Source organism: Arthrobacter sp. JB02-1C (assembly GCF_057748045.1).
Window position 1 is genome coordinate 956,607 of sequence record NZ_CM173235.1, and the last position, 112,267, is coordinate 1,068,873.

The 112,267-nt window shown below is 68.2% G+C and carries 103 protein-coding genes and 2 pseudogenes (2 of these 105 only partly in view); 41 read left to right on the plus strand and 64 right to left on the minus strand.

What is annotated here, in order from left to right; all coding sequences use genetic code 11:
- Positions 1 to 149: the final stretch of a sugar porter family MFS transporter gene (locus AC3ANP_RS04485; protein ID WP_488332144.1), read on the plus strand. It extends 1,294 nt beyond the left edge of the window; the window shows 149 of its 1,443 coding nt (coding positions 1,295-1,443); its start codon lies off the left edge, out of view; its stop codon occupies positions 147 to 149.
- 48 nt (positions 150 to 197) lie between these two features.
- Here AC3ANP_RS04485 and AC3ANP_RS04490 read toward each other — a convergent pair whose 3' ends face one another.
- Both AC3ANP_RS04490 and AC3ANP_RS04495 read right to left on the minus strand, forming a co-directional pair.
- Positions 198 to 1,424 carry an MFS transporter gene (locus AC3ANP_RS04490; RefSeq protein WP_488332972.1) on the minus strand — a complete coding sequence of 409 codons (1,227 nt, stop codon included), beginning with the start codon at positions 1,422 to 1,424 and terminating at the stop codon, positions 198 to 200.
- Between the two features lie 59 nt (positions 1,425 to 1,483).
- The gene (locus tag AC3ANP_RS04495) at positions 1,484 to 1,942 is read right to left on the minus strand and encodes a MarR family winged helix-turn-helix transcriptional regulator (protein WP_488332145.1); all 459 of its coding nucleotides are present in this window, start codon (positions 1,940 to 1,942) and stop codon (positions 1,484 to 1,486) included.
- A 138-nt stretch (positions 1,943 to 2,080) separates the two neighbouring features.
- Here AC3ANP_RS04495 and AC3ANP_RS04500 point away from each other — a divergent pair, with 138 nt between their 5' ends.
- Positions 2,081 to 3,568: an amino acid permease gene (locus AC3ANP_RS04500; RefSeq protein ID WP_488332146.1), complete on the plus strand. Its 1,488-nt coding sequence runs from the start codon at positions 2,081 to 2,083 to the stop codon at positions 3,566 to 3,568.
- A 91-nt stretch (positions 3,569 to 3,659) separates the two neighbouring features.
- On the opposite strand, the gene AC3ANP_RS04505 is transcribed toward AC3ANP_RS04500, so the two are convergent.
- The 3 genes from AC3ANP_RS04505 to AC3ANP_RS04515 are packed head-to-tail and all read right to left on the minus strand — an operon-like array spanning position 3,660 to position 7,604.
- Positions 3,660 to 4,808, minus strand: a complete 1,149-nt coding sequence (locus tag AC3ANP_RS04505) for a mannitol-1-phosphate 5-dehydrogenase (protein WP_488332147.1) — start codon at positions 4,806 to 4,808, stop codon at positions 3,660 to 3,662.
- Entirely contained in the window at positions 4,808 to 6,817 is a 2,010-nt protein-coding gene (locus AC3ANP_RS04510) for a PTS mannitol transporter subunit IICBA (protein ID WP_488332148.1), read from the minus strand. Before AC3ANP_RS04510 ends, AC3ANP_RS04505 begins: the two co-directional genes overlap by 1 nt.
- A 58-nt stretch (positions 6,818 to 6,875) precedes the next feature.
- Positions 6,876 to 7,604, minus strand: coding sequence for a TetR/AcrR family transcriptional regulator (locus AC3ANP_RS04515; RefSeq protein ID WP_488332149.1), 729 nt, complete (start codon positions 7,602 to 7,604; stop codon positions 6,876 to 6,878).
- A gap of 197 nt (positions 7,605 to 7,801) precedes the next feature.
- On the opposite strand from AC3ANP_RS04515, the gene ptsP reads away from it, so the two are divergent.
- From ptsP to AC3ANP_RS04530, 3 genes are all read left to right on the plus strand, one after another.
- Complete coding sequence (ptsP, locus tag AC3ANP_RS04520; protein WP_488332150.1) at positions 7,802 to 9,487, plus strand: phosphoenolpyruvate--protein phosphotransferase; 1,686 nt, start codon at positions 7,802 to 7,804, stop codon at positions 9,485 to 9,487.
- A gap of 31 nt (positions 9,488 to 9,518) precedes the next feature.
- On the plus strand, positions 9,519 to 9,926 hold the full coding sequence (locus AC3ANP_RS04525) for a helix-turn-helix domain-containing protein (protein ID WP_488332151.1): 408 nt from the start codon (positions 9,519 to 9,521) through the stop codon (positions 9,924 to 9,926).
- A 113-nt stretch (positions 9,927 to 10,039) separates the two neighbouring features.
- Complete coding sequence (locus AC3ANP_RS04530) at positions 10,040 to 10,315, plus strand: hypothetical protein (RefSeq protein WP_488332152.1); 276 nt, start codon at positions 10,040 to 10,042, stop codon at positions 10,313 to 10,315.
- Between the two features lie 25 nt (positions 10,316 to 10,340).
- On the opposite strand, the gene AC3ANP_RS04535 is transcribed toward AC3ANP_RS04530, so the two are convergent.
- Complete coding sequence (locus tag AC3ANP_RS04535) at positions 10,341 to 11,561, minus strand: PucR family transcriptional regulator (protein ID WP_488332153.1); 1,221 nt, start codon at positions 11,559 to 11,561, stop codon at positions 10,341 to 10,343.
- A 243-nt stretch (positions 11,562 to 11,804) separates the two neighbouring features.
- Between AC3ANP_RS04535 and ald the strand changes: the two genes are divergently transcribed.
- Entirely contained in the window at positions 11,805 to 12,923 is a 1,119-nt protein-coding gene (gene ald, locus AC3ANP_RS04540) for an alanine dehydrogenase (protein ID WP_488332154.1), read from the plus strand.
- An 87-nt stretch (positions 12,924 to 13,010) separates the two neighbouring features.
- On the opposite strand, the gene AC3ANP_RS04545 is transcribed toward ald, so the two are convergent.
- From AC3ANP_RS04545 to AC3ANP_RS04570, 6 genes are all read right to left on the minus strand, one after another.
- Complete coding sequence (locus tag AC3ANP_RS04545) at positions 13,011 to 14,081, minus strand: Gfo/Idh/MocA family protein (RefSeq protein WP_488332155.1); 1,071 nt, start codon at positions 14,079 to 14,081, stop codon at positions 13,011 to 13,013.
- Positions 14,082 to 14,206: 125 nt separating this feature from the next.
- Entirely contained in the window at positions 14,207 to 15,919 is a 1,713-nt protein-coding gene (locus tag AC3ANP_RS04550) for an ABC transporter family substrate-binding protein (protein ID WP_488332156.1), read from the minus strand.
- 59 nt (positions 15,920 to 15,978) lie between these two features.
- On the minus strand, positions 15,979 to 18,240 hold the full coding sequence (locus tag AC3ANP_RS04555) for an ABC transporter ATP-binding protein (RefSeq protein ID WP_488332157.1): 2,262 nt from the start codon (positions 18,238 to 18,240) through the stop codon (positions 15,979 to 15,981).
- Positions 18,237 to 19,226 (minus strand): ABC transporter permease, encoded by a 990-nt coding sequence (locus tag AC3ANP_RS04560; protein WP_488332158.1) that lies wholly within the window; start codon positions 19,224 to 19,226, stop codon positions 18,237 to 18,239. Before AC3ANP_RS04560 ends, AC3ANP_RS04555 begins: the two co-directional genes overlap by 4 nt.
- A 2-nt stretch (positions 19,227 to 19,228) precedes the next feature.
- Complete coding sequence (locus AC3ANP_RS04565; protein WP_488332159.1) at positions 19,229 to 20,215, minus strand: ABC transporter permease; 987 nt, start codon at positions 20,213 to 20,215, stop codon at positions 19,229 to 19,231.
- A gap of 363 nt (positions 20,216 to 20,578) precedes the next feature.
- Positions 20,579 to 21,190 carry a TetR/AcrR family transcriptional regulator gene (locus AC3ANP_RS04570; protein WP_488332160.1) on the minus strand — a complete coding sequence of 204 codons (612 nt, stop codon included), beginning with the start codon at positions 21,188 to 21,190 and terminating at the stop codon, positions 20,579 to 20,581.
- Between the two features lie 124 nt (positions 21,191 to 21,314).
- Here AC3ANP_RS04570 and AC3ANP_RS04575 point away from each other — a divergent pair, with 124 nt between their 5' ends.
- From AC3ANP_RS04575 to AC3ANP_RS04585, 3 genes are all read left to right on the plus strand, one after another.
- A complete protein-coding gene (locus AC3ANP_RS04575) occupies positions 21,315 to 21,878 on the plus strand; it encodes an NAD(P)H-dependent oxidoreductase (protein WP_488332161.1) in 564 nt (187 codons plus the stop codon).
- Between the two features lie 134 nt (positions 21,879 to 22,012).
- Positions 22,013 to 23,305, plus strand: coding sequence for an aminotransferase-like domain-containing protein (locus AC3ANP_RS04580; protein WP_488332162.1), 1,293 nt, complete (start codon positions 22,013 to 22,015; stop codon positions 23,303 to 23,305).
- A gap of 65 nt (positions 23,306 to 23,370) precedes the next feature.
- The gene (locus AC3ANP_RS04585; RefSeq protein WP_488332163.1) at positions 23,371 to 23,802 is read left to right on the plus strand and encodes a universal stress protein; all 432 of its coding nucleotides are present in this window, start codon (positions 23,371 to 23,373) and stop codon (positions 23,800 to 23,802) included.
- Between the two features lie 48 nt (positions 23,803 to 23,850).
- Here AC3ANP_RS04585 and AC3ANP_RS04590 read toward each other — a convergent pair whose 3' ends face one another.
- A complete protein-coding gene (locus tag AC3ANP_RS04590; protein WP_488332164.1) occupies positions 23,851 to 25,452 on the minus strand; it encodes an AMP-binding protein in 1,602 nt (533 codons plus the stop codon).
- A 223-nt stretch (positions 25,453 to 25,675) separates the two neighbouring features.
- Between AC3ANP_RS04590 and AC3ANP_RS04595 the strand changes: the two genes are divergently transcribed.
- Positions 25,676 to 26,014 carry a hypothetical protein gene (locus AC3ANP_RS04595; protein ID WP_488332165.1) on the plus strand — a complete coding sequence of 113 codons (339 nt, stop codon included), beginning with the start codon at positions 25,676 to 25,678 and terminating at the stop codon, positions 26,012 to 26,014.
- A gap of 78 nt (positions 26,015 to 26,092) precedes the next feature.
- Here the strand turns inward: AC3ANP_RS04595 and catA are convergent, their stop codons facing one another.
- From catA to AC3ANP_RS04635, 8 genes are all read right to left on the minus strand, one after another.
- The gene (gene catA / locus AC3ANP_RS04600) at positions 26,093 to 26,941 is read right to left on the minus strand and encodes a catechol 1,2-dioxygenase (RefSeq protein WP_488332166.1); all 849 of its coding nucleotides are present in this window, start codon (positions 26,939 to 26,941) and stop codon (positions 26,093 to 26,095) included.
- 186 nt (positions 26,942 to 27,127) lie between these two features.
- Positions 27,128 to 27,406 carry a muconolactone Delta-isomerase gene (gene catC / locus AC3ANP_RS04605; protein ID WP_488332167.1) on the minus strand — a complete coding sequence of 93 codons (279 nt, stop codon included), beginning with the start codon at positions 27,404 to 27,406 and terminating at the stop codon, positions 27,128 to 27,130.
- Positions 27,407 to 27,444: 38 nt separating this feature from the next.
- The gene (locus AC3ANP_RS04610) at positions 27,445 to 28,545 is read right to left on the minus strand and encodes a mandelate racemase/muconate lactonizing enzyme family protein (RefSeq protein ID WP_488332168.1); all 1,101 of its coding nucleotides are present in this window, start codon (positions 28,543 to 28,545) and stop codon (positions 27,445 to 27,447) included.
- Positions 28,535 to 29,518: a LysR substrate-binding domain-containing protein gene (locus AC3ANP_RS04615; protein ID WP_488332169.1), complete on the minus strand. Its 984-nt coding sequence runs from the start codon at positions 29,516 to 29,518 to the stop codon at positions 28,535 to 28,537. The genes AC3ANP_RS04610 and AC3ANP_RS04615 overlap by 11 nt, the downstream gene beginning before the upstream one ends.
- Positions 29,519 to 29,845: 327 nt before the next feature.
- Complete coding sequence (locus tag AC3ANP_RS04620) at positions 29,846 to 31,387, minus strand: dihydrolipoamide acetyltransferase family protein (RefSeq protein ID WP_488332170.1); 1,542 nt, start codon at positions 31,385 to 31,387, stop codon at positions 29,846 to 29,848.
- A gap of 10 nt (positions 31,388 to 31,397) precedes the next feature.
- Positions 31,398 to 32,378, minus strand: coding sequence for an alpha-ketoacid dehydrogenase subunit beta (locus AC3ANP_RS04625; RefSeq protein ID WP_488332171.1), 981 nt, complete (start codon positions 32,376 to 32,378; stop codon positions 31,398 to 31,400).
- Positions 32,375 to 33,619 carry a pyruvate dehydrogenase (acetyl-transferring) E1 component subunit alpha gene (gene pdhA, locus AC3ANP_RS04630; RefSeq protein WP_488332172.1) on the minus strand — a complete coding sequence of 415 codons (1,245 nt, stop codon included), beginning with the start codon at positions 33,617 to 33,619 and terminating at the stop codon, positions 32,375 to 32,377. Before pdhA ends, AC3ANP_RS04625 begins: the two co-directional genes overlap by 4 nt.
- Positions 33,620 to 33,765: 146 nt before the next feature.
- A complete protein-coding gene (locus tag AC3ANP_RS04635; protein ID WP_488332173.1) occupies positions 33,766 to 34,884 on the minus strand; it encodes a histidinol-phosphate transaminase in 1,119 nt (372 codons plus the stop codon).
- A gap of 59 nt (positions 34,885 to 34,943) precedes the next feature.
- Here AC3ANP_RS04635 and AC3ANP_RS04640 point away from each other — a divergent pair, with 59 nt between their 5' ends.
- Complete coding sequence (locus AC3ANP_RS04640) at positions 34,944 to 35,372, plus strand: phage holin family protein (RefSeq protein WP_488332174.1); 429 nt, start codon at positions 34,944 to 34,946, stop codon at positions 35,370 to 35,372.
- On the opposite strand, the gene AC3ANP_RS04645 is transcribed toward AC3ANP_RS04640, so the two are convergent.
- Together AC3ANP_RS04645 and AC3ANP_RS04650 are read right to left on the minus strand one after the other, a co-directional pair.
- Positions 35,369 to 36,850, minus strand: a complete 1,482-nt coding sequence (locus AC3ANP_RS04645; RefSeq protein ID WP_488332175.1) for a hypothetical protein — start codon at positions 36,848 to 36,850, stop codon at positions 35,369 to 35,371. The genes AC3ANP_RS04640 and AC3ANP_RS04645 overlap by 4 nt on opposite strands.
- Positions 36,850 to 37,164 carry a hypothetical protein gene (locus AC3ANP_RS04650; protein ID WP_488332176.1) on the minus strand — a complete coding sequence of 105 codons (315 nt, stop codon included), beginning with the start codon at positions 37,162 to 37,164 and terminating at the stop codon, positions 36,850 to 36,852. The genes AC3ANP_RS04645 and AC3ANP_RS04650 overlap by 1 nt, the downstream gene beginning before the upstream one ends.
- A 209-nt stretch (positions 37,165 to 37,373) precedes the next feature.
- On the opposite strand from AC3ANP_RS04650, the gene purB reads away from it, so the two are divergent.
- The 7 genes from purB (at position 37,374) to AC3ANP_RS04685 (ending at position 46,229) form a co-directional block, all read left to right on the plus strand.
- Positions 37,374 to 38,813 (plus strand): adenylosuccinate lyase, encoded by a 1,440-nt coding sequence (purB, locus tag AC3ANP_RS04655; protein WP_488332177.1) that lies wholly within the window; start codon positions 37,374 to 37,376, stop codon positions 38,811 to 38,813.
- Between the two features lie 111 nt (positions 38,814 to 38,924).
- A complete protein-coding gene (locus tag AC3ANP_RS04660) occupies positions 38,925 to 39,809 on the plus strand; it encodes an endonuclease/exonuclease/phosphatase family protein (RefSeq protein ID WP_488332178.1) in 885 nt (294 codons plus the stop codon).
- A gap of 54 nt (positions 39,810 to 39,863) precedes the next feature.
- Positions 39,864 to 40,526, plus strand: coding sequence for a histidine phosphatase family protein (locus AC3ANP_RS04665; RefSeq protein WP_488332179.1), 663 nt, complete (start codon positions 39,864 to 39,866; stop codon positions 40,524 to 40,526).
- A gap of 218 nt (positions 40,527 to 40,744) precedes the next feature.
- Complete coding sequence (locus AC3ANP_RS04670) at positions 40,745 to 41,965, plus strand: alkaline phosphatase family protein (protein ID WP_488332180.1); 1,221 nt, start codon at positions 40,745 to 40,747, stop codon at positions 41,963 to 41,965.
- A 195-nt stretch (positions 41,966 to 42,160) separates the two neighbouring features.
- The gene (locus AC3ANP_RS04675) at positions 42,161 to 43,264 is read left to right on the plus strand and encodes an extracellular solute-binding protein (RefSeq protein ID WP_488332181.1); all 1,104 of its coding nucleotides are present in this window, start codon (positions 42,161 to 42,163) and stop codon (positions 43,262 to 43,264) included.
- Between the two features lie 77 nt (positions 43,265 to 43,341).
- On the plus strand, positions 43,342 to 44,406 hold the full coding sequence (locus tag AC3ANP_RS04680; protein ID WP_488332182.1) for an ABC transporter ATP-binding protein: 1,065 nt from the start codon (positions 43,342 to 43,344) through the stop codon (positions 44,404 to 44,406).
- Between the two features lie 35 nt (positions 44,407 to 44,441).
- Positions 44,442 to 46,229: an ABC transporter permease gene (locus AC3ANP_RS04685; RefSeq protein WP_488332973.1), complete on the plus strand. Its 1,788-nt coding sequence runs from the start codon at positions 44,442 to 44,444 to the stop codon at positions 46,227 to 46,229.
- Here the strand turns inward: AC3ANP_RS04685 and AC3ANP_RS04690 are convergent.
- The 4 genes from AC3ANP_RS04690 to AC3ANP_RS04705 all read right to left on the minus strand — a co-directional run bounded on the left by AC3ANP_RS04690 (position 46,226) and on the right by AC3ANP_RS04705 (position 50,545).
- The gene (locus tag AC3ANP_RS04690) at positions 46,226 to 47,416 is read right to left on the minus strand and encodes a 4-hydroxybenzoate 3-monooxygenase (protein WP_488332183.1); all 1,191 of its coding nucleotides are present in this window, start codon (positions 47,414 to 47,416) and stop codon (positions 46,226 to 46,228) included. The genes AC3ANP_RS04685 and AC3ANP_RS04690 overlap by 4 nt on opposite strands.
- Before the next feature lie 94 nt (positions 47,417 to 47,510).
- A complete protein-coding gene (locus AC3ANP_RS04695; protein ID WP_488332184.1) occupies positions 47,511 to 48,290 on the minus strand; it encodes an IclR family transcriptional regulator in 780 nt (259 codons plus the stop codon).
- Between the two features lie 69 nt (positions 48,291 to 48,359).
- Entirely contained in the window at positions 48,360 to 49,412 is a 1,053-nt protein-coding gene (locus AC3ANP_RS04700) for an FUSC family protein (RefSeq protein WP_488332974.1), read from the minus strand.
- A gap of 179 nt (positions 49,413 to 49,591) precedes the next feature.
- Positions 49,592 to 50,545 (minus strand): diacylglycerol/lipid kinase family protein, encoded by a 954-nt coding sequence (locus AC3ANP_RS04705; RefSeq protein ID WP_488332185.1) that lies wholly within the window; start codon positions 50,543 to 50,545, stop codon positions 49,592 to 49,594.
- 214 nt (positions 50,546 to 50,759) lie between these two features.
- Here AC3ANP_RS04705 and AC3ANP_RS04710 point away from each other — a divergent pair, with 214 nt between their 5' ends.
- Positions 50,760 to 50,990: a hypothetical protein gene (locus AC3ANP_RS04710; protein ID WP_488332186.1), complete on the plus strand. Its 231-nt coding sequence runs from the start codon at positions 50,760 to 50,762 to the stop codon at positions 50,988 to 50,990.
- 112 nt (positions 50,991 to 51,102) lie between these two features.
- The gene (locus AC3ANP_RS04715; RefSeq protein ID WP_488332187.1) at positions 51,103 to 51,618 is read left to right on the plus strand and encodes a hypothetical protein; all 516 of its coding nucleotides are present in this window, start codon (positions 51,103 to 51,105) and stop codon (positions 51,616 to 51,618) included.
- A 168-nt stretch (positions 51,619 to 51,786) separates the two neighbouring features.
- Here the strand turns inward: AC3ANP_RS04715 and AC3ANP_RS04720 are convergent.
- Positions 51,787 to 52,401: pseudogene (locus tag AC3ANP_RS04720) on the minus strand (RNA polymerase sigma factor); the annotation flags it as partial.
- Positions 52,313 to 52,906: pseudogene (locus AC3ANP_RS04725) on the minus strand (hypothetical protein); the annotation flags it as partial. The pseudogenes AC3ANP_RS04720 and AC3ANP_RS04725, both read right to left, overlap by 89 nt.
- A gap of 770 nt (positions 52,907 to 53,676) precedes the next feature.
- On the opposite strand from AC3ANP_RS04725, the gene AC3ANP_RS04730 reads away from it, so the two are divergent.
- On the plus strand, positions 53,677 to 56,685 hold the full coding sequence (locus AC3ANP_RS04730; protein WP_488332188.1) for an RHS repeat-associated core domain-containing protein: 3,009 nt from the start codon (positions 53,677 to 53,679) through the stop codon (positions 56,683 to 56,685).
- Between the two features lie 603 nt (positions 56,686 to 57,288).
- On the opposite strand, the gene AC3ANP_RS04735 is transcribed toward AC3ANP_RS04730, so the two are convergent.
- From AC3ANP_RS04735 to AC3ANP_RS04770, 8 genes are all read right to left on the minus strand, one after another.
- Positions 57,289 to 59,187 (minus strand): FAD-binding monooxygenase, encoded by a 1,899-nt coding sequence (locus AC3ANP_RS04735; protein ID WP_488332189.1) that lies wholly within the window; start codon positions 59,185 to 59,187, stop codon positions 57,289 to 57,291.
- Positions 59,188 to 59,274: 87 nt separating this feature from the next.
- The gene (locus tag AC3ANP_RS04740) at positions 59,275 to 60,801 is read right to left on the minus strand and encodes an NAD-dependent succinate-semialdehyde dehydrogenase (protein WP_488332190.1); all 1,527 of its coding nucleotides are present in this window, start codon (positions 60,799 to 60,801) and stop codon (positions 59,275 to 59,277) included.
- 31 nt (positions 60,802 to 60,832) lie between these two features.
- Positions 60,833 to 61,654, minus strand: a complete 822-nt coding sequence (locus AC3ANP_RS04745; RefSeq protein WP_488332191.1) for an HpcH/HpaI aldolase family protein — start codon at positions 61,652 to 61,654, stop codon at positions 60,833 to 60,835.
- Positions 61,639 to 62,424 carry a 2-oxo-hept-4-ene-1,7-dioate hydratase gene (gene hpaH / locus AC3ANP_RS04750; RefSeq protein ID WP_488332192.1) on the minus strand — a complete coding sequence of 262 codons (786 nt, stop codon included), beginning with the start codon at positions 62,422 to 62,424 and terminating at the stop codon, positions 61,639 to 61,641. The genes AC3ANP_RS04745 and hpaH overlap by 16 nt, the downstream gene beginning before the upstream one ends.
- A 3-nt stretch (positions 62,425 to 62,427) precedes the next feature.
- A complete protein-coding gene (hpaD, locus tag AC3ANP_RS04755; RefSeq protein ID WP_488332975.1) occupies positions 62,428 to 63,441 on the minus strand; it encodes a 3,4-dihydroxyphenylacetate 2,3-dioxygenase in 1,014 nt (337 codons plus the stop codon).
- 111 nt (positions 63,442 to 63,552) lie between these two features.
- Positions 63,553 to 65,067, minus strand: coding sequence for a 5-carboxymethyl-2-hydroxymuconate semialdehyde dehydrogenase (gene hpaE, locus AC3ANP_RS04760; RefSeq protein WP_488332193.1), 1,515 nt, complete (start codon positions 65,065 to 65,067; stop codon positions 63,553 to 63,555).
- A 17-nt stretch (positions 65,068 to 65,084) separates the two neighbouring features.
- Entirely contained in the window at positions 65,085 to 65,774 is a 690-nt protein-coding gene (locus AC3ANP_RS04765; protein WP_488332194.1) for a GntR family transcriptional regulator, read from the minus strand.
- Positions 65,767 to 67,287 (minus strand): fumarylacetoacetate hydrolase family protein, encoded by a 1,521-nt coding sequence (locus tag AC3ANP_RS04770; protein WP_488332195.1) that lies wholly within the window; start codon positions 67,285 to 67,287, stop codon positions 65,767 to 65,769. Before AC3ANP_RS04770 ends, AC3ANP_RS04765 begins: the two co-directional genes overlap by 8 nt.
- A 291-nt stretch (positions 67,288 to 67,578) precedes the next feature.
- Between AC3ANP_RS04770 and AC3ANP_RS04775 the strand changes: the two genes are divergently transcribed.
- Both AC3ANP_RS04775 and AC3ANP_RS04780 read left to right on the plus strand, forming a co-directional pair.
- Positions 67,579 to 68,979, plus strand: coding sequence for an MFS transporter (locus AC3ANP_RS04775; protein WP_488332196.1), 1,401 nt, complete (start codon positions 67,579 to 67,581; stop codon positions 68,977 to 68,979).
- Between the two features lie 74 nt (positions 68,980 to 69,053).
- Positions 69,054 to 70,409, plus strand: coding sequence for an FAD-binding oxidoreductase (locus AC3ANP_RS04780; RefSeq protein ID WP_488332197.1), 1,356 nt, complete (start codon positions 69,054 to 69,056; stop codon positions 70,407 to 70,409).
- Here AC3ANP_RS04780 and AC3ANP_RS04785 read toward each other — a convergent pair.
- The 11 genes from AC3ANP_RS04785 to AC3ANP_RS04835 all read right to left on the minus strand — a co-directional run bounded on the left by AC3ANP_RS04785 (position 70,406) and on the right by AC3ANP_RS04835 (position 80,234).
- Positions 70,406 to 71,224 carry an IclR family transcriptional regulator domain-containing protein gene (locus AC3ANP_RS04785; RefSeq protein ID WP_488332198.1) on the minus strand — a complete coding sequence of 273 codons (819 nt, stop codon included), beginning with the start codon at positions 71,222 to 71,224 and terminating at the stop codon, positions 70,406 to 70,408. The genes AC3ANP_RS04780 and AC3ANP_RS04785 overlap by 4 nt on opposite strands.
- Before the next feature lies 1 nt (position 71,225).
- Entirely contained in the window at positions 71,226 to 71,891 is a 666-nt protein-coding gene (locus AC3ANP_RS04790) for a 3-oxoacid CoA-transferase subunit B (RefSeq protein ID WP_488332199.1), read from the minus strand.
- A 1-nt stretch (position 71,892) separates the two neighbouring features.
- A complete protein-coding gene (locus AC3ANP_RS04795) occupies positions 71,893 to 72,552 on the minus strand; it encodes a 3-oxoacid CoA-transferase subunit A (protein WP_488332200.1) in 660 nt (219 codons plus the stop codon).
- A gap of 11 nt (positions 72,553 to 72,563) precedes the next feature.
- Positions 72,564 to 73,793: a thiolase family protein gene (locus AC3ANP_RS04800; protein WP_488332201.1), complete on the minus strand. Its 1,230-nt coding sequence runs from the start codon at positions 73,791 to 73,793 to the stop codon at positions 72,564 to 72,566.
- 10 nt (positions 73,794 to 73,803) lie between these two features.
- Complete coding sequence (gene pcaC / locus AC3ANP_RS04805; RefSeq protein ID WP_488332202.1) at positions 73,804 to 74,340, minus strand: 4-carboxymuconolactone decarboxylase; 537 nt, start codon at positions 74,338 to 74,340, stop codon at positions 73,804 to 73,806.
- Positions 74,337 to 75,155 carry an alpha/beta fold hydrolase gene (locus AC3ANP_RS04810; protein ID WP_488332203.1) on the minus strand — a complete coding sequence of 273 codons (819 nt, stop codon included), beginning with the start codon at positions 75,153 to 75,155 and terminating at the stop codon, positions 74,337 to 74,339. The genes pcaC and AC3ANP_RS04810 overlap by 4 nt, the downstream gene beginning before the upstream one ends.
- On the minus strand, positions 75,136 to 76,650 hold the full coding sequence (locus AC3ANP_RS04815; RefSeq protein WP_488332204.1) for a lyase family protein: 1,515 nt from the start codon (positions 76,648 to 76,650) through the stop codon (positions 75,136 to 75,138). Before AC3ANP_RS04815 ends, AC3ANP_RS04810 begins: the two co-directional genes overlap by 20 nt.
- Complete coding sequence (pcaG, locus tag AC3ANP_RS04820; RefSeq protein ID WP_488332205.1) at positions 76,647 to 77,273, minus strand: protocatechuate 3,4-dioxygenase subunit alpha; 627 nt, start codon at positions 77,271 to 77,273, stop codon at positions 76,647 to 76,649. Before pcaG ends, AC3ANP_RS04815 begins: the two co-directional genes overlap by 4 nt.
- The gene (gene pcaH / locus AC3ANP_RS04825; RefSeq protein ID WP_488332206.1) at positions 77,266 to 78,174 is read right to left on the minus strand and encodes a protocatechuate 3,4-dioxygenase subunit beta; all 909 of its coding nucleotides are present in this window, start codon (positions 78,172 to 78,174) and stop codon (positions 77,266 to 77,268) included. The genes pcaG and pcaH overlap by 8 nt, the downstream gene beginning before the upstream one ends.
- Before the next feature lie 399 nt (positions 78,175 to 78,573).
- The gene (locus AC3ANP_RS04830; RefSeq protein WP_488332207.1) at positions 78,574 to 79,107 is read right to left on the minus strand and encodes a TspO/MBR family protein; all 534 of its coding nucleotides are present in this window, start codon (positions 79,105 to 79,107) and stop codon (positions 78,574 to 78,576) included.
- 53 nt (positions 79,108 to 79,160) lie between these two features.
- A complete protein-coding gene (locus tag AC3ANP_RS04835) occupies positions 79,161 to 80,234 on the minus strand; it encodes an ATP-dependent DNA ligase (RefSeq protein ID WP_488332208.1) in 1,074 nt (357 codons plus the stop codon).
- A 174-nt stretch (positions 80,235 to 80,408) separates the two neighbouring features.
- On the opposite strand from AC3ANP_RS04835, the gene AC3ANP_RS04840 reads away from it, so the two are divergent.
- Entirely contained in the window at positions 80,409 to 80,645 is a 237-nt protein-coding gene (locus AC3ANP_RS04840; protein ID WP_488332209.1) for a hypothetical protein, read from the plus strand.
- Positions 80,646 to 80,652: 7 nt separating this feature from the next.
- Here AC3ANP_RS04840 and AC3ANP_RS04845 read toward each other — a convergent pair whose 3' ends face one another.
- Positions 80,653 to 81,465 (minus strand): NAD(P)-binding domain-containing protein, encoded by an 813-nt coding sequence (locus tag AC3ANP_RS04845; protein WP_488332210.1) that lies wholly within the window; start codon positions 81,463 to 81,465, stop codon positions 80,653 to 80,655.
- Between the two features lie 58 nt (positions 81,466 to 81,523).
- On the opposite strand from AC3ANP_RS04845, the gene AC3ANP_RS04850 reads away from it, so the two are divergent.
- Positions 81,524 to 82,219 carry a GntR family transcriptional regulator gene (locus AC3ANP_RS04850; protein ID WP_488332211.1) on the plus strand — a complete coding sequence of 232 codons (696 nt, stop codon included), beginning with the start codon at positions 81,524 to 81,526 and terminating at the stop codon, positions 82,217 to 82,219.
- A gap of 22 nt (positions 82,220 to 82,241) precedes the next feature.
- Here AC3ANP_RS04850 and ligM (AC3ANP_RS04855) read toward each other — a convergent pair whose 3' ends face one another.
- On the minus strand, positions 82,242 to 83,654 hold the full coding sequence (gene ligM / locus AC3ANP_RS04855) for a vanillate/3-O-methylgallate O-demethylase (RefSeq protein ID WP_488332212.1): 1,413 nt from the start codon (positions 83,652 to 83,654) through the stop codon (positions 82,242 to 82,244).
- A 270-nt stretch (positions 83,655 to 83,924) separates the two neighbouring features.
- Here ligM (AC3ANP_RS04855) and AC3ANP_RS04860 point away from each other — a divergent pair, with 270 nt between their 5' ends.
- The 8 genes from AC3ANP_RS04860 to AC3ANP_RS04895 all read left to right on the plus strand — a co-directional run bounded on the left by AC3ANP_RS04860 (position 83,925) and on the right by AC3ANP_RS04895 (position 92,195).
- Positions 83,925 to 84,656 carry a PIG-L deacetylase family protein gene (locus AC3ANP_RS04860; RefSeq protein WP_488332213.1) on the plus strand — a complete coding sequence of 244 codons (732 nt, stop codon included), beginning with the start codon at positions 83,925 to 83,927 and terminating at the stop codon, positions 84,654 to 84,656.
- Positions 84,653 to 85,360 carry a 4-carboxy-4-hydroxy-2-oxoadipate aldolase/oxaloacetate decarboxylase gene (locus AC3ANP_RS04865; protein ID WP_488332214.1) on the plus strand — a complete coding sequence of 236 codons (708 nt, stop codon included), beginning with the start codon at positions 84,653 to 84,655 and terminating at the stop codon, positions 85,358 to 85,360. Before AC3ANP_RS04860 ends, AC3ANP_RS04865 begins: the two co-directional genes overlap by 4 nt.
- Positions 85,350 to 86,429: a 4-oxalomesaconate tautomerase gene (locus AC3ANP_RS04870; protein ID WP_488332215.1), complete on the plus strand. Its 1,080-nt coding sequence runs from the start codon at positions 85,350 to 85,352 to the stop codon at positions 86,427 to 86,429. The genes AC3ANP_RS04865 and AC3ANP_RS04870 overlap by 11 nt, the downstream gene beginning before the upstream one ends.
- A 26-nt stretch (positions 86,430 to 86,455) precedes the next feature.
- Positions 86,456 to 87,544 carry a VOC family protein gene (locus tag AC3ANP_RS04875; protein ID WP_488332216.1) on the plus strand — a complete coding sequence of 363 codons (1,089 nt, stop codon included), beginning with the start codon at positions 86,456 to 86,458 and terminating at the stop codon, positions 87,542 to 87,544.
- A complete protein-coding gene (locus AC3ANP_RS04880) occupies positions 87,541 to 89,034 on the plus strand; it encodes an aldehyde dehydrogenase family protein (RefSeq protein WP_488332217.1) in 1,494 nt (497 codons plus the stop codon). The genes AC3ANP_RS04875 and AC3ANP_RS04880 overlap by 4 nt, the downstream gene beginning before the upstream one ends.
- A 111-nt stretch (positions 89,035 to 89,145) precedes the next feature.
- Positions 89,146 to 90,042, plus strand: a complete 897-nt coding sequence (locus AC3ANP_RS04885; protein ID WP_488332218.1) for a methylenetetrahydrofolate reductase — start codon at positions 89,146 to 89,148, stop codon at positions 90,040 to 90,042.
- Positions 90,043 to 90,091: 49 nt separating this feature from the next.
- On the plus strand, positions 90,092 to 91,504 hold the full coding sequence (ligM, locus tag AC3ANP_RS04890) for a vanillate/3-O-methylgallate O-demethylase (RefSeq protein ID WP_488332219.1): 1,413 nt from the start codon (positions 90,092 to 90,094) through the stop codon (positions 91,502 to 91,504).
- A gap of 70 nt (positions 91,505 to 91,574) precedes the next feature.
- Entirely contained in the window at positions 91,575 to 92,195 is a 621-nt protein-coding gene (locus AC3ANP_RS04895; RefSeq protein WP_488332220.1) for a PadR family transcriptional regulator, read from the plus strand.
- A gap of 63 nt (positions 92,196 to 92,258) precedes the next feature.
- Here AC3ANP_RS04895 and AC3ANP_RS04900 read toward each other — a convergent pair whose 3' ends face one another.
- The 7 genes from AC3ANP_RS04900 to AC3ANP_RS04930 form a co-directional block, all read right to left on the minus strand.
- Positions 92,259 to 93,515: an ABC transporter substrate-binding protein gene (locus tag AC3ANP_RS04900; protein ID WP_488332221.1), complete on the minus strand. Its 1,257-nt coding sequence runs from the start codon at positions 93,513 to 93,515 to the stop codon at positions 92,259 to 92,261.
- Positions 93,512 to 94,615 carry a branched-chain amino acid ABC transporter permease gene (locus AC3ANP_RS04905; protein ID WP_488332222.1) on the minus strand — a complete coding sequence of 368 codons (1,104 nt, stop codon included), beginning with the start codon at positions 94,613 to 94,615 and terminating at the stop codon, positions 93,512 to 93,514. The genes AC3ANP_RS04900 and AC3ANP_RS04905 overlap by 4 nt, the downstream gene beginning before the upstream one ends.
- On the minus strand, positions 94,615 to 95,496 hold the full coding sequence (locus AC3ANP_RS04910; RefSeq protein WP_488332223.1) for a branched-chain amino acid ABC transporter permease: 882 nt from the start codon (positions 95,494 to 95,496) through the stop codon (positions 94,615 to 94,617). The genes AC3ANP_RS04905 and AC3ANP_RS04910 overlap by 1 nt, the downstream gene beginning before the upstream one ends.
- A 5-nt stretch (positions 95,497 to 95,501) precedes the next feature.
- Positions 95,502 to 96,212: an ABC transporter ATP-binding protein gene (locus tag AC3ANP_RS04915; protein ID WP_488332224.1), complete on the minus strand. Its 711-nt coding sequence runs from the start codon at positions 96,210 to 96,212 to the stop codon at positions 95,502 to 95,504.
- Positions 96,199 to 96,954, minus strand: coding sequence for an ABC transporter ATP-binding protein (locus AC3ANP_RS04920; protein WP_488332225.1), 756 nt, complete (start codon positions 96,952 to 96,954; stop codon positions 96,199 to 96,201). Before AC3ANP_RS04920 ends, AC3ANP_RS04915 begins: the two co-directional genes overlap by 14 nt.
- Before the next feature lie 152 nt (positions 96,955 to 97,106).
- Positions 97,107 to 97,394, minus strand: coding sequence for a MoaD/ThiS family protein (locus AC3ANP_RS04925; protein ID WP_488332226.1), 288 nt, complete (start codon positions 97,392 to 97,394; stop codon positions 97,107 to 97,109).
- Positions 97,395 to 97,403: 9 nt separating this feature from the next.
- Entirely contained in the window at positions 97,404 to 98,543 is a 1,140-nt protein-coding gene (locus tag AC3ANP_RS04930) for a WD40/YVTN/BNR-like repeat-containing protein (RefSeq protein WP_488332227.1), read from the minus strand.
- Between the two features lie 317 nt (positions 98,544 to 98,860).
- On the opposite strand from AC3ANP_RS04930, the gene AC3ANP_RS04935 reads away from it, so the two are divergent.
- The 3 genes from AC3ANP_RS04935 (at position 98,861) to AC3ANP_RS04945 (ending at position 101,830) form a co-directional block, all read left to right on the plus strand.
- Complete coding sequence (locus AC3ANP_RS04935) at positions 98,861 to 99,238, plus strand: metal-sensitive transcriptional regulator (RefSeq protein ID WP_488332228.1); 378 nt, start codon at positions 98,861 to 98,863, stop codon at positions 99,236 to 99,238.
- 66 nt (positions 99,239 to 99,304) lie between these two features.
- Entirely contained in the window at positions 99,305 to 99,535 is a 231-nt protein-coding gene (locus AC3ANP_RS04940; RefSeq protein WP_488332229.1) for a heavy-metal-associated domain-containing protein, read from the plus strand.
- 96 nt (positions 99,536 to 99,631) lie between these two features.
- Positions 99,632 to 101,830, plus strand: coding sequence for a heavy metal translocating P-type ATPase (locus AC3ANP_RS04945; RefSeq protein WP_488332976.1), 2,199 nt, complete (start codon positions 99,632 to 99,634; stop codon positions 101,828 to 101,830).
- A 42-nt stretch (positions 101,831 to 101,872) separates the two neighbouring features.
- On the opposite strand, the gene AC3ANP_RS04950 is transcribed toward AC3ANP_RS04945, so the two are convergent.
- Positions 101,873 to 102,844 (minus strand): EamA family transporter, encoded by a 972-nt coding sequence (locus AC3ANP_RS04950; RefSeq protein ID WP_488332977.1) that lies wholly within the window; start codon positions 102,842 to 102,844, stop codon positions 101,873 to 101,875.
- A gap of 138 nt (positions 102,845 to 102,982) precedes the next feature.
- On the opposite strand from AC3ANP_RS04950, the gene AC3ANP_RS04955 reads away from it, so the two are divergent.
- The gene (locus tag AC3ANP_RS04955; protein ID WP_488332230.1) at positions 102,983 to 103,525 is read left to right on the plus strand and encodes a CGNR zinc finger domain-containing protein; all 543 of its coding nucleotides are present in this window, start codon (positions 102,983 to 102,985) and stop codon (positions 103,523 to 103,525) included.
- Positions 103,526 to 103,589: 64 nt separating this feature from the next.
- On the opposite strand, the gene AC3ANP_RS04960 is transcribed toward AC3ANP_RS04955, so the two are convergent.
- The 3 genes from AC3ANP_RS04960 to AC3ANP_RS04970 form a co-directional block, all read right to left on the minus strand.
- Positions 103,590 to 103,931 carry a hypothetical protein gene (locus tag AC3ANP_RS04960; RefSeq protein WP_488332231.1) on the minus strand — a complete coding sequence of 114 codons (342 nt, stop codon included), beginning with the start codon at positions 103,929 to 103,931 and terminating at the stop codon, positions 103,590 to 103,592.
- An 85-nt stretch (positions 103,932 to 104,016) separates the two neighbouring features.
- Entirely contained in the window at positions 104,017 to 104,607 is a 591-nt protein-coding gene (locus tag AC3ANP_RS04965) for a hypothetical protein (protein ID WP_488332232.1), read from the minus strand.
- Between the two features lie 40 nt (positions 104,608 to 104,647).
- A complete protein-coding gene (locus AC3ANP_RS04970) occupies positions 104,648 to 106,006 on the minus strand; it encodes an MATE family efflux transporter (protein ID WP_488332233.1) in 1,359 nt (452 codons plus the stop codon).
- 151 nt (positions 106,007 to 106,157) lie between these two features.
- Between AC3ANP_RS04970 and AC3ANP_RS04975 the strand changes: the two genes are divergently transcribed.
- The gene (locus AC3ANP_RS04975; protein WP_488332234.1) at positions 106,158 to 106,592 is read left to right on the plus strand and encodes a DoxX family protein; all 435 of its coding nucleotides are present in this window, start codon (positions 106,158 to 106,160) and stop codon (positions 106,590 to 106,592) included.
- A 146-nt stretch (positions 106,593 to 106,738) separates the two neighbouring features.
- Positions 106,739 to 107,698 (plus strand): acyl-CoA thioesterase, encoded by a 960-nt coding sequence (locus tag AC3ANP_RS04980; protein WP_488332235.1) that lies wholly within the window; start codon positions 106,739 to 106,741, stop codon positions 107,696 to 107,698.
- Here AC3ANP_RS04980 and dnaB read toward each other — a convergent pair.
- Positions 107,695 to 109,074 (minus strand): replicative DNA helicase, encoded by a 1,380-nt coding sequence (dnaB, locus tag AC3ANP_RS04985; protein WP_488332236.1) that lies wholly within the window; start codon positions 109,072 to 109,074, stop codon positions 107,695 to 107,697. The two genes, AC3ANP_RS04980 and dnaB, sit on opposite strands and share 4 nt — an antisense overlap.
- A gap of 609 nt (positions 109,075 to 109,683) precedes the next feature.
- On the opposite strand from dnaB, the gene AC3ANP_RS04990 reads away from it, so the two are divergent.
- Positions 109,684 to 110,139: a hypothetical protein gene (locus AC3ANP_RS04990; protein ID WP_488332237.1), complete on the plus strand. Its 456-nt coding sequence runs from the start codon at positions 109,684 to 109,686 to the stop codon at positions 110,137 to 110,139.
- Between the two features lie 3 nt (positions 110,140 to 110,142).
- The gene (locus tag AC3ANP_RS04995; protein ID WP_488332238.1) at positions 110,143 to 110,715 is read left to right on the plus strand and encodes a hypothetical protein; all 573 of its coding nucleotides are present in this window, start codon (positions 110,143 to 110,145) and stop codon (positions 110,713 to 110,715) included.
- 26 nt (positions 110,716 to 110,741) lie between these two features.
- Here the strand turns inward: AC3ANP_RS04995 and AC3ANP_RS05000 are convergent, their stop codons facing one another.
- Entirely contained in the window at positions 110,742 to 111,368 is a 627-nt protein-coding gene (locus tag AC3ANP_RS05000) for an FMN reductase (protein ID WP_488332978.1), read from the minus strand.
- Between the two features lie 139 nt (positions 111,369 to 111,507).
- Positions 111,508 to 112,267 carry the 3' portion of a PhzF family phenazine biosynthesis protein gene (locus AC3ANP_RS05005; RefSeq protein WP_488332239.1) on the minus strand. The gene runs 101 nt beyond the window's last position, so 760 of the gene's 861 nt are visible here — the last part of the coding sequence; the start codon falls outside the window, past its right edge; it ends in the stop codon at positions 111,508 to 111,510.

Here is a 112,267-nt window from a genome sequence, read left to right on the forward strand (position 1 = left end):
CCTCACTGCCGCTGACGTACGCCATGTACGCGGCGTTCGCGGCGGCGTCGTTCTTCTTCGTGATGTTCAAGGTCCCGGAAACCAACGGCATGGCCCTGGAACAGGCCGAAACCCTGTTCGTCCCGAAGGGCTCGGCCAAACGGAAGTAGGGCCGGCGGCTGCCCGCACGGGGCGCGCCGCGGACCAGGGACGCCGGTTCAGACCAGGTGCGGTTCGTGCGAGATGAGGTACCGGCGGCCGCCCGCGACCACCCCGATAGCCACCGCCATCGCCACGGCCGCGGCAAAGAACGGCACCTGCGGGCCGAAGTGCTCACCGAGTTGAGCGGCGGCGAAGGGTGCCAGGGCCCCGCCCATCCAGCGCACGAAATTGTAGCCGGCGGAGGCGACCGGACGGGGGGAATCCGACACCCCCATCGCCAGCTCGGTATAGATCGTATTGTTGATGCCCAGCAGGGCGCCGGACGCCACCACGAGGACGACGACGGCGGGCACCGAGTGCCCCGCGGCCAGGCCGAGCCCGGCCAGGTCCAGGAGCAGCAGCATCAGGGTGCCCCCCAGCGCCCGGACGGCCCCGAAGCGCCGTTGCAGGACCGGCGCCACGAAGACCGAGAAAACGGCGACGGCCACCCCCCAGCCGAAGAACACGCCGCCGATCCCGTAGGCATCCATGCCGAGGATGAACGGCGTGAAGGCGAGGATGGTGAAGAAGCCGTAGTTGTAGAACAGGCCGCTGGCCGCCGTGGTCCGCAGTCCCCGATGGCCGAGGGCCAGCAGGGGGTCCCGGAGCCTGACCTTGCGGTCAGGCCGCGCGGTCCTCGGCAGCAGGATAACCAGGGCGATGAAGGCGGCCGCCATAAGGACCGCAGTGCCGAAGAACGGGGCGCGCCATTGCCAGCCGCCCAGCAGGGCGCCGAGCAGCGGGCCCAGCGAGATGCCCAGGCCGAGCGCGGCCTCGTACAGGATGATCGCGGTTCCGGCTCCGCCGCTGGCAACACCGACGATCACCGCAAGGGCCGTGGCGACGAACAACGCGTTCCCCAGGCCCCAGCCGGCGCGGAAGCCGACCAGTTCGGACACGCTGCCGGACAGGCCCGCGAGCGAGGCGAACACCACGATGATGGCGAGGCCGGCCAGCAGGGTGCGCTTGCCGCCGATCCGGGAGGAGACGAAGCCGGTGACCAGCATGGCGACCGCGGTGACCATGAAGTAGCTGGTGAAGAGCAGCGACACCTGGCTGGGGCTGGCGTCCAGGTTCTTCGCGATGGCCGGCAGGATGGGATCTACCAGCCCGATCCCCATGAACGCGAACACGGCCGCCAGGGCCGTGGCCCAGACAGCCTTGGGCTGCCGGAGCAGCGAAGCCTTCTCGGCCTCAAGGGTTGATGCGGCTTCCGGCGCAGTGGCCGTGAGCTGGCCATCCATGGTGGTCACTTCCTCGCTCGTGTTTGGTACTTGGTTTGTTCTGAACGGACCGGCACCCGTCAGGGCTGCAGGGACTCGCTGATCCGGCTGATCACCGGCAGCGCGGCGGCGAGGGCCTGCCGTTCCGGGCCGGAGAGCGTGCCGAGGGTTTTGGCCAGGACCGCGTTGCGGCGGGTATTGGCCGCTTCGACGGCGGCGCGGCCTTCAGCGCTGAGCTTTACCCGCACGGCCCGCGAATCGTCCGGATCGGCCTCGCGCCGGACCAGGCCGGCGCGTTCGAGCTTGATGATCTGCTCGGTGGCACTGGGCACCTTGACCCCGAGGTTTCTGGCGATCTCGCCGACCCGCACCCCGGCAGTCGCCGGCTCCTGCAGCATCTTCAGCATGCTGAGCTGGGCCGAGCTAAGTTCGCCGTCCGCGTCCAGCCGCCGGACCAGATAGACGCCCAGCCGCAGCGCCTCGCGGAAATCGCGGGAGAGGTCAAGCAGGGCGTCGTCCCCCGGGGTTCTTGCGTTCATAGTTAGGAAGCCTAACAGTTTGGCTGCCGGGGCGTCAAGAAGTGCTCGACAATGCAAGTCGGGCGTTCAGCGTGTACTTTAGAAAAGCTGATTTGTAACCGCCGTCACGTGACGCGGCTAATACTAAGGATTGTTGACATGCCCGAACAGACCACCGCGGAGCAGAGAACTGCCTCCAGCCGGGATTCCGAGCCCCATCTCTCGCGCTCGTTGAGCAACCGGCACATCCAGCTCCTGGCCATCGGCGGAGCGATCGGCACCGGACTCTTCATGGGCTCCGGAAAGACGATCTCCGTGGCCGGCCCCTCGGTCATCTTCGTGTACATGATCATCGGCTTCATGCTGTTCTTCGTGATGCGGGCCATGGGCCAGCTGCTGCTCTCGAACCTGAACTACAAGTCCTTCAGCGACTTTGCCGGCGACCTGCTGGGCCCCTGGGCCGGCTTCTTCACCGGCTGGACCTACTGGTTCTGCTGGGTGGTCACCGGCGTCGCGGACGTCATCGCGATCGCCGGCTATGCCGAGGAGCTGTGGCCCGGCATCCAGCTGTGGGTCCCGGGTATCGCCACGATCATCATTCTGCTGCTGCTGAATCTGCCGACGGTGAAAGCCTTCGGTGAGACCGAATTCTGGTTCGCCCTGATCAAGATCGTTGCCATCGTTGCCCTGATCGCCGTCGGCCTGGTCATGATTTTCACCGGCTTCCAGTCCAACGCCGGCACCGCGTCCTTCAGCAACCTGTGGAGCCACGGCGGTTTCTTCCCGAAGGAGTTCATGGGCTTTGTGGCCGGCTTCCAGATCGCCGTGTTCGCCTTCGTGGGCATCGAACTGGTGGGCACCGCCGCCGCGGAGACGAAGAACCCGGAGCACAACCTGCCGCGCGCCATCAACGCCATCCCGCTGCGCGTCATGCTGTTCTACGTGGGCGCCCTCATCATCCTGATGTCCGTCACGCCGTGGACCGGCTTCAAGGCCGGCCAGAGCCCGTTCATTGCCATGTTCTCCCTGGCCGGCCTCGGCATGGCGGCCACCGTGGTGAACCTGGTGGTGCTGACCTCCGCGATGTCCTCGGCCAACTCCGGCATTTACTCCACGTCCCGGATGGTGTTCGGCCTGGCCAACGACGGCGACGCGCCCAAGGTGTTCGGCCGGCTCTCCACCCGCAAGGTCCCGCAAAATGCCCTGTTCCTGTCCTGCGTGCTGCTGCTCGCCGGCGTCGCCCTGCTCTACGCAGGCAAGGACGTGGGCGTGGCCTTCGACATGGTCACCACGGTGTCTGCGGTCTGCTTCATGTTCGTCTGGAGCATTATCCTGGCCAGCTACCTGGTGTTCCGGAAACGCCGCCCCGCGCTGAACGCGGCCTCGACGTTCAAGGTGCCCGGCGGCATCCCGATGGTTTGGGTGGTCTTCGCGTTCTTCGCATTCCTGGTCTGGGCCCTCACCACGCAGCCCGACACGCTCGTGGCGCTGCTGGTCACGCCGATCTGGTTCGCGATCCTCGGGGTGGCCTACGCCGTTGTCCGGCGGTCGCCGCTGCACCAGGCGCGGGTCACGGAGTGGAAGGCGATGGCCGACAGGGAAACCGCTCTGGTCGCCGGCGAAACCGCCCTGGCCGGCCGCTCCTGACACGGCGGCGCTGAGGCGCCGGCGCTGGCACGACGAACCCTCCCCCGCATGCTGCGGGGGAGGGTTCGTCGTTGCGGTGCAGCAGGTATGCCTAGACGGCGGCCTTGGCCTCCTCGACGAGCCCGCACACGGCTGGGAACAGCGGGTGGTCCGCGTCCAGGCCGGTGATCTGCGCCGCGGCCGCCTCCGGGGTGGAGGAATTCAGGATCTGCGCCAGTTCCACCGCCTCGGCATCCGCCGGGTCGTTGAAACGCAGCGCGGCGGCGATCGCGCCGAGCAGCGCTTCGGGGACGATGCCGCGCTCGGCCAGTTCGGCGGCGGGGCCGATGAACCGTTCGTGCCGGCTGAGCTTCCGCAGCGGGGCACGGCCCACCCGGGTCACCGTGTCCGGCAGGTGCGGGTTGGAGAAACGGCCCAGGATCTTCTGCACGTAGGCCTCCTGCTCGTCGCGGTTGAAGCCGTGCTTCGCCACCAGGAGTTCCTTGGTCTCGTCCAGCACCGCGCGGACATCCGCGGCGACGTCCTGGTCCGCCATGGCCTCGGAGATCTTGCCCAGCCCGGCCTGGAAGCCGAAGTACGCCGCAGAGGCGTGCCCGGTGTTGACCGTGAAGAGCTTGCGCTCGATGTACGGCGCCAGGTCATCCACAAACATCGCCCCGGGAATGTCCGGCGCCTTGCCCGCGAACGGGGTCCGGTCGATGACCCACTCGTAGAACGTCTCCACCGTGACGTCGAGTCCCTGGCCGGCCGCCTGGTTCGGCACGATCCGGTCCACCGCCGTGTTGGCGAACACGGCGGCGGCGGCCAGGGAACCAGCGGCCGGGTCCCACTGTGCGGCCACTTCGGATTTCAGGATGTCGGTCGCATTGATGGCGTTCTCGCACGCCATCACCTGCAGCGGCTCCAGTTCCTTCGCCCGGGCCGCGATGCCCCGGGCGATCAGCGGCGCCACGAACCGGAGGATGTGCGGCCCGACCGCGGTGGTGACGATGTCCGCCGTCGAGATCTCCGCGACGACGTCGGCCTCCTGCGTGCCGGAGTTCAGCGCACGGAAATTGTCCACGGTCCGCACGGCCGGGCTCTCCCCCACCTCGTGGACCTGGTAGCTGTCCGCGGCGGCGAGTTCGGTGATGAGGGCATCCACCACATCCGCGAACACCACCTCGTACCCGGCCTCGTGCAGCAGCAGCCCGACGAACCCGCGGCCGATGTTTCCGGCTCCGAAATGAACAGCCTTCACTAGGAGTTGACCTTTCCAAACAGGTCGAGCACTTCGTCGACGGTGGTGGCCGCTTCGAGCTGCGCAACCTGGGCCTTGTTCGTGAACACCTTGGCGATCGAGGACAGGATCTGGAGGTGTTCGTTGTTGATGCCGGCGACACCGACGACGAACTTGACTTCCTTGCCGTTCCAGTCGATGCCGTTGGGGTAGCGGACCACCGAAACCGCCGACTTCAGGATGTGATCCTTCGCCTCGTTGGTGCCGTGCGGGATGGCAAGGTAGCTGCCCATGTAGGTAGAGACCGACTGCTCCCGCTCGTGCATGGCGGCAAGGTAGCCGGCGTCGACCGCACCGCGGTCCATCAGCAGCCGCCCGGCCTCGTCGATGGCGGCGTCACGGGTGGTGGCCCTTCCGCTGAGGATGACGCTGTCGGCGCCGAGGATTCCGGACGGCCCGGCTGCCGCCTCCGGCTCGGCGACGGCAGTCGCCGTCGCTATGCCCGCAGCGCCGGCAGCGCCGGCAGCGGCTGCGCCCACGCCGTCGGCGGAACCGTCCCTGGAGTTGCTGTCCTTGACCAGTGCCACGACCTCGTCGTACTTCGGGGAGTTCATGAAGTTATCCACCGAAACGTGGACCGCGCTGGAGGTTGCGGGCTTGGCCCGTTCAGTCAGGTCCTGATGGGTGATGACGACGTCGTACGTGTCGCTGAGGTTCGCGATCGCGGAGTTGGTGACCTTGACATCGGGGAAGCCGGCCGCCTTGATCTTGTTCCGCAGCACCGACGCGCCCATGGCACTCGAGCCCATCCCGGCGTCGCAGGCAAAAACGATGTTCCGGATCGGACCGGCCAGCACCGCGACTCCGCCCGCTCCGGCGGACGACCCGAGGCCGGCACCCGCACCGGCCAGGGCGGAGGAAACCGAGCTCTTCTTGCCCTTCATGGTTTCCATCCGGGTGGTCGCGGCGCCGAGCTCATCCTCGTCGGTGCTCTTGCTGGCCTTCAGGATGACCGAGGCGATCAGGAAGGACACCGTGGCCGCCAGCAGCACGGACAGCCCCACGCCCAGCAGGCTGTCCGCCGGGGTAGCGGCAAACACCGCGAGGATGCTGCCGGGAGCGGCCGGCGAACGGAGCCCTGCCCCGGTGACCACCAGGGTGAAGATGCCGGTCATGCCGCCGCCGATCGCGGCGAGGATGATGATCGGCTTCATCAGCACGAACGGGAAGTAGATCTCGTGGATGCCGCCCACGAACTGGATCAGCGCGGCGCCGGGGGCCGAAGCCTTTGCCACGCCCTTGCCGAAGAGCATGTAGGCCAGCAGGATGCCGACGCCCGGACCGGGGTTGGCTTCCAGCAGGAACAGGATCGACTTGCCCTGGGTCAAAGCCTGTTCGGTACCCAGCGGGGTGAGGATGCCGTGGTTGACGGCGTTGTTCAGGAACAAGACCTTGGCCGGTTCAATGAAGATGCTCGTCAGCGGCAGCAGCCCGTTGTGGACGAGGAATTCGACGACGGCGCTGGCACCGTTGCTGAAGGCCTTCACGACCGGGCCGATCACCAGCATGCCGAAGATCGCCATAACCGCGGCGACAATACCGGCAGTGAAGTTGTCGATCAGCATCTCGAAGCCGGGCTTGACCTTGTTCTCCCAGAGGCTTTCGATCTTCTTCATGATCCACGCCGTCAGCGGGCCCATGATCATGGCGCCGATGAACATCGGGATGTCGGTACCGACAATGACGCCCATGGTGGCGGCGGCGCCCACCACGCCGCCGCGGACGCCGTAGACCATACGGCCGCCGGTGTAGCCGATCAGAAGCGGCAGCAGGTAGGTGATCATCGGCGCGACCAGTTTGGCCAGGTCCGCGTTGGGGGTGAAGCCGGCCGGGATAAAGAAAGCAGTGATGATGCCCCAGGCGATGAAGGCTCCGATGTTGGGCATGATCATGCCGGACAGGAAGGTGCCAAATTTCTGGACGCCGACCCGCACGCTGCTTCGGGGTTTCGCAACTGTCTCTGTTGCCATCTGATTTCCTAACCGTGAGTCCCTGCTGCACCGCAGGATTGTCCGATATTTCGACGAACTAACTGGTGGAACTGGTTGAGATCCGGTGAAGCCATTCCAGGAAAAGCTTGAGCTCGGAACTGGAGAGCTGGTCTGCATGCGAGGCCTGCAGCGCCGCATTCAGGGCGATGGCTGCGACCACCACGGGCGACTTGCCCGAGTCCTCCGGCTCGGCTTCCCGGGCCTGTTCCGTAGAGACCGCGAAGAGCATCGCGTCGCGGGTCATGGTCGAGAGCTCGAGGTTGCGCTCCGGAGCCTTCTCCGTGATGAGCATGAGCGTCACCCCCACGTTGGCGGCCAGGATGCTCCTGGCTGCTTCTTTGGGCGGGACGGCGAGCAGGCCGGCGACCGCCGCCTTGTTCAGCATCTCCTCCATCAGGGCTTCCGCGTCGGCGACGACGGCGGGCCTGCTCTCCGGGCGGATGTTGCCGAACATCACCAGATACAGTTCGGGCTGGTTGAGCCCGAACTGGACGTGCTGGTCCCACATCCGGCGGATGTCGTGCAGCGGCTGCCCGGACGGGGCGAAGTCCCGTTCACGGGCCACATACTCCTCGAAACCGGCGGAAACGACGGCATCGAAGAGTCCTTCCTTATCCCCGAAGTGGTGGTAGAGCGTGGGGGCGGTCACCCCTGCCAGCTGGGTGATCTGGCGGGTCGAGACGGCGGCGCCCCCGGATTTGGCCAGCAACCCCGCCGCTGCACGCAGCAGCCGTACTTTGGGCGGTAGCTGGCCATTCATAGTCATAGCCGCTACCCTAGCACCTATAGCAACGCTATATGAAGTGCATCACAGACTTTTTCGGGCCGCCCGCTTTGCCGGTTGACGTAGCGGACGGCCGCAGGAAACCTTGGATCAAGCGGATCGTTGGCGGCGCTTGGACCGGTTCCACCCGCTTACCGGCTTAACGCCCACTGGCTCACGGCAGAAAATGAGGACTCTCAGTGCAGAACTTCCAAGGAGTAGGCGTCAGCCCCGGACGGCTCATCGGCACCATCCGTCAGATGCCCAAGGCGGTCAGTGAACCGCCGTCCGGCGAACAGCTGCCGCCCGGGGTTTCCGCCGAGGACGCCACCGCCCAGCTGAAGGCGGCGGCCAGGGCCGTGCACGACGAGCTTAAGGCACGGTCGGAGACGGTCAGCGGCGACGGCAAGGCGGTCCTGGAGGCCACCGCGCTGATGGCCACCGACACCATGCTGCTGAAATCCGCCGCCAAACTCATCGGCCGCGGCACGTCCAACCAGCGCGCCATCTGGGAGGCAGGCGCATCCGTCTCCGAGATGCTGCACAACCTGGGCGGCTACATGGCCGAGCGCGCCGCCGATGTGCTGGACGTGCGGGCCCGGATTGTGGCCGAGCTGCGCGGCGTCCCGGCGCCGGGCATCCCTTCCTCGAACTCCCCGTTCATCCTGATCGCCGAGGATCTCGCCCCCGCGGACACCGCCACGCTCGACCCGGAGAAGGTGCTGGCACTGCTCACGGCCGGCGGCGGCCCGCAGTCCCATACGGCGATCATTGCGCGTTCCCTGGGCCTGCCCGCCGTCGTCGCCGCCGCCGGCGTGGACACGCTCCCGGAGGGCACCGAGGTCTACGTCGACGGCGCCGCCGGGCTGATCACTGCGGATCCGGATGACGCCCAGCGCTCCGCCGCCGAGCACTGGGCCGCGACCGCCTCGCTGCTGGCCGAGTTTAGCGGTACGGGCGCGACAGCGGACGGGCACCTGGTGCCGCTCCTGGCCAACGTCGGCGGCGCCAAGGACGCGGTGGCCGCGGCCGGGCTCAATGCCCAGGGCGTCGGCCTGTTCCGGACTGAGTTCTGCTTCCTCGAGCGGGACACCGAACCGACGGTGGACGAGCAGGCCGCCGCGTACAAGGGCGTCTTCGACGCGTTCCCAGGGAAGAAGGTGGTGCTCCGTACCCTCGACGCCGGCGCGGACAAGCCGCTCCCCTTCCTGACGGACGCCACCGAGCCCAACCCCGCACTCGGTGTGCGCGGCTACCGGACCGATTTCACCACCCCCGGCGTCCTCGAGCGCCAGCTGCAGGCCATCGCGCGGGCCGAGCAGGATTCCGAGGCCGACGTCTGGGTGATGGCGCCGATGATTTCGACGGCGGAAGAGGCCGCGCGTTTCGCCTCGCTGTGCAGTGCTGCCGGGATCAAGACGCCGGGCGTCATGGTCGAGGTGCCGTCGGCGGCCCTCACGGCCGAGGCCATCCTGCGGCAGGTGTCGTTCGCCAGCCTGGGCACGAATGACCTCACCCAGTACGCCATGGCCGCGGACCGCCAGCTTGGTCCGCTCGCGGCGCTGAACACGCCCTGGCAGCCGGCCGTGCTCCGCCTGGTGCGCCTGACGGTCGAGGGCTCGAACCTGGAAGGAAGCGGCAAGCCGGTGGGCGTGTGCGGTGAGGCTGCAGCGGACCCGGCCCTCGCCGTCGTACTGACCGGGCTCGGCGTCACCACCCTCTCCATGACGGCACGTTCCATCGCAGCCGTAGCCGCGGTGCTGAAGACGGTGACCCTGGCGGAGGCAAAGGAGCTGGCGACGCTGGCGCTCTCCGCCCCGAGCGCCACCGAAGCGAAGGCCTGGGTGCGGGCCAAGCTGCCTGTGCTGGAGGAACTTGGGCTGTAGCGCGCCCGCCCGGGCCGCTAGGATGCAGTCCATGACACTGATAGCTCCCCGGGTCACCGCAGGCCTCCCGGCAGAGGACGCGCAGCAACTCGAGCATGCCCTCGCCGGCAGCAGCGACATCACGGTGTTCGTGGACGGAACGGTGCACCGGCTGCCGCCCGCGGCGAGGGACGCCGTCGTCGATCTGCTGGCGCGGTTCAGCCGCGGCGAATCGGTGACCGTCAGCAGCGTCGAGGACATGCTGACGACGTCCAAGGCGGCAGAACTCGCGGGCATCTCGCACACCTACCTGCGGAACATGACGGACCGAGGCGAGATTCCGGTCCAGTACCGCGGCACGCACCGGCGGATCCGGCTCGCGGACATCATGGCGTGGCTGGACACCCAGAAGAAAGCGACCGCGGCCCGGGCCAGCGGCGCGGCCGTGGATGGATCCTGACCGCGGCCCTTGCCCCGGCGCCGACCGGGTGATTCCTGGCCGGGTGATAAGGATCAAACAACGATCCCGGCCCTGCGCGGAAACGCGGCTGAGGCCGGGGTTACGCTTGGATCGTGGGTAAGTTCAGAGGGTGGCACATCCTGGCCGGCATCGCCGCCATGGTGCTCACCGGCATCCTCGGAACCGTGATGGGACTGAACAACACGGCGGCTTTCATGGCCGGCTGCGTGGCGTTCGTGGCGGTGGCGCTGTGGACGGACAGCCGGATCTCCCGCCGCCGGCGCGCCGCAGCCTCGGAGCAGGCGCCGGGCCCCGACCCGGAGGCGGCGCAGCCGGGCTGGAGCCGGACCGACGGCAACCAGGACCCCGCACTCCGCGACGAGCACTGATGCGGACGGGTCCAGCCGCTGGTCCCTAAATCCTTGGCCTTTCGGCCCAGCGGTGTGCCTTCAGGGCTGCGTGCAGCTCCAGCCGGACCATCCCATTAAGCGGGTCAACCCCCAGTACTTGCCGGATCCTGCCCAGCCGGTTGTAGACGCTGCTCCGGTGCAGGTGCAGTTTGGACGCCACCTCCTGGACCGAACTGTCGTTGTCATAGAAGAGCTCCAGCACCGGCAGCAGCTCGCCGTTGCGGTCGTGGTCCGCGAGCGTGCGGAAGTAGACCGAGCCGGCGTCCGCCCAGGCGCCGGCACCGCCGCCGGCCGAGGCCAGCAGCTGGTAGATGCCTGTGGCGCGGGAATCCACCAGTTCGCCGAGCTGGGGGTCCACGGCTGCGGCCTGCGCTGCCTGCCGGGACTGCCGGTACGCCTCGGCCAGCTCCCTCGGCCGGGAGAAGCCCTCCGAAGTGCCGAGGATGATCCGGTGGACCGGCCGGCCGGCCCGCTTGGCCAGCTCGAGCTGGTAGTGCACCAGGACCTGGGCGTGGTCGGCGCGCCCGGTCGACTCCTTGAACAGCGCCACGGCATGCGTCTCGGTTCCCGCGCTGAACAGGGCCGCGTCCACCCCGATGGTCGCCTGCAGCGCTGCGGAGCGGTGGATGAGGGTCGCCGCGATCGGGTCCGAGCCCTCGGCCCAGCCGTCCGCGTCGAGGATGGTCACTAACTGCCACGGCCCACGGCCCTGCACTTCCTTCCAGCCCCCGACCGCGGCGACGGCGTTTGCCTCGCCCCGGCAGGCATTGAGGAACTCCTGTTCCCGGCGGCGGCGGAACTCGGACTCGGCGGTGTTGGAGTCCAGGAGCAGGGCGGAGAGCTGCTCCAGTTCCGGCTTCACCTCCGGGAGCTGGGTCAGGACCGCGCCGGCGGTGGGGTCTTCCGCGTCGAGCTGCACCCAGAGGTAGCCGACCCGGAAGCCGCGGACCAGCAGCGGAACGCAGACCCGGCCAAGCATGCCGAGCTCCTCGTTGGCCGGCACCACCACCGGACGCACCGCGGTGGCAATGCCGTGCGAAAGCTGCCACGCGCCAACGTCCGCCGGAACGCGTTTACTGAGCAGGAAGTTCACCCGGACCCGGTCCGCGTGCGACTGGTTCGAGCTGTAGGCGAGCAGGACGCCGTCGAGGTCTTCCAGCGAAAGCCCGCGGCCCAGCCTGAGGGCCACCCGCTCCACGAGCTCCTCCACGTCCGGCTGCTGCATGGTGCAACATTACTGCCCCGCACGTGCGGCGGCGAACAGGTCGGGCCGACGGACAGCAGGCGACACCTGCCGCCCCGGGGCTCGACAGATGTCGAGCCGTCTTTTCCCCAAAGCCCTAGTTTCCGCGGCCGGCCGGTGCGGTGCTGCCGGCCGGCCTGTAGCGTGCCTCACAGCCGGTCCTATTCTGGAAACACAGCTTCCCCGTCCGTTCCGGCCCCCGGCCGCCACCACTGGAGTCACAAAATGATCATCGGTGTACCCAAAGAAATCAAGAACAACGAATTCCGCGTCGCCATCACCTCGGCCGGCGTCCACGAATTCCGCCAGCACGGCCACACCGTCCTGGTCGAACGCGGCGCGGGGCTGGGCTCCGGCATCACGGACGAGGAGTACGCCATTGCCGGCGCCGAAATCGTGGCCGAGGCCGATGACGTGTGGGGCCGCGCCGACATGGTAATGAAGGTGAAGGAGCCGGTCAAGGCCGAATACCACCGCTTCCGCAAGGGCCTGATCCTGTTCACCTACCTGCACCTCGCCGCCGAGCCGGAACTGACCCAGGAACTCATCAACACGGGCGTTACCGCAATCGCCTACGAAACGGTCCAGGAGGGCCGGACGCTGCCGCTGCTGGCACCGATGTCCGAGGTTGCCGGCCGCCTGTCCGTCCAGGTCGGCGCCGTCTCGCTGATGGCCCCGGCAGGCGGCAAGGGCGTGCTGCTCGGCGGCGTCCCGGGTGTGCGGCCGGCGAAGGTCGTGGTTCTGGGCGCCGGGGTGGCCGGCACCAATGCCGCTGCCATGGCCATGGGTCTCGGCGCGGACGTCACCATCCTGGACATCAACATCAACCGGCTCCGCGAACTGGACGCCGTGTACCAGGGCCGGCTGCGCACGGTGGCGTCCAATGCCTACGAAATCGAGAAGTCGGTGGTCGACGCCGACCTCGTGATCGGTTCCGTGCTCATTCCCGGCGCGAAGGCGCCGAAGCTGGTGTCCAACGAGCTCGTGGCGCGGATGAAGCCGGGCTCCGTGCTGGTGGACATCGCCGTGGACCAGGGCGGCTGCTTTGAAGACACGCACGCCACCACCCACCAGGAACCGACCTACAAGGTCCACGACACCATCTTCTACTGCGTGGCCAACATGCCCGGTGCGGTGCCGAACACCTCCACCTACGCCCTGACCAACGTCACGCTGCGCTATGCGGTGGCGCTGGCGGACCTCGGCGTGTCCGCAGCGTTTGAGCGGGACGCGGCCCTCGCCGCAGGCCTGAACATCGCCGGCGGGAAGGTCGCGCACCACTCGGTGTCCGAGGCGCACAGCCTGCCCCTGGTCGCGGACTGGCGCCAGCTGGTCTCCGCGTAGTTCCACCCACGTCGGCTGCTCCGTAACTGCCGTTTTGGACCTCCAGAACGGCAGTTACGGAGCAGCCGATTGGTGTTTAAGTCCGTGTCAGGCCAGAGACCGGGCCTGTTCGACCAGCCGCAGCACCTCGACCGGGCCCGCGGGGTCTACCGGGAGCGGCAACGCGGACGTGGCGCCGCCGTCGAGGATCTTCTCCGCCAGGATCCGGTAAAACTCCGGATAGGCGCCGCGATCGGTCGGCAGCCGGTCCAGGTGGCCGTCCCGGCCCAGCAGTCCGGCCCAGTCCGGGTCCTCCACCCCGTAGTCGGCGTCCAGCGGGCTCCCGCCGGCCGCCAGGTAGGGCTCCTGGGGGTCCACGCCGTGCTTGGTGTAGCCGCCGTCGCTGCCCAGCAGCCGGAACCGGGGGCCCTGCTGTGCGCACAGCAGGTTCATCGTCAGGTGGCTGGTCACGCCGGAGGCGTGCCGCAGGGCCACGAACACATCGTCCTCCGCCACTCCCCCGGGCCGCCGGGCAGCCAGTTCCGCGTGGGCCACGGTCCCGGGACCGAAGAGCTGCACGGCCTGGTCCAGCAGATGGGTGCCGAGGTCAAACAGCACCCCGCCGCCGTCCTCCGGCCTGGCCGCCGCCTTCCAGGCCTTGGTGACGCCGGGCGTCCAGCGCTCGAAGCTGGATTCGAACCTCGTTACGGTGCCCAGGGCTCCCGCGCCCACGAGCGCCATGACCGTGAGGAAATCGCCGTCCCACCGCCTGTTCTGGAACACGGTGAGCACGCGCCCGAGCTGCGCGGCGAGGCCGATCAGTTCCGCGCCCTCCTCGCTGCGCACCGTGAAGGGTTTGTCGACGACGACGTCGAGCCCGGCTTCCAGCGCGGCTTTCGCGAGCGGGTAATGGGTGGCCGGCGGCGTGCCGAGGACCAGCAGGTCAAGGCCGGCTGCCAGTCCGATGATGTCGGCCGGGCGGTCGACGATCCGGGCCAAGGGGTGCCGGGCCGTCGCGGCCGCGCGCCGCCCGGCGTCGGAGGTGGCAATGACGTCGAGCGAATAGGCCGGGCTGGCGGCGATGAACGGTGCGTGGAACACGCTGCCGGACAGGCCATACCCGGCCAGGGCCGTACGGATCGGAGCCGAGGGGGCGGGGCGGGCCGGTACGGAAGTCATGGCACCACGCTACCGCCCGCCCTCCGGCGCCACCTCAAACATCGCAACAAATCGGGCGACGCTCCCCCCAAAGCTGGGGGAGCGCCGCCCGAAAACCCGCAAGCTGCGGGAGCGTCTGGGGTGGGTTACTTCTTTTCCCAGCCGATCGTGGTCCAGTCCGGAACCTGGGACAGGCTCTTGAACAGGGAGGGGCCGTAGTTGGCCAGGCCGGTGCGCGCGAAGGAGATCTGCGGACCGTTCATCACCACGCCCATGGAGAAGTACTTCGCCATGTGCTCCTTCTCGACCTCCATCGCCGCCTTGTTGCGCTCGGTGTCATCGGCGATGGTGGAGAGCTTCTTGATCTTGGCGTCGAGTTCCGCGTCGCCGAGCTTGTTCGTGTTCGTCTTGGAGTCGTAGAACTGCTTGACCGAGTCGGTGGCGTCCGAGCCGACGGTGTAACCGGAGATGCTCAGGTAGAAGTCGCGGCTGCCCACGACCTTGCCGAAGTCGGCGGAACCGCGCTGGTCGATCCCGACGTCCATGCCGCCGGCCTGAAGCTGCTTCTGCAGCGTCTGGGCAAAGGCCAGGGTGGTGGGGTCGTCGCCGAAGTTGCTGATCTTGAACGCGGCGGGGACGCCGTCCTTTTCCATGATGCCGGCCGCGTTGGCCTTGTAGCCCGCGTCGGTCAGGACCTTCTTGGCGGCATCCGGGCCGGTTTCGGTCACCGGGTAGTTGTCCTGGTAGTACTTCGAGAACGGCAGGAGCATCATCGAGCCCGAGCTGGGCTCTTCCCAGTTCAGGCCGTTGAAGCGCACCTTGCGCAGGGCCTCGCGGTCCACGGCGGTGAAGATCGCCTTGCGGATCGCGACGTCGGTCATCGGCGCCTTCTGGGCGTTGATGTTCATACCGCCGGCGAACAGCCGCTGGCCACGGCGGACCTCGGAGTTCTTGGTGCCGTCGAGCTGCTTGTAAAGCGAGATGGTGTTGGCGGAGACACCGTCGATTTCACCGTTCTTGAACGCGGCGATCTGCGCGCTGGTCTCCAACTGGCGGAACACGACGCTCTCGAGGACCGGCTTGGCGCCCCACCATTTGTCGTTCGGCACCATGGTGACGGTCTTGGCGGCGGCGTCGTACTTGTCCACCTTGAAGGGTCCGGCCATCCACTCCGGGTGCATTTCACCGGTGAAGCCGCTGTTGAAGATCTCCGGGGTGTTCACCGCGGGGTGGACCAGGCCGGTGAACAGTGCGTCCAGCGGGTAGACCGGCTGGGTGGTGGTGACCACAACTTCCTTGTCGCTGGCGCCGGCCTTGACGGAATCAACGAACTCGTACGCGCCGGAGCTGACAACGTCGACGTCCTTGTTCTCGCCGTTGAGCATCTTCCAGGTATTTTCGAAGGTCTTGACGTCGATGGGGGTGCCATCGTTGAACTTGGCCTTCTCGTTCACCTTGATGGTGATCGTCTGCTTGCCGTCCTTGACCTCGCTCTTGACGTCTTCACAGAAGTCCTTGTTCGGCGAGGCGGCGCCGTCGAAGTCGAAGTTCCAGCAGCCCCACGTGCCCGCCTGGTCGATCGGACGGTGCAGTGCGGTGTTGTCGGCGCTGTTGCCCGTATTGGAGAAACCGTTGAAGTCCGGTCCGATGTTGCCCAGCGGCAGCGTGACCTTGCCGCCCGGCTGCAGGTCCTTGGCGTCCTTGGCGTTGATGCTGATGAGCTTGGACAGGTCGCTTCCCGAGTCCTGCCCCTTCGCGGTTTCGGGGCCCTTGGCAGGGCCTCCTCCGCCGCCACAGGCTGTCAGCGCAAGCGCTGCCGCGACGGCGGTTACTCCGCCGATCTTGGTCAGATTCCTCATGTGTTTCCCCTCATTTTCTTTTTGGTGCAGTACTGCGTCTGACAGGTAGGTCAGCCGGTTTAGTGGACAACGAGCATGTCCGCGTCCAGTTCGCCGTCCGGGTAGAAGCAGGCGAATTGCTGGTCTGTTGGTGCCAGGTGTGTGGCGCTGGCAACTGTCCCCGCCGTCGGAGCCGCGACCGGCAGCAACGGCGGTTCCTCGCTCAGGCACTTTTCCTGCCTGGCGGCGGGAAGTGCGGCGAAGACGGGGCAGCGGGTGGCGAAGTTGCAGCCCTTCGGCGCATCCAGCGGCGAGGGTAGATCGCCCTGCAGGATGATGCGTTCGCGGCCGCGCTCCAGCTGCGGGTCGGGGACCGGGATTGCGGAGAGCAGGGCCCGGGTGTACGGGTGCCGTGGGTTATCGAAGACGCGGTCAACCTCGCCGGTCTCGACGATCTTGCCCAGGTACATCACGGCCACCCGGTTCGAGATGTGCCGGACCACGGACAGGTCGTGGGCGACCATCAGGTAGCTGAGTCCGAGCTCGGCGCGCAGCTTATCCAGCAGGTTGATGACGCCCGCCTGGACGGAGACATCCAGCGCCGACACCGGCTCGTCCAGGACCACCAGTTTGGGGTTCACGGCCAGGGCCCGGGCAATGCCGATGCGCTGGCGCTGGCCGCCGGAAAACTGGTTCGGGAAGCGGTTCACGTGGTCCGGCTGCAGGCCCACGAGTTGCATCAGTTCCAGAATCCGTTTCCGGATCTCAGGCTTGGCCATGCCGGAGTTCTCCAGCGGCTCGGCCAGCACCTCGTAAACGGTGAACCGCGGGTCCAGCGCCCCGGTGGGGTCCTGGAACACCATCTGGAGTTCCTTGCGCATGGCGGCCTTGGTCTTGGCGTCGGAGGCCGCCTTGTTGCTCAGCCCGGCGATGACCACCTCACCGTCCTGGTCCTTGTGGAACTCCATGATTTCCAGCAGGGTGGTGGTCTTGCCACAGCCGGACTCCCCCACAATCGAGAAGCACTCGCCCTCGCGGATGTCGAAGCTCAGGCCGTCAACCGCCTTGACCGTACCGATCCGGCGCTTGATCAGCGCGCCCTTCATCAACGGGAAGTGCTTCCTGACGTCCTTGAGTTCCAGGACCGTTTTACGGTCCGCGCGCGGGATCTGGTCCAGGCGGGAAAGGGGCACTTCGGGAGCCCGGAAAATCTCATGCACGTCCACGTCGCCGCCAAGCGAATCGGATTTGATGCACGCGGCCCGGTGCTTCCCGTCCGGTCCGGCGGGGGCCGCCGCAGCCGCGGGCTGTCCGCCGGGGACGGTCCGGAGCGCGGGTTCGCCCTGCAGGCAGGCGTCGCTGACCAGCGGGCAGCGCGGCGCGAAGGAACAGCCGATGGGCGTATGCACCAGGTTCGGCGGGATGCCCTCGATCGGTACCAGGGAGGTCTTTTCTGCCACGTCCACGCGGGGAACGGCGCCCAGCAGCCCCATGGTGTAGGGCATCCGGGGGTTGTAGTAGATGTCATCGACGCTGCCGGTCTCCACCGGCTTGCCGGCGTACATCACCATGATGTCGTCGGCCATGCCTGCGACAACGCCAAGATCATGGGTGATCATGACGACGGCGGCGCCGGTTTCCTCCTGGGCGGTGTGCAGCACCTCGAGGACCTGCGCCTGGATGGTCACATCCAGCGCCGTCGTGGGTTCATCCGCAATCAGTACCCGCGGGTTGTTGGCGATGGCAATGGCAATCATCACGCGCTGGCGCATGCCGCCGGAGAACTCGTGCGGGAAGGCCTTGAGCCGGTCCTTCGGGCTGGGGATCCCCACCAGGGCCAGGAGTTCGACGGCGCGCGCCTCCTTGGCCTGCCGGCTCATGGTCGGGTTGTGCACGGCGAGCGCTTCGATGATCTGGCTGCCCACGGTGTAGACGGGGGTCAGCGACGACAGCGGGTCCTGGAAGACCATGGCCAGGTCGTTGCCGCGGAACCGGCACATGGCCTTGTCGCTGAGGCCGAGCAGTTCGTTGCCCTTGAGCCGGACCGAGCCGGTGACCTCCGCGGTTTCCGGGAGCAGGCCCATGATGGCCATGGACGTGACGGATTTGCCCGAGCCGGACTCGCCGACGATGCCCAGCGTTTTCCCGGGCAGCAGGTCGAAGTCGATGCCGCGGACCGCGTGCACCACCCCGTTCTCGGTGCGGAAGCGGACGTTGAGGTCCCGGACGGAGAGCACGGCACCGGCCGGGGCATCTGTGTAGTGACCGCCGGCGGGGTGCAGCCCGGCGACGTGCAGGCGCTCCGCGGTGCTGGGGCCGGTGGCGGTGGTCTCGCTGCTCATGAGCTCTTCTTCTTCGTGGAGGCGCGCTTGGCGGTGGTCTTTTTGGCGCTGCCGATGGAACTGGAGCTTGGATCGAACGCGTCGCGCAGGCCGTCGTTCATCATGGCGAGCGAGCCGGTCAGCAGGAACATCACTGTCAGCGGCACCCAGAACATCCACGGGAAGGTCGAGACCTGGGAGGTGGCCTGCCCGATCAGCACACCGAGGCTCACGTCCGGAACTTTGATGCCGATGCCGATGAAGGAGAACGCGACTTCGGCGAGGATGGCGCCGGTCACGCCGCGGGTGACGTCGAGGACCAGCAGCGACCCGATGTTCGGAACGAGGTGGCGCCAGACGATGCGCCGGGCGGGAACGCCCATGTACTGCGCAGCTTTGACGAAGTCGCGCTGCATCAGCGACATGGACAGCGACCGGATCAGCCGGGCGGTCCCCATCCAGCTGAAGACCAGCAGCACGATGATCAGCAGCAGCCAGCTGGGAAGATTCTTCTTCAGCCCGTCACCGCCGCCGCTTGTGGCAACCGCCACCACCAGCAGGGCCGGCATCATGATCAGGGCCTCCAGGACGAACAGCATGACCTTGTCCACCTTGCCGCCGAAGTAGGCCATGGTGCAGCCGTACACCGCCGCGACCAACACGGAGACCAGGCCGACGACGAGGCCGATCAGGATCGAGACCCTGGTCCCTTCCACGGTCAGGGCGTAGAGGTCGATGCCGGCCTGGGAGGTGCCGAGCAGGTGCTCCGCGGAGGGTTCGGTGCCGATGTTGAACGGGTCGATGGTCTCCTTGTCCCAGCTGGAGAGGCCGCCGCCGAAGAAGGAGAGCAGGGTCAGCAGCACGAAGATGACGAGCCCGACGACCGCGGTTTTGTTGCGCAGGAAGCGCCGCAGGATGATCCGCGACTTGGCGATGACGACGTCGTTGTTCTGGATCTTGGATTCTTCCGCGACCGCGGCGGGATCGACGGTATTCAGGTTGGTCATGGTTACTGCACCCGCACTCTGGGGTCGACGAGGGTGGTGGCGAAGTCGGCCAGGATCGCACCGATCGCGAAGATCACGGAGCCGTAGGCGAGTGTCGCCGTGGCCGCGTTGACGTCCTGCAGGGCGATCGCGTCGATGCTCCAGGAGCCGACGCCGTGCCAGGCGAAGATCTTTTCGGCGAAGAAGCCGCCGGCAAAGATGGCGGGGATGGTGAAGGCGATGCTCTGGGCCACCGGGATGAAGGAGACGCGCAGGGCGTGCCGGGTGATCGCCTGGTTGCGGGTCAGGCCCTTCGCGCGGGCGGTGCGGACGAAGTCGGCGTTGACGTTGTCCAGGAGGTATTGCCGCTGGGCGATCTGGTAGGCGCCCCAGCCCACGATCGTGATGGCGAACGTGGGCACGGCATAGTGGGCCAGCATGTCCACGAACTGGGCCCAGCCGCCGCCCTCCAGCCCGGGGGTGGAGATTCCGGTGACGAAGAAGATGCGGTCGCCGACCGTCTCGTTGATGTTGATGGCACCGAGCTGGACCAGGAAGTAGGCGATCGGTGCCGGCACGATGTAGACGAGGTAGCTGTATGAGGTGATCGCGCGGTCCGAGAATTTGTACTGCCGGGCGGCGGTGTAGACGCCCAGGGCGACGCCGATGATCAGGGTCAGGATGATCGAGGCCAGGAACAGCCGGGTCGAGATCCAGACGCGGTCCCCGAATTCGGCGTTGATGAACGCGCCGTTCGGGCTGCGTCCCCAGTCCCAGCGGGTAACGATGCCGGTCAGCCAGTCCACGTAGCGTTCCCAGGGGCTCAGGGCCGGGTCGAGGCCTTTGAGCCGGAAGGAATTGGCGACCTGTTCCGGGGTGGGGCGCGGGATCCTCTCCTGTTCCAGCAGCGCGGGCTGCAGGCTGGTGACCGCCAGGAAGTACCCGGCACTGGTGGTCAGGAAGATCATGAACACATAGGTGATGGCACGCTTGGCAAGGTATCGGAGCATGGGACTAGTTCAGGGGTGCCGTTGCCTGCGGGCTGCCGGACGTCGCCGGACAGGCCGGGCCTGCCTCGCCGGGGGCCGGGGCCGATTCAACATTCACAGCATGGATCCTTCCGTTGTCCCCCTTCAAAGCGCGGGGTCTCCGCGCCGGTCCGGGATCACAGCCAGCGGGTGGCTGGCCGCCCGCTGGCCGTCCGGGCCACCCCGTCAGGGCTATGTTGCGGGTCACATTCCAGAGGAAACTACCACAGGCGCATGGCTGGAAGACGGCCGAACCGGGGCGGGGCGGCATCCCCACTACCAGATCGTTATGAATATCTCCGTTGACTTGATTTGACTTGGTACTGCGCGGCCGGATGGGCTACCCTACCCGCCGCGAACGACCCTGCTGACCAGTTCCCGCCAGGACTCGACCAGCCGCTCCGGGACGACGGCGTGCACCCGGACGGAGTGCAGAATCCGCTCCGGCTCGAGGGTCACGCTGAGCGCGCCGGCCATCAGCCAGGGATCCGCACCGACCCCGGCGTCACGGAGCAAAACTTCGAGATGCCGGTGCCAGAGGACGGCCGCCGGAACGTCGAAGCGGTTGTGGGCCGACTCGTCGGCCGCGCGGGCCAGCTCCCCGTATTCCAGCACCCAGCCGATCCGCGCCGTGCCCGCCGCAATCAGCCGGTCAAGGGCCGGCGCCCCGGGCCCCAGCGGCGGTGGCCCAAACATGAAGCTGGCCTGGAACTGGGCCTCCGCCTCATTGAGCAGGCTCATCATGAGGCCGGCCCGGCTGCCGAACCGGCGGAAAACGGTGCCCTTGCCTACCCCGGCACGGGCAGCCACCGTGGCCATGGTGAGGCCGTCCGCGCCGCACTCCTCGATGATCTCGCGGGCAGCGCCCAGCAACAGCTCACGGTTCCGGGCGGCGTCCCGGCGCTCGGACTCGGCCGGTCCGGCCGGCGTCCCGGGGCGGATGGGGATCAGGCTCACAGCGCCCATTGTAGCGCCGGGAATATTAACCGGACCGTAGTCCGTTTAGCTTGGAGAAGGTTCGAAAGAGCATCAAGAAACGACCCGGCCGCGGAAGCCTCCGCGGCATCCACAAGGAGTTCACATGACCACCAACACCGTCCTGACCCTGGTCGGCAGCCTGCGCACCGGCTCCACCAACGCCCAGCTCGCCGAAGCCATCCGGCTCAACGCCCCCGACCAGGTCGAGGTGGTCATCCACGAGAGCCTCGGCAACATCCCCTTCTACAACGAGGACATCGACGTCGAGGGCCAGGTCCCCGCGGCCGCCGCCGCGCTGCGGGCCGCCGCCACCGAGGCAGACACCGTGCTCCTCGTCACGCCGGAGTACAACGGCACCCTGCCGGCTGCCCTGAAGAATGCCATCGACTGGCTGTCCCGCCCCTTCGGCGCCGGCGCCCTGAGCGGCAAGCCCACCGCCGTCGTCGGCACCGCGTTCGGCCAGTACGGCGGCGTCTGGGCCCAGGACGAGGCCCGCAAAGCGGCCGGCATCGCAGGCGCCAAGGTCCTCGAAGACGTCAAGCTTGCCGTTCCGGGCTCGATGGTCCGGTTCGCCGAGATCCACCCCAAGGACGACGCCGAGGTCGTGGAACAGATCAAGGGCGTCTTCGATGCCCTCGCCGAGGCCCGCACCGCCGAAGCCGCCTAGCTCCGCCGCTCCGGCCGCAGCGTCGTTCAGCCGCCCCCGGCAGCCACTGGCCGCCGGGGGCGGCGTGCGCCCCCGGCAGGGGTTCGGTGAACAGAAGTTTTTCAGCCGACAACTAGGGCCTGTATCCTACAGATGTGACCCACGAAACACTTGATGCCGCCGAGAAGATCCTTCCGGCCGAGGCAATCGACGCTATTGAACGTGCGGCTACGTCCGCCCACCGCCACGAGGGGCTTTTCTCGGAGCGCGCAGCAAATATCAAGCAGTCCGCGGTCCGGGACGTCTTCGACATCTCCCTCCGCCCGGGTCTCGTGTCGCTGGCCGGCGGCAGCCCGTACCTGCAGTCGCTGCCCCTGGAGCGCCTGGGCCAGACCGCGGCAGCGATCATCGCCGAGCAGGGTCTCACGGCACTGCAGTATGGCGGCGGACAGGGGACCGAAGAGCTCCGGACCCAGGTCTGCGAGGTCATGGCAGCGGAAGGAATCCTCGACGCGCTGCCCGAGAACGTTGTCATCACCGCCGGCTCGCAGTCGGCCCAGGACGTCGCGACCAAGGTCTTCTGCAACCCCGGCGACGTCGTCCTGGTCGAGGATCCCACCTACGTCGGGGCACTGAACACCTTCGAGGCCTACCAGGTTGAGGTTGGCACCGTCCGGATGGATGAGCACGGGATCATTCCGGACCTGCTCGAGGCCAGGATCGCCGCCCTGCAGACAGCGGGGAAGAGCATCAAGTTCCTCTACACGATCCCCAGCTTCAACAACCCCTCCGGCATCACCCTGGCCGCCGAGCGGCGGCAACAGGTCGTTGATATATGCCGCAAGGCGAATGTACTGGTGCTGGAGGACAACCCCTACGGGCTGCTCCGCTTTGACGGCGTGCCGCTTACCCCGCTGCGCGCCGGCAACCCGGACGATGTCATCTACATGGGGTCATTTTCCAAGATTTTCGCCCCGGGTCTGCGGATCGGCTGGGCGCTGGTTCCTGCCCATCTGCAGCGCCGCTACTACCTGGCCTCGGAGGCCGTCACCCTATGCCCGCCCACCCTGAACCAGATGCTGGTCTCCGCCTACCTGCGCGACTACGACTGGCGGGGGCAGATCGCCACGTACCGGGGGCTCTACCAGGAGCGCTGCGAGGCGATGCTGGCCGCGCTGGAGAAGTACATGCCCCCCGGCCTTGCGTGGACCAGGCCGGAGGGCGGCTTCTTCATCTGGGTCACGCTGCCCGAGGGGGTGGACACCTACCCGCTGCTGCAGCAGGCCATCGACGCCGGCGTGGTGTTCATCCCCGGTGCGGCCTTCACCCACTCGGATGAGCCCTCCAACAAACTGCGGCTCGCCTTCAGCGCGGTCCCGCCGGAGGCGATCGAAGAAGGAGTGCGGCGGCTGGCGCCGGTCCTGCAGGAAGCCATCGCGGCGTTGTAGCCTGAAGCATTGCCGTGGTCCGAACCCGGGCCCGGCCCGAACCGTGCGTGACCTGAGGAGTGCTTATGTCCGGAATTATCGTCGTCGGCGTAGATGGCAGTGAGACCGCGTTGCGTGCGGCCCAAACCGCGCGGGGCCTGGCGGTTTCCCTGGGGGCGACCCTGCACGTGGTGAGCGCCTTTGACAGCGACCGGACCGAAGTCTTCGGCAGCGGCAGCGACAAGTGGATCGTGTCCGACGCCGACGACGCGGAGAAGGTGGCCAAGGACGTCGCCGCCAGCCTTCGCGGTGACGGCGTCAACGTCACCTACGCGGCTGCCCGCGGCAAGCCGGCGGAGGCGCTGATCCAGGAAGCCGAGCGTTCGGGCGCGCAGCTGATCGTGGTCGGAAACCGCAGGATGCGCGGCTTGGGACGGGTGCTGGGGAGCGTTGCGAACAGCGTCGCTCACAACGCCCCCTGCGACGTCTACATCGCCAAGACCGACATCGCCGACTAGGACTGGCCGGGACAACGGGCGCCCGCACCGGGTTCCCGCACCGCAGCACTACTGCTGGGGTGCGGGAACCTCTGTTTTAAGCATCCGGCGCAGAATTTTGCCCGACGCCGACTTGGGCACGGCATCGATGAATTCGACCCGGCGGATTTTCTTGAACGGCGCCACCCGTGCGGCCACGAATTCTTCCACCGCGGCCACATCCAGTTGCTCCCCGGCCGGCCCCGGCTGCCGGACTACGAAGGCCATCGGGACTTCCTGTCCGTCAGCATCCAGGGTCCCGACGACTGCCGCATCGGCGACACCGGGGTGCGTGAGCAGCAGGGCTTCCAGTTCGGCCGGGGCGATCTGGTAGCCCTTGTATTTGATCAGCTCCTTAAGCCGGTCCACGATCGATACCACTCCGTCGGCCCGCACTGTCGCGATGTCTCCGGTGTGCAGGAACCCGTCCTCATCAATGGTGGCCGCCGTCTCCTCGGGCTTGTTCAGGTAGCCGAGCATGACGTTTGGGCCCCGGCACAGCAGGTGGCCGGGGGCGCTGTTGCCCTCCGCCGGGACGTCGATCTCCGCGCCGGTGGCGGGGTCCACCAGGCGGCAGTCCATGTTCGGCACGGTGTAGCCGACCGAGCTGACCGGCACCTCCGGAGCGTCTACCGGAATCAGGTGGGAGACCGGGCTCAGTTCCGTCATGCCGTAGCCCTGGAGCACCCGGCAGTCCAGCCGTTCGGCCAGCCGTGCACCGAGTTGCCCGTCCAGCGGCGCTGCGCCGGACAGGGTGGTGTGCACGGAGCTGAGGTCGTACTCGGCGACCAGTGGGTGCTTGGCAAGGGCCACGGCCACGGGCGGGGCAATGAAGAGGTAGCTGCACCGGTGGTCCTGGACCATCCGGAGGAACTCCGCGAGGTCGAATTTCGGCATGGTGACCAGCCGGGCGCGCTGCCGGAGCGCCAGATTCAGCAGAACCGTCAGCCCGTAGATGTGGAAGAAGGGCAACAGCGCCAGGAGCCGGTCATCGGGGCGGACGTTGAGCAGGCCGCGCGACTGCTCGACGTTGGCCACGAGGTTGCGGTGGCTGAGCATCACTCCCTTGGGCCGTCCGGTGGTGCCGGAGGAGTAGGGCAGGACGGCCACGTGGCGGGCGGGGTCGAAGCTGACGTCCGGCGCCGCTGAGCCGCTGCGGAGCAGCTCCGGCAGCGAGGGGTGACCTTCGGCGCCGTCGAGCACCACCAGCCGGTCCGCCGGAATACCGACCCGGCCGGCCGCCTCCCGGGCGGCCGGAAGCAGCGCGTTGACCGTGAAGAGCCAGCCGGCGGCGGCGTCGGTGAGCTGCTTTTCGATCTCGTCGGCCGTGTAGAGCGAATTGACGGGCGAGACGGTGGCGCCGGCCCGCAGCAGGCCATGGAACACCACCGCGAACGCCGGAATGTTGGGGCAGAGCATGGCGGCCACATCGCCGACGCCGAGGCCCCGGGCCGCGACCGCCCCGGCGAGGGCGTCGATCCGGCCGCGCAGCTCGCGGTAGCTGGTCTCCTCCCCGCTGCTGCCGTCGACGACGGCGATCCGGTCCAGATCCTCCGCGCTCAGGCCCTGGAAGAGGTAGTCATAAAGGCTGACGGAGGGAATATCGACAGCGGGAAAAGGGCTCGAGAACACGCAGAATCTCCTTTGATCGGCGGTCCGCCGGCGGGCGGCAGCTGGTGCCACTCTAATGCCGCTTCAGGGCGCCGAAAAGGAGTCTTGGGCTTTGACGCCGGTCACCATCCCCGGTGGGCAGTCTCACCTCCCCCGCGGCCGGTCCGGTGCCGGCCGGCCGGTAAAATTGAGGGTGCCCCCGATGGTGCGGACAGCCCTATCCGCCCCACGTCAGGGAGAACACATGCCCACTCTGCATCGCCGCCAGCTGGTCGGCCACGACATCCTGCTGGCCCGGCACGGAAACCACATCAGCATGATGCGGGTGGACCGCACCGGGGGCCGCGTGGTCGCCTACCTGGACGACGGGTCCGTGGACAGCGCGCCGAACCTCATCTCCCCCGCCCTGCGGATGCCGGCGACCTTCCGGAGCGTCCTGCGCGAGGACTGGAAGTTCCTCAGCGCCGTCACCGGGGCCAGTTTTGGTTTGGCCGGGCTGGCCTTCGCCGCGGCCATGGCCGCCGCCGGGTGGGCCGGGGGCGCCGGCGTCACCGAGCTGCTCGCCGCCTACGCCGGCAGCTAGACCGGCCCGGCCCCGCTGCCGGGCCCGGGCTCAGTCCCGGGGGCTCAGTCCTGCGGGTCCGGGCTCATTCCCGGGGGCTCAGTCCTGCGGGTCGAGCACGAAGTTGTAGGTAACCTCGCGGCCCTTGCCGTCGGCGCGCCGGGTGGGGGCCAGCACCAGTTCGGGCTTGACCGCCGAGGCGATGTCGTCGGCCACGTGCTCGTCGCCCTCGAAGTAGAGCTGCGTGGTGATGAGCTGGTGCCCGGGGGCGGAGACCTTCAGGTGCAGGTGGGCGGGCCGCCAGGCGTGCCAGCCGGCCGCCGCGATGAGGGCACCGCAGGCGCCGTCGGTGGGGATTTGGTACGGCGCCGGCTGCATGGTGTTGATCTGGAAGTTGCCCTGGGCGTCGGCGATGATGGAGCCGCGGAGGTTCCATTCCGGCAGTCCGGGGGCGAACTGGGAGTAGAAGCCAAGGTCATCGGCGTGCCAGAGTTCGATCAGCGCCCCGGCGAGCGGTTCGCCGTCGACGTTCGTGACCTGGCCCTGGAAGAGCAGCGGCGTACCGGGTTCGTCCTCGCGCATCGGCACGGTGGCCGGGGTCTCGAGCGTGGGGGCGTCGGGGATGTAGTACGGTCCTTCGATGCTGCCCTTGGAGCCGTGGCGGCTGGAGTTGGCGACCTCCTCGACGGAGTGCTCCACCCAGACGTCCAGGAACAGCGGCCATTCGCCGTCCTCACCGACCTGGATGAGCCATGCCTTGAAGGCGTTGTACTCGTCATAGGTGACCTTCTCATCCAGGACAATATCGTTGACGGCCTTGACCAACCGGCCGGCCAGGGCGCTGACGCGTTCCTGGCTGGTGCTGGCGGCGATGTGCTTGTTCTCCCGGAACCGGGCGGTCGCCCCGGCGCCCGAGGCGGCCGCTGTGGCTTCAGTTTCCGTGGTCATGGTGACTCCTTTGTCAAAGAACGCTGGCAGGGATGCCTGGGCGGGCTGGCCGGGCTGCAGGTCGTGCGGTGCATCACATCAGGCCCTGCCTCCACCGTAGGCTCCCCATTGATCGGAGGGAAATACTTATTTCCGCCGCATTGAAATCTTTTCGGTATGAATGCGTCGCGGTGTATCCGGGGGGAGCTATTCGACGGCGGACGGGTGCTTGGCCAGCGGTGTCACCTTGATGTCCATGTACGGGAAGAGCGGCAGTCCGGAGAGCATGGTGTGCAGCTCGTCGTTGTCGGCGACGTCGAACACCGAGTAGTTGGCGTACTCGCCCACGACCCGCCACAGATGTGCCCAGTGTCCGTCGCGCTGGAGTTGCTGGGAGTAGGCCCGTTCTTCCGCCTTGAGCGCGTCGGCGCGCTCCTTGGGCATGTCCAGCGGAATGTTGACGTCCATGCGGACCAGGTACAGCATGCGGTTCTCCTTGCGGTGGGGGTGGCGGGCAGGACGGGCTAGTCCTGCCGGTACTTTTGCAGTTTGTCTGCGTCGATGGCCGCGCCGACGCCGGGGACCTCGCGGACCCGAATGGCGCCGTCGCTGATTTTGAGCGGTTCAGCCAGCAGGTCGTCGGTCATGTCCAAGTAGTTGGAGAGCTCGCCGGCGCGCCGGGAGCTGGACTCGAACGCGGCGCCGAACGTCACCGTGGCCAGGCTGCCGATCTGGGTGTCGATCTGGTTGCCCATGGTGACGTCCACGCCGAGTCCCTCGCACAGGCCGAGGATCTGCTGGGCTTCGGTGAATCCGCTGCGGGCGGTCTTGATGCAGATCGCGTTGCTGCCGCCGGAGAGCAGCTCCCGGGAGACGTCACCCAGGGCGGGAACGCTTTCGTCCCCGACGATCGGGATGCTGGAGCTCTGGACCAGCCGGCGGCGGCCCAGTGCTTCACCGGCCTCGCACGGCTCCTCCAGCATGGACAGGCCGAGTCCTTCAGTCCGGCGGAGGACCTCCATGGCCTCGTTCGCCGTCCAGCCGCGGTTGGCGTCGAGGTAGATCTCGGTGTCCGCCCCAAGGCCGTCCCGCAGCACGTGGCAGGCTTCGACGTCGAGGGAAAGCGGCCGCCGCCCGGTCTTGAGCTTGAAGGTGTTGATGCCGTACGTCTCACGGAACCGCAGCGCTTCTTCGAGGAGCTCTGCGGCGGGCTTGAAGCCGAGCATGTGCGAGACCCGCATGCTGTCGGTGAAGCCGCCCAGGAGTTTGTGGACCGGGGTGCCCAGGGAAATTCCGATGACGTCCCAGAGGGCGATGTCCAGTGCCCCCTTCGCCGTCGGGTTGTTGACCGTGCGGCGCAGTATTTGCTGGATTTTCGAGCGGTCCAGCGGATCCAGCCCGACGAGTTGCGGGGCAAAGACCTTGGTCACCACCGAGAGGATCGAGTCCTGCGTTTCGCCGTAGGTGTACGGCCGCGGCGGCGTGTCCGCGATGCCGCAGATGCCGGTGTCCGTGTAGATCCGGACCAGCACGTGCTCTGCGGACGTGACCTCGCCGCTGGCGAACTTCAGCGGCCGTGCGTACGGGATCGAGTAGGGGATGGCCTCAATGCGTTCAATTTTCACGATGGGGTTCCTTTGCGTCGGCGGCGGGCTGCGCCCCCGGCTGTACAGGGGCTGACGGCTCCGTCGGCGGGAGCGGCTGCGGGTGCTGGCCCGTGCCCGGGGTGAGCGGGGAGTCAAAGAGTTGCAGGAAGCTGTGCAGCAGCGGTGTTTCGGCGTTTCGGTTCCAGGCGACCGCGAGGTCCACCGGCGGCGGATTGCGCAGCGGGCAGAACACGACGCCTTGGAAGGAAAACATCCGGGATGTCATCGGCACCAGGGCGGCCCCCATCCCCGCGGCGACGAGCGAGAGCAGGGTGGAGGTCTCCCTCGCTTCCTGGACCAGCCGGGGCTGGAACCCGGCCTTCCGGCAGGCATCGACGACGATGCTGCCGACCGCGGAGGAGCTGGGGTAACCGACGAAATCCTCGCCGGAGAGCTCCGCAAGCTCAAGAATGGCCTTGGCCGCGTGCGGCGAATCCGCCGGAAGTGCCGCGACCAGCTGATCCTGTTCCAGGAGTTTGAGCGCCAGGGTTCCAGACCGGACCGGCGGCCGGAGGACGGCGACGTCGAGCCTGCCTTCCTCGAGTGCAGACTCCATCTGCGGAGTCAGCATCTCGCCCTGGACCGTGATGCGGAGCCCGGGGAGCGCGCGGCGCGCGGCCTGGACGATGCTGGGCATCAACCTGTAGGTGGCGGTGCCGGTGAAACCGACCCGGAGTACGCCGGTGGCGCCGGCTCCGACCTGCCGGACGGCCTCCTCGAGGGCTTCGAGTTCCTGCAGCAGCAGCCGCCCCCGGTCCAGCAGGACCTGTCCGGCAGGGGTGAGGTCAACCTTGCGGGTGGTGCGCTGCAGCAAGGGCGTGCCGAGTTGTTCCTCGAGCTGCCTGATTTGCTGGGACAGGGGTGGCTGCGCCATGTGCAGCCGCTGGGCTGCGCGGCCGAAATGGCGCTCCTCGGCCACGGCAATGAAGTACTTGAGGTGACGCGTCTCCATTGAAGCTCCCGGGCAGCTCGGCGCAGGGCAAATGCCGTGCTCTGACCAGCTTAGGATCGGTGACTCTGTAAGGGGAAATACCTATTTGCGTCCCATTGAGACTCGCTGAATACCAATCGGAGTTCCAGGCCGTTCTTTCTGCCCCTGCGGACGTTCCCGCCCAGTTACTGCGCACCCGCCGGCGGCATACGCCCGGAATGCCTTGGAACTGCGCGGGTGCGGGACCGGCCGGACGGAACTAACTGGGCCGGACCGTCCGGGCAGGGCGGGCGAACTCCCCCGGGCGGGTTCGGAGCGTTCCAGCGGACCGGGCGCCGCCCGCCCCGGTTAGTCCAGCAGCAGGGCGGGCTCTTCCAGGATGGCCGCGACGTCCGCCATGAAGCGCGCCGAGAGGTCGCCGTCCACCACCCGGTGGTCGAAGGACCCGCCCAGTGTGGTGATCCAGCGCGGGATCACCTCGCCGTCCAGCACCCAGGGCTTCTGCTTGATGGTGCCGAACGCCACGATCGCCACCTCGCCGGGATTGATGATGGGCGTGCCGGTGTCGATGCCGAGGGCCCCGATGTTGGTGATGGTGAGGCTGCCGCCCTGCATCTGCGCCGGCTGGGTCTTGCCGGCGCGCGCCGTGGTGGCGAGGTCATTCAGCGCCAGCGCGAGCTCCTTGAGCGAAAGGTCCTGCGCATTCTTGATGTTGGGCACCATCAGGCCACGGGGCGTGGCGGCGGCAATGCCGAGGTTCATGAAGTGCTTGACGTGGATCTCGGCGCGGTCGCTGCCGTCCTCCGGCTCCACCCAGCTCGCGTTGACGCTGGGGTTGCGGGCCGCGGCCCAGATCACGGCCTTGGCCAGAATCAGCAGCGGCGAGACCTTGATCCCCTCGAAGTCGCGGGATGCCTTGAGCCGCTTGACGAACTCCATGGTGCGGCTGGCGTCGACGTCGACGAAGATACTCACATGCGGGGCGGCGAAGGCTGACTCCACCATGGCCCGGGCGGTGGCCTTGCGGACCCCCTTGACCGGGATGCGCTCGATCCGCTGTTCCTGCGGCCGGCCGGTCTTGCCCCAGAACGAATCGGCCTGGTCGACTTCGGCATCGCGCTGCGCCTGGTAGCTGACGAGGTCGCCGCGGGTGATCTCCCCGCGCGCGCCGGTAGGCACGACGTCGGTCAGGTCGATACCCAGATCACGGGCAATCTTGCGCACCGGCGGCTTGGCCAGGACGCCGCGGACCAGGCCCGTGATGGCTCCGCCCAGCGTTGGCCGCGGGTCGACGGGCCCGGCAGCGGGCGCCGCGGTGCGGCCCGGTGACGGGGCGGCGCGGCCCGGTGACGGGGCGGCGCGGCCCGGTGACGGGGCGGCGCGGCCCGGTAACGAGTCGGCGGCCGGAGCCGGGCGGCCCGGCCCGGGGATCCGGCGGCGGCGCTTGACGGCGTCGGCCTTGGGGCCCGAACCGACCAGCTGGCCACCGGCCGGGGGTCCGCCGACGGTGTCGGGTTCGACGGTGCCGGCTTCGAGTTTGCCGTACATGGGAGCCTGGTTCGCGCCTGCCTGCACCGGCGCGGGCGCGGCCGGAACGGACGCGGCGGGCGGGGCTGCAGCGGGCGGGGTCTTGGGCGCGGTCTCCGGTGCGGCGTCCGAGACGCTGATGATCGCTGTCCCGACGTCGACCGTTACGCCTTCCCCGACCAGCAGTTCGGTGACCGTGCCGGCGTACGGGGACGGAAGCTCGACGAGGGATTTTGCGGTTTCAATTTCGCACAGCACGTCGTTGACGGCCACGGTGTCGCCGGCCTTGACCTTCCAGGACACGATCTCGGCCTCGGTCAGGCCTTCGCCCACGTCGGGAAGGTTGAACTTGTTCACGGTCATGGATTCCCCGTCAGTAGGCGAGGGCGCGTTCGAGCGCCTCAAGGATGCGGTCGATGTCGGGCAGGTAGTCTTCCTCCACCTTGGCCACCGGGTAGGGCATGTGGAATCCGCCGACCCGGATCACCGGGGCTTCCAGGGAGTGGAAGGCGCGTTCGCTGATCCGCGCGGCGATCTCGCCACCGATGCCGCCGAAGGTGGGCGCTTCATGCGCGACGACGAGGCGGCCGGTTTTCTGCACGGAGGCGGTGACGGTGTCGAAGTCGATGGGCGAGATGGAGCGCAGGTCGATCACCTCGACGCTGTGCCCGTCCTCCGCGGCAGCGCCGGCGGCGGCCAGCGCGACCGGCACCAGCGGACCGTAGGCCACAACCGTGGCGTCCGTTCCGGCGCGGAGCACATGCGCCCGGAACGGATCCGCGGCGGTCCCCGGGGCGTCGGTGTCGACGTCGCCCTTGAGCCAGTAGCGCCGCTTGGGTTCGAAGACGATCACCGGGTCCAGGCAGTCGACAGCCTGCTGGATCATCCAGTACGCGTCATGCGGGTTGGACGGCGTGATGATGCGGAGCCCGGCGGTGTGCGCGAACAGCGCTTCCGGCGACTCCGAATGGTGTTCGATCGAGCCGATGCCGCCGCCGTACGGGATGCGGATGACGACCGGAACGGTGAGGTTGCCATTGCTGCGGGAGTGCATCTTGGCCAGCTGGGTGGTGATCTGGTTAAAGCCGGGAAAAACGAATCCGTCGAACTGGATTTCGCACACCGGAAGGTACCCGCGCAGTGCCAGGCCGATCGCGGTGCCGATGATCCCGGACTCAGCCAGCGGCGTATCCACCACCCGGTCCGCACCAAACTCGGCGATGAGACCGTCCGTCACCCGGTACACACCGCCGAGGAGGCCGATGTCCTCGCCCATCAGCAGGGCCCGGGGATTGTTGCTCAAGGTCGCCCGCAGGCCCTCGTTGATGGCCTTGGCTATGGTCATGGTGGTCATCGGCGCGCTGCCCCGTCCGTCTTCTCTTCCGTGTTCTCGGCTGCTCCGTCGTCGAAGCTTGCGCTGTAATTTTCGAACCACGCCAGCTCTTCGGCCACCAGCGGGTGTGCCTCGGCGTAGGTGTTGGCGAAGGCCGTGCGGATGTCCGGTGTTTCCAAGTCATGGGTGGTGCGGCGGACGTAGGCCGCCAGCTCATCGCCGTCGGATTTGACCTTCTCGAAGAAGGCGTCGTCGGCCAGCCCTTCGGCGCGGAGGTACTTCTCCAACCGCTCCAGGGGATCCTTGGCCCGCCACAGCGCTTCCTCGTCGGACCCGCGGTACTTCGTGGGGTCATCCGCCGTGGTGTGCGCTCCCACCCGGTAGGTGAAGGCCTCAATCAGCACCGGCCCCTTGCCTTCGCGCGCACGTTCCAGCGCCCACTCGGTGACGGCGTGGACCGCGATCACGTCATTGCCGTCCACCCGGATGCCCGGGAAGCCGTATCCCTTGGCACGGTTGGACAGCGGGATCCTCGTCTGCACCGCGGTGGGCACTGAAATGGCCCAATGGTTGTTCTGGCAGAAGAAGACGACGGGGGCGTTGTAGGAGGACGCGAACACCATGGACTCATGGACGTCACCCTCAGAACTGGCGCCGTCGCCGAAGTAGACCATGACGGCCGCCTTCGGATCCTGGCCGCCGTCCGTCCCTGCCGCGGCACGCTGCTGGTCGCGCTGGAGGCCCATCGCGTAGCCGACAGCATGCGGCGTCTGGGCCGCCAGCACCAGGGTGTAGAGGTGGAAGTTGGTCTCCTTGGGATTCCAACCGCCGTTGGAGACGCCCCGGAACTGGCGCAGCAGTTCGGCGAGGTCCACGTCGCGGGTCAATGCGACCCCGTGCTCGCGGTAGGTGGGAAAGATGTAATCCTGCGGCTGGCTTGCCCGGCCGGAGCCGATCTGCGCCGCTTCCTGGCCGGTAAGCGGAACCCAGAGCGCCAACTGGCCCTGCCGCTGCAGCGCGGTTGCCTCGACGTCGAAGCGCCGGATCTTGGCCATGTCCGCGTAGAAGCCGCGCAGTTTTTCGGCATCGAGCCGGTCCGCGTACGCCGAGAACACCGGGTCCGTGCCCAGTGTGCCGTCCGGGCCGAGCAACTGGACCATCCGAACATCAGGGTCGCCGAGGACTGCTTCGGCCTGCGCCTCACGCTGGTCGTCCGCTTCGCTTTGATCGAACTCGGTAGAGGGCAGATGTGTGGCGCCCATACCGTCTCCTTGCCTGCCGCATCCGAATGCGCCGCAATCGCTGGGATATATGCCGGAACCGGAATACATTCCGGGTTCGGCATATCTTGGCTTAACTCGTCCTAACTTTATCCGCAGGGGGCTCCCGGCGGGTTTCATGTTAAGCGCTAGGAACGCCGAGGCGGTTTTGTATAGATCGCACACAACTCGAGGAACCGGGTGTTGGCCTCGGCTTCCCCGATGCTGACCCGGACCCCCTCGGTGCCGAAGGCCCTGACGGAGAGTGCCCGTTCTCCTGCCAATGCGGCGAATTCCGCGCTGTCGGCGCCCAGATTCAACCAGACGAAGTTCCCTTGTGCCTCCGGGACGAACCAGCCCAGCTCACGCAACCCGGCCGTGACGCGGTCCCGCTCGTCGACCAGGCTTTGTACCCTTTCTACAACCGCGTCAAAGTGCCCCAGCGAGGTGACAGCGGCTGCCTCGGCGATCTGCGAGACCGCAAACGGAGTGGCGGTGACCCGCAGGTGCTGGGTGAGGTCAGGCTGCGACACGCTGTAGCCCACGCGAAGTCCGGCCAACCCATGCGCTTTGGAAAATGTCCGCAGCACGACGACGTTGGGATACTTCCGGTACATGTCGAGGCCGTTCACCGCGTCTTCGGCCCGAACGAACTCCTGGTAGGCCTCGTCAATGACGACCACGATCTCCGGGGGTACCGTCTTGAGGAAGCGTTCGGTTTCCTCGGCCGTAAGGATCGGCCCGGTGGGGTTGTTCGGGGTGCAGAGCAGGATCACCCGGGTGCGGGCGGTCACCGCCGCGGCCATCGCATCAAGGTCATGCCTGCCGTCGGCTGTCAGCGGGATCTGCACGCTGTGCGCTCCGGCGAGGCCCACGCTGATGGGGTATGCCTCGAAGGAGCGCCAGGCGTAGATGACCTCGTCAGGTTTGCCGTCGTCGTTCTGGCCTGCGAAGGTACACAGCAGTTGGTTCAGGGCCCCCAGGCTCCCGGCTCCGGTCACGATGTCCTCCGCCGGAACGTCCAGGAATTCGGCGAGCGCCCCGCGGAGTTTGCTGCTCAGCGGGTCCGGGTACCGGTTGATGTCCGTTTGCGCCCCGATTGCCTGCAGCACTGCAGGCAGCGGCGGGAGCGGGTTTTCGTTGGAGGAAAGCTTGTAGCTCTCCAGCCCGTCAACGGGGACCGGCGGCTTGCCGGCCACATAGCGGGGAAGAAGGTCCACGACCGGGCGCGGGCGGATTCCCCCGGCCGGGTTGTCAGATAACGTCATGCCTCCTAGCCTACTTCGCCGTCCCGGCGGGGGTGCCGCGGATATGACAGCATGAGCGCATGCGCTCATTCTTCCTCCGGGTCATCGTCAACGCCCTCGCCCTGTGGATCGCGAGTTGGATCCTGCAGGGCCGGATCAGCGTTTCCAGCTCCGCCACTGCCGGCGCTGTGTCCAACAGCGGAATCACCCAGGGTGCGGACACGATTGGGATCATCCTCGCGTACCTGTTCATCGGCCTGATCTTCGGACTGGTCAACGCTCTGGTGAAGCCCCTGGTCAGCCTGCTGTCCCTGCCCCTCACCATCCTGACGCTGGGCCTGTTCACTGTCGTCATCAACGCCGCCATGCTGTATCTGACCTCCTGGCTGAGCGCCTACACGCCGGTGCATTTCACCATCGACTCGTTCTTCTGGACGGCCGTGTTCGCCGCCGTCATCATCACGGTCATCTCGCTGGTTGCCGGCAGGCTGCCCGGCGGCCGCCGCTAACCGGGGACGCCCGCCGGTTCCCGCGGCCCCGTCAGTCCTGCGCCGTTCCGGGGCCCTCCCGACGATGCAGGCCCGGCGCCGCGAGCCGTCCCGCGCGCCGGCCCCGGCGACGAAGTGACCCCCCTGCCAGGGCGCGCCTCCCGGCGCAGGACGAACCTGGTCGCCGTGGCGGTACCGCCGGTTCCGACGACGGCGGCCAGGGCTGCGGTCGACTCCTGCAGGGAGGGGTCCCGGCTCCCCGCCACGGCTTCCGCGCCAACGACGTAGTTTTCCAGCCGGTGGCCCGGTCCAAGCCCGAAATCCTGCGCCGCCGGCAACTTCAGGCCGTTGGTCAGCGTGACCGTGACACGGTCCTTCGTATCCGCGTTGGCCACCCCGTCCGCGCCGGGTACCCAGTCGTGCTGGTGTTCCAGGTGCAGGCTGTGAATCCCGGGCGCTGGGGTGATGCCGCCTACCGGCGAACCCGCGGTGAGCACGTATCTGAGGTTGAACTCGGCCAGGAAGGCCTTGTCCTGGCTCAGGTTCATGGCGTGGATGCCGCCCTGGCTGTAGCCGACGGCTGCCACCTGCTCCCCCGCTGCGGCTCCGGCTTCGCGCAACGCCTGCCGGATGGCTGCGGCGGTCTCCTCGGAGTCGTAACCCAACGCCTCGGCGATGCCCGCGGGATCAAAGGGATTCGCGCCCTCGGCCGGACCCGCGAGCTGGGTCCCGGGCACAATGACCACCCAGGCCCGGCCGGCTCCGCCGTCAACCTGAAGGACCTCGATCTCACCGGCATTGCGTCCCACCGCGTCGGCCCGGCGGAGCAGCCCGGCCGGGGTCAGGTCGGCGTCTGCGGTTGCCGTCAGACTGCCGGCGACGGCAACCGGCCGCGGCTCGAGGAACTCCAGTCCCGGTGCCGAGGCCAGCTCGCGGATGGCGCGGCGGACATCGGCGTGGCCGCCCAGGGCGCCCGCCGCCGCTGCTAGCGGGAGCGGAACGCCGAGCAGCAGGGCAAGACCGGCCGGGGCCGCGGCGATCCCCCGTTCGAGCTGGTCACGAACACCCGGCAGCCCGAAGACCTGCGGGTCGGAACCATAGTCCGGGCCGGCCACCCCCAGCCGGAGCAGCAGGGCGTTCCGGGCCTCGGTGAACTCGTACTCCCGGTGGCTGGCCCGGACCTGCGCCGCGATGCGTTCGAGCTCGGCCCTGACCCGGCCGACGTCCCGGCCCGATTCGCCCACGGCGGTGATGGCAGCGCTGCCGCTGCGGTACGCGTCCAGCTGATAGCTAAAAAGTGCGCGCCGGATGCCATCCGTTTCGGCCTCGAGGGCATGCAGCTGGCGGACGACGCCGTCGAGCGCGGCGGCGCCGGCCAGTAGTTCCTCGAACTGGAAGCTGAGTCCGCCCACCCCGCCGCGGATGACCAACATCCCGTCCCGCGGGGGTGCCGACGGCCGGGGCACCTCGCCGGAACCGGCCGGGGTCAGTTCCGTCATCAGTGCCCTGGACGTCCGGAAGAGAGCGTTACGTGCTGGGCGTGCCGCAGGACCACCGTTGCCGCGTCCTGCAGTTCGGCCCGGGCCCGGCGCAACGCTGCGGCCTGCAACCCCAGCGTCGTCCGGTAGGCGCGGCCGGCCGGCGACTCCCAGCCGTGCAGTTCCAGCCGGCCGAGCGCGGCGAGCACGGCGCCTGCCTGCTCGGCACAGAAACCCATCCTGGCCGCCAGTTGCTGGACCTCGAAACTGCGGGAGGCACAGGCGGCCGCGTCGGATGCCGCCGGCTGGCCGCTGCCCGCCAGGTCTCCGTACATGTACACCCCCTGTCCGCGTGGATCCGTCCGATCGAAAATGCTGCTTCCAGGGTCGACGCTATGGTTTGGGCCGGGACGCCGGAAGCTGCCCGGACAGGTATGTGGAAAAGCGCCCGGCCGATGTCCGGCGCCCGGCCGCGCCGGAACAGGAGCTGTCACAAGCACCGGCTGGCTTCAGGCCGGGCGCGACTTCGTGAAAGAATCGGACCATGCCTGAAACTGCCGCCGCTGAGACCCGCACGCCGTCCGGACGCCTGGCCCTTGCCGCGTCCGACCATCCGATCGCGCTCGGCCCGCTCGACGGACGCTACAAGTCGGCGGTGGCGCCGCTGGTCGACTACCTCTCCGAGGCCGCCCTCAACCGCGACCGGGTCGCCGTCGAAGTCGAATGGCTGATCCACCTGACGACCAACAATGTGGTGCCCGGTGCCGGCCCGCTCAGCCCGGAGCAGCAGGATAAGCTGCGCGCGATCGTGACCGAGTTCGACGCCGAAGCGGTCACCGAACTGGCCGACATCGAGGCCGTCACCGTGCACGACGTCAAAGCCGTGGAATATTACATCGGCCGCCGGCTGCCGGGCATCGGAATCGAACACCTCACGGCGCTGGTGCATTTCGGCTGCACCTCCGAAGACATCAACAACCTGGCGTATGCGCTCGGCATCAAGGGTGCAGTGGAGGATGTGTGGCTGCCGGCAGCCCGCCGGCTGGTCGCCCAGATCGGCTCCATGGCTGAGGCCAACCGCGCGGTTCCGATGCTCTCCCGCACCCACGGCCAGCCCGCCACGCCCACCACCCTGGGCAAGGAGCTGGCCGTGTCCGCCCACCGGCTGACGCGCCAGCTGGAGCGGATCGCCCGGACGGAGTACCTGGGCAAGATCAACGGTGCCACCGGAACGTACGCCGCCCACGTCGCGTCCGTGCCGGGCGCCGACTGGGAGCAGGTGGCCCGCAGCTTCGTGGCGGGCCTGGGCCTGGATTGGAACCCGCTGACCACCCAGATCGAGAGCCACGACTGGCAGGCCGAGCTCTACGCCGACGTCGCGCGCTTCAACCGGATCCTGCACAACGTGTGCACGGACATCTGGAGCTACATCTCGATCGGCTACTTCGCGCAGATCCCCGTGGCCGGCGCCACCGGCTCGTCCACCATGCCGCACAAGGTCAACCCGATCCGGTTCGAGAACGCCGAGGCGAACCTGGAGATCTCCTCCGGGCTGCTGGACGTTCTGGGATCCACCCTGGTGACCTCGCGCTGGCAGCGGGACCTCACCGACTCATCTTCGCAGCGCAACATTGGCGTGGCGTTCGGCCACTCGCTGCTCGCCATCTCCAACGTTGCCAAGGGACTGGACCGGCTGGATATCGCGGAGGACGTGCTGGCCAAGGACCTGGACGCAAACTGGGAGGTGCTCGGCGAGGCAATCCAGATGGTCATGCGTGCGGAGGCCATCGCCGGTGTCCCCGGGATGGAAAACCCGTACGAGCGGCTCAAGGACCTCACCCGCGGCCAGCGCGTCGACGCCGCCCGGATGCAGGAGTTTGTCCAGGGCCTGGGCCTGTCCGCCGACGCGCAGGCCCGGCTGCTGGCCCTTACCCCGGGCAAGTACACCGGCCTCGCAGACAAACTCGTCGACCACCTGGGCTAAGCCGCCCGGAGACTGACGTTCACCTTGCCGCAGGCCGCCGTTTACGCGGCCGTCGAGGACCGGCCAGCTTGTTCCGGCAGGCTGGCCCTGTTACCGACACGAGGAGACCCCTTGCCGAGCGACACCGCGTCGACCGCGCAGACCATTGAGACCGGAACCGGCCCGGCCGGACGATCCGGAGACGCCGCCGCGCAGGATGCGCCGGCGCTGAGCCTGATGAGCTTTAACATCCGCTGCGACATCGCGGAAACACTGCCGGGCGAGGCCGACTACTGGCCCGAACGCGTTCCGGCCCTGCGGGCGGTCCTGGCGGAGGAACTGCCCGAGGTCCTGGGAATCCAGGAAGGCCTGCCGCACCAGGTGGAGGTGATCGGCGCCGCACTGCCGGGGCACTACCGGATGATCGGGCACGGCCGCGACGGCGGCAGCCGGGGCGAACACTCCTGCATCTTCTACGACTCGCAGCGCCTGCGGCTCCGGACGTGGGACCAGTTCTGGCTCTCGGACACGCCTGCGGTCGCGGGATCCGCCACGTGGGGCAACGAGGTCACCCGGATCGCGACCTGGGGACGGTTCGAGGACAACTGCACCGGGCGCGAACTGATGGTCCTCAACACCCACTTCGACCACGAATCCGAATACGCCCAGTTGCGCAGCGCGGAGGCCATCATCGACCACGCCACGAGCTTTGAGCCGGGTCTTCCGGCCGTCCTGATGGGCGACTTCAACGCCGACGCCGGCGCCTCCGGAGCCTACGACACCCTGATCGGCAGCGGCGCGTTCCGGGACTCCTGGACGGCCGCCCGGCACCGGACCACCCCGGAATACGGCACCTTCCCGAACTACAAGGACCCCGTCATCGGAGAGCGGCGGATCGACTGGATCGCCGTGACGCCGGACATCAACGTCACCGAGGCCGCGGTCAACACCTTCCGGCTGGGTGACCGCTACCCGAGCGACCATGCCCCGATCCAGGCCAGGGTCGCGATCCCGTGACCTGCGGACCGGCCGGGTCCGCCGCCGTCAGCGCCCGGCGGTAGTATCGCTGCCATGAGGCTCCTGTTAATCCGCCACGGGCAGACGCCGGGAAATGTCCTGGGCCAACTGGACACCGCGCATCCCGGCCCTGGCCTGACGGATCTCGGTGAACGCCAGGCCGCCGCACTGGCCCGCTCCCTGGCGGACGAAGCAATCGAAGGGCTCTACGCCTCAACCCTGATCCGCACCCAGCTGACCGCCGAGCCGCTCGCCCGCGATCGCTGGCTGGACGTCGAGGTGCTCCGGGGACTGCATGAGATCGAGGCCGGGGCGCTGGAAAAACTTACCGACCACGAGTCCCACCTGCGGTATCTGGGCACCGTGTTCGGCTGGGCCGCAGGAGAACTCGACCGCAGGATGCCATCCGGCCCGGACGGCCATGAGTTTTTCGAGCGCTACGACGACTCGATCGCCCGGATAGCCGCGGATACCGGGGAAAACGCCACCGTCGCCGTGGTCAGCCACGGCGCCGCGATCCGGGTCTGGACCGGGCTCCGCGCTTCCAACGTCGATGCGGAATTCGCGGCCCGGCACGTTCTCGCCAATACCGGCATCGTGGCACTCGAAGGCGATCCCGACGCCGGCTGGCGCCTGATCCACTGGGATGACAGCCCGGTAGGCGGGCTCGCGCTGGCCGACCCGACTGCGGAGGATCCCACCGGCGGACGGCCCTGAGGCGCCAATTCGACGCTTCCGTGCCAGCAGCACGGGTGGAACCGTCGGCGGGGCACGGAAACGTCGAAACGGCACAGGTCGAGTCCGCCCACTCGCACGGCCGGGCGCACGGCATCGGTGTGAGATTGCTGTGAAATATACGTTGGCCCTGTCGCTCCGGACGGCAATGGGCTTTGCTGGAAGACACGGACCGACGCGTCGAGAGAAAGCCGCCACGCATGAGCCGGAACCACGCCAACAGTCCTCCAGGCCGGAACGCTGCGCATCGAATTGGGAGCCTCTTCGTTGCTGCCGCCCTCGTCGCCGCTGCCGCCGCATGCAGCCCGGCGCCGGCCGGTCCCGGGGGCAGCGGCGTGCCCGGAACCACGACGGCGGACGCCGCGCCGCCGCCCAATGCCACGGGCACCGTCGCTCCAGTGACCACGGCGCCGTCCGCCGCGCCGCCGCAACCGGCTCCCACCGGCGGCCCCAAGACGGTCGCGAAACCCGGCCACGTGTTCGTGATCAACCTTGAGAATAAGGGGTATGACGAAGTCTGGGGTGCGGACTCCAAAGCGCCCTACCTCTCCCAAACCCTGCGGGCCCAGGGCGCACTGCTGTCGGAGTACTACGCCATCGACCACGCGTCCAGTCCCAACTACCTGGCCCAGATCTCGGGGCAGGCGTCCAACCCCATGACGCGCGACGACTGCCGGACCTACGCACCGTTCACCCAGACCGGAACCTCGGCGCTCGGCCAGGTAGAAGGAACCGGCTGCGTTTATCCTGCCTCGGTCCCCACCATCGCCGGCCAGCTCACCTCGGCCGGCAAGAGTTGGAAGGGTTACATGGAGGACATGCAGACCCCGTGCCAGCACCCCGAGCCCGGCGCCAAGGACGATCATCAGAAGGCAACGGAAGGCGACCAATACGCCACCCGGCACAACCCGTTCGTCTACTTCGCCGCGATCACCTCATCGCCGGCCTGCCAGAGCAACGTCGTGGATTTCACGGCCCTGGCCCGGGATTTGAAATCCGCTGACACGACGCCCAATCTGTCCTACATCTCGCCCAACCTCTGCCATGACGGCCACGACAGCCCCTGCATCGACGGGAGCCCGGGCGGCCTCGCGGCCAGCGACAGCTGGCTCCGGGAGCACGTCCCGGGCATCCTTGGTTCCCCGGCGTTCAAGAAGGACGGGATGCTGGTCATCACTTTCGACGAGGCCGACGGCCAGACCACCGGATCCGCCGGGATTCCCGGCGGGGCGGCCGGCGGCAGGGTGGGTGCCCTTGTGCTCTCGCCCTTCACCCGAGGCGGAACGGCGTCGGATAGGCAGTACAACCACTTCAGCCTGCTGGCCAGCATCGAGGATGCCTTCTCGCTGCCGCGACTCGGCCTCGCCGGAGCGCCGGGGCTGCAGGGCTTCGGGACGGATGTACTCAACGCGGGGTCCTGATTCCTGACAGGGCACGCCCTTGTTCACGGCGCGTTAAGACCGTGGACGTCCCCCGTTCGGAGGCACAGACCAGACTCAAATGCCGCGGGCCGGCGGTTATATCGAATCGATAGGCATAATCGCGCCGATCCACGCCCGTGGCTATAGGCTGGCCCCATTATGCCCTCTGGCCCCAAGATGAAATGAGACCGAACTGTGCGTAAGTTGAAAACCCTGGCTGCGGCTGCCGTCGCCGTCAGCCTGCTCTCCGCGTGTGGCGCCGGCGCCGCTAACCCTGGAGCCTCCTCCACTTCCCCTGCCGGGCCGGCCGCGACTGCCCCCTCCGGTCCGCCGTCCGGCGAGACGCTCATCGTTTACACCAACTCCAACGGCGAAGGCCGCGGCGAATGGCTCACCAAAAAGGCCGCGGAGGCCGGGTTTAAGATCGAGATCGTAGGTGCCGGCGGTGCCGACGCCACCAACAAGCTGATCGCCGAGAAGAACAACCCGATTGCCGACGTGGCCTTCGGTCTGAACAACATGTATTTCGAGCAGATCAAAGCCGCCGGCGCGATCGAGCCGTTCACACCGTCTTGGTCCGGGGAAGTCGATGCGGCCAAGGGTGACAAGTCGGATTCCAAGGCGTACTGGCCGCTGGTCCAGCAGGCCATCATGCTCGGCTACAACTCGGCCAAATACAGCAAGGACCAGGCACCCAAGGACTGGACCGACCTGTGGAACCAGGACAAGTTCAAGACCCGCTACGAGCGCGTCACCGGGCTGGGCACCGCCACCGCCCAACTGGTGTTCGCCAGCATCCTGACCCGCTACAAGGACGACGGCGGCGACCTGGGCATCTCCGCTGAGGGCTGGAAGCAGATCGAGGGCTACTTCAAGAACGGCACCCCGGCAGTTGCCAAGACCGACCTCTTTGCCCGGATCGCGTCCGGCGACACGGACATGGGCCAGATGCCGTCCTCGATCATCCCGGAACGGGAGAAGTCCTTCAACGTCAAGGTCGACACCGTGATGCCGTCCGTGGGCGTTCCGCTCGCCATCGAGCAGGTTGCCTTGGTCAAGGGCTCGAAGAAGAAAGACGAGGCCCTGAAATTCATCAACTGGTTCGGCAGCGCGAAGACCCAGGGCGAGTTTGCCCAGCAGTTCAACGCCATGCCGGTCAACACCGCCGCCGCCGCACAGGCCAAACCCGAAGTCGTTGAGTTCTTCAAGACGCTCAAGCAGCAGGACATCGACTGGAACTTCGTGCAGGCGAACATGGGCAAGTGGGTCGAGAAGATCGAGCTGGAATACATGAACTGATCCGGGCGGCCGGGCCGGCAGCCGCCGGCCCGGCCTCCGCCGTGCGTCACCCGATCCCGCCAGGAAAGACAGGTTCCATGATCCGCTTCGAAAACATCGAGGTCACGTTCGGTGACTTCACCGCCATCCCGGGGCTGAACCTGGACGTGAAGCCGGGCGAGTTCTTCACGCTGCTGGGGCCTTCGGGCTGTGGAAAGACGACTGCCCTGCGGACACTGGCGGGGTTCATCGAACCCTCCGCCGGCGAGGTCTATGTCGACGGCCGGGCCGTCACCCGGCTCCCCAGCGACAAGCGGCAGGTCGGCATGGTGTTCCAGAACTACGCGCTTTTCCCCAGCATGAGCGTCTGGGAAAACATCGCCTTCGGGCTGCGCGTGCGCAAGGAAAAGGCCGCCGAAAGTGACCGGCTGGTCCGGGACATCGCGCGGCGCGTCGACCTGTCCGAGGAGCAGCTGCACAAGAACGTGGCTGAGCTGTCCGGCGGCCAGCAGCAGCGCGTCGCCGTCGCCCGGGCGCTGGTCCTGCAGCCCAAGATCCTGCTCCTCGACGAGCCCCTGTCGAACCTGGACGCAAAGCTTCGGCACCAGCTCCGGCAGCAGCTCAAGGACCTGCAGAGCGAGTTCGGCATCACCACCGTCTATGTCACGCACGACCAGGACGAGGCGCTGGCGATGAGCGACCGGGTGGCCGTCTTCAACAAGGGCGTGGTGGAACAGGTGGGCACCCCGCAGAGCATCTACGACGAGTCGGCCACCGAATTCGTCTGCAACTTCATCGGTGACAGCTCGCGCCTCAGCGCCGATTTCGTCGCCGAACTGAACCGCCAGTCGCGCCACACCCTGGACCCGGGAGCCAACTCCTACCTCCGCGTGGAGAAGGCCTCACTGGATCCGGCTGCGGACGGGTCAGCCGTTCCAATGGAGGGCACCGTCGTGTCCCGGACCTATCACGGCCTGCACAGCCGGTACATCGTCAAATGCCACGGTTCGGAGATCCGCCTCCTGGTCCGGGAGGATGGCGGGGCACACCCGGTCACCGGGAGCTCAGCCACCGTGTATGTGCAGCCCGCCCATGTGCTCCAGTACCACCCGGAAACCGGCGCTTCGCTGGGACCGCGGCTGCAGGAAGCGAACCGGGCGTGAGCGGGACCGGTGCCGCCGGCCCAAGCACCCGGCGGATGCTGCGCTCCCCCGCCGTCCTGATCGCCGGCGTGGTCCTGACCTGGTTCATTGCCGCATTCCTTGTCTGGCCGAACGCCAACGTGCTGATCCAGACCTTCTTCCCGGACGGACAATTCTCCGGCCGCGCCGCCGAAAAACTGTTCTCCTCCTCGCGGGCCATGAAGTCCCTGGGCAACAGCTTCCTGCTGGCCGTCGCCCTGTCCATCACGGTCAACGTGGTGGGCATCTTCATCGTGCTGGTCACCCAGTACTTCAAGATCCGCGGTTCCCGGATCCTGTTCCTTGGTTACGCCACTACGTTCATCTACGGCGGGATCGTGCTCGCCGCCGGCTACAAGTTCATCTACGGCGACAAAGGCATCGTCACCGGCTTCCTGGTCTCCGTCTTCCCGGACCTCGACCGCGGCTGGTTCTCCGGCTTCTTCGCCGTCCTGGCCGTGATGACCTTCGCCACCACCACCAACCACATGCTTTTCGTCACCAATGCGCTGAAGGGCGTTGATTTCCAGACCATCGAGGCGGCCCGGAACATGGGTGCCTCCACCTGGACCATCCTCCGCCGGATCGTCCTGCCGATGCTCAAGCCCACCCTGTTCGCCGTGACGGTGCTGTCTTTTTTGACCGGCCTGGGCGCCCTGTCCGCCCCGCAGGTGCTCGGCGGCCGGGATTTCCAGACCATCACCCCGATGATCCTGACCTTCACCAACAGCCCCACCTCCCGGGATCTCGCCGCGCTGCTGGCCCTCATCCTGGGCGTGGCGACCATGGTGATGCTCGCGGTCATGACCCGGCTGGAGAAGGGCGGCACCTATTTCTCGGTATCCAAGGTCTCCGCGGGCCTGCAAAAGCAGCAGATCACCAACCGCGCGGCCAACGCCGTCGTCCACGCCGCCGCGTACCTGCTGTTCGCGGTGTACACGCTGCCGGTGGTCCTGATCGTACTGTTCTCCTTTGCCGACGGCGCCGCCATCCAGACCGGGCAGCTGCACCCGGGCAGCCTGACCCTGGAGAACTACGTGCGGGTGCTCACCCAGCCGGCCGGACTGCGGCCCTTCCTGATCAGCATCGCCTACAGCGCCCTCGCCGCCGTGATCGCCGTCGGCGGCCTGCTGTTCGTAGCGCGCCAGCTGCAGAAGTACCGCAACTGGGTCACCACCGTCTTCGAGTACCTGCTGCACATCCCCTGGATCCTGCCCGCGGCGCTGCTGGCCCTGGGCCTGATCCTCAGCTACGACCACCCGAACCCCCTGGTGGGCGGGGCCGTGCTGACCGGGACGACGGTCATCCTGCTGATCGCGTTCGTGACCGTGAAAATCCCGTTCACGCTGCGGATGCTCAAGGCGTCCTTCGCGGCGGTGAATTCCTCACTGGAGGAGGCCGCCGGAATCATGGGCGCCAAGACGATCTACATCTTCCGCCGAATCCTGCTGCCAATCGTGCTTCCCGCCGCGGCAGCCGTCACTGCGCTGAACTTCAACAGCATGCTGGACGACTACGACACCGCCATCTTCCTGGCCCACCCGCTGTTCCAGCCGCTGGGCCTGATCATCAAGGCGAACACGGACGGCGCCGAGGGCGTGGAAGGGGTTTCCAACACCTTCGTCTACACGGTGCTGTTGATGGTGATCACCGGCCTGACGATGTATCTGGTCTACGGCCGGTCCGGTCGGAAGTCCGCCAAAGCGAAGCGGCGTCACCCTGGCGCGGGGATCCCAGCGTCGGCCGAGTCCCCGGGCCTTCCGTCGGGGGCCCTGGCGTCGGCCGGAGCAGCACCGGACGTCTAGCCGGCGGCGGGCCAGCCGGTGTAAGCCTCGGCGAGGTAGGCCCTGCCGTGCCGTGAGGACACCACGGAGTTGAGCTCACCAAGCTGGCGGGCGCGGGCAAAGTCGTCGGCGCCGGCGGGCGTGTGCAGCATGGAGGTCATCCAGTAGGAGAAGTGCTGGGCTTTCCAGACCCGGTCGAGGGCGCGGTCGCTGTACAGGTCCATCAGGGTGGTGGAGCCCGTCTTGTAGAAGCTGTCCAGGCCCTCGAAGAGCACCCGGACGTCGTGGATGGCGAGGTTGAGCCCCTTGGCTCCGGTCGGCGGAACGGTGTGGGCGGCGTCGCCGGCCAGAAACAGTTTCCCGTGCCGCATCGGAGCGTGCACGAAACTGCGGAACTTCAGGACGGTCTTGTCGATGACCGGCCCCTCCTTGAGTTCGAACCCGTTGCCGTTCACCCGGCTGCGGAACGCTTCCCAGATGCGTTCGTCGTTCCAGTCCGCGACGTTCTCGGCCGGGTCGCACTGGAAATACATCCGCTGCACGGTTTCCGTCCGCTGGCTGATCAGGGCGAAGCCGTTCTCTGAGTTGGCGTAAATCAACTCGTCGGAGCTGCGCGGGGCTTCGGTCAGGATGCCGAACCAGGCGAAGGGGTACTCGTGGAAATACCATTTGCGGTCCGCTTCCGGGATCTGCAGGCGGCTGTGGCTGCGGGAACCGTCGGCTCCGGCAATGAAGTCCGCCTGCAGTTCGAACTCGGTGCCCTCCGCGTCCGTGAACCACACCTTGGGCGCGGCGTCGAGATCGTGGATGGTGGTGTCGCGGATACCGTACCGGACGTCGCCGCCGTCGGCCTCCCGGCGGGCTGCCAGGTCCATGAAGACGTCGGTCTGCGGGTAGAGCCACACCGATTCGCCCACCAGGTCCTGGAAGTCAATCCGGTGGCTCTCGCCATTGAACCTCAACTCGATGCCGTCGTGCCGGTCGCCGTCGCGCAGCACGCGGTCGGAGACGCCGCTGTCCACCAGGAGGTTCACGGTGCCGTGCTCCAGGATGCCTGCCCTGACGGTCTCGGAGATTTCCTGCCGGCTGCGCAGCTCGAGCACCGTGGACTCGATCCCTTCCCTGGCCAGCAGGTGGGAGAGCATGAGCCCCGCCGGCCCGCCGCCCACGATGGCTACCTGGGTGCTGATGACTTTTCTCGCTGCCATGGGGTCCTCGCTTCGTTGCGGGCCCGGGCCGCAGGCGACGGCGCCGGACCGGTGGGTCTTGCCTATCAGTGTGCGCCGGGCCCAGTGATCCGCGTTACACGTCTTCCGTTGAATGGATTCCGGCGCCGGCTGCGGCCTCACCGAGCCGCCGCTGGATTCCGCGGGCCGCGGTCTGCAGGGCCGGTACCAGTGCCTGCAGGCGGGCCTCACGCAGCGGGACCACGACGCCGAGCGCGGCGACGGTCTGCTTTCGGCCGTCGCGGACCGGCACGGCGATCCCCCAGGTGTCAGGATCCACCACACCGGCCAGCTCGGCATAGCCCTGGACCGCCGTCTCCGCGAGCAACCTGCGAAGTTCCTGCGCGCTGATTCTTCCGGCAGGATCGGAAAATTGCCCCAAGTAGACCGCCTGCACCGCGGCCGGCTGATGCGCCATCAGGGCCAGCCCGGCGGAGGAGAGGTGCACGGGCATCCGGCCGGCAACTTTGGCCCGGTTGGCCACCGAGCCGCGGCGGGACAGCCGTTCAACGAACAGGACCTCCCAGCCGTCCAGCACGGCAAGGTTGACGTTCTGGTTGAGCACCTGCTGGATGTCCTCCATCAACGGCATGGCCGCCTGCCGCAGGGCCAGGGCAGGAGAATTCCGGTTGACCAGCTCCCACAGCCGTATCCCCAGCCGGACCGAGCCGCCGCTGCCCAGCTCCACCAGCCCGTGCCCCGCCAGTTGCCGGACCAGCCGGTGCGCCGTGCTCGGCGGCAGGCCGGCCCGGTCCGCGAGCTCGGAGAGCTGCAGGGCCGCGACGCCTTCGGGAAACGCCGCGATCAGGCGCACCACACGGTCTACTACGGAGTCGCCGGAGCCGGAGTTAGCCATGCCGGGCCACCTCCTGAATAGTTGTCTGCACGGCACCAGTCTTCCATTGAACGGTCTTCCCGGCTCTTCTCAGGGGGCGGCGGGTGCACGGCGGCCCCGCAGCCGGCGCCAGACGGCCGGTGCCAGCACGACGCCGACGCCGATGGCGGCGCCGATGATGGTTTCCAGGAAGCGGTCGCGCAGCAGGGTCCCCGCCGGCACCGGCGCCGCCAGCAGCGTCGAGATCAACGCCAGCGGGGTCACGAACACCTGCGCCAGCACGTACTGCCGGGCGATGAACATCTCGGCGCCGAACTGGCAGGCAGCAATGACCAGCACGGTCTGCCAGGGCGGCGGCTCCAACAACAGGATGAGCGCCAGCAGGCCCAGCCCCACCACGGTCCCGATGATCCGCTGGACACCGCGGCTGATGCGGTGCCGCGTGCTGTGCCCCACCAGCGGCACGACGGCGGCGACCATGGCCCAATAGTTGTGGCCGAAGCCAAGCCGGTCCCCGACCAGGGTGGCAAGGGTGCCGGCGAGCCCGGCCGCCACGAGGTAGCCCACCGCCTCCTGCCAGGCAACCCGGCGCTCCACCGCGGTCAGCCGGGCGCGCCGCGGCCAGGACCACGGCTGCCGGCGGCTCCGGACCAGCCGTGCGGACAGGCCAATCAGCAACGAGAACAGGACCGTCAGCACCGCCACCAGCAGGCACTGCCACAGCGGCGGCTGGTTGGGGATGGAGGCGATGGCCGCAAACGCGAAGATGTGGAACAGCGATCCCGCCGGACGCAGCCGCCACCAGGCCACGACCAGCGAGCAGCCGCCCGCCACCGCGGTCGTCGCGGCGACCTGCAGCCACGTGCGGTCCGCGGGCGAAAGCGCGAGGGCCGTTCCGAGGCGGGCCGTCAGGGAGCTCAGCAGGATCACGGCCAGCATGAGGGTGCCGGCGCGCAGCTGCAGGACGAACCGGCGTCCGTGGGGTTCGTTGCGCCCGTAAATGCCGGTGAAGGCTCCGAAGGAGGCAAAGATGGCCAGGTCCAACCGGCCCAGCAGCACCAGGGTGATCAGCGGGACGAAGACGCCAATGGCACACCGGATCGCGACTTGGTGGTCCTTGTTGGCCGGGGCGATGCTGAACATCTCGGTGAGCAATTTCGCGGGCTTCACAGGGTGGGCGGGCCTTCCTTGCAGTCGGTGGGGTACGACGGCGGCGCTGGCATCCAGCTGAATCTTACGCCCGGCGCTCCGCAGCAAGGCCCGCGGCTTCCGTTCATCGGAACAGCACGGGACCGCCTCCCCCGGTCCTGACGGCCCTGCGGCTAGGCCGCCTTCGTCATCCGAATGGTCAGCGCCTGATGCTCCACGGCCACCTTAAGGTGTTTGGCGCTGCCGATATGGTCGCCGTCGAGCTGGAACTCCTGCTCGTGCTCCAGGCTGATTTCCGCGGACTTCCCGACGAAATACTGGACCGACTTGTTCTTGCCCTCGGCACCGTTAGCCCGGCCGAAGATCCCCGCCAGCACACTGAACCAGCCGAGCCGGCCGGCCGGGGCGAGGACCAGCACGTCGAGGATGTTGTCGTCGGGCTTGGCGTCGGGGAAGACCTCGATTCCGCCGGTGATCTGGCCGCAGTTGCCCACCATCACGCTGCGGATCCGGCGCCGGACCGGGCGGCTGCCGTCGACACTGATCTGCGCCTTCACCGGCTTGCCGGGCAGGTGCCGGATGCCTGCCTCCACGTAGGCGAGCCAGCCGACGCGGTCCTTGAGCTCGTCCACCGTGTTGGCCATGATCGCGGCGTCGTAGCCGAGCCCGGCCATGACCAGGAAGAGGTGTTCCTCAGCCGAATGGTCCAGGCTGGCCTTCACCACGTCGACCTTGATGTCCGTGCCGTTCAGGATGTCGTAACTGGCCGCCACGGGGTCCGTGATGTCCACGCCGATGTTGCGTGCCAGCAGGTTGCCGGTACCCATCGGAACCAGGCCCATCGGCGTACCGGTACCGGCGAGCACTTCGGCCACACAGCGGACGGTACCGTCGCCGCCGGCCGCAATCACGACGTCGACGCCCGCGTCCAGGGCTTCCCGCGCCTGGCCCAGGCCCGTGTCTTCGGCGGTTGTTTCGAGCCAGAGCGGCTCGGCCCAGCCCTGGGTTTCGCAGAGCCGGTAGAACGCGGCCTTGAAGTCGGCACCGGGGGATTTCATCGGGTTGATGATCACTGCAGCGCGTTTGGGCTGGACGGTAGCGTCCGGCACGTCGTTGTTCTGTGGCATGGCATCCTTTGGGCACGTGGACGGGCGGGCCCCGCAGGGAAATCCTATCGGGGTGCGCCCGGGATAGCTGCGCGGCGGGCCGGGAGGACCGTGGACGCGACGTCCGGCCGGTCACTACACTGGCCGTGTCCATGAACTGTTTGGGAGCCGGCACGGCCGGAGGCCCGCCGGATTGACCGGGGTGGCCACGTTCAACGGCGGAAGGCGGAGCCACATGACCGGATCAGACGAGAAGTACACAGCCGAGGCAGAAGCATCCAGCAGGGACCCTCACGACTGGGGACGGGCCATGGCGCTGGCCCTCACCCGCCTCGCCGAGCAGCTGCTCCCGGAGGACAGCGAAAACAGGCACACCAGCCTCGTGGACCGGCCGCTGCAGCTCAGGATCCGCGACGATGGCGACGGAGTCATGATCACGATATCGACGCAGCCGGGAACGGATTAGTGGCGCCCGGGCCGAAATAACGCCGCACTCAGCATGATTTACCGGCCGACTTATGCCAGACTGAACGGGCCACCGGCACAGAGTTGGCCGGAAACTCATCTCATTTGGGGGAATGATGACAGAGCGCGGCACTTCTGACGCCGGAAGAAGCTTCCAGCCCTTCGGGCAGACCGCGCCGCACGTCAGCCAGCGCTGGCCGGACGGCGCGCCGTGGCCCGACTCGTCGGAGCACCGGCATGCGATCCTGCCGGCGCTGCCGCCGGCGGATCCGCGCCCGTTCGAACATCCCGCCCGGGGAACGGCCTATGCACTCGCCGCGGTCCCGGCCGCCGTCGCACTGTGGCTGATCCTCGGACGACTGGGCTGGATGGCATCCGTGCTTGCGTTCCTGACAGCGGTGGGGGCGGCCCGCCTTTACCTCGCGGGCAGCAGGGGCGTCGCGATGACCCGGCGGGGTGCCGCGGCGGTGGTCACGGCGGCGGCAACCGTCCTGCTGACATTCCTGGCCGCCGCTTTGCTGGAGCCCTCCGCCACCGTGGCCGGAGACATCCTGCCGGCAGCGCTGTCCGGGGCGTTGGGCTGCCTCATCATGCTGCGCCCGTTGTTCCGCCGGTCCGCACCGCTGTGAATGTTGGCGGTAAATGGCGGTCTTTTGCGGCGCTAAAATGGCGCCCTGCTAGTCGGCAAGCCCTCCTGCCCGCCTGCCGAACGTGGCTCGGGACATACCGAGATCCCTGCAACCTGCGCTGCGGGCTCGCCACCTTTCATTAGGCGAACGGCGTTTTTGATCTGACCATCAGTGTCCGGCCGGGGCCGGCCGCCAAGGTCCTTGCCTGCTTCTCTTCGGATAATCATGGCATCCGTGAGGCGTTCGCGCTTGATCTCGTGTTCCATCAGCGCAAGAGCGGCCAAGATCGTGAACAACATAAGCCCATCGGTGTTGCTGTCTCGACATCACGTCCGCCCGGGATCGGTGGGGTCGTGGCACGGGGCAGTTTTGCGGGTGCGTCGTACGGGAATCAGCGAGTCCCTTGCATAACAGCTTTCTCGAAAGAGAGTAATGATGGTGGCGAGTTGGCCGGTGGGTGGGGACGGGATGTCTCGACAGACATGAGCATCGAGTGCGTTCACCGTCATTCAGGCCGGCGATCGTATCGAGTAGCTCCCGGACGGACCGTTCTGCGTCAATCCTTGAGGCGACCGATTCCGCATGGTCTGCTTCATGATGGCCATGCCGGGGATCGGGGTGCGGCAGCCTGGCCAGGAAGTCGGCGTGCCGCCGAGATCCCCTGGCGCGGTTGCGGTTCGCGTTCGTCGCCACGCCGAGCAGCCACGGCAGCAGGGTGTCCCTCTCGGGTCTGAGCCTGTTCCGTTGTCGCCACGCCTCCAAGAAGGTGATCGAGACGAGATCCTCCGCGTCGTGCCAGGAACCACAGCGGGACAGACAGTACCTGAAGACTGCGTCCGCGTGGCAGCCACGCCACAAACAGGATGGTCTTCACCCCGCCAATCCGGGGCCCGTCGCCGAAGTCGTACTGCAGCCACATCCCCGGCTCGGTGATCCAGGGACGGTGGACCCGGGTATGGCCGAGCCGCCACGCCGCTTTGACCTGCGCGATCGCGCGGCGGGTGGAGCGTTCCGAACCCGTGTAGCCCAGGGCAACGAGCTTTTCGTGGACTTTGTCCGCGCGGATCCGGCCCTTGGATCCTTCGATCCATTCCTCGATCTTGGGCAGAAACGCGTCCGTGACCCGGCCCCGGGCCGCGGGTTCCCCGATCGGCCGGCCAGCGTCCCTGGCAGCGACGTGTTTGGCAACGGTGTGGTGCGAGCAGCCCGTGAGTTCCGCGGTGGCGCGCAACGATCCGGTCAGATCGTAGGCAGCAAGAATTTCCATGATTTCTCCGTCAGACTTCATACAGGGCCTCTTCCTGGTTCGCTTTTGGTGCGCTTAGACACCGTCATCAAACCCCAGGGAGAGGCCCCCACCGCTTAAGACGCGGTCGGTTCAGTAAGGAAGTGGGCAGATCTCATGGCCACCGTCGGGCAGTTCTACTGGCCGTCAGTGGGCACTTTCGTGGCCGCCCATGGGCAGTTTTTCATGGCCGCCAACAAGCGGTTGAGGCGATTTCGGGGTGTCGGAGGGGTGAGCCGCGCGCGCCGGCCGCGCACTGACCTGAACCTAAGCCGGCCAGCGCTGTTGCCTTCTTACAGCTCGCCTTTGACCCAGAGCAGACGGGTTTTTCACTAGTTTGGAAAAATTCTGGCTCGTGTATTGCAATTTGAGAGTGTTGTCGCTGATGATCATCGTGTGCTCACTGGGGAGCGCAAGGATGCTCACTGGGGAGCACATCATATTGGGGGCGCAGCATGGCTGCTTTACGGTCTCTTCTGTCGGGTCTTGTTCTTTCTGCCGTGGTTCTCAGCGGTGTGACTGTGCCGGCGGGTGCGGCCGTGGCCGCCCCGTCGACGGTGAAGCCGCCGGGCCGCGCACCGACAAGTACGCCGCACCGGGCGGCCCTGGGCCTGGAGATCCTAACGGCCCGGGCGCTTGGAATGGCGCCGATGGTGTCGCCTCCGGCGTCGGGCCCGGACGGGAGCAAGTCGGGGAACCGGTCCGCGGCATCGATGGTAACACGGCACCTGACGGACAGGACGACTGTTTCGTGGAACCCAACGAACGGGAACGTGGTCCTGGCCGGTCAGTTGCTGCACGTCAAGGGTGCGGGCCGCGATCTGGGCATCGGCTGGCGGTACAACTCCCTCAACGATGCCCGGCCCTCGCTCTCGGTGGGGGCTGTCGAGGCCGCGGTCACGGTCGGTGCGGATAATTCGGTGGTCTACACGGCGCCGGACGGCGGGACGTATACGTTCGTGCCTGCCGGTGCCGGGGTGTGGACGATGCCTCCGGGGCTGAACGCGACGATTACCGCGTTCTCCTCGGCGGCGGTGACGATCCGTTTCAACGACACCGGCTATACCAACGAATACGTAAAATCCGGTGCGGTGTTCCGGCTCGTGTATCAGAATGATCAGAACCCGTCGGCGCCGAACCGGATCACCTACACGTACAACGCTGCCGGGCTGTTGAGCACGATCAATGACACCATCGGCGGCCGGCCGGTCACGTTCTCCTACAATGATGCGAACAATCCGGAGCAGCCCTCGCAGATCCATGATGATGCGTTGTCCCGGGACATCTATTTTGAATATTTCGGGCCGGGCGGGGCTATGTCCGCGATCAGCGACGCCGCGGGGGAGGTCATGTCGTTTGGTTACGGGGCGCCGGGGAACCGGTTGACCACGGTCACCGACCACGCGGGCACGGTCACGACCCTGGGCTATGACGGCACGTCGAAAAAGCTCACGCAGGCGACCTATGCCACGGGCAAGCCGGTCCAGAGCGTTTACGGGTACAGCTACCCGTCCGGGACCCTTTCGAAGGGGACGGATCCGCTGAACCATGCCACGAGCTATGAGTACAACTCCTCGGGCCAGGTCACGAAGGTCACCGATGCGCTCGGCCACACCACCCAGGGGACCTTCGACGGGCACGACAACCGGCTGACCTCATTGAACGGGCTGGGCAACACGACCACCTACGCGTACAACGCCAACAACTCCCTCACAAAGATCACGAACCCGGCAGGAGGAACCGCGGGAGCCGAAACGACCTTCGCCTACCCGTCCAACACCGGTAACCCGCTCTCGAACTACCAGCCCACCTCCTCGGTGAGCAGCGAGAATCAGACCACCGGGTACAGCTACGACGCGAACACCAGCAACCGCTCCCAGACCACCACCCCCGGAGCCAGCGGCGGCGCCGGAGGGACGCCGAAGCTGAACTACCAGGGCGACGCCGCCGGAACCAGCTGCGGGGCGAAAAAGGGCCAGGTCTGCAAGTCCACTGACGGCAACGGCAACGTCACCAGCTACACGTACGGTGCCCTGGGCATGCCCACCAAGATCACGTACCCTGCACCGCTGGGCGCGGTGACGAACGTGTATGACGACGCGTCCCGGCTGATCACCTCCACGGACGGAAAAGGCCAGGTCACTCACTATGACTACGACGACAACGATAGGCTCATTCAGATTGATAAAGGCATCAACTGCGCCACCAAGTGCGTCTCCTACACCTACGACACGCGCGGAAACCTGACCCAAAGCCAGGACGACACCGGCAACACCAATTTCACCTATGACGCGCAAAACCGGCCCACGTCCAAAACAGCCGGCGGCATCAGCACCACGGTCACCTACGACGCGGCCTCGAACCTCACCAGCTTCACCGACCCGGGCGGGACCGTGACCTACGCCTACGACGCCGCGAACCGGCTCGTGTCCCTTGCCGAACCCGGGGGCTCCTGCCCCGCCCCGGCGTCGTTCATTTCGCCGAACTCCACCAAATGCACCGGATTCGACTACGACAACGCTAACCGGCGCACCGCCGTAAAGTACCCCAACGGGATCTCCAACGTCACCACCTACGACAACGCCTCAAGGATCAGCAGGATCACCGCCTGGCTCGGCAGCGCCACCTGGATCTCACGCTCCTACACCTACACCGTCAACGGCACCAAGGATGGGGCGTTGCGCAAAACCGAAACCGACCAGTATGGAGGTCTCACCACCTACAGCTATGACGAGATGAACAGGCTCAAGACAGCCGTGACCGGCTCAGTCACCGAGGCCTGGACCCACGACAAAAACGGCAACCGGACCAAAGCCACCAAGACCGGAGCCGCGGACGTCCACTCCGCATTCAACGCCGCGGACCAGCTCTGCTGGACCGGGGCCAGCGCCGGGACCTGCGCCGCGCCGCCGTCCGGAGCCGCCACCTACAACTACGATGCCAACGGCAACACCACCGCCGCCGGGGCCACCACAGCCGGGTACAACGTCTTTGACCAGTTCACCTCCAACACCAGCGGCGGGACCACGACCAACTTCACCTACGCCGGGCCCCGGAATGATGAACGCCTCACCGCCGGGGCCACTTCCTTCCTGAACGGCACCCTGGGGATCACCCGGCAAACCACCGGCGGAGCCACAACCACGTTTATCCGCGATCCGGACGGTACGCTCATCAGCATGCGCACCAGCACCGGGGCCAGCTTCTACTACACGATGGACGCGCTCGGCTCCGTCATTTTCATCACCGACACCAACCAAGTGGGAGCAGCCTTCTACACCTACGACTCCTGGGGCAAAACCACCTCCGCCACCGGAACCCAAGCAACCGTCAACCCCTGGACCTACGCCGGCGGCTACAACGACACCACCAGCAACACGATCAAATTCGGCGCCCGCTACTACAACCCCAACCTCGGACGCTTCACCCAACCCGACCCCTCGGGCCGGGAACAAAACCGCTACCTGTACGCCGTAGCCAACCCTGTGAACAATACGGACCGCAGCGGACTGGACGTGGGGGGAGACACCATTGAAGCAATCGCCGGAGCCGCGGTGGGCATTGTGGCCTCACTCATTCCAAATCCCATACTCTCAATTGCCGTCGGCACCCTCGGCGGCGCAGCGGTGGGTTGCGTCTCAGGGCTTTTGCAGTCCAACGGGAGCTGGGGCGCCTGCGCAGACAAAGCTATCCCTGGAGCAGCTGGCGGGTTCGTTGGCTCGGCCGTCGGCAAGTTTGTCGGTCGGCTAAACCGCCCCGGAACAGGTAAACATCTGCCATGATTAAGGAAATGAAGCCAGCAGATGGCGCCAATCCGCCATCGATAGCAAGTCGTCTATTCGGTTCCCTTGCGCTCCTATTCGGAGTATCGGTGGGAGTCATTTTTGGCCGCCTCTACGTGCTGTCATTCCTCCCGGAGGGCGTCCTCGCGTGGGCGGCCCCAGTGTCATTTTGGGTCGTTGTGGTGATACTCGTGTTGTTGGGCTGCGCATTCATGTGGATCATCTGCGTACTCTCACGGCAGCAGCGCCGATGGCTCCGTGAGCATGGCACCGAATGAATTTATTCTCAACTGATGTCATCGGCAATCATTTCCTATCGGCACAGGCGGCTCCAACAGGCGGCTCAGGATAGTGTCATCGCTATTTCGTGTCTGTTCGGGCGATAATGCTCGATAGATCGGAGATGGGGGATGAGGAAAACTGGCAAGGTTCTTCTCGCGATCTTGGCGGTTCTGGCTCTTTGCGCGGTCGTTTACTGGGTAGCCTGACCGGAAAGTCAAACCGCAGCGCTGTACCCGGCGGCCCGCAGCGCAGCGGGCCGGTCACGGGGCGAGGCCCTCCAGGGCCGGCAGGTTGCTGCCGGCACCGGGAGGGCCGTCTCCGTTACGCCGCCGGCTGGTCCGCCGCGGGCCGGAGGGCCGCGAAGAAGGCGCCCAGCTCCGCCGTGGCGGTCAACGGCAGGACGTTGGCCACGTACTGATCCGGCCGGACCACCACCACCACGCCGCCGCGGTCCAGGCCGCGCAGTTCAAAGATGTCGGCGGTCGGAACCGTGCCGTACACCTTCTCCAGGTAGGTGAGCTGGAACGGTCCGACGGCGGGTTTGAATACCGCCGGCACGGCGCCGATGTCGATGCCCGTGTGGTCCTGCTGGTAGATGACCTTGACGTCGAACCAGGCGTCCCGGTCTGCGCCCTCGGGGGTCGCCGCCAGCGGTGAGTCCGGCGCGTTGGCGAGCCAGTCCGCCAGGTCCGTGGTCGGGGAAGGGGCGCCGGCCGGTGCCGGGTCCGCGAACACGTAGATCCGCCAGCGCCCGTCGGCCTTGGCCTGGTGGCCCAGCTGGAGCGGGTTGGTGTCGCAGACGCGGACCGCCGGCGCGGACTTGAAACGTTTGCCGATCGGGAACCCGGTGGCCAGGTCCTGGTGCGTCGCCTCCCCGATCAGCATGGACGGGGCGTACTGGGTCATGAAACCGGCCGGGAACTCGGCGGTGCTGACGTAAAAATCCTCCAGCTCGGACGGGTTGGCAAATTCCTCCGGCTTCTTGGCCATCAGCGTGGACCACTCCTTGTCGAAGTCGATGAGGTTTTTCGCGACGACCTGGCGCTCGGCCGAGTAGGTGGACAGCAGGCTCTCCGGGCTGCGGCCCTCCAGGACATGTCCGAGCTTCCAGCCCAGGTTGAAGCCGTCCTGCATGGAGACGTTCATGCCCTGGCCGGCCTTCGCGCTGTGCGTGTGGCAGGCGTCGCCGGTGATGAACACCCGCGGGGTGCGGGAGCCGAGCTGGTCCGGGAGAACGTCGTCGAAACGGTCGGTGAGGCGGTGCCCGACCTCGTACACGCTGTGCCAGGCGACGTTGCGCACGTCCAGCGAGTAGGGGCGGATGATGTCGTTGGCCTTGGCGATGATCTGCTCGATGCTGGTGCTGCGCACGGCGCCGGCATTGCCTTCGGGGACCACCCCGAGGTCGACGTACATCCGGAAGAGGTGGCCGCCTTCACGCGGAATCAGGAGGATGCTGCCGCCGCTGCCCGAGGTGATCGCGCACTTGGTCCGGATATCGGGGAAGTCGGTGTTCGCGAGCACGTCCATGACGCCCCAGGCGTGGTTGGCCTGGTCGCCGGCCAGCGTGCAGCCGATCGACTCGCGGACCTTGCTGCGCGCGCCGTCCGCACCCACGACGTACTTGGCCCGGATAACACGCTCCCGGCCCTCCTCGGGACCGGTGGTGTGGGCGAGGGTGACGGTGACGGGGTACTCGCCGTCACCGACCTGCAGGCCGCGGAACTCATAGCCGTAGTCCGGCTTCATGCGGGTCGGGGCGTAGGCCATGACCTCGGTGAAATAGTCCAGCACCCGGGCCTGGTTGACGATCAGGTGCGGGAACTCGCTGATGCCGGCCGGGTCGTCCAGGGTGCGGGCGGCGCGGACAATCCGGGAGGGATCGGCCGGGTCCGGTTTCCAGAAGGCCATCTCGGTGATCCGGTAGGCCTCGGCGATGATCCGCTCGGCGAAGCCGAACGCCTGGAAGGTTTCGACGCTGCGGGCCTGGATGCCGTCGGCCTGGCCGATGGCGAGCCGGCCGCCGCGTCGTTCAACGATCCGGGTCGTCACCCCGGGAAACTGGGACAGCTGCGCCGCGGTGACGACGCCGGCCGGGCCGGTGCCCACGATGAGGACGTCGACTTCGTCAGGAAGCTGTTCGGGCCGGTCGATGCCGACGCCGGCGGCGGGCTGGATTCGCGGGTCCCCGGATACGTAACCGTGATGGTGGAACTGCACGGGCTTTCCTCACTTCTTGGTGCGGCACTTTGCCGAGTTGGGTATTCGAATAGTAGAACGCAGCGCGCTGCTGGTTCGAGGGGCGTTTTAGCTGGCCTGGTCTGCCCAGGGGTCGGCGATGCCGATGTACTGGGTGGTGGTGTATTCCGCGATGCCTTCGGAGCCTCCTTCCCGTCCGAGGCCGGAGTGCTTGACCCCGCCGAAGGGCGCCGCGGCGTTGGAAATGACGCCGGCGTTGAAGCCCACCATGCCGAACTCAATCTGTTCGGCCACCCGCAGCAGCCGGTTGAAGTCCCGGCTGTAGACGTACGAGGCCAGGCCGTACTCGCTGGCGTTGGCGAGCCGGATGGCGTCGGCTTCGGTGCCGAAGGAGGTCACCGGCGCCACCGGGCCGAAGATCTCCTGGCCCAGGATGGCGGCGTCGTTGGGGACGTCTGCCAGGACGGTGGGCGGGTAGAAGTAGCCGGCTCCCGTGAGCGGGGCGCCGCCGGTGACGGCCGTGGCGCCGGCGTCGAGGGCCGCGCTCACCAGGGCGTGCACGTCGTCGCGGGCGCCGGCGTCGATCAGCGGGCCCACCGTGGTGTCCGGCTCGGTGCCGCGGCCGACGGTGAGGGCCGCCATGGCTGCCGCGAACTTCGCGGTGAACTCCGCGGCGACGGACTCCTGGACCAGGAAGCGGTTCGCCGCGGTGCAGGCCTCCCCCATGTTCCGCATCTTGGCGGCCATGGCACCCTCCACCGCCTTGTCCAGGTCCGCGTCCTCGAAGACGATAAACGGTGCGTTGCCGCCGAGCTCCATCGAGGTCCGCAGCACATTCTGCGCGGCGTCGGCCATCAGCCGCTTGCCGACCGCGGTGGACCCGGTGAAGGAGATCTTGCGCAGCCGCGGATCGGACAGCAGCGGCCCGGAGATCCGCGCCGCACTGGATGAGGCCACGACGTTCAGGACACCGGCGGGCAGCCCGGCCTCCAGCATGGTCTGCGCGAAGAGCTGGGCGGTCAGCGGGGTGAGCTTGGCCGGTTTGAGGACCATGGTGCAGCCCGCGGCGATCGCCGGGGCGACCTTGCGGGTGGCCATGGCCAGCGGGAAGTTCCAGGGCGTGATGAGCAGGCACGGTCCGACCGGCTTGTGCTGGACCAGGATCTTGTTCTTGCCCTCGGGGGTGGTGAGATAGCGGCCGTAGTCACGGACCGTCTCCTCCGAGAACCAGCGCAGGAATTCGGCGCCGTAGGTGACCTCCCCGCGGGCTTCCGCCAGGGGCTTGCCCATTTCCAGGGTCATCAGCAGGGCAAAGTCCTCGGCCCGTTCGGTGACCAGCTCGAAGCCGCGGCGCAGGATTTCGGCGCGTTCCCGCGGCGCGGTCCGGGCCCAGGCCGCCTGGGCCCGGTCCGCGGCGTCGAGGGCCGCCACGGCGTCCTCGCTGGTGGCCGAGGCGAGGGTGGCAAGCAGTTCCCCGGTGGCGGGGTCGTGGACGCCGAACGTGCCGCCGTCGGAGGCGTCACGCCACTGTCCGTTGATCAGCAGGCCGGTGGGAACGGACGCGAGGAGCGCCTTCTCAGTGGCAGGGGTGATGCCGGGGGAAAGATCGGAAGCCGGGGCGGCTGAGACTGTCATGGATAAGTCCTTTGGATTGCAAGCGGAAGGTTCAGTAGCTGGCGGGTTCCGTGGCGGTCCCGGCCGCCGGGGCCTGCGGCACGTAGGTCGCGGCCAGCGCTTCGGAGCCGCGGGCCAGCAGGGCGACGTCTGCACCGACCAGGACAAACGAGGCGCCGGCGGCCAGGTAGTCACGGGCCGTGCCTTCGGTGAAGGCATTCACTCCGGCCGGCTTGCCGGCCGCCGTGGCCGCCGTGATGCAGCGCCCGACGGCGGCGCGCACCTCCGGGTGCTCCTGCTGGCCGAGCAGCCCCATCGAGGCCGCCAGGTCGGAGGGACCCATGAAGATGGCGTCCACGCCGTCGACCGCGAGGATGTCCGCCACCGCGTCCACCGCGGCGGCGGATTCGATCTGCACCGTGACGCTGACCGTTTCACCGGCGCGGGCCAGGTAGTCGGGGACCCGGTTCCACCGTGCCGCGCGGGCCAGGGCTGAGCCCACCCCCCGGACACCCTGCGGCGGGTACCGGGTGGCTGCCACGGCGGCCTCAGCCTCGGCGGCGGAGTTCACCATGGGGACCAGCAGGTTCTGCACCCCCAGGTCCAGGTATTGCTTGATCAGTACCGTGTCGTTGACCGGCGGCCGGACCAGGACCTGGACCGGGTATCCGTGCACCGCCTGCAGCTGGGCCAGGATGGATTCGAGGCCGTTGGGGCTGTGCTCGGCGTCGATCAGGAGCCAGTCCAGACCGGCGCCGGCGCACAGTTCGGCGATCAGCGGGCTGCCGGAGCAGACCCACATGCCCGCGAGCGGACGGCCGGCGGCCGCGAGGGTGTCCCGGAAGGGGGCGTCTCTTTCTACTCGAAGTGGCATGTGACAACTCCCAGGGGTCCATAGTCGGCGTGGGCAGTGTCGCCCTTGTGCACCCACATGGGGCGGGTGAAGGAACCGGCGAGGATGATGTCGCCGGCCTTCATGCCGTCGTTGTGGGCGGCGATCTTGTTGGCGAGCCAGTGCACCCCGGCGGCCGGGTGGTCCAGGACGCCGGCGGCGACGCCGGTTTCCTCGACCGTCTGGTTCTTGTAGAGGATGGCGGAGACCCAGCGAAGGTCGACGGCGTCGGGTTTCACCGGGCGCCCGCCCACCACCATGGCGCCCATCGCGGCGTTGTCCGCGATGGTGTCGACGATGGTCCGTCCCTCCATCTCGATCCTCGAATCAAGGATTTCGAGGGCCGGAACCACGTAGTCGGTCGCGTTGAGCACGTCGAAGATCGTGCAGCCGGGGCCGGCCAGGTCCTGCTTGAGGACAAAGGCCAGCTCCACCTCCACCCGCGGGTGGGTGTACCGGTCCCACGGCACCGAACAGCCCGTTTCCAGCACCATGTCATCGAAGATGGCACCGTAGTCCGGTTCGGTGATGCCGGTGGCCGCCTGCATCGCCCGGGAGGTCAGGCCGATTTTGCGGCCCACCAGTTTGCGGCCCGCTTCCTCGTTGCGGCGGCGCCACAGCTGCTGCACGGCGTAGGAGTCCTCCACCGTCATGCCCGGATAGCGTGCGGTGAGGCGGGGCACCGGCGTCCGGGTCCGGCCCGCTTCCAGCAGTTCGTCGGCGATCTCCTCGATCGTCCTCGCGTCCAGCATGGCCTAGACCTGGGCGCCGAGCTTGAAGCCGCGTTCCTCGCCGGGCTCGCGGGTGTAGGCGAAGCCGTCGGCGCCGATGGTGACGGCCATCTCGCTGCTTTCGGTGCGGACCTCGAGCGGCTGGGGGTTGCCGTCGAGGTCCAGGACCAGGGATGCCTCGGTGTACCAGGAGGGCACGACGGGGTTGCCCCACCAGTCGCGGCGCTGGTTGTCGTGGACGTCCCAGGTGATGGTGGGGTTGTCCGGGTCGCCGGTGTAGTAGTCCTGGGTGTAGATCTCGATCCGGTGGCCGTCCGGGTCCAGGATGTAGAGGTAGAAGGCGTTGGACACGCCGTGCCGGCCGGGGCCGCGTTCGATCCGGTCGCTGATCCGCAGGGCGCCCATCTTGTCGCAGATCTGGATGATGTTGTGCTTTTCGTGCGTGGCGAAGGCGACGTGGTGCATGCGGGGCCCGTCGCCGCCGGTGAGCGCGGTGTCGTGCACGGTCTGCTTGCGGTGCATCCAGGCCGCGTAGGTGACGCCGTCGGAGTCCTTGATGTCCTCGGAGACCCGGAAGCCGAGGTCCTCGAGGTACTTCCGTCCGCGCGGGACGTCGGGGGTGACCTGGTTGAAGTGGTCGAGGCGGACCAGTTCGCCGGCGCTGTAGAGGTCGTACCGCTGGGTGAGGCGCTCCACGTGCTCGGCGTCGTAGAAGAATTCGTACGGGAAGCCGAGCGGGTCCTCGACCCGGACCGCGTCGCCGATGCCCTTGGTGAAGCCTTCCTTGCGGCGCTCGGTGCGGCAGCCCAGTTCCTTGTAGTACGCCTCGGCGGCGTCGACCTCGGCGGGGGACTTCACCCGGTAGGCGAAGGCGGCGACGGCGGCGATCGGGCCCTTGCGCAGGACCAGGTTGTGGTGGATGAACTCTTCGAAGGACCGCAGGTAGATGTTGTTTTCGTCCTCCTCGGTCACGTGCAGGCCGAGCAGGTCGACGTAGAACTCGCGGGACTTGGCGAGGTCGGTGACGACGATTTCCATGTACGCGCAACGGACGATGTCGGGGGCGGGGACGGAGGGCTTGGGGATGACGTTGTGCTGGGACAGTTCAGTGGTCACGGGGTTCTCTCTTCGTCGAAAGGGCGGGGGCGTTTAGGCGCCGAATTTGGGGGTGTGCACGGTGCCGAGCGTGATGTGCACGGCCTGCTGGTCGGTGTAGAAGTCGATGGAGCGGTAACCGCCCTCGTGGCCAAGGCCGGAAGCCTTGACGCCGCCGAAGGGGGTGCGCAGATCTCGGACGTTGTGGCTGTTCAGCCAGACCATGCCGGCCTCGACGTTCTGCGAGAAGTTGTGGGCGCGGGTCAGGTTCTGCGTCCAGATGTACGCGGCGAGCCCGTACTTGGTGTTGTTCGCCAGGGCCAGGGCCTCCTCGTCGGAATCGAACGGGGTGATCGCGACGACCGGTCCGAAGATTTCCTCCTGGAAGATCCGGGCTTCCGGGGCGACGTCGGCGAACACGGTCGGGGCAATGTAGTTGCCTTCGGGCAGGTGCTCGGGCCGTCCCCCGCCGGCCAGCAGCCGGCCTTCGGACTTGCCGATCTCCACGTAGGAGGCCACCTTGTCGTAGTGCTCGGGGTGAACCAGCGCGCCGACCTCGGTCTTGGGGTCATGCGGGTCGCCCACGACGATGTTCTTGGCCCGGGCGGCGTATTTGTCGCAGAATTCCTCGTACACGGCACGCTCCACCAGGATGCGGGAGCCGGCGGTGCAGCGTTCCCCGTTGAGCGAGAACACGCCGAAGAGCGCGGAGTCGATGGCGGCGTCGAGGTCGGCGTCGGCGAACACGACGCACGGGGACTTGCCGCCCAGCTCCATGGACAGGCCCTTGAGGTTGGCCGCGGCGTTGCGGAAGATGGTCTGGCCGGTGGTGGTTTCGCCTGTGAAGGAAATCAGCGGCACGTCCGGGTGCTTGACCAGCGCGTCGCCGGCCTCCTCGCCGAGGCCGTTGACGAGGTTGAAGACGCCGTCCGGCAGGCCGGCGTCCTTGAAGATGGTGGCCCACAGCGACGCGGACAGCGGCGTGAACTCGGCCGGCTTCAGCACCACGGTGTTGCCGGTGGCGAGCGCCGGGGCGAGCTTCCAGGACTCCAGCATGAACGGGGTGTTCCAGGGCGTGATGAGCCCTGCGACGCCGATCGGTTTGCGGTTCACGTAGTTGATCTGCGAGCCGGGGACCTTCATGGCGTCGTCGAACTGGGCCACGATCAGGTCCGCGAAGAAGCGGAAGTTCTCGGCTGCGCGGAGGGCCTGGCCTTTGGCCTGGGTGATCGGCAGGCCGGTGTCGAAGGTTTCGAGCTCGGCCAGGCGCGCCTCCTGGGCCTCGACGGCGTCGGCGATCCGGTTCAGGACGCGGGCGCGTTCCCGCGGCTTCATCTTCGGCCACGGGCCGTTGACGAACGCCTCGCGGGCCGCGGCGACGGCCCGGTCGATGTCCTCGGCCTGGCCCGCGGCGGCGGTGGCGTAGTTGGTGTTGGACACCGGGTCCAGGACATCGAAGGTCTTCCCGCCCACGGAGTCAACGAATTCGCCGTTGATGAAGTGCTGGATGTGGCTGGGAAGGTCCGCCGAAACGTAGTGCGTCCGGGTGGATTCGGAGGTAGACGTCATTGGTGTTTCCTTTGCTACTAGTGCAACGCGGGCGTTGGATGAGGGAGCGAGGGGGCCTGGGCCAGGTAGGCGTCCAGGGTGGCGCTGCGGTGGCGGCGTGCCGCCTTTTCGATCGTGTCCGCGTCGGCGCCGGCTTCGATCAGCCGGAGGATCGCTTCGTGCTCCTCCACCGATTCGTGGGCCCGGGCCGGGACGAAGCGGAAGGTGGAGGACCGCAAGGAACCGAGCCGGTTCCAGCCCCGGTGGACCAGATCCAGGATGTGGGGATTGGGGCAGTGCTCGAACAGGACGCTGTGGAAGTCCTGGTTCAGCCTGGTGAAGCGGACCGGATCGAAGTGCTCCAGGCACTCGCGCATCCGTTCGTTCACGGCCCGGGCCCGGGCCACGTCGGCGGCGCTGATCAGCGGCGCCGAGAGGGCCGTGGCGGCACCTTCGACGATGCTGAGCGTCTGCATTGTGTAGAGGTACTGGACCGGGTCGATGCTGGCGACGGTCGCGCCGACGTTGCGTTCGAACGTGACCAGCCCTTCGGCCTCAAGCCGGCGGATGGCTTCCCGGACCGGGACGGCGCTGACCCCCAGCTCCTCCCCGATCTTGGCAAGCACCAGCCGGTAGCCGGGGGAATAGTCGCCCTCGAGGATATGCGCCTTGATCGCCGAATAGGCGCGCTCGGACTTGCTGCCGGCCACCGCGGCGGCCTCAGTCATGGGACTGGTCCGGTCCGGCAGGGGCCCATTCCAGGTACTTTTCCCGCCATGCTGCGTTGAGCGGGTACAGGCCATCGACGCTGTGGCCCTGCGTCACCATCTCGGCGATGAAGGTCTCTTCGCGCTCCTGGGCGATGGAATCGTCCGCGATCTCTTCGGCGAGGGCCGGCGGGATCACCAGGATGCCGTCGGCGTCGGCGACGATGATGTCCCCCGGCTGCACGGTGGTGCCGCCGCAGGCGATGGTGATGTCCGTGTCCCACGGGATGTGGCGGCGGCCGAGAACGGCGGGGTGCGGGTTGGCGTAGTAGGTGGGCATGTCCATGGCTGCCACGGCCGAGAAGTCGCGGACGCCGCCGTCGGTGATAACGGCTGCGGCGCCGCGGACCTGTGCCCGGAGGGCCAGGATGTCGCCGATGGTGCCGGTGCCCTTCTCGCCGCGGGCCTCCATCACGAGGATTTCACCCTCGTTGACCGAGTCGATGGCCTTCTTCTGGGCGTTGAAACCGCCGCCGTGGGTCTTGAAGAGGTCCTCACGGTTGGGCACGTAGCGCAGCGTCCTGGCCAGCCCCACGATGCGGCGGTCCGGACGGGTGGACGTGAGCCCGTCGATGCTGACGTTGTTCAGGCCGCGCTTGCGCAGCTGGGAGGACAGGGTCGCCGTGCACACGCTTTCCAGCTTCGCCTTCAGCTCCGGGGACAGCGCTGATCCGGCGGCGGCCTGCGCCGGAAGGCCGGCGGCCTCACGGGAACCGTACGCCTCCTCGCGCTGCAGGTCGTCGGTGCGGGGCTGCGCGCCGAATGCCGCGAACGGCGTCGTGCCTTCCTGCACCCGGGTGACCAGCCGGCCCGTGCTCAGCGCCGCGGCGGCGGCCGGCGTCGTGCCGTCACCGATGCTGCTGACTTCAACCTCGACGACGTCGCCCGGTTGTGCGACGGAGGCGCCCGCCGGCGTGCCGGTCAGGATGATGTCCCCCGCTTCCAGGGTGAGCAGCTGGGACAGGTCCGCGACGAGGCGGGCGAAGGGGAACAGCAGGTCCGCGGTGGTGTCATCCTGGACCAGTTCATCGTTGTGCCAGGTGCGGACCCGCAGCCCGGCCGGATCGACGGCGTCGGCAGCGATCAGCCCGGGACCCACCGGCGTGAAACCGTCGCCGCCCTTGGACCGGAGGTTGGAGCCCTTGTCCGCGTAGCGCAGGTCGTAGACGCCGAGGTCGTTGCTGGCCGTGACCCAGGCGACGTGGCTCCAGGCATCGTCGACGGACACCCGGCGGGCCGGCGTGCCGATGATCAGGGCGATCTCGCCTTCGTAGCCAAGCAGTTCGCAGCCGGCGGGCCGCTCCACCGTCGACGGGGCAGCCGACGAGCCGAGAGTCAGTGACGAGGACGGCTTCAGGAAGTAGGAGGGCTGCTCCGGTGTCCGGCCCCGCTGTGATGCCCGGCTGGGGTAGTTGATGTGCACCGCGATGACCTTGCGGGCCGCGGCCAGAATGGCGTCATTGACCTGTTCCAAAGCTTCTCCTCAACCCATACGAAATCGTATACGAAATTATGCATGGCCCGGGAACGTGAGTCAAGTCACCGGCCGCTTCGAGCCGGCCGGGCCTGGCCGCAGGCACCCCCGCAGGCTTCCCGGCGAGCCCTCGCCGCGCCATGACGGGCCGTAACGGGCCGTGGATGCCGCTTGACATGACTTGCATCACAGCTAGACTGGGGCGATCATATACGGTTTCATGTATGACCTGCCTTTCGTGTGCCCCACCCGGCCACCTCGATGTGCCCGGCCCGAAAAAGAAGGATCAGTATGAGCACTCTGTCGCATCCGCAGCGCAGTACGGCGCAGGAGAATCGGCGGGTAGCGTTCGCTACCATCATCGGCACCACCATCGAGTGGTACGACTTCTTCATCTACGCCAATGCGGCGGGCCTGGTCTTCGCCAAGCTTTTCTTCGAGCCGGCCGGGAACGACATCGGCATCCTGCTGGCCTTCGCCTCGGTCGGCCTGAGCTTCCTGTTCCGGCCGCTGGGCGCATTCCTCGCGGGGCACTTCGGTGACCGGCTGGGCCGCCGTGCGATGCTGGTGCTTACCCTTGTCCTGATGGGCACGGCGACCACGCTGATCGGCGTACTGCCCACCTACGAAACCGCCGGCGTGATCGCGCCGATCCTCCTGCTGACGCTGCGGATCCTGCAGGGCGTTTCCGCCGGCGGCGAATGGGGCGGCGCGGTACTGATGGCTGTCGAGCACGCTCCGAATGGCAAGCGGGGGCTCTTTGGCTCGTTCCCGCAGCTCGGTGTCCCGCTGGGCATGATCCTGGCCTCCGGCATCCTGGCTCTGATGTCGGGTGTCGTCTCGCCCGGCGCGGCCTTTGCCGAGTGGGGCTGGCGCATTCCGTTCCTGCTCAGCTTCGTCCTGATCATCGTCGGCTTCATCGTCCGCCGCAGCGTGGAGGAAAGCCCGGTCTTCGAGGAGATTGTGCAGAAGAAGCAGCAGACCCGGGTTCCGATCGTGGAGCTGTTCAAGAAGCACTGGTTGCTGGTGATCCTTGCCGCCCTGGTTTTCGCGGGCAACAACGCTGCCGGCTACATGACCACCGGCGGCTATATCCTCAACTACTCGACCAATCCCAAGGGCCTCGCCATGGACCGCACTGAAGTGCTGCTGGCCGTGACCGCGTCCGCCGTGTCCTGGCTGGTCTTCACACTGGTGGCCGGTTTCCTGGCAGACCGGATTGGACGCAAGAAGACCTACCTGGTGGGCTACGGCTTCCTGATCGCGGCGGTCTTCCCGCTCTTCTGGCTGGTGAACACCGGCAACATCTGGGCGCTCACCGCGGGCCTGCTCCTGCTGACGGTGGGACTCGGCCTGACGTACGGGCCGCAGGCCGCGCTCTACAGCGAGCTGTTCCCGGCCTCCATCCGGTTCTCCGGCGTCGCGATTTCGTACGCGCTGGGCTCCATCCTGGGCGGGGCCTTCGCCCCGACCATCGCCGCCGCCCTGGTGCAGGCGACCGGGACCACGACCTCGGTCTCTGTTTACCTGCTGATCGTCGCGGTGATCTCCGCCGCCGCCGTGCTGATGATCCGGGACCGCCAGGGCATCAACCTGAGCATCAACAACCAGGCCGAGCAGGAAGTGGGAGCCACCATTTTCGACAAGCGCACCGCAGCGGCCCATACCGGCGCCGAGAGCGCCCGGGTCTGATCCCATGATTCATCCGGAGGGCGGGACAGGCGGTGCCGTCCCGCCCTTCGGCGTCGGCAGCAAAGGAAAATGAGATGGACATTGCGGCCCGGCTCCGCGCCGCGCTCCCCGGCAAGGTGACCACCGACGCCGAGGAGCTGGACCAGTACCGGCGGGACCGTTCCGGCCACCTGTCGGGCGGGACGCCCGTGGCAGCGGTGCACGCCGAAAGCATCGAGGACGTCCAGGCCGTGTGCCGGATCGCGTACGCCACCGGCACACCGGTGGTGTCCCGCGGCGCCGGGTCCGGCCTGGCGGGCGGAGGGATCGCCGGCAGCGGCGAGATTGTGCTGTGCCTGGGCTCGATGCGCGGGATCCTGGAAGTCTCGGTGGCCAACCGGCTGGCGGTGGTCCAGCCGGGGATCCTGAACGGCGCGCTGAACGCGGAACTGGCCCGGCACGGGCTGTGGTGGCCGCCGGACCCGGCCAGCAAGGACATATCGACGGTCGGCGGAAATATAGCCATGAACGCCGGCGGCCTGCTGTGTGCCAAGTACGGGGTCACCCGCGAGGCGGTACTCGCGCTCAAGGTGGTCCTCGCCGACGGGCGCCTGATCTCGGTGGGACACCGCACGGTCAAGGGCGTCACCGGTTACGACCTGTGCGCGCTGATGATCGGCTCCGAGGGCACCCTCGGCATCATCGTCGAATGCACGCTGAAGCTGCAGCCGGTGGTCACCGGGCAGCTGGCCACCGTCGGGGCGTTCTTCCCCGGCGTGGCGCAGGCCGCGGACGCAGCCGCCCGGATCACCGCTGCCGGGCTGGTGCCGGCGATCATGGAACTGATGGACCGCCGGACGCTCGAATGCGTCAGCAGCTTCACCGGGCAGGACATGCTCGCGGAGGGCAATTCGTTCCTCCTCGTCCAGTGCGACGGTCCGGCGGCCCTGGCCGACGCCGGCGCGGCGGAGGAGATCATCACGGCGGCCGGCGGTACCGCCCGGACCACCACGGATCCCGAGGAGTCCGCCAGGCTGGTGGGCATCCGCCGGCAGGCGTTCCCGGCACTGGAATCGCTGGGAACGATGCTGGTGGAGGACGTCGCGGTGCCGCGGGACCGGGTCAGCGATGTTTTCCGCAAGGTCCTGGAACTCGAAGACCGGTACGGCATCATGATCCCCACCGCCTGCCATGCCGGTGACGGCAACCTGCACCCGACCTTCGTCTACCAGGGCCAGACGGTACCGGAGAACATCTGGAAGGCCGCCGGCGAGCTGTTCAGCTACGCCCTCGAAGTGGGTGGCACGCTCTCCGGCGAACACGGCATCGGCCTGCTCAAGCGGCAGTGGCTCGGCGACGAACTGGGCGCGGACCAGCTCGACCTCCAGCGCCAGCTCAAGGCCGTCTTCGACCCCAAAGGAATCCTCAACCCCGGGAAAGTCTTCCCCTAGCGTCCGGCCGAGAGGTCCGCGGAAATAAGGTCCGCGGCGGCCATGGCCGCTTCCCGGACCGAATCCAGGTAAGCCGCCGGATCCTGCTGCGCCGTCACGGCCTGGGCCTGCAGGGAGACATTGATGGCGGCCACGACCTTGCCCGGTCCGTCGTGGATGGGGGCTGCCACGGAGGTCAGACCCAGCTCCAGTTCCTGGTCCAGCAGGCACCAGCCCTGCGCCCTGACCTTGTCCAGCTCCGCGAGCAGTTCCTCGCGGGTCCCGATCGCCCGCGGGGTCAGCGGCCGGAGCTCGGCCGCCGCCAGGTATTCGTGCAGCCGGGCGGGCGGGAGCCCGGCCAGCAGGACCCGGCCCATCGAGGTGGCGTAGGCCGGAAACCTGGTGCCCACGGTGATTCCCACAGTCATGATCCGCCGGGTCGCCACCCGGGCGACATAGGTGATGTCCGTGCCGTCCAGGACCGCGGCCGACGTCGACTCCCCCAGTTTGCGCGAGAGCTCCTCCAGGTGCGGCAGCGCGATTTGCGGCAGCGACAGGCCGGAGAGGTAGGCGTAGCCGAGCTGGAGCACCTTGGCGGTCAGCGCGAAGGTCTTGCCGTCGGTGCGGACGTAGTCGAGCTCCACCAGGGTATGCAGGAAACGGCGTGCCGTGGCCCGGGTGAGGCCGGTCCGGGCCGCCACCTCGGACAGGGTCATCAGCGGGTGCTCGGAGTCGAAGCACCGGATGACGGCCAGGCCCCGCGCCAGCGACTGGACATACTGGTCACTGGCCGCGGGAGCCGTGCCTGCCCGTGCCGCCTCGGTTGCTTCGGTCATCTCACGCAGCCCTGAGCGGCACCGGCACCATGGCCTGCAGTTCCGCCAGGGTGCAGCCGAACGTCTCCCGCACCTGGACGCCGTCGGGCCCGGTCAGGAAGACGGCCCGGTCGGTGTAGACCCGGGTGACGCAGCCGATCCCGGTGAGCGGGTAGCTGCAGGTCTCGACCAGTTTGGACACTCCCTCGCGGGTCAGCAGGGTCATCATCACGAAAACGTCCTTGGCGCCGGTGGCCAGGTCCATCGCCCCGCCGACTGCCGGGATCGCGTCCGGGGCGCCGGTGTGCCAGTTGGCCAGGTCCCCGGTCGTGGAGACCTGGAAGGCCCCCAGCACGCAGATGTCGAGGTGGCCGCCGCGCATGATCGCGAACGAGTCGGCGTGGTGGAAGTAGGACGCGCCCGGCAACTCCGTGACCGGGATCTTGCCGGCATTGATCAGGTCGGCGTCGATCTGGTCGCCCGAAGCCTCCGGGCCCATGCCGAGCATCCCGTTTTCGGTGTGCAGGGTGATGTTCTGCTCCGCCTGCAGGTAGTTGGACACCAGCGTGGGCTGGCCGATGCCGAGGTTCACGAACGACCCCGGCTGGATGTCCCGGGCCACCAGGCGGGCGAGGTCGTCGCGGCCGAGCGGTTTGTCGGAGGTCTGGATACTCGTCTCGAGGCTCATTTCAGGCCACCTTCACGATGCTGTTGACGTAGATGCCGGGGGTGACAATGACCTCCGGGTCCAGGCCGCCCGTCGGAACGAGCTCGGAAACCTGGGCGATGGTGTGCTTCGCGGCCGCTGCCATGATGGGCCCGAAGTTGCGGGCCGTCTTGCGGTAGACGAGGTTGCCCTTGCCGTCCGCCTTCAGCGCCTTGATCAACGCGACGTCGGCATGGATCGGGGTCTCGAAGACCTGCCATTTGCCGTCCAGCAGGCGGGTTTCCTTGCCCTCGGCCAGGGTGGTGCCGTAGCCCGTGGGGGTGAAGAACCCGCCGATTCCGGCACCCGCGGCGCGGATCCGCTCGGCCAGGTTGCCTTGCGGGACCAGTTCCAGTTCGATCTCGCCGGCCCGGAACTTCGCGTCGAAATGCCAGGAATCGGATTGCCGCGGGAAGGAACAGATCATTTTCCTGACCCGGCCTTCCTTGATCAGCAGCGCCAGCCCCTGATCGCCCTGGCCGGCGTTGTTGTTGACCACGGTCAGGTCCGTGGCTCCGCAGTCCATCAGTGCATCGATGAGTTCGAACGGCTGCCCGGCATTGCCGAAGCCTCCGATCATGACGGTGGCGCCGTCCCGGATGCCGGCGACGGCTTCGCCGACGGTGTCAATGAAATTCAGCATGTTCTGGGCCCTTACTTTTCTGCCGGCAGGTGGTGCGGCAGCTCGTGCCGGGGGACGGTGGTGACGTTTTCGAGGACGACGGCCAGTCCCTGGCCGACGCCGATGCAGATCGCGGCGACGCCCCAGCGTTCCCCGGAGGCCTGCAGGGACCGGGCCAGCGTGCCGAGGATGCGGCCGCCGGAGGCGCCCAGCGGGTGGCCCATGGCGATCGCGCCGCCGTGCCGGTTCACGATGCCCGGGTCGATGCCCCAGGCCTGGATGCAGGCCAGGGACTGTGCGGCGAAGGCTTCATTGAGTTCGACGGCGCCGACCTGGTCCCAGCCGATCCCGGCTTTGGCGAGGGCCTTGTTCGCGGCCTCCACCGGGGCGAAGCCGAAGTACTGCGGGTCGTTCGCGTGCGCGCCACGCCCGGCGATCCGGGCGAGCGGGTCCAGGCCGAGGATTCCGGCGGCGGCCTCGGACCCAAGCCAGGCCGCGGACGCTCCGTCGGACAGCGGCGAGGCGTTCCCTGCGGTGACGGTGCCGTTCTCCGCCCGGAACACGGTTTTCAGCCCGGCAAGCTTTTGCGCGGAGGAACCTGGCCGGATGCCCTCGTCGCGGACCAGGTCCGTGCCCGGGACAGCGGTGACGAGGTTGTCGTAGAAGCCCTCGTCCCAGGCGGCCGCGGCAAGGTTGTGCGAATTGGCCGAGAACTCGTCCTGCTCCTCGCGGCCCACACCGTATTTCTCGCGCAGCCTTTCGGTGGCCTCGCCAAGGGACACGGTCCAATCCGGCCGCATGGCCTTGTTCACCAGCCGCCAGCCCAGCGTCGTGGAGACCAGGGACATGTCGCCGGCCGGGTACGGCTTCTCGGTCTTGGGCAGCACCCACGGCGCGCGGGACATGGATTCGACCCCGCCGACCAGCATCAGGTCCGCGTCGCCGGTATTGATCTGCCGGGACGCGATGATCGCCGCGTCCAGGGATGAGCCGCAGAGCCGGTTGACGGTGGTGCCCGGGATCGAGACCGGCAGCCCGGCCAGCAGGGCGCCCATCCGGGCAACGTTGCGGTTTTCCTCGCCCGCGCCGTTGGCGTTGCCGAACACGACCTCGTCAATGCGGCCGGCGTCGAGGCCCGGGGCGCGCTTCACGGCTTCGCCGATCACGTGCGCGGCGAGGTCGTCCGGCCGGACGGCGGCAAGGCCGCCGCCGAATTTGCCGAACGGGGTCCGTACGGCGTCGTACACAAAAGCCTGGTTCATCACGTGTCCCTTAGTTAGCGTCTGGTGGGGCCGGGGTGTCCGCAGCCGCCTCGTCCCTGGCAGCGTTGTCCCTTGCAGTGTTGTCCATTTCAGTGTTGTCCATTGCAGTGTTGTCCATTTCATGGAGAACCTGCTGGGCGGTCTTGAAAGCGGTGTTGGCGGAGGGGACGCCACAGTAGATGGCGGTCTGCAGCAGGATTTCCTTGATCTCGTCCCGGCTCAGGCCGTTGTTGATCGCGGCACGGATGTGCATCGCCAGCTCCTCCCAATGGCCGTGCGCCACCATCGCGGTGATCGTGACGGCGGAGCGCATCTGCCGGCTGATGCCGGGCCGGGTCCAGATCCCGCCCCAGGCGATGCGGGTGATCATGTCCTGGAAGTCCTCGGTAAAGGAGTCCGTGTTGGCGTTGGCCCGGTCCACGTGCGCGGCGCCCAGGACTTCGCGGCGGACCTTCATGCCGCCGTCGTAGATGTCCTGGCTGGTGGCGTCCGGCCGGACCACGCCGCCCCGCCCGCCGGTGCCGCCGTCGCGCCCGGGGCCGGTCACTGTGCCGCTCCGGCGGATTCGGTCCAGGTGATCAGGCTGCGCAGCAGCCCGGCCACGTGGCCCGGCGCCTCGAAGGGGGCCAGGTGCGCGACGCCGGCCAGGGTGGCCGCGTTCGCGGTGCCCCCGCCGGCGGTGATGCCGTCCGCGATTTCCGCCGCGAGCGACGGCGGGGCGACGGCGTCCTCCGCCCCGGCCAGTGCCTGGGTGGGGACCCGGATGCTGCCGAGTTCGTTCCGCACGTCGAACCCCGCGAGGGCCTCGCAGCAGAAGGCATAGCTGAAGCGGTCCGCGTCGCGCAGGGTGTGCAGCAGCCGGCTGCTCCGGTCCGGCTCACGTTCCATGAAGCCCGGCGCGAACCAGCGCTGGGCGGAGCCCTCGATCATCACCGGGGTGCCCTGGCTGCGGACCGTCTCAGCCCGTTCCAGCCAGCCTTCCGGCGTTCCGATCTTCGCGCCAGAGCACTGGACCGAGAGGCTCTTGAGCCGTTCGCCGTGCTTGATGCCCAGCTGCAGCCCGGTGGCGCCGCCGAGGGAGACGCCGGCGTAGTGGAACCGTGCGCCGGGGGCAATCGTGTCGACCAGGTCAACGACGGCGTCGGCCAGTTCCGCCACCGTGAACGCTTCCGCGGCGGCCGGGGAGATGCCGTGGCCGGGCAGGTCCCAGGCGACGACGTCGATGTCGTCGCCCAGCAGGGCCCCGGCCTGGCTCCAGAGCAGGGTCGATGTTCCCAGGGATGGGCCGGCCACGAGCAGGGGCTTTTCGCCAAGCTCGCGGACCGGCGAGAGGAGGACGGCTTTAAGGCTGGGTCTGGCCACGGTGGGCTCCGTTCGGTGCGGCGGATTCAATCGGTTCGGTTGGTTCAATCGGTGCGGTTGGTTCGGGGACGGGCCGCGCAAAGTCCGGCCACGCCGCCAGGATCCGCGCGGAGATCTCGCCGGCCTGGCCCAGGTAGTTGGCCGGGTCCAGCAGCTCCTCCATCCGTGCGTCCGGCAGGACTTCGGCCGGAACCGCCGCGCGGAGCAGCCTCCGGTAGGCGGCCGGCTGTTCATCGGCCGGCGCCTGCAGCGTCTTGTCCACCACGTCCTGCAGTTGGCCGCGGCCGTCCGGCCCCAGCAACGGGCCGACGGCGGCATTCACCGCCTCGGACAGCAGCAATGGACCGGACAGGTCGAGGTTCCGCCGCATGGCCTGCGGAAAGACCTGCAGGCCCTCGCAAAGTTCGCGGAGCTGCCCGGCGGCTCCGAGGGCCAGCCGGAGCAGGGAGCGCAAGGCCGGCCATTCGGTGTGCCACGCGCCGTCGGCACGCTCGTCATTGAAGCTGGCGGCGGCCAGGTGCAGCTGCGCCGCGAGGGCCGGTGCCTGCAGCGCGGCGCTGCGCACCAGCACCGAGAGCACCGGGTTCTGCTTGTGCGGCATGGCCGAGGAGCCGCCCCGGCCGGCGGCCCGCGGCTCGGCCACTTCGGCCACCTCGGGCCGGCTCAGGAACAGGACGTCGGCGGCGATCTTGCCGGCGGCGTCCGTCACGGCTGCCAGCGCGTCGCCCAGCGCGGTGACCGCCAGGCGGTTGGTGTGCCACGGCGCGGGGACGGCTGCCAGTCCGAGCTCGGCGGCGAGCCGGTCCGCCAGGTCCAGCGGCGTCAGCCCGGAGCCGGCGGTCAGCACGGTGCCGGCCGCCAGCGTTCCGGCGGCCCCGCCGGTCTGCACCGGAAAGGCCAGGCCTGCGAGCCGGTCGGCGGCTGCGGCGAGCCCGGCAAACCATTGCGCCGCCCTGAGCCCGAAGGTGAACGGCAGGGAGTGCTGGGTCAGGCTGCGGCCCACGCAGAGGGTCTGCCGGTGCCGTTCGGCCAGGGTCGCAAGGGCCGACGTCGCGCCGGCAACGTCAGCCAGCAACTCACGGACGGCGCCGGCCGCCAGCAGCATCAGGGCCGAATCCAGCACGTCCTGGCTGGTCAGGGAGGTGTGCACGGCCCCGGCCGCGCCGATGCCGGCCGTATCCAGGGCCTTCACCTGCGCGCGGAGATCTGCCAGCAGCGGGATCACCGGGTTTCCGCCGCCCTGGGCGCGGACGGCGATGCCGGCGACGTCGTAGCGGTCGGCGTCGGCGGCGACCGCCACCAGGTCCGCGGCTCCGGCCGGGGCGAACGAGGAGTCCTCCAGGACCCGCGCCCAGCCGGCTTCGACCCGCAGGATAGTGGCCAGCACTGCCCGGTCCCCGGTCAGCGCCGCCACCCGCGGCGACGCCGAAACCGGGCTCAGCAGACCGACGTCGCCGTCCCGGCCGGCGCCGCCGTGGGTTGGTGCGCCGGTCACGAGGAGGCGTCCCCGCTGCGGCTTGCGTCGTCCCCGGCGTCGTCCCCGGCACCGGCGCCGTGGAAGTCGAGGAACACCGTCTCCCCGTCGCCCTGCAGGCGGATGTCCCAGGTCAGGCCGCCGTCCGGGTCGCGCCGGCCGATCAGGGTCTGGCGGCGCTCCGGCTCCAGCGCGGACAGCAGCGGGTCGGCCGCGAGGGCTTCCTCGTTTTCCGGCAGGTAGACCCGGGTGAACAGCCGGTTCATCAAACCGCGGGCGAAGACCACGACGGCGATGAACGGCGCCGCACCGGGCGCGGTGGGGCCGGGGTTGACGGTGGTGAACGTGAACTGGCCGGTGTTGCCCACGGCGCAGCGGCCGAAGCCGGTGAAGGTGTAGCCGTCGCGGACCAGGGACCCGGGGCGCTGCGGGACCTGGCCCTCGGCGTCCGCCTGCCAGATCTCCAGGATGGCGTCCGGGACCGGGTGGCCGGCGCCGTCGTACACCGTGCCCTGCAGCCGGATCGATCCGGCCGAACCGGGGGCCAGCAGTTCCCGGTCCTTGGCATACGGCAGGGCGTAGCCGTAGAAGGGGCCCACGGTCTGCCCGGGGGTGGGGATCAAGTTGTTCGCGGTCTTATTCATGCTCGTCGCCTTCCGCACCCAGTGCCTCGTTTTCGGTCCAGGTCCGCTTCGACCCGGTCAGGACGATGTCCCAGTTATAGGCCAGCGCCCACTCCGGCTGGGTCTGCTCGTGGTTGTAGGTGGCGACCAGCCGGTCACGGGCGTCCTGGTCGACGATCGACTGGTAGATCGGGTCCAGGGCGAAGAGCGGATCGCCGGGGAAGTACATCTGGGTGACGATGCGCTGGGTGAATTCGCGCCCGAAGAGGGAGAAGTGGATGTGAGCCGGCCGCCAGGCGTTCAGGTGGTTCTTCCACGGGTACGCGCCGGGTTTGATCGTGGTGAAGCTGTAGGACCCGTCCGGCCCGGTGATGCAGCGGCCGACGCCGGTGAAGTTCGGGTCCAGCGGGGCCGGGTGCTGGTCCCGCTTGTGGATGTAGCGGCCCGAGGAGTTGGCCTGCCAGATTTCCACCAGCTGGCCCGCCACGGCACGGCCGTCACCGTCGAGCACGCGGCCCGAGACGAGGATCCGCTCACCGAGGGGTTCGCCGCTGTGCTGGATGGTGAGGTCCGACTCAAGCGCGTGCACGTCCAGGTGGCCGAAGGCCGGCGAATACAGCTCGATGGTTTCCGGGTCCGCGTGCTGCAGGCTCTTGGTCGGGTGCCGCAGGATGCTGCTGCGGTAGGGGGCGTAGTCCAGCCGCGGCTGGGTCTCGGCCGGTGCGCCGTTCTGCCGCGCCTGCGCATAGGCCTCGCCGAGGGCTTTCATCTCGTCGCTGAGAATCTGCTGCGACTCCGCGGCGCTGTCCAGTGCCGGGACGGTCTTTGCCGCGGCCTCGGTCGGGGCCTCCGGCGCCGCGTCGGACACATCCTCGGTGATCGGGTCCGCGTTGAATATCTCAAGGTTGATGTCTTCAGGCACGGCAGCCTCCTTTCGGTGGGTGGGTGGTGGTCCTGGCCGGTCCGGTCAGGCGGTGAGTTTGAGCTGGTGCAGTTGGTCGTACTGGACAGCATGCCGGACGGGGGCGTTGGGCGCACCATACCCCGCCAGCCCCACGAGGAAGGACTCCACTCGATTGCTCATCCGTCTGGCTCCTTAGACAACTGCACTCGGCGACCCGCAGCGCGCGGCAGGTCGGTGATGCGGATTACACTACCGTAGGTGTTCATATATTGCACTAGTGTTCATATTGCGAACACCGGCGAGCCGGCCGGTTGCACTCCTGCCCGGTTACCTCGGCGAAAGCCCGGTCTCTTCACGGAACACGCCGGACTTTCCGCGTGTCGGCACGATGCTGACGGATCCAACCGGGCGGGAGCGTCAGCTGCGCCGCCGACTGCTGGTCCGGCCGGGAGGATGCCCGGGGTTCAGCTGCGCAATGGCCGTCGACAGGGCAGTGGCGAATCCGCACCAGGCGGCATACGGGGCCAGCGCCACGCCGGCGCGCCGGTTCAAGCGATACGTCCGCCGCACCAAGTCCGCACTGCTCGCCGCCAGCACGGCACACTCGGCCGCCGCCAGCCAGGGCTGGCGCGAACGCCAGAAGAGCCAGCTCCAGCCGGCGTTGAGCACCAGGTTCGCAGCGAAGGCGGCTTGAAACGCGCGGATCTCGCGTCGCCGGTCTTGGCTCGCCGGGGCCGCGCCGGCAGCCGCACTGTCCAGCGCGACCGCAGAACTCACGGCAAGGTCGGCGTAGAGCGCGGTCCAGACGACGGGGAAGGCCAGCGCGGGGGGCTGCCAGGCCGGCTTGTGCAGCCGCTGGTACCAGCGGCTTTCCGGATCTGTGGCCAGGCTTCCTGCCGCCGCCGTTACCGCACTTGCCGCCGCCGTGGCCGCGATTGTCATCAGTTTCATCGTCGGTCCTCTCTTCGAATGGTGCCCGCCACCCGGGATGGCGGGCGGCCCGGCTAACGGCCGGCGCCCAGCACCTCGGCCAGGTCATAGCGGACCGGCTCTTCGAGCTGCGCGTAGGTGCAGGACTGCGGGTCCCGGTCCGGCCGCCAGCGGACGAACTGGGTGGTGTGCCGGAACCGCTCGCCCTCCATGTGGTCGTACTTCACTTCCAGCACACGCTCCGGGCGCAACGGAGTGAAACTCAGGTCCTTGCCCCCGCTCCAGCGGCTGCCCTCGGCATTGCGCGGCGTCCTGGACCCTTCCTCCTGCTTCGCCCAGGCCCAGGGATGGGTGTCGAAGCCGGTGACCAGCGGCTGGAGTTCCTCGAACAGCTCCTTGCGGCGCTGCATCGGAAAGGCACCCACCACGCCCACGCTGGCGAGTACGCCGTCGTCGTTGTAGAGCCCCAGCAGCAGCGAACCGATCCGGTCCGGGCCGGAGGTGTGCACCCGGTAGCCGGCCAGGACGCAGTCCGCGGTCCGTTCATGCTTGACCTTGAACATGGTGCGCTTGTCCGGCTGGTAGCTGGAGGCCAGGGCCTTGGCCACGATCCCGTCCAGTCCGGCACCTTCGAACTGGTGGAACCACCGCTGCGCGCTGTCCCGGTCCCTGGTTGCCGCGGTCAGGTGCACCGGCGCCGACGCGCCCGCGAGCACCCGCTCCAGGGCCGCGCGGCGCTCTTCGAACGGCTTTCCGGTCAGGTCCTCATCGCCGAGGGCCAGCAGGTCGAAGGCAACGAAGCTGGCGGGGGTCTGCTCGGCCAGCAGCCGGACCCTGCTGGCGGCCGGGTGGATCCGCTGCTGGAGCCCGTCGAAGTCCAGGCGGTCCCCCGCGGCGCCCACCAGGATGATCTCGCCGTCCACCACACAACGGGGCGGGAGGTTCAGCTTCAGCGCCTCCACAAGCTCCGGGAAGTAGCGCGTCAGCGGTTTGCCGTTGCGGCTGCCGATTTCGACGTCTTCGCCATCCCGGAAAATGATGGACCGGAAGCCGTCCCATTTGGGTTCAAAACTCATCGGCCCGTCCGGCAGGGAACTGACGGCTTTGGCAAGCATCGGCGCGACCGGGGGCATCAGGGGCAGTTGCATAGGCCCCATTCTGGCGTGGGACACCGCCCGAGTCGATCCCCGGGTCCGCACCGGTCCACCGGCGCGGAACGTCTAACGCGCCGCTTACCGGCCCGAAACGTGGCGGCAACACGTGCCCGGCACACTGGAGAAGCCGGCAGACGCCGGCGCCAGCTCCAGCCCCCGGAGGCCGCCATGTTCACGGACGCCAGACCGCATCCGACCCGGGTCCGCGCGCTCGAGGAGCTGCACCGCGGCGACGAGATCGAAGCGAGGCTGCGGGTTGGACCGGATGCCGACGATGTGGTGATCCGCCGCGGCAGCGTGCAGGAAACCGCTCCCGGCCTTGGCGTCGTCTGGATTTTGGACCGGCAAACCGGTACCCGCAAGGCAGTCAACACGGACGAGTGCAGCGTCTGGCGGGTGGCCTAGGCCCAGGTCAGGCCGGACCGGAGACCGCAAGCGCATGCAGCCACTGGATCGCCCCGTCGGTCATCGGGTGGGATGCGCCGAGGCTTTCCAGGAAGGCGCGGGCATCGGACATCTCGGCCTCCCGGCGCCCGGCGTGCAGCGCGGCGCCCGCCAGGAGGCGGTCCACCAGGTCGTGGCCGGCGGGGCCAAGCTCCGAGGCGATCTGGTCGACGATCCAGTCCTCGGCGCCCACTGCCCGGGCGGCAGCGACGGATTCCAGGACGGTGGCGGCAAGCCCCTTCATGAAGACGCTGCGCAGCAGCTTCAGCCCGGCCGCCACTCCGGCTTCGGCGCCCACGTTGCGCGCCGGAATCGCCCATCCGGCCAGGACGGGCAGCAGTGCGGCGGCGCCGGTGCCGCTGAGCGCCAGCGGCGTCCGGATCCGCGCCCGGGGAACCGGCGCCAGGACGGCGACATCAACGAACGCGATGCCAGATTGCCCGGCGTCCTCCGCCAGCCGGCGCTTCTCTTCGGGCCCGGCGGTGTTCAGGTCGGCGAAGACGGCTGCCGGCTCCAGGGCGGGCAGGGCCTCGGCGAGGACCACCTGCGCGGCCCGGCCGCCCACCAGGGACAGGACCAGGCCCGCGCCGCGGACCGCGTCGGCAATGCTGCCGGCGAGCGTGACTCCGGCCGGGGCGCCTTCAACGGCGGGGTCCGCCGCCGTCACGGTCAGGCCGAGCCCGGCAAGGTCTTCGGCATAAATGCTGCCCGCCTCCCCCAGGCCCAGGACGGCCACGCGGCGGCGCAAACCCGCTTCCGATGCTCCTAAGATTGTAGACAAAATGGTGTCCCGCATCGGGGCTCCTTCCGTGACGGTCGCTTTTGGGAGTTGAGTGCACATGTCGTCAGCAGTTGGTGGTCCAGCCGAGGAGGCCGGAGCGGGTGCCGCCGTCGATGCCCGGGTCGCGGACGTCATCCGGGAGGCCATCATCCGCGGCGAGTACGCCCCGAACCAGCGGCTCATCGAGGCCGACCTCAGCGCAGCGTTCTCGGCCAGCCGCGCCACGGTCCGCACTGCGCTGCTCGAACTGGCGGGCGAGGGACTGGTCGAGCGGCTGCCGAACCGCGGTTCGCGGGTACGGGCCATCTCGGTGGAGGAGGCGATCGAGATTCTGGAGGTGCGGATCGGCGTCGAAGGCCTGTGCGCGGCCAAGACGGCCGCCGGCATTTCGGACGAGGACGCCGCCGCCCTGATACGCCTCCGGGCGCGGATGATCGAGTCGGTCGCGGAAGGTGACCTGGTCGAATACTCGCGCCTGCACCTGTCCCTGGACCACCGGATCCGTGAACTGAGTCATCACGCCACCGCCTCGGAGATTCTGGCCCGGCTGCACGCCCAGAGCGTGCGGCACCAGTTCAAGTTGTCGTCCCGGCCGCAGCGGGCCAAGGTCTCGGTCTGGGAGCACGCCGCGATCATCGACGCCGTCGTCGCCCGGGACCCCGGCGCCGCCGAGCAGGCGGTGCGCAGCCACCTGCTCAGCGTCATCGAGGCCCTTCGCCAGGTCTCCTCGCCAGAGCCGGCGCCGGCCGGCTGAGCGCCCCCGCCGGCCGCGCTGGTCAGCGGGCGGCGGCACCCGAGGTCCGCCAGCCGCCGTGGTAGTCGGTGCGGGCCGTGACGGCGTAGGGCACCGGGCTGACGACGGCGCGCACACTGAACTGCTCGTGCGGTTCCACCGTGGTCTTGCGGGAACCGCCGTCGGGCTCGCCCCAGATCACGCGCACCTCGGTGCCGACGTCCACATTCGGGTCCACGGTGGCCAGGGACAAGCCGCGCCGCTCGTTGGCCGTGACCCCGGTAAAGAGCGAGAGGCCGACGGCGGCACCGTCGGCGTCCACGACGGAGTCGTAGTTCGACGAGCCGTAGTTCGCGTTGGGCACGTCGAAGAACTGGTAGCCGGGAGTGTCCCGGTCCAGGAAGGAGGCCCAGATCTTTGCCAGGTCCTCGTCGTTCCAGGCCAGCGTCACTTTTTTGCGCTGCCGGGCGGGGTCGACCTGCTCCAGCGCGTCCCGGCCAATGAAGTCGTGGTCAAACTTCACGAACGACCCGTAGCCGAGCTCCCAGGGCGTGAGGTAATAGTCCTCGATGTTGCCGGAGACAAACGAGCCGGCGAGTGCGTTGGTCGCCTCGTAACTCGCGGCCGGCAGCCATTCCCGGTAGGCGCGCTCGGCGTCACTGCTGTAAATCGCCGGCAGCGGGGACGGGATCCAGCCGGACTCCAGGGTGTTGGAGGAGTAGGCGCGTGAACCACAGGGTTCGATGCCGAATTCGGCGCCGGCGTCGAGCACGGCGTCGCGGATCTTCCCGTGCTGTTCGTAGGGTCCCCAGATCTCCAGTCCCGGGGCTCCTGCCATGCCGTGCCGCAGGGTGCGCACCTGCTCCCCGGCGATGCCCAGCCGGCCCAAGTGGAAGAATTTCACCTGCTCCAGGGATCCGCCGTTGAGCTTTTCGATGATCTGCCAGGCGTTCGGGCCCTGGATCTGGAAGCGGAAGTACTCGCGCCGGACCGCCTGGCCGTAGGGACGCGACGGCGAGCGGTCGTCGTAGACGCACTCGACGTCGTACCCGCCGGTCTCGGCGTGGAACTGGAGCCAGTTCGCTGCGGGGGCCCGGCCCACGTAGACGAACTCGTGCTCGGCGAGGTGGAACAGGATGCCGTCGCCGATCACCCCGCCGTTCGACGCCGCCGGGACGAACTGCTTGGCCGTGTTCACCGGGAAGTTCGCGAAACTGTTAATACCGGTGTCCGAAAGGAGCCGGAGCGCGTCCGGGCCCTTCAGGAAGAAGTTCACCATGTGGTGGGACTGGTCGTAGAGCACGGCGGTTTCCCGCCAGGCGCGCTGTTCGCGCCGCCAGTTGGTGAACTCGGCGGGGACCACCGGGTAAATGTAGGTCCCGAGCTGGGAGTTGCGGAGCAGTTCGACAGTGTTGCCTGCCGCGTCGAGCACATCCTGCAGGGACTTCGGGGCCATGAGCTGTTCTCCTTCGGTAGTCGGTCGGTGCCTCTCCCGCGCTGACAGGCGGCGCGGTAGCTTTCGCGGGCGAAACGCCCGGCCACCGGGAACAGGACCCGATTGCTAACAAAATTGTATTAGATGTCTTGACCGGTGTGCCAGAGCATGGTTGTCTGGCACTGAGCCCGGCTCAAGGAGTGCAGTGGTGCCGCGCCGGGGACCGGGCAGGCAGCAGCAACCGGCCGGGCGCGCCAACGGCCCGGGCTGTGATCCGGAAAGGACCTGAACATGGGCAACGCGGGCACCCTCCTGGTGGTCAGCGCCCACGCCGGCGATTTTGTCTGGCGCGCGGGCGGGGCCATCGCCTCGGCCACCTCCCGCGGCGACCGCGCCGTCGTCGTCTGTCTCTCCTATGGTGAGCGCGGCGAGTCCGCCAGCCAGTGGCTGGCCGGCAAGTCCCTGGCGGAGATCAAAGCCCTCCGCCGCGCCGAAGCCGAAGCCGCCGCCGCAGCGCTCGGCGCGGACGTGGAGTTCCTCGACGCCGGCGACTATCCGCTGCTGCCCAGCCGGGAGCTCCTTGATGAGCTGGTCCGGATCTACCGGCGGGTCCAGCCGAGCGTTGTTCTCACGCATCCGCTGCTCGACCCGTACAACGGCGACCATCCGGTGGCTGCGAAGCTGGCCCTCGAGGCACGGATCCTGGCCCAGGCGATCGGTTACGACGCCCCGGGCGAGGTGCTCGGGGCGCCGCCGGTGTTCTTCTTCGAGCCGCACCAGCCTGAGCAGTGCGACTTCAAGCCCAACCTGTTGCTCGACATCACCGCCGCCTTTCCCGCCAAGGAACGGGCGATGAAATGCCTGGCCGCCCAGCAGCACATGTGGGACTACTACACGTCCCTGGCGGTGCGGCGCGGCGTCCAGGTCAAACGCAATGCCGGCCCCAACCTCGGCCTGCCGGTGGACACCAAGGGCGAGGCGTACATGCGGTACTACCCACAGGTCACCGAGGTCCTGGAGTGAAGGCCGTCGTGGTCACCGACATTGAGCGGGCGGAAGCCGCCACCATCGGCGCACTCGGGGCGCACGGGGTGGCCACTGTGCACGAGGCGATGGGCCGCAGCGGCCTGGCCGGCGCCGCGCTGCGGCCCCGCCAGCAGGGCATCCGGATTGCCGGGTCGGCCGTGACGGCGCTGTGCTGGCCCGGTGACAATCTGATGATCCATGCCGCCGTGGAACAGTGCCGCGAGGGTGACGTCCTGGTGGTGACCACCACCTCGCCCTCGCTGGACGGTTCCTTCGGTGAACTGTTCGCGACCGCGCTGCAGCACCGCGGGGTCCGCGGGCTGGTCACCACCGGCGGGGTCCGGGACATCGCCGAGCTGCGGGCGATGGGCTTCCCGGTCTGGTCCGCCGCGGTCAACGCCCAGGGCACTGTCAAGGCGACGGCCGGAGCCGTGAACGTTCCGATCCTGCTGGGAGGCACCGTCGTGCGCCCGGGCGATGTGATCGTCGCCGACGACGACGGCGTGCTGTGCGTTCCGCGCCGCACCGCCGGAACGGCCCTGCAGGCCGCCGACGCACGGGCGGCCCGGGAAGAGCAGGCGCGCGCGGCCTATCGCGCCGGTGAACTGAGCCTGGACCGGAACCGGCTCCGCGGCGTCCTCGAGGAACTCGGCGTCCAGTACCTGACTGCTGCCGCATATGAGGCGGACCATGGCCGATGACGCCGGCGTCCCCTGCCTGCTGATGCGCGGGGGCACCTCCAAGGGGGCGTATTTCCTCGCCTCCGACCTGCCCGCGGACCCCGAGGACCGCGACCGGCTGCTGCTGCGGATCATGGGCACCCCGGACGCGCGGCAGATAGACGGGCTGGGCGGGGCGCACCCGTTGACCAGCAAGGTCGCCGTCATCTGGGCCTCGCCCGACGACGCGGCCGACGTCAACTACCTGTTCCTGCAGCTGGGCGTCGACGAAGCGTTCGTCAGCAGCCGGCAAAACTGTGGGAATCTGCTGGCCGGCGTGGGGCCGTTCGCACTGGAGCGCGGCCTGCTCCCCGCCGGCGGCGGGCATACCGAGGTGCGCATCCGGATGGTCAACACCGGCAGCATCGCGACCGCACGCTTCGCCACCCCGCACGGGGTGGTCGATTACGACGGCGACCTGTCGATCGACGGCGTTCCCGGCACGGCAGGGGCGATCAGGCTCAACTTCGAAGGCACCGCCGGGTCCACCACCGGGGCCCTGTTCCCGTCGGGCCACGTCCAGGACCAGGTGCTGGGCCTGGACCTGACCTGCGTCGACAACGGCATGCCGACGGTGTTGCTGCGCGCGGCCGACCTGGGCCTCAGCGGCCGGGAGTCACCGGCCGAGCTGGAGGCGGACGAGGCACTGGGAGCCCGGCTCGCCGAACTGCGCCTGGCAGCTGCCGCGTTGATGGGCATGGGCGACGTCAGCGGTGCCACCGTGCCGAAACTGGTTCTGCTCTCGCCGCCCCGGGCCGGCGGCACCGTGGGCACGCGCAGCTTCCTGCCGGTGCGGGTGCACACCTCAATCGGCGTGTTGGGGGCGCTCACGGTGGCTGCCGGCGTGCTCGCCGAGGGCACGGTGGGCCATGATCTTGCCGCTTTGCCGGGCCCCGGTGACCCGTTCCGGGTCGAACACCCCACCGGCCATTTCGACGTCGAGGTCGGCCTTGAGCACTCGGCGGCCGGTCTTGCCGTCACTTCCTCGGCTGCCCTGCGCACGGCACGGAAAATTTTCGATGGCCGCGTCTTTCCCCGGCCCCGCCTCTGACCCCTTCCGCATGAGAGGACCACGCCATGACCGACTACACCTCGTTCGACGTCGCGCACCTGGGGTACGTGGAGTTGCTGACTCCCGCCTTCGAGGAGAGTCTGTGGTTCTTCCGCGACCTGCTGGCCATGCGCGTGGTCGGCGAGTCCGGCACCCCCGGGGCGAGATCCGTGCATCTGCGGACCTGGGACGAGTACCAGCGTTTCACGCTCAAAGTCACGGAGTCGGACGACGCCGGCGTCGGACGGACCACCTTCCGGGCCACGAGCCAGGCCGCGCTTGACCGCCGGGTGGCGGCCATCGAGGCGACCGGACTCGGCGGCGGCTGGGCGGACGGCGAACCGGGGACCGGCCCGACCTTCACCTTCCGGGACCCCGACGGGCACGATCTGGGCATCTACTACGAGACCGAGCGGTACGTCGCCACCGACGACAAGCCCGCCTTGAAAAACCAGGCCTCGGCGTTTCCCGGCCGCGGCGTCAACGCCCGGCGGCTGGACCACATCAACTTCCTCGCCAAGGACGTCGTCGCCAACGGCACGTTTGTGGCGACGGCGCTGGCGGCGCGGGAAAGCGAACGGATCAGGCTCGACGACGGCGGTTACGCCGCCTGGTGGTTCCACTTCAACAACAAGTCCTACGACATCGTTTACTCGGACGACTGGCTGAAGCACGGCAACCGGCTGCACCACGTCGCCTTCGCCACCGACACCCGGGAGGACATCCTCAAGGCGGCCGACATCTTCCTCGAGAACGGCATCCACATCGAATCGGGCCCGCACAAGCACGCCATCAACCAGACCTTCTTCCTGTACGTCTGGGAGCCCGGCGGCAACCGGATCGAATTCGCCAATGCCGGCGCTCGGCTGCTGCTGGACCCCGACGCCCCGGTGGTGGAATGGAGCCAGGAGGAACGCAAAAAAGGCCAGGCCTGGGGCATGAAGACGATCGAAACGTTCCACACCCACGGCACCCCCAGCGTCCCGGACGGCGTTCCCGGCTCCTCCGCCGGCACGCCGCCAGCCGGGACAGCATCGTCCAGCCCGGCAGCAACCAGCCCAGCAGCCTCCAGACCAGAATCATCCAACCCAGCACAGAGAGGTGCGCAGCCATGACCAGCACCACGGACACTGCCGCGCCGGTGACCACCGGCCTGTACATCGGGGGGAACGAGCGCCGGCCCGGCTCGACCCTCGACATCGCCGACCCGGGCAAACCCGGGGTCATCGTCGGCCAGGCCGCCGCCGCCGACGCTACCGACGTCGAGGACGCCATTGCGGCGGCGAAGGCGGCGTATCCGGGATGGTCCGGCCTTAGCGCGCAGCAGCGTGCCGACCAGATGCGCGCCGCGCTTGCCGGGATCGCGGACTTCCGCGACGAGGATGCCGCGATCCTGTCCCAGGAAAACGGAAAGATCCGCCAGGAAGCCTGGGTCGACTCGCTGGTGTTCGAGATCCGCTGGAACCTCGCGCTTGCCCTCGCCGACGAGGTGGAGAGCACCAAGGTACTCCCGCCGGCACCGGGAATCCCGGTGTCCACCACGGTTTCGTTCCAGCCCTTGGGCGTAGTGACCGTGATCGTGCCGTTCAACTGGCCGATCGCGATCCTCGCGGCGTCGCTGCCGCATGCGCTCCTGGCCGGCAACACCGCAATTGTGAAGCCTCCGCCCACGGCCCCGCTCGCGACCACCCGGGTGGTCCAGCGGATCGCGGAGCAGCTGCCGCCCGGCGTGCTGAATGTGGTCACCGGCAGGGACGCCGACATGGCCGCGCTGATCACCAGCCCGGACATCGCCAAGGTCTGCTTCACCGGCAGCGTCGGCGGCGGCAAACGCATCATGGAGATGGCAGCGGCGTCGCTGACCCGGGTGACGCTGGAACTGGGCGGCAACGACGCCGCCGTCGTCCTCGAGGACGCCATCCTGGACGACGTGCACCTGGACCGGCTTTACGCGGCGGTGTTCGATACCACGGGGCAGATCTGCATGAATGCCAAGCGCATCTACGTCCACCGCTCGCGGCTGGAGGAGCTAGCGGCCGGGCTGGCCAGCCGGCTGGAGCAGGCCGTGATCGGCTACGGGCTGGATGCAGGAACCACCATGGGCCCGCTGCACTCGCCGGCCCAGAAGGCCTTCGTTGCCGGCCTCATCGAGGAGGCGAAGGCGGCCGGTGCCGAGGTCAGGGAGTTCGGCGCCCTCCCCGCCGACCCGGCCCTGCAGGGCGGGAACTTCCTGCGCCCGGCGCTGGTCATCGACCCGGACCCCGCACTGCGGGTGGTCAGCCAGGAACAGTTCGGCCCGGTCATTCCGCTGCTGCCGTTCGACACGGAGGATGAGGCGGTCCGGGCGGCCAACGAGGGCTGGGCCGGCTTGTGCGGTTCGGTCTGGACGGCCGACGCCGCCGCGGCGGACCGGGTGGGCGGCAGACTGGTCTGCGGCTACGTCTGGGTCAACGACCACGGCGCGACACGGCTCGACCTGCGCGCCCCGTTCGGCGGCATGAAGCAATCCGGCATGGGCCGGGAGCAAGGAATTGAGGGCGTCCGGGCGTTCCAGGACACCCGCGCGATCGCGCACCTGGAAGCGGCCGGCGAAGCGGGCGGCTGAGCGGGGTATCCGGCCGGTCCGCAGTCCACCGTGGATACCTATGGACAGTCCCTATCCAGATAGGTAAAATTCTGGGCAGGCGCACCGTGGCACCTGCCGAAAGGACTCCCGATGGCGACTCGAAGCACGCCCGCGACCAACCGGGCAGCATCGCTGGAACTCATCCGTGGCTTTTCCCTTGAGATGACCGGCAAGGACATTCCCGCGCTGGCCGAGGCGCAGCCCCATATCCCTCCGGGCACGCGGATCAACGTCACCTTCCTCGGCAACGAGGACCTGGAGATGCGGGTGGCGGCCGCCAAAGCCGTGCGGGATTCCGGGTTCGTTCCGGTTCCGCACCTTTCCGCCCGCCGCCTGCAGTCCCGGCAGCAGCTTGAGGAGTTCCTCGACCGCCTGCAGCAGGTCGGCGCCTCGGAGCACATCTTTGCGGTCGGCGGCGACCCCGCCATGCCGGAAGGACCGTACGAGGATTCCCTCTCGGTGATCCGCAGCGGCCTCCTGCAGCAGTTCGGAGTGCGCGAAGTCGGCATCGGCGGCTACCCGGAGGGGCACCCGGACATCCCGAAGGACGTGCTGTCCCGTGCCTTGGCGGACAAGACCGCCGCCCTCGCCGAGCAGGACCTGGACGCCGTCATCCTGACGCAGTTCGCGTTCGACACCGACCCCGTGGCGGACTGGATCGACGCGATCCGGGCCGCCGGAATCAACGCTCCGGTCCGCGTCGGGACGCCCGGACCCGCCGGCATCAAACGCCTGCTCGGCTTCGCCCGCCGGTTCGGCGTCGGCGCCAGCGCCATGATCGTGAAAAAGTACGGCTTCTCGCTCACCAACCTGATGGGCGACGCCGGTCCGGACCGGTTCGTCAACGACCTTGCCGCCGTGCTGGCACAGCACACTGCCGGCCGGCAGCCGCACACCGGCGGCCGCGTCGGGCTGCACTTTTACACCTTCGGCGGTTTGCTCGCGACCGCGGACTGGGTCCGGCAGTTCGTCGCCGACCAGGGCTGAACAACACATCCAAACCGGAAACATCCCATCCCGAACGAGAGGTTTCATCGTGGCACCTAAGAATCTGCAGGAAGTCCTCGACGCGTCCCGCGGCACAGTCGATCTGCTGCGCAATTCGCAGATCGGCTCGTACATCTACCCGGTGGTCCCGGCCGACTTCCAGAACTGGATCAAGGAACAGACCGCCTGGCGCCAGAGCGCTGTCCTCTACGACCAGTCCCACCATATGGACAACCTGTTCATGAAAGGCCCGGACGCGATCAAGCTGATTTCCTCGACGGCGATCAACTCCACCGAAGTGTTCCCCGTCAACAAGGCCAAGCAGTACGTGCCGACCACGGAGTCCGGGCACGTCATCGGTGACGGCATCCTGTTCCGCGAAGCGGAGGACGAGTACGTCTATGTCGGGCGTTCCCCGGCCGCCAACTGGCTGCAGTACCACGGCGAGACCGGCGGCTACCGCAACCTGGACATCACCGTCGACCGCCGTTCACCCTCGCGCCCCTACGGCCACCCGGTGACCCGGCAGTACTACCGTTTCCAGATCCAGGGCCCGAACGCCTGGCAGGTGATCGAAAAGCTCAACGGCGGCCCGCTGGAGCAGCTGAAGTTTTTCAACATGTCCACCATGACCATCGACGGCACCACGGTCCGCACCCTGCGCCACGGGATGGCCGGTGCGCCCGGGCTGGAGGTCTGGGGTCCCTACGCCGACCATGACCGCATCCGCGATGCGATCGTCGCGGCCGGCGCGGAGTTCGGACTCGTCCCGGTCGGGTCCCGCGCCTATCCGTCAAACACCCTTGAATCAGGTTGGATCCCCTCCCCGCTGCCCGCGATTTACACCGGCCAGGCCGAGCGCGGTTACCGGGAATGGCTTCCCGCAGACGGCTACGAGGCCACCGCCACCCTGGCCGGATCCTTCGTGTCCGAGAACATCGAGGACTACTACCTGACGCCCTGGGAGCTCGGCTACGGTTCGTTCGTGAAGTTCGACCATGACTTCATCGGCCGCGACGCCCTGGAACGGATGGACAAGGAGTCCCAGCGCAAGAAGGTCACCCTGGCCTGGGACGCCGAGGACGTCACCGCAATCTACGCGTCGCTGTTCAACGTTGACGGCCCGAGCTATAAGTTCTTCGACCTTCCGCTGGCCAACTACGGCTCGGCCAACTATGACTCCGTGGTCGACGCCGACGGAACGGTCGTTGGCTACTCGATGTTCACCGGGTACAGCGCCAACGAGCGCCGGGCCCTGTCGCTGGCCACGATCGACCCGCGCGTCCCGGAGGGCACGGAACTGAAGGTGGTGTGGGGCGAGCCAAACGGCGGTACCGCCAAGGCCGCCGTCGAACCGCACGTGCAGACCGAGGTGCGCGCGGTGGTCAGTCCGGTGCCCTACTCCACCGTCGCCCGGGCAAGTTACCACGGCGGGTGGCGGACAAACTACCAGCCCGCCTAGGCTGGGAACTCCGGGTCAAGGGGCGGTGCACCGCCCCCTTGAGCCTCCCCTCCGCCCAAAGGATCTCCGCATGAGCCTCCGCTACGCACTGCTTGCGTTGCTGCGCGTCGGCCCGCTCTCCGGCTACGACCTGCAAAAGCAGTTCTCGGCCTCGGTGGGGCACGTGTGGCACGCCCCTGACTCCCAGATCTACCCCGAACTGCGCAAAATGGAGGCCGAGCACCTCATCGAAGGCGAAGAGCAGCCCCGGGGCCAGCGCGCCACCCGGAGGCTCTACCACGTCACGGACGCCGGGGAGGCGGACTTCCTGGCCTGGATGCAGACCCCGCTCGAGTATGCCCGCGTCCGCGACCCCGCCCATCTGCGCGCCGCGTACCTCGAAGCGGCGTCGCCGCAGGCCGCCCGCGAGTTCTTCCGTCGGCACGGCGCCCAGTGGGAGGCCGAACGCGCCCAGTGGGAATCCGAGCTGCTGCGCATCGCAGAGATCGCGAACCCCATGCTGGTGCGGCGCCTGGCCGTCACCTCCCCGGCGGACCGGGAACGAACCATCGCGTTCAAGCGCTTCACCTACGAGGGGCTGGTGGACCGTGCCCGCGTGGAGATCGCGTGGGCGCAGCGCGGGCTCGCGCTGATCGACGAGCTGGAGGCTTCCGGGGGCGTGTGGTCTCCGGCCAACGCCGCGAACGCCTAGCGCCCTCCGGCCACAGCGGCCGGGCGCGGCCCGGTGGGGTACCGGGCCGCGCCTGCCGCCCGGCTACCCGAAGTTCTCCACCGTCGCGTAGCCCTTGCCGTTGTACTTCTGGACGAGGACGGACGATACTGCCGGCTGCCCGTCAACCGTGGTGTCCACCGACGTTCCGGAGAGCATCAGCGGCGCCTGCAGGCCCTTGATGTTCCGCAGGGCCGTCATGAAACTGTCCCGCGTCGGCGCGTTCATGCTCTTGAACGCCTGTTCCAGCGTGGCGCCCACCATGTAGCTCCACATGCAGTGCGGGAAAGCCGGCATGTCCGGGTACTTGCCGTACTGCTTGAGGTCGGCGAGGAACTTCACCACGTCCGGGTCCTTGGCGAACGTCGGGCTCTGCGGCGCCTTGGCGAAGGACACCGAGTAGATTCCGGGATAGGCGGCGCCGCCGCCGGGCTCGAGGATCGCGGTGGGGCTGGAGGTGTTGGACGGCAGGAACCAGCTGGGCTTCCAGCCGATCTGCTGGGCCTTCTGGAGCGAGGCGATGGTCAGCGGGGTGATTGACATGGCGTTGAAGAAGACATCGGCGCCCGACGACGCCAGCTGGGTCAGCTGTGCATCCACCGACGTGTCCGTGGCCTCGTAGGTTTGTTCCCCGACGACCGAGATGTTCGACGATCCCTTGACCGCGTCCTTGAAGCCCTGGACGTAGCCCTTGCCGTAGTCATCGTTCTGGGACAGGATCGCGACCTTGTGCTGGCCCTTGGAGGCGGCCAGCAACTTGCCGAACGCGGCTCCCTCGTTCTGATAGATCGGCACGAACCCGAGCTGCCAGGGGCTTTGCTTGCGGTCACTGAACAGCGGGTCACCGGTCATCACGAGCACCTGGGGAACCTTCTGGCTGATGGCTGCTTCGCGGAACGCCCGGTTGGTGGGGGTGCCCAGGCCGGCCGTGGCGGCAAAGACGTTGTCGGAGACCATCTGCTGGAAGTTTGCCAGTGATTTCTGCGGATCGTACCCGTCGTCGTAGGTCTTGATGTTCACCGTGCGGGTCTTGCCGTCCCCGAACTTCGCTCCGCCTGCGGCGTTCAGTGCCCCGAAGTAGGCCGTCACGCCTGCTACCGTGCAGGTTCCCGGCCCGGCCGTGGCACCGCTGAGCGGGGTGGTGATCCCAAGCGTGATGGAGGAGTCCGTGATGCCGGGCGACGAACTTGATCCGCCGCCCTGGCCGGCACCGTCCCGGCTGCACCCCGAGAGGGAGAGCGCCACGATGGATGCCATCGCGACGACGCCAAGGACCCCGCCTGACTTTTTCCTGACCTTCATGATCGATCCTGCCTCTCTGATTTTTCGAGTCTCCCGGTAGCGGCTTCCGGAACCGGAGGGTGCACGGGGCCGGCCGGCGTGTGGCCGCCGGCGGCGGGGCGGCCGGTGTGCCCGCGGCCGAGCCGGCGCACCACGCGGGGCAGGCTGACCAGGCCCTCGGGCAGCACGAACAGCACCAACAGGAGGATTGCGCCCTGGCTTGCGGTGGTAAAGCTCGGGTCGATCGCGTTGGTCAGCAGCGGGACCAGGACGTAGTAGGCCCCGCCGATGAGCGAGCCCGCGATACTTCCGGCGCCGCCGATAACCATCGCCGCGAGCAGCGTGATGGAATGGCCAAAACTCAGGGTTTCCGGTGAGGTGTACTGCACGGCTGCCAGATACAGGAACCCGCTGGCGCCGCCGAAGACCGAGGCAACCGTGAACGCGAGGACCTTGGTGCGGTACGGCGAGACGCCCATGGAGGCGGCGACTGCCTCGTTCTCCCGGACCACCCCGAACGCGCGGCCGTACTTGCCGCGGACCAGGTTGCGGCCCAGCAGGAACGCCGCCGCGGTCACGAGCAGGATGAGGTAGAACTGCCACTGGTCGTTGTAGAGGCCGGACCAGTCGGGGGCGTCGGTGAAGCGGGCCGAGATGCCCTGCGAGCCGCCGGTGAACTCGTCGAGCCGTTTGGCCAGCGGCACCCCGACGATTGGCAGGGCGATGGTGACCATGGCGATCGCGAGGCCGCCGAGCCGGGCAGCAGCCAGTGCCACGAGCAGCCCGACGAGGCCGGCGATGACACAGGCCAGGACAAAGACCAGGACGATGTTCCAGCCCTGTTTGACCCCGTAGGCGGCGGCGTAGGCACCCAGGCCGACGAAGAAGATCTGTCCGAGGTTGACCTGCCCCGTGTAGCCCATGACGATGTTCAGTCCCAGCACCGCGACCGCATAGACGCCTATCCGGATCAGTGTCTGGTTGGCGAACGCCGGCAGGACGAGCGGCGCAACGACCAGCGCAAGGGCGACGACGACGAGCAGGACGATCCGTCCGGGGCTCCAACCCCGGACTCCGGCGCGCCCCGCGCTCTGGCGGGTGGCCCGCACTGGGCTGCCCATCAGACCCGCACCACAACTTTCCGGCCGAACAGCCCCTGCGGACGGAGGATGAGGATGACGAAGATCAGGGCAAACGGTACGGCGATCTTCAGATCGTGGCCGATCAGGGGGACGTAGACCGAGACGAGGTTTTCCAGGACGCCGATCGCCGAGGCTGCGACCACACACCCGACGGGACTGTCGAGGCCGCCGAGGATGACCGCGGCCAGGGCGTAGACCAGGGCCGTGTCCAGCATGCCCGGTGTCAGGGTCAGCTGCGGGGCGACGAGGACGCCGGCGATGGCGCCCAGGGCTGCGGCCAGACCCCAGCCGACCATCAGCAGCCGGCCCACCGGCAGCCCGGACAACGCCGCGGATGCCGGACTGTCGGCCACCGCGCGGAGCGCGAGTCCGAGTTTGGTGCGAAGGAACAGCAGTTGCAGCACCACCATGATGACGATGATGCTCAGCGTGGTGGCCAGCGACCGGATGCTCACCACCGCGCCGAGGATGTTGACGCTGCTGAGCGGGAACAGCGACGGGAAGCCGAGGTTGTTGTAGCTCCAGACGATGGCGCAGACGCCGGTGACCAGGGTCAGGAGCCCGATGGTCACCACGACGGCGGTGTCCGGGTCCCCGCGTTCGAAGCGGCGGACCAGGAACCGTTCGACCAGCGCACCGATGACGAACGAGATGAGGACCGCGAGGATGATCCCGGCGATCAGCGGCAGTCCGAGCTGGACGAAGGCGTAGGCGACGTAGGCGGAAAGCACCGCGAGTCCGCCCTGGGCAAAGTTGATCAGGCCCGTCGCCTGGTTCACCAGCACGATGGCGAGGGCAAGGGCGGCGTAGATGGATCCGGTCGCGAGGCCGTCCACCACGAGCTGGATAAAGGTTCCCATGAGGCTCAACCCCCCAAGTAGGCGCGGCGGATCTCGTCCATGCCGTTGAGCTCGGCGGATGTTCCGGTCAGCACGCTGCGGCCGGTTTCCAGCACGGTGGCCGTGTCGACGAGCGAAAAGGCGAGTGGGGCATTCTGCTCGACGACCACCATGGCAATGCCTGACTCGCGCCGCAGCCGGCGGATCGCGTCGTATACGGACTTGGCGGTGCTCGGCGCGAGCCCCAGCGACGCTTCGTCAAGCAGCAACAGCCTGGGCTTGGCCATGAACGCCCGGCCGACGGCGAGCATCTGCTGCTCGCCGCCGGACAACGCCGCCGCCCGTGCGCCGATCCGCTCCTTGAGCTGCGGAAACAGGTCCAGGCAGTAGTCCATGTCCGCCGCGATTGCGCGGCGGCCTTTGCGCAGGTAGGCGCCCACCAGCAGGTTTTCACGGACGCTCAGTTGTCCCAGCGTGCCCCGGCCCTCCGGAACGTGGGCGATCCCGAGGGCGGCGACCTGGTCCGGGCGGAGGCCGCGGATGTCCCGGCCCTGGAAGGCAATCCGGCCGCCGGTGCGCACCGTCCCGCTGATGGCGCGCAGCGTGGTCGTCTTGCCGGCACCGTTCGCCCCGAGGATGCCGACGGAGCCGCCCTCGGGCACACTGAGCGAGACCCCGTGGATCACCCGGACGGGGCCGTAGGAAGCGGTCACGCCGGCGAGCTCAAGCAACGTCATCGGCCGCGTCCTTCCCGATGTAGGCCTCGATCACCCGCGGATCGGACTGGGCCTCGGCCGCGGTCCCCGCCATGAGTTTGCGTCCGTGGTCAAGGACGACGACCTGGTCGGTGAGGGCGGAGATGAGCCCCATGTGGTGCTCGACGATGACCACTGTGGTGTCCTGCTCGGCGCGGATGCCCCGCACCGTTTTGATGAGGTGTTCCACCTCGCCGTGCGACAGCCCCGCCGCCGGCTCATCGAGCAACAGCAGCGACGGCTGCGACAGCATGGCGCGCCACAGCTCGATCCCTTTGTGCAGTCCGTGCGAGAGCTCATTCGCGGGGACGTCGGCGGCCCAGCCCAGGCCGGCCCGGTCAAGGAGGTCGAGGGCTTCCGCGCGGATGGCCTGCTCGGCGCGGGTGGTGTTCGGCAGCCGCAGCGCCCAGGCCACGGGGCCGCCGGGGAGCCGGGTGTGGCCGCCGAGCAGGACGTTGTCCAGGACGGTGGCGTTCAGCCGCAGGGCGGGATGCTGGAAGGTGCGCGCCAGCCCGAGCCGGGCCAGGCGGGATGGTGCGCTGCCCAGCACTTCGGTGCCGTTGATCGTGATCGAGCCCGAGCTGGGCTTGTAGTGGCCGCTGATGCAGTTGAAGAGGGAGGTCTTGCCCGCACCGTTGGGTCCCACCAGGCCGAAGATGACGCCCGGGTCGACGTCGAAGCTGACCTCCTGCAGTACCTTTACCCCGCCAAAGTGCAGGCTCACGTCCTTGAGGCTCAGGCCTGCGGCCACCGGCGTACCTCCCGTCGCACCATTGCAAGGAATCACGCGGCCTCAACCCGGAGGACCGCCCGAAACCGACGCTACGGATCGCTGACGAAATTGTCAACGATTCTGGCGGCGGCCGGCCGGGGCCCTCAGCCGCCGGCGACGGACTGGATGATCAGGACTTCCTGGCCCGGCGCGACTTCGGTGCCGAGGCCCTGCAGGCGGCGGATTTCGTTGCCGCTGACGTAGATGTTCACGTAGCGGCGGACGGCGCCGGTCTCGTCCCGGAGCCGCCGGGAGAGTGCAGGCAGGTCCCCGGTCACCGCGTCCAGCAGCCACCGCACCGTCACGGGAGCCTCCGCGGGCGCGGACAGGATGGACTGTCCCCCGGCCAGCGGCGCCAGGACACTGGGCAGGACCACGCTGATTTCAGGCACCGCCAGGCCTCACGCGGACACCGTGGCGGCAGCGTCCGGCGCCCCGGACGGCTGGGTGCCGCTGACCGCTGCCGCCCGGACGCACAGGACGTCGGGCAGGTGCGAGGCGACCTCGGTGAAGTGCTCCCCCTCGTCGGCGCTGGCGTAGACGCTGCCGCCGCGGGTGCCGAAGTACACGCCGGCGGGTTCGGCCCCGTCGACGCAGGCCGCATCACGCAGCACAACGTTGAACTCGGCGCCCGGCAGCCCGGCGTCAAGCCGTTTCCAGCTCGCACCGGCGTCGTCGGTCCGGTGTACCGCGAGTTTTCCGTCCGGCGGGATCCGCTCGCCGTCGGCCTTCAGCGGGATCACCCACGCCGTCCCGGCCCGGCGCGGGTGCGTCAGCATGACGAAGCCGAAATCCGCCGGCAACCCCTCAGCGATCGATTCCCAGCTTTCGGCATCGTCGTCGCTGCGGTAGACACCGTGGTGGTTCTGGGCGTAGAGGCGGCCGTCGACGGCGGCGTCGGCGGCGATCTTGTGCACGCACTGGCCGAATTCGGGGTACGGGTCGGGATTGAAGCGGGCCGAGATGCCCTTGTTGCGCGGTTCCCAGGAGGTGCCGCCGTCGAGCGAGCGGTAGACCCCGCCGGTGCTCATCGCCACGTGCACCCGGTCGCCGTCCGGGTGCACCACGATGGAGTGGGCGGCCGCGCCGCCGTAGCCGGCACCCCATTCACTGCGGTGGGGATGGTCCCACAGGCCGCGGTTCAGCTCGAAGTGCTCCCCGCCGTCGGTCGATTTCCACACCGAGATTGGTTCGCAGCCGGCCCAGACGACGCCGGGGCGGGACTCGGCGTCGGGGTAGATCTGCCAGACGCGCTCCAGTGCCGCGTCGGCTTCCGCCGGGAACCGGATGGCGCCGTTGTCGGGCTCGGTCCAGGTTTGTCCGAGGTCGTCCGAGTGGAAAACGGTGGGACCCCAGTGTTCGGATCGGACGCCGACCAGGATCCGGGTCCGGCCGCCGCGGGTATCGATCGCGATGCTGGGAATCTCGCTCATCAGGAAGTGGGGGCCGGACAGGGACCATTCCCGCCGGTCCGGGCTGCTGGCCAACCAGAGGCCCTTTTTCGTGCCGATTGCCAGGATGTAACTCTCCGCATTAGCCATGCCCTACATGCAACCACCGCGGCCGGGCCCCCGCAATGGTTTTCCGCACACAATCAACGATTGGTCCGGCGCCCGCCCTTGCTAAAAGTAAACCAAAAGTAGTTATTCGGGGCACTGGCACAACCCCGCCCTCCCCCCGTATCGTTGTTCAGGTAGGGGAAAGTTCCCTACCCCATAGCTGCTCCGGAGTGCGTATCCCCCAATAACGCACTCCGGAGCTCTTTAATTTGCGGGCAACGTAGAAGTGCCGCGGCTGCCGGGGCACCGCTGCTGCTGCGGCTGTTGCCACATACCCCCAAGGGGTATATTGTGGGGCCATGAACGAGTCTGCACCGGCGGGCACGGCCCCCTCCCCCGAAACGCCCCACGGCCTCGCCGCCGCGGGTGAAGCGGTTCCGCAGCAGCACGGTTACGCCGGGAACAAGGATGCGTACCTCAAGCGGCTCCGGCGGATCGAAGGACAGGTCCGCGGTATTGCCCGCATGGTCGATGAGGACAAGTACTGCATCGACATCCTCACCCAGGTCGCGGCGGCTACCAAGGCCCTGCACGCGGTCAGCCTCGGACTGGTCGAAGAACACATCGGCCACTGCGTGGTCGGCGCGGCGGCGGAACCCGATCCGGAACGCCGGGCCGAAGCGATCGATGCCAAGGTCAAGGAAGCCACCGATGCCATCGGCCGCCTGCTCCGGTAGCGGCCTTCCCACCCGTCACCCCACCACGCTGGCCAGCCAGCATCACAGCGCCCCAAGGAGTCACGAATGAGCACCGTTTCCACCGTTATCGAGGTATCCGGCATGACCTGCGGACACTGCGTATCCGCCGTTTCCGAGGAACTGGAGGCCCTGGCCGGCGTCGAAAGCGTCGACGTCGACCTTAACGCCGGCGGTGTTTCCACCGTCACGATCACCTCCGCCGCAGCCCTCTCCGCCGCCGACATCGGCGAAGCGGTGGCCGAGGCCGGCTACCTGGTCGTGGCGAACGAAGCCTGAGCAGCGAGCCGAGACCGACCGAGGAGAATCCACGTGAACGACGCACAACCGGCGCAGCGCACCGGCGGCCGGGTAGTCGAACTGGACATTGAGGGGATGACCTGCGCCTCCTGCGTGGGCCGGGTGGAACGCAAGCTCGGAAAGCTCGACGGCGTGCACGCCCTCGTCAACCTCCCGCTGGAATCCGCCCGGGTCAGCGTGCCGGTGGGCATCACCGATGAGCAGATCACCGCCACCGTGAACGCCGCCGGCTATAAGGCCACGGTGCGGCCGCCGCAGGAACAGCCCCGCGCCGAGGCACCCGCCGGGAAGCCGGCGGCCGCGCTCCGGACCCGGCTGCTGGCCGCGGCCATCCTCACCGTCCCGGTGTTCCTGATGTCGATGCTCCCCGCCGCCCAGTTCCCGCACTGGGGCTGGGTCGCCGCCGTGCTGGCACTGCCGGTCGTCACGTGGGCTGCCTGGCCGTTCCACCGGGCCGCGGCGGTCAACGCCCGCCACCTGGCCTCCACCATGGACACCCTCGTCTCCATCGGCGTAAGTGCCGCCTACCTGTTCTCGGCCTGGCAACTGGTGGTGGATCCGCGGCTGACCGAGGACCCGGGCATGGAGGCCATGGGTTCCGGGGGCCTGTACTTCGAAGTCGCCGCCGTCGTCACCACTTTCCTGCTGCTGGGCCGCTACCTCGAGGCCGGGGCCAAGCAGAAGGCCGGCGACGCACTGCGGACCCTGCTGGACCTGGGCGCCAAGGACGCCACCGTGCTGCGGGACGGCCTCGAATTCAAGGTGCCGGCGGACCGGCTCCGGGCCGGGGACGTCGTCGTGGTCCGCCCCGGCGAGAAGATCGCCACCGACGGCGTCGTCACGGACGGCTCCTCCGCCGTCGACGCGTCCCTGGTGACCGGTGAATCGGTTCCCGTGGAAGTGGGCCCCGGCAGCGCGGTCACGGGGGCCACGATCAATACCTCCGGCCGGCTCCTGGTCCACGCCACCCGGGTCGGCGCCGAGACCACGCTGGCGCAGATGGGCCGGCTGGTAGCGCAGGCCCAATCCGGCAAGGCCCCAATCGCACGGCTCGCGGACCGGATCAGCGCCGTCTTCGTGCCGGTGGTACTGGGCATCGCGGTGGCCACCTTCGGCGGCTGGCTGGTGGCGTCAGGGCCGGCCATCGGCGACGCCGAGCTCCGCAGCGCCTTCACGGCCGCCGTGGCGGTCCTCGTCATCGCCTGCCCCTGTGCCCTCGGCCTGGCCACGCCGGTGGGGCTGCTGACCGGCACCGGGCGCGGTGCACAGCTGGGCATCCTGATCCGGGGGCCGCAGGTCCTCGAAGACACCCGCACCGTGGACACCATCCTGCTGGACAAGACCGGCACCGTAACCACAGGCCGGCTGGCCGTCACCGGGGTCCGGGCCTTCGCGCCCTTCACCGAGGCCGAGGTCCTCAGGCTCGCCGGTGCCGCCGAGGCGGCCTCCGAACATCCCATCGCCAGGGCCATCGCCGCGGCGGCCCAGAGCGCGGAGGAGACGGGCGGCGGCCGGCTGCCCGCGGTCGTCGGTTTCCACTCCGCTCCCGGCGGCGGTGTCCGCGGCAGCGTTGACGGCCGCGCCCTCACGGCTGGCCGCGCGGGCTGGCTGGAGGATAACGGCGTGGCCTTTTCCAGCGCGCAGCGGGCGGCGCTGACCGACGCCGAGGAGGCCGGCGCCACCGCCATCTGGCTGGCCGTGGACGGCGAGCCGGCCGGCATCATCAGCCTCCGCGATACCGTGAAGGCCGGCTCCGCCGCCGCCATTTCCCGCTTCCGGGAGCTGGGTTTGCGGCCGGTCCTGCTGACCGGGGACAACGCCGCCGTCGCCGGCCAGGTGGCCGCGGCCGTCGGCATCGACCCCGGGGACGTCTTCGCCGGCGTGCTGCCGGCGGGCAAGGTGGAAACGGTCCGGGCGCTTCAGGCCCGGGGTGCCACGGTGGCGATGGCCGGCGACGGCGTGAACGACGCCGCGGCCCTCGCCCAGGCAGACCTGGGCATTGCGATGGGCTCGGGCACGGACGTCGCCATTGAAGCCGCCGACCTGACCGTCATGGGGGACAGCCTGGGCCAGGTTGCGCAGGCAATCGAGCTGTCCCGGCGCACCCTGGCCACGATCAAGACCAACCTTTTCTGGGCCTTCTTTTACAACGCCGTCGGAATTCCGGTGGCGGCGCTGGGGCTGCTTAATCCGATGATCGCCGGGGCGGCGATGGCGGCCAGTTCGGTGCTGGTGGTGGCCAACTCACTGCGGCTGCGCAGCTTCGGCCGGTAACGCCCCCGCCGCCGGTGGGAGGGGTCAGCCGCGGGGCGGCCTCTAGGGGACCGGTTCGACGTCGTTGGCGTGGTCGAGTGCCGGGCCTAGCGGGGCGGGCCCGCGGAGTTCATCCCAGCGGACCAGCACGACGCCGCCAACGATCAGGACACCGCCCAGGAGTTGGACGGGTCCCGGCAGCTCGCCAAGGAGCAGCCAGGCCCAGATCACGGCGAACAGCACCTCGGTCAGCGAGACGAACGAGGCCACTTTGGAGCCCAGCGCCCGTGCGGCCACGATGCCCGAAACGTAGGCCAGCACGGTGGCCAGGATGACCAGGCCGCCCAGCGCCACCCACCACGGGGTAACCCAGGGCCCCAGCCGGGTGTCGGCCGTGCTGGCCGCCATCGGCAGCAGTCCCGTCGCCGCCGCCAGCCACATGACCAGCGCCCCCACCAGCAGCCCTCCCGAGGCCAGTACGAGCGGTGGCAGGGTGTCATTCTCCCTGGCCGTGATGAAAAAGTAGATCGCCAGGCAGACGGCGGCCGCAATCCCCCACAGCACGCCGACGACGTCGACCTTCACCGCGCCGGTGAGGTCCAGCACCAGCACCAGGCCTGCCAGCGAGAGCAGCGTCCCCGAAACGGTGAGCCGCCGCGGTCGACGGCGGCTGGCGGCCCAGAGCCAAAGCACGATCAACACCGGCGCGAGGTACTCCAGCAGCAGCGCCACACCGACAGAGAGCCGGGCGACCGCATTGAAGTAGAACAGCTGGCAGGCAGCGACCCCGATCACGCCGAACAACACCACGGTGAGCCAGTTGTCCCGCAGCTGGTGCCACCGGCCACGGAGCGCGGCCACCGCCGGAACGGCCAGCACGAGCGCCGCGCCGGTCAGCCGCGCAGTGACCGCCGCGCCCGGGGTCCAGCCGGTTTCCAGGAGTGCTTTGGCGAAGGAGCCGGACAGGCCGAAGACGGCGGAGGAAAACAGCGCGACCCCCAGCCCGGAGGCCAGGAATCCTGCCGCGGCTGGCATCGGCGGGGCGACTCGGGCGCGGGCGTCGGCGGCCGAAGCCCCGGCGGTGCGGCGGGCAGCAGACATGGACAATCTCCTGTCAGGAGTAAAATAGGGTTATGGTCATGACGGTACGCCCGCGTGAGGTAAGGAGTCAAGATGGTTTTTGCCCCTGACACGGAGATTGCGCTGCGCTCGGCGGTCAACCTCATCAATACCGCCGCCAACGGCGCGGAGCAACTGTCCACGGTCGAGGACCTGGACCGCTTCCTGGCAGCCGAGGGCTTCAGCGGCTCCCGGACACGGAATGCTGCGGAACTGGCCGGCGTCCACCGGCTGCGTTCCCGGCTCGCCGCACTCTGGCTGGCGGACGAGGATTCCGCGGTGGAGACTGTCAACCGCCTGCTGCGCGAAGCCCGGGCGCTGCCGCAGTTGATGAAGCACGACGGCTGGGACTGGCATCTGCACGCGACCAGCCCCGACGCGCCGCTGGCGGACCGCATGAGTACCGAGGCGGCGATGGGGCTGGCGGATGTCATCCGGAGCAAGGAGATGGACCGGATGCTGGTCTGCGCGGCCGCCGACTGCGACGCGGCGGTCCTGGATCTGAGCCGGAACCGGTCCAAGCGCTTCTGCGATACCGGAAACTGCGCCAACCGCGCCCATGTGGCGGCCTACCGGGCCCGCAAAGCAGCGTCCTGACCGGCGGATGCCCGCCGGCGGCGGATGCGCGCATCCGCGGCATGCGCGCCGGCGGTGCGGGCTCCTACCCCTCGGGGGTTTCGGCGTCGGCGCCCGGCTCCGGGGTGCGGCCGCCCGGGGAGGGCGCCGGCCGGCGGGAACTCAGGTTCACGCCGGAGCCCTTGCCGAGGTGCTCGGCATTGTCCTTGTAGCTCATCGATAGCATGGCCGCCAGCACCAGGGTGACAATGAAGGCGATGCCGGCACCGGTGAAGGCCAGGTCGAACCGGGGCGTCTTGGCGCTCCCGCCGGAGGCGAAGATCAGGATGGCAACGAACGCCAACGCCGCCCAGAAGGCGGAAAACATGAGCGGGCCCTTGACCGAGGTCCGCAACGAGCGGCGTTCTCCTGATTTCTGCTCTGCCAAGGTGCTTTCCTCCTGACGCCAGCGCCCGCGGGGCGTGGCGGCCGTGATACCGCAATTGTTCTACGCCGGGTAGAACCTGTCCCTACTAGTTTACGGCCTCCGTCGAAGGACGCTGTGCATCGTGCCGCAGGGTGAGGCCGGCCAGGGTCCAGAGCACCCCGCTGAGGATTGCGCCTCCGCCGGCGACGCCCAGCAGCGCGTGCGGGCCGAGGTCGATGAAGAATGGCAGCGCAACCGCGGTGCCGAGCCCGATCACCCCTGACGCGAGCCAGTCCCGGGCCAGGACCGAGCGGCGGCGGGCAGTCACCCCGAGGAGGAGCTCGGCGGCGCCGGCCAAGCCAAGGCCCAGCGCACCGATGGTGCCAAACACCAGGCTGCCGGTGAGCAGGCCGACGGCGGCACCGGTTCCGGTGAGTACGGCCCCGGCAGCAGCCTGCACCTTAGCGCCGGCGCTCCCGTGCCGGAGCCCGGTGCGCTTGATGCCCCAGAGCAGCACCAGCCCCGTGGCCAGCAGATAGAGGCCTCCAACCCAGCCCATCCCCTGTTCCGGCGGGGCGGCCCAGAACACCGTGACGGCGCCGAAAACGAGGGCGACGGCGGCGCGGCCCAGCACCGGCTTCCACACGTCAGTGGCGGCAGGCAGGGCGGGGGCGTGCGGGGCTGCGGGAAGAGTCACCAGACCAGTTTAGTAGGTGCGGGTCAGGAGTGTGCCGCGGTCACCGGGCACCAAGCAGCATCCAGCGGTCGGTCCGCGCCCGCAGCCCGAGGGTCACCGCGCGTGCCAGCATGTAGCCGAGCGAGAACGCCGCCCAGACCCACAGCAGCGCGCCGGCCCCGTCCCCGGCGCCGGAGAGCCGGACCCACACCAGCAGGGGCAGGTAAACGGCGAGATTTACGACGCCGGCGACCGCCAGATACTTCGCGTCCCCGGCGCCGATCAGCACGCCGTCGAGGACGAAGACATAGCCTGCAATGGGCTGGCCCGCCGCCAGCATCCAGAGGGCGAAGGCAAGCGCGGACCGGACGCCGTCGTCGGCGGTGAAGAGCAGCCCGACCCAGGGCGCGGCGGCAGCGAGCAGGATTCCGGTGAGCAGTCCAAACCCCAGGCCCCAGCGGACCATCGTGCCGGTGAGCTCACGGGCCGCGGCCGGCCGGGCGGCGCCGAGCTCCTTGCCGATCAGGGCCTGCGCGGCGATGGCAAGGGCATCCAGCGCGAACGCCAGGAACGTGAACACGGTCATCGCCAGTTGGTGCGCCGCGAGGTTGACCGGCCCCTGGGCGGTCACCACCAGGACGGTGGCCAGAATCGCGATCCGCAGGCTCAGCGTCCGCAGCATCAACCAGGAGCCAACCCTGGCCAGCGCGCGGATGCCCCGCCAGTCCGGCCGAAGGGCGACGCCGTGCCGGCGGGCATTGCGCTGCACCATCACGACATAGACCAGCGCCATGGCCCATTGGGCGATGCTGGTGCCCAGGGCCGACCCGGCGACGGAAAGCCGGAACCCGTAGACCAGGGCGAGGTTGAGCACGATGTTGACCGTAAAGCCGGCGGCGGCCACTGCCAGCGGGGTCCGGGTGTCCTGTAACCCGCGCAGCACGCCGGTGCCGGCGAAAATGAGCAGCATGGCCACGAGCCCCGGCATGGACCACCGCAGGTAGTCCACCGCGAAGGTCTGCACCTCGCCCCGGGCGCCCATCAGGTGCAGGAGTGGTTCGGCGGCGAAGAATCCGGCCGCCGCCAGGAGCAGACCCAACAGCAGGGCCAGCCAGACGCCGTCCCGGCCGGCTGCCAGCGCCTTGGGCAGCTGGCCGTGGCCGATCGCCCGCGCCACGGCGGGGGTGGTGGAGTAGGCCAGAAACACCATCAGCCCCACCGCCGTGTGCAAGACCGCGGAGGCGAGGCCGACGCCGGCGAGCTGGTCCACGCCCAGGTGTCCGACGATCGCCGAGTCGGCAAGCAGGAACAGTGGTTCGGCAATGAGCGCCCCGAAGGCCGGAACGGCCAGCCGCAGGATCTCCCGACGCCGGCCTGCCGGGGACGTCAGCGTTGCGGGATACGGGGCGGAAACTGGCACGGAACCACCCTAGCGGGCGCGCGGACCCCCTGCCGCCGCGCAGCCATAAAGCGATTGGTTGACTTTTCAAGTAATTGCTGGGAACGTATAAGTTGAACTTTCAATGAAGGCGGCTGCTTGCCGCCCGCAGATTTAACCAGGACGGTATCCCATGAATCAGCCCACCCTCTCCACCACTGCTCGGACCATTCTCCGCGTTGTCACCGGCTTCCTGTTCGCCGCCCACGGCTGGCAGAAGTTCAACGAGTGGACGATCGCCGGCACGCAGGCATCCTTCGCGCAGATGGGCGTCCCGGCGGCCGACCTGGCTGCCCCGGCCATCGCCACGCTGGAGCTGGTGGGCGGCATCGCGTTGATCGTGGGCGTTCTGACCCGCGTCTTCGCCGTGCTGCTCGCCCTGGACATGCTCGGCGCCCTCTTCCTGGTCCATGCTGCTGCCGGCGTCTTTGTCGCTACCGGCGGCTATGAACTGGTCCTCATGCTGGCCGCCGGCGCGGCGGCCGTGGCCCTGGTCGGAGCTGGCAAGGTATCCGTGGACAAGGCCCTCTTCGGACGCCCCGGCTCCAAGCTGGGCGCCCTGGCCTAGCCGGTCCTTTCGCCACCTCTGCACGCGAGGGCGGGCGGTCACCCTGGGCGGTCACCTGGGTGGCCGCCCGCCGTCGTTTTCTGGTTTTTCGCTTCGGCGGCCACCCGGGGCGCACCGCCCCCGGGCGCCTCAGTACACTCACTTGCATGACTGAGACTTCCGCCAACGCCGTTACCCTGCGCTTTCTGGCCGCCCCCACCGACGTCGGCCACAGTGGTTCGGTGGATGCCGGAACGGTGCTCGAGTGGGTGGACAAGGCCGCCTATGCCGCCGCCGTCGGCTGGGCCAAGGCCTACTGCGTGACCGCCTATGTCGGGAACATCCACTTCGCCGATCCGGTCAAGAGCGGGGACATGGTGGAAGTCACCGCCACCATCGTCTACACCGGCCGATCCTCGATGCACATCCGGACGGTGGTCTCCTCCGGCGACCCGAGGGGCGGCGCCGCCCGCATGCGCAGCCAGTGCCTGGTGATCTTCGTGGCGGTGGGCGAGGACGGAAAGCCGATTCCGGTTCCGCCGTTTGAACCGGTGACGCCGGCGGAGATCGAACAGCGCGATCACGCGCTGGCCCGGATCAAGGTCCGCGAAGACATCGTCCGGGCCATGAGCCGGCAGGACTACACCGACGCCGGCACCGCCGAGCGGGTCACCCTGCGGTTCCTCGCCGCCCCCACGGACGTCAATTGGGGCGGAAAGGTCCATGGCGGGATCGTGATGAAGTGGATCGACGAAGCCGCCTACGTCTGCGCCTCCCGCTACTGCGGCCAGGACACTGTCGCGGTCTTCTCCGGCGGCGTGCGGTTCTACCGGCCGCTGCTGATCGGCCACCTGGTGGAAGTGGAGGCGCGGCTGGTGTACACCGGAACGAAAGGCATGCATATCGCCGTGCACGTCCGCTCCGGGGACCCCCGCAGGCATGAACTCAGCCTCACCACGTATTGCCTGACGGTCATGGTGGCGCGCGACGCAACCGGCACGTCCGTTCCCATCCCGGCCTGGGTTCCGGCGTCCGAGGAGGACAGCAGGCTGCACGCCCACGCCCGCGAACTGCTGGAAATCCGGGGCAGGGCGCCGGGAAACCGGCTGCCCAACCACCTGCTCTAGAAGCCGCCGCCGGCGTCGCCCGCCATGTTGGCGAAGCGCGAGTAGTGGCCCTGGAAGGCCACCACTATGTCCTTGGTGGGACCGTTGCGGTGCTTGGCGATGAGGATGTCCGCCTCGCCCGCGCGGGGGGACTCCTTGTCATAGACGTCTTCACGGTGCAGCAGGATGACCATGTCCGCGTCCTGCTCGATCGAGCCGGACTCGCGGAGGTCCGAGACCATGGGGCGCTTGTCCTGGCGCTGCTCGGAACCGCGGTTCAGCTGCGACAGGGCGATCACCGGCACCTGCAGTTCCTTGGCCAGCAACTTCAGCGCGCGGGAGAACTCGGACACTTCCTGCTGGCGCGATTCGACCTTCTTGCCCGAGCTCATCAGCTGCAGGTAATCGAGGATGACCAGTTTCAGGTCGTGCTGCTGCTTCAGGCGCCGGCACTTGGCGCGGATCTCCATCAGGGACATGTTGGGGCTGTCATCGATGAACAGCGGGGCGTCGTTCATCCGGCCCATGGTGGTGGCGATCTTGGACCACTGCTCATCCTTGATGGTGCCCTTGCGCAGGTCCTGCAGGCCGATCGTGGCCTCGGCGGACAGCAACCGCATGGCGATCTCGTTGCGGCCCATTTCTAGGGAAAACATCACGGTGGCAAGGTTGTTCTTGATGGCTGCCGAGCGGGCGAAGTCCAGCGCGAAGGTGGACTTGCCGACGGCGGGGCGCGCGGCGATGACAATCATCTGCCCCGGGTGCAGGCCGTGTGTGAGCTCGTCGAGTTCGTAGAAGCCGGTGGGAACGCCCACCATGCCTTCGCCGCGGTGCCCGGAGGCCTCGATCTCATCCACGGTGGCTTCCATGACGTCCTTGAGGACGACGTAGTCCTCCGCGGTGCGGCGCTCGGCGACGGCGTAGACCTCGGCCTGCGCCTGGTTGACCAGGTCTTCCACCTCGCCGTCCTGCCCGTACCCGAGCTGGACGATTTTGGTGCCGGCGTTGACCAGCCTGCGCAGGACGGCCCGCTCGGCCACGATCTCGGCGTAGTATCCCGCGTTTGCCGCGGTGGGGACGGTCTGGATGAGCTCGTGGAGGTAGGCCGGGCCGCCGATCCGGTTGATTTCGCCGCGCTTGGTCAGTTCGTCCGAGACGGTGACCGCGTCGGCGGGCTCGCCGCGGCCGTACAGGTCGATGATGGCCTCATAGACCGTTTCGTGCGCCGGGCGGTAGAAATCCTGGCCGCGAAGGATTTCCACGACGTCAGCGATGGCGTCCTTGGACAGCATCATGCCGCCGAGCACGGATTGCTCTGCCGGGATGTCCTGGGGCGGTTTGCGGCTGCCCTCGGATCCGCGGGTGCCCTCGATCGAGTCCAAATGCGTAACTGACAAAACTGCCGTCCTTCACTGTGCGCCGGCAGATTGCGATCGCCGGCAGCGCTTAAGCCGTGTGCTGTGCTGTCCTGCCGTATGATCCCGCAGGCTTCCACCGGGTTCTTTCTACCAGCCGGCGCAGACAATTTGTCCGGCGACGGCCTGCGGCGCTGCACCCGCGCTGCGGTTCCGATGGGGCGTGCCGAGGGGCGGAGCCGGGCGCAGCGGGGAGAGACACCCGCAACGTTATCCGCCGATCCGACTGGCACCAACCCGGCCGGCGCGGCGGCCTGTGGATAACGTGTGGACTAGTGCCCACTGCTTGTGCACAGCCTGTGGGCGACCCTGTGGACAGCGGAAATCTTTCTTGCCTTAAAGCGCGCTGACCTGCGGAAACAGTAGTTCGGCCCTGTGGACGAAAAATACTTTTCGTCAAAGCTTCGTCCACAGCTTGCAACTGCCGGCTGGGGATAGCGGCCGGTCTGGCGTTCCACGGCGGGTCCGCACCGCGCGCAATTCGTGATGCTGCTCACGGATTGCGGGCGGGTTTCCGGACGCGGTGGACAGCCCTGCCGACCGGCCCCGAAATGTGCTGTGGACAACAGCGATCTGGCATAAGCTTTGGCCATGGGCGATGTCGTGATAGTCATGCTGCCTGCCCTCATCCTGGCGGCAGTGCTCTGGGCTGCGGCGGCGGCGCTGAAACCGCGGAATTTCGGGATCTCCGACGCGGAACGCTACCAGTTGGAACTTGCCATGCGCTCCCGGGCACACTACGAGGCGCAGGTCCGGGCAGCGCTGGCGGCCCGGGCGCGGGTGGAGGCGGCAACCCAGCCGAGCCAGAACGCCCAGCAACAGTCCCAGCGCGCCCACGCCGGCCGTGGTGCGCTGCCGGACTCGGTGGGCCCCGGAGGGCCCGGTATTCCCGGTGCCGTCCTGGCCGGCGGCCAGTTGAGCCCGCAGTTCACCCTGCAGCTTCAGTCCCTGGCGCGGTCCGGCCACAAGGTGCAGGCAATCAGGCTGCTGCGCCAGGCCACCCGTTCAGACCTTCTAACCGCCAAGAATTACGTAGATCGGCTGTAGTCCATGGAAGCCTTGCTCATCCCCCTGCTCATCCTCCTGCTCGTGGGCGTCGGCGTCCTGCTGGCCTCACGCGCGATGGGGCGCCGCAAGCCGGCCCTGCCCCGCGAGCGGGCGGCGCAGCCCACCCAGGGCTCCGCAGAGCTGGCGCGGGCGGCGGCCGCCCGGCTTGACCAGGAGCAGCACCGCCGGCTGTATGCCCTGATCGCGCAGGGCCAGGCCATGGCCGCGATCAAACTGTATCTGGAAGTCACGGGCGAGGGCCTGCGGGCGTCCCGGGACGCGGTGGGAGCGCTTGCCGCCCACCCCCAGCCCTATCGGCCCCAGCCGGCGCCGGAGCAGCCCGCAGACGACGACGAAGACGTCCCGCAGCGCTTTTCGTACCGCTACCGGGCGATTGCCAGCAAGGGCGACGTGACCCGCGAGGTCAGCAGCAACATGCTCAACGACGAGATCTACGGTCGTATCCGCACCCTGGCCCGAAGCGGCGACGCAGCGGGGGCTGCCGCCGCGTTAACCCGGCACTCGGACATCTCGCTGAAGCAGGCGCAGGAATTCATCGCCCTGCTCGAGGACTGACCGGAGACTGACCGTCGATCCGGACGCTAGTTCCCGCCGGAGATCCCGGCCAGCAACTGTTCGAAGGGGAGCGACTCCAGCGGATCCTGCCGGTGCCGCGGCTGGCTGCCCTGCAGCAGGCCTGCGAACTCCTCGGCGGCCCGCTCAATCCGTCCCGAGAGCGGCGTCGCGCCATCGCCGTTCGTGCCCCAGTCCTGCGGGCCGGCGAACACGGCGGTGGCGGCCGTCCTGGTGCGCAGATAGTTGAACAGCGGCCGCATCGCGTAGTCGAGGACCATCTGGTGCCGGTCGGTGCCGGCCGTTGCGCCCAGCAGCACTGCCTTGCCCTCGAGCGATTTGGGATCCAGCACGTCAATGAAGGACTTGAACAGGCCGCTGTAGGAGGCGCTGAAGACCGGGCTGACCGCAATAATGCCGTCCGAGGCTTCGACCCCGGCGATGACGTCGGCCAGCCGGGGGGCAGCGTAACCGGTGACGAAATTGTTCGCGATATCCACGGCGAGATCGCGCAGCTCGACGACGTCGACGGTCACGGCGTAGCCCGCGGCGGCCAGCTGGCGTTCGGACGAGGCCGCCAGCTGGTCTGCGAGCAGGCGGCTCGAGGACGGGACGCCGAGTCCGGCGGAGAGAACGGTTATGCGGCGGGTTTCCACGGTGTGCTCCTGGTGCTGTTCCACGGTTTTGGTATCTACATGCATTTGCATCTACCTGTAGAAGTCGTGGTTTCCCGGCTTTATTCCCGGCGCTGGCCGCCGGCGGACACCGCTGGCGGGCGGGCCCCGTCGCGGAGCGTCAAAGCAGCACGAAACCCTCGATGCAGCTTGTCGAACTGCCGCCGACCCAGATCTCATCCGCCTCCGCGTCGATGTGGACGCGGCCGGCCCGTCCCAGGGCCGTCCCCTGCGCAGCGCGGTAGGACCGGGGGGCCCGGCCGCTGCCGATCAGCCACTGCGCCGCCCCCGCGTTGAAGCTCCCGGTCACAGGGTCTTCCGCGGCCGCGTCGCCGGGAATGAATGTGCGCACTTCGAAGTCGACTTCGGACCCGGCCGGGTGGGGGCCGATCACCCCCACGTTGAGTCCGGCCAAGGCGCCGTAGTCGGGTCTGATGGAGAGCACCAGCTCAGCTGTCTCCAGCAGCACGCCGATCCAGTCGGGTCCGTTGACCAGCCAGGACGCATCCAAGAGCGCCTTCCGCGGCAAGCCCAGCCCGGCCGCGATGCTGGTCATGTCTGGCTCGGCCACCGGCCCGCAACGGGTCAGCGGCGGGGCGGCGAAGGCCAGCCGGTCGCCGTCGTGCTTCACCCGCACCAGCCCGGCCGCACATTCCTGGACCAGGATGCCGTCCTGCCGCGGTACGCCCCCTGCCTCCAGCCAGGCACGGGCCGAGCCCAGCGTCGGGTGCCCGGCGAAGGACAGCTCTTCGCTGCCTGTGAAGATCCGCACCCGGTAATCGGCGCGCGGGTCAGTGGGCGGAAGCAGGAAGGTTGTTTCGGAGAGGTTGGTCCAGTTCGCGAACTGTTGCATGACGGCGGCGTCGAGATCCTCGGCGTCG

What these genes read in the sequence shown, in the direction of transcription:
- AC3ANP_RS04930 (WP_488332227.1), bottom strand. Translation starts at nt 98,543, where the DNA reads ATGGCTAATGCGGAGAGTTACATCCTGGCAATCGGCACGAAAAAGGGC.
- AC3ANP_RS04550 (WP_488332156.1), bottom strand. Translation starts at nt 15,919, where the DNA reads ATGAGGAATCTGACCAAGATCGGCGGAGTAACCGCCGTCGCGGCAGCG.
- AC3ANP_RS04885 (WP_488332218.1), top strand. Translation starts at nt 89,146, where the DNA reads ATGGCGACTCGAAGCACGCCCGCGACCAACCGGGCAGCATCGCTGGAA.
- AC3ANP_RS04950 (WP_488332977.1), bottom strand. Translation starts at nt 102,844, where the DNA reads ATGCCAGCCGCGGCAGGATTCCTGGCCTCCGGGCTGGGGGTCGCGCTG.
- AC3ANP_RS04860 (WP_488332213.1), top strand. Translation starts at nt 83,925, where the DNA reads ATGGGCAACGCGGGCACCCTCCTGGTGGTCAGCGCCCACGCCGGCGAT.
- hpaH (WP_488332192.1), bottom strand. Translation starts at nt 62,424, where the DNA reads ATGCTGGACGCGAGGACGATCGAGGAGATCGCCGACGAACTGCTGGAA.
- catC (WP_488332167.1), bottom strand. Translation starts at nt 27,406, where the DNA reads ATGCTGTACCTGGTCCGCATGGACGTCAACATTCCGCTGGACATGCCC.
- AC3ANP_RS04940 (WP_488332229.1), top strand. Translation starts at nt 99,305, where the DNA reads ATGAGCACCGTTTCCACCGTTATCGAGGTATCCGGCATGACCTGCGGA.
- AC3ANP_RS04495 (WP_488332145.1), bottom strand. Translation starts at nt 1,942, where the DNA reads ATGAACGCAAGAACCCCGGGGGACGACGCCCTGCTTGACCTCTCCCGC.
- AC3ANP_RS04565 (WP_488332159.1), bottom strand. Translation starts at nt 20,215, where the DNA reads ATGCTCCGATACCTTGCCAAGCGTGCCATCACCTATGTGTTCATGATC.
- AC3ANP_RS04640 (WP_488332174.1), top strand. Translation starts at nt 34,944, where the DNA reads ATGCGCTCATTCTTCCTCCGGGTCATCGTCAACGCCCTCGCCCTGTGG.
- AC3ANP_RS04780 (WP_488332197.1), top strand. Translation starts at nt 69,054, where the DNA reads ATGGACATTGCGGCCCGGCTCCGCGCCGCGCTCCCCGGCAAGGTGACC.
- AC3ANP_RS04490 (WP_488332972.1), bottom strand. Translation starts at nt 1,424, where the DNA reads ATGGATGGCCAGCTCACGGCCACTGCGCCGGAAGCCGCATCAACCCTT.
- AC3ANP_RS04620 (WP_488332170.1), bottom strand. Translation starts at nt 31,387, where the DNA reads ATGACCGTGAACAAGTTCAACCTTCCCGACGTGGGCGAAGGCCTGACC.
- AC3ANP_RS04575 (WP_488332161.1), top strand. Translation starts at nt 21,315, where the DNA reads ATGACCACCAACACCGTCCTGACCCTGGTCGGCAGCCTGCGCACCGGC.
- AC3ANP_RS04830 (WP_488332207.1), bottom strand. Translation starts at nt 79,107, where the DNA reads ATGAAACTGATGACAATCGCGGCCACGGCGGCGGCAAGTGCGGTAACG.
- AC3ANP_RS04545 (WP_488332155.1), bottom strand. Translation starts at nt 14,081, where the DNA reads ATGACTTCCGTACCGGCCCGCCCCGCCCCCTCGGCTCCGATCCGTACG.
- hpaE (WP_488332193.1), bottom strand. Translation starts at nt 65,067, where the DNA reads ATGACGTCTACCTCCGAATCCACCCGGACGCACTACGTTTCGGCGGAC.
- AC3ANP_RS04790 (WP_488332199.1), bottom strand. Translation starts at nt 71,891, where the DNA reads ATGAGCCTCGAGACGAGTATCCAGACCTCCGACAAACCGCTCGGCCGC.
- AC3ANP_RS04875 (WP_488332216.1), top strand. Translation starts at nt 86,456, where the DNA reads ATGACCGACTACACCTCGTTCGACGTCGCGCACCTGGGGTACGTGGAG.
- AC3ANP_RS04895 (WP_488332220.1), top strand. Translation starts at nt 91,575, where the DNA reads ATGAGCCTCCGCTACGCACTGCTTGCGTTGCTGCGCGTCGGCCCGCTC.
- catA (WP_488332166.1), bottom strand. Translation starts at nt 26,941, where the DNA reads ATGACCACGGAAACTGAAGCCACAGCGGCCGCCTCGGGCGCCGGGGCG.
- AC3ANP_RS04670 (WP_488332180.1), top strand. Translation starts at nt 40,745, where the DNA reads ATGAGCCGGAACCACGCCAACAGTCCTCCAGGCCGGAACGCTGCGCAT.
- AC3ANP_RS04795 (WP_488332200.1), bottom strand. Translation starts at nt 72,552, where the DNA reads ATGCTGAATTTCATTGACACCGTCGGCGAAGCCGTCGCCGGCATCCGG.
- AC3ANP_RS04650 (WP_488332176.1), bottom strand. Translation starts at nt 37,164, where the DNA reads ATGTACGGAGACCTGGCGGGCAGCGGCCAGCCGGCGGCATCCGACGCG.
- AC3ANP_RS04995 (WP_488332238.1), top strand. Translation starts at nt 110,143, where the DNA reads ATGGAAGCCTTGCTCATCCCCCTGCTCATCCTCCTGCTCGTGGGCGTC.
- AC3ANP_RS04700 (WP_488332974.1), bottom strand. Translation starts at nt 49,412, where the DNA reads ATGTTCAGCATCGCCCCGGCCAACAAGGACCACCAAGTCGCGATCCGG.
- AC3ANP_RS04850 (WP_488332211.1), top strand. Translation starts at nt 81,524, where the DNA reads ATGTCGTCAGCAGTTGGTGGTCCAGCCGAGGAGGCCGGAGCGGGTGCC.
- AC3ANP_RS04980 (WP_488332235.1), top strand. Translation starts at nt 106,739, where the DNA reads ATGACTGAGACTTCCGCCAACGCCGTTACCCTGCGCTTTCTGGCCGCC.
- AC3ANP_RS04585 (WP_488332163.1), top strand. Translation starts at nt 23,371, where the DNA reads ATGTCCGGAATTATCGTCGTCGGCGTAGATGGCAGTGAGACCGCGTTG.
- AC3ANP_RS04595 (WP_488332165.1), top strand. Translation starts at nt 25,676, where the DNA reads ATGCCCACTCTGCATCGCCGCCAGCTGGTCGGCCACGACATCCTGCTG.
- AC3ANP_RS04900 (WP_488332221.1), bottom strand. Translation starts at nt 93,515, where the DNA reads ATGAAGGTCAGGAAAAAGTCAGGCGGGGTCCTTGGCGTCGTCGCGATG.
- AC3ANP_RS04555 (WP_488332157.1), bottom strand. Translation starts at nt 18,240, where the DNA reads ATGAGCAGCGAGACCACCGCCACCGGCCCCAGCACCGCGGAGCGCCTG.
- AC3ANP_RS04710 (WP_488332186.1), top strand. Translation starts at nt 50,760, where the DNA reads ATGACCGGATCAGACGAGAAGTACACAGCCGAGGCAGAAGCATCCAGC.
- AC3ANP_RS04685 (WP_488332973.1), top strand. Translation starts at nt 44,442, where the DNA reads ATGCTGCGCTCCCCCGCCGTCCTGATCGCCGGCGTGGTCCTGACCTGG.
- AC3ANP_RS04740 (WP_488332190.1), bottom strand. Translation starts at nt 60,801, where the DNA reads ATGACAGTCTCAGCCGCCCCGGCTTCCGATCTTTCCCCCGGCATCACC.
- AC3ANP_RS04500 (WP_488332146.1), top strand. Translation starts at nt 2,081, where the DNA reads ATGCCCGAACAGACCACCGCGGAGCAGAGAACTGCCTCCAGCCGGGAT.
- AC3ANP_RS04785 (WP_488332198.1), bottom strand. Translation starts at nt 71,224, where the DNA reads ATGACCGAAGCAACCGAGGCGGCACGGGCAGGCACGGCTCCCGCGGCC.
- hpaD (WP_488332975.1), bottom strand. Translation starts at nt 63,441, where the DNA reads ATGGAAATCGTCGTCACCGACCTCGCCAAGTCCCGCGAGTTCTACGTC.
- AC3ANP_RS04905 (WP_488332222.1), bottom strand. Translation starts at nt 94,615, where the DNA reads ATGGGCAGCCCAGTGCGGGCCACCCGCCAGAGCGCGGGGCGCGCCGGA.
- AC3ANP_RS04915 (WP_488332224.1), bottom strand. Translation starts at nt 96,212, where the DNA reads ATGACGTTGCTTGAGCTCGCCGGCGTGACCGCTTCCTACGGCCCCGTC.
- AC3ANP_RS04765 (WP_488332194.1), bottom strand. Translation starts at nt 65,774, where the DNA reads ATGACTGAGGCCGCCGCGGTGGCCGGCAGCAAGTCCGAGCGCGCCTAT.
- AC3ANP_RS04695 (WP_488332184.1), bottom strand. Translation starts at nt 48,290, where the DNA reads ATGGCTAACTCCGGCTCCGGCGACTCCGTAGTAGACCGTGTGGTGCGC.
- AC3ANP_RS04665 (WP_488332179.1), top strand. Translation starts at nt 39,864, where the DNA reads ATGAGGCTCCTGTTAATCCGCCACGGGCAGACGCCGGGAAATGTCCTG.
- pcaG (WP_488332205.1), bottom strand. Translation starts at nt 77,273, where the DNA reads ATGAATAAGACCGCGAACAACTTGATCCCCACCCCCGGGCAGACCGTG.
- AC3ANP_RS04880 (WP_488332217.1), top strand. Translation starts at nt 87,541, where the DNA reads ATGACCAGCACCACGGACACTGCCGCGCCGGTGACCACCGGCCTGTAC.
- AC3ANP_RS04945 (WP_488332976.1), top strand. Translation starts at nt 99,632, where the DNA reads ATGACCTGCGCCTCCTGCGTGGGCCGGGTGGAACGCAAGCTCGGAAAG.
- AC3ANP_RS04645 (WP_488332175.1), bottom strand. Translation starts at nt 36,850, where the DNA reads ATGACGGAACTGACCCCGGCCGGTTCCGGCGAGGTGCCCCGGCCGTCG.
- AC3ANP_RS04510 (WP_488332148.1), bottom strand. Translation starts at nt 6,817, where the DNA reads ATGGCAACAGAGACAGTTGCGAAACCCCGAAGCAGCGTGCGGGTCGGC.
- AC3ANP_RS04840 (WP_488332209.1), top strand. Translation starts at nt 80,409, where the DNA reads ATGTTCACGGACGCCAGACCGCATCCGACCCGGGTCCGCGCGCTCGAG.
- AC3ANP_RS04680 (WP_488332182.1), top strand. Translation starts at nt 43,342, where the DNA reads ATGATCCGCTTCGAAAACATCGAGGTCACGTTCGGTGACTTCACCGCC.
- AC3ANP_RS04800 (WP_488332201.1), bottom strand. Translation starts at nt 73,793, where the DNA reads ATGAACCAGGCTTTTGTGTACGACGCCGTACGGACCCCGTTCGGCAAA.
- AC3ANP_RS04990 (WP_488332237.1), top strand. Translation starts at nt 109,684, where the DNA reads ATGGGCGATGTCGTGATAGTCATGCTGCCTGCCCTCATCCTGGCGGCA.
- AC3ANP_RS04535 (WP_488332153.1), bottom strand. Translation starts at nt 11,561, where the DNA reads ATGCAGCAGCCGGACGTGGAGGAGCTCGTGGAGCGGGTGGCCCTCAGG.
- AC3ANP_RS04835 (WP_488332208.1), bottom strand. Translation starts at nt 80,234, where the DNA reads ATGCAACTGCCCCTGATGCCCCCGGTCGCGCCGATGCTTGCCAAAGCC.
- AC3ANP_RS04955 (WP_488332230.1), top strand. Translation starts at nt 102,983, where the DNA reads ATGGTTTTTGCCCCTGACACGGAGATTGCGCTGCGCTCGGCGGTCAAC.
- ligM (WP_488332212.1), bottom strand. Translation starts at nt 83,654, where the DNA reads ATGGCCCCGAAGTCCCTGCAGGATGTGCTCGACGCGGCAGGCAACACT.
- AC3ANP_RS04625 (WP_488332171.1), bottom strand. Translation starts at nt 32,378, where the DNA reads ATGACCACCATGACCATAGCCAAGGCCATCAACGAGGGCCTGCGGGCG.
- AC3ANP_RS04635 (WP_488332173.1), bottom strand. Translation starts at nt 34,884, where the DNA reads ATGACGTTATCTGACAACCCGGCCGGGGGAATCCGCCCGCGCCCGGTC.
- AC3ANP_RS04690 (WP_488332183.1), bottom strand. Translation starts at nt 47,416, where the DNA reads ATGGCAGCGAGAAAAGTCATCAGCACCCAGGTAGCCATCGTGGGCGGC.
- AC3ANP_RS04975 (WP_488332234.1), top strand. Translation starts at nt 106,158, where the DNA reads ATGAATCAGCCCACCCTCTCCACCACTGCTCGGACCATTCTCCGCGTT.
- AC3ANP_RS04935 (WP_488332228.1), top strand. Translation starts at nt 98,861, where the DNA reads ATGAACGAGTCTGCACCGGCGGGCACGGCCCCCTCCCCCGAAACGCCC.
- AC3ANP_RS04745 (WP_488332191.1), bottom strand. Translation starts at nt 61,654, where the DNA reads ATGCCACTTCGAGTAGAAAGAGACGCCCCCTTCCGGGACACCCTCGCG.
- AC3ANP_RS04705 (WP_488332185.1), bottom strand. Translation starts at nt 50,545, where the DNA reads ATGCCACAGAACAACGACGTGCCGGACGCTACCGTCCAGCCCAAACGC.
- AC3ANP_RS04615 (WP_488332169.1), bottom strand. Translation starts at nt 29,518, where the DNA reads ATGGAGACGCGTCACCTCAAGTACTTCATTGCCGTGGCCGAGGAGCGC.
- AC3ANP_RS04525 (WP_488332151.1), top strand. Translation starts at nt 9,519, where the DNA reads ATGACACTGATAGCTCCCCGGGTCACCGCAGGCCTCCCGGCAGAGGAC.
- AC3ANP_RS04775 (WP_488332196.1), top strand. Translation starts at nt 67,579, where the DNA reads ATGAGCACTCTGTCGCATCCGCAGCGCAGTACGGCGCAGGAGAATCGG.
- purB (WP_488332177.1), top strand. Translation starts at nt 37,374, where the DNA reads ATGCCTGAAACTGCCGCCGCTGAGACCCGCACGCCGTCCGGACGCCTG.
- ald (WP_488332154.1), top strand. Translation starts at nt 11,805, where the DNA reads ATGATCATCGGTGTACCCAAAGAAATCAAGAACAACGAATTCCGCGTC.
- pdhA (WP_488332172.1), bottom strand. Translation starts at nt 33,619, where the DNA reads ATGGGCGCCACACATCTGCCCTCTACCGAGTTCGATCAAAGCGAAGCG.
- AC3ANP_RS04715 (WP_488332187.1), top strand. Translation starts at nt 51,103, where the DNA reads ATGATGACAGAGCGCGGCACTTCTGACGCCGGAAGAAGCTTCCAGCCC.
- AC3ANP_RS04515 (WP_488332149.1), bottom strand. Translation starts at nt 7,604, where the DNA reads ATGACTATGAATGGCCAGCTACCGCCCAAAGTACGGCTGCTGCGTGCA.
- AC3ANP_RS04870 (WP_488332215.1), top strand. Translation starts at nt 85,350, where the DNA reads ATGGCCGATGACGCCGGCGTCCCCTGCCTGCTGATGCGCGGGGGCACC.
- AC3ANP_RS04910 (WP_488332223.1), bottom strand. Translation starts at nt 95,496, where the DNA reads ATGGGAACCTTTATCCAGCTCGTGGTGGACGGCCTCGCGACCGGATCC.
- AC3ANP_RS04560 (WP_488332158.1), bottom strand. Translation starts at nt 19,226, where the DNA reads ATGACCAACCTGAATACCGTCGATCCCGCCGCGGTCGCGGAAGAATCC.